The sequence below is a fragment of the Domibacillus sp. genome (genome assembly GCF_031181085.1).
Classification (GTDB): Bacteria; Bacillota; Bacilli; order Bacillales; family Domibacillaceae; genus Domibacillus.
Genome location: NZ_JAPSLE010000004.1, coordinates 115,344 through 230,686, shown reverse-complemented (window position 1 = coordinate 230,686; position 115,343 = coordinate 115,344). Strand labels below are relative to the sequence as shown.

General features: G+C 45.1%; 100 protein-coding genes and 5 riboswitches (2 of these 105 cut by a window edge). Of the genes, 82 read left to right on the top strand and 18 right to left on the bottom strand.

Annotation, left to right across the window (positions count from 1 at the left end):
• The 16 genes from glyA to spoIID form a co-directional block, all read left to right on the top strand.
• Positions 1-343, top strand: partial view of a serine hydroxymethyltransferase gene (glyA, locus tag RIN81_RS08525; RefSeq protein ID WP_309089273.1) — the 3' end only. Its footprint begins 899 nt before the window's first position; 343 of the gene's 1,242 nt are visible here — the last part of the coding sequence; its start codon lies off the left edge, out of view; it ends in the stop codon at positions 341-343.
• A gap of 139 nt (positions 344-482) precedes the next feature.
• The gene (gene upp / locus RIN81_RS08520; RefSeq protein WP_309089271.1) at positions 483-1,112 is read left to right on the top strand and encodes a uracil phosphoribosyltransferase; all 630 of its coding nucleotides are present in this window, start codon (positions 483-485) and stop codon (positions 1,110-1,112) included.
• A 19-nt stretch (positions 1,113-1,131) separates the two neighbouring features.
• Positions 1,132-2,280, top strand: coding sequence for a non-hydrolyzing UDP-N-acetylglucosamine 2-epimerase (gene wecB, locus RIN81_RS08515; protein WP_309089269.1), 1,149 nt, complete (start codon positions 1,132-1,134; stop codon positions 2,278-2,280).
• 253 nt (positions 2,281-2,533) lie between these two features.
• Positions 2,534-2,758, top strand: coding sequence for an AtpZ/AtpI family protein (locus tag RIN81_RS08510; protein ID WP_309089267.1), 225 nt, complete (start codon positions 2,534-2,536; stop codon positions 2,756-2,758).
• 6 nt (positions 2,759-2,764) lie between these two features.
• Complete coding sequence (locus tag RIN81_RS08505) at positions 2,765-3,157, top strand: ATP synthase subunit I (protein WP_309089264.1); 393 nt, start codon at positions 2,765-2,767, stop codon at positions 3,155-3,157.
• Between the two features lies 1 nt (position 3,158).
• Positions 3,159-3,881 (top strand): F0F1 ATP synthase subunit A, encoded by a 723-nt coding sequence (gene atpB / locus RIN81_RS08500; protein ID WP_309089262.1) that lies wholly within the window; start codon positions 3,159-3,161, stop codon positions 3,879-3,881.
• A 74-nt stretch (positions 3,882-3,955) separates the two neighbouring features.
• Positions 3,956-4,168 carry a F0F1 ATP synthase subunit C gene (gene atpE, locus RIN81_RS08495; protein WP_046174586.1) on the top strand — a complete coding sequence of 71 codons (213 nt, stop codon included), beginning with the start codon at positions 3,956-3,958 and terminating at the stop codon, positions 4,166-4,168.
• A 240-nt stretch (positions 4,169-4,408) separates the two neighbouring features.
• The gene (atpF, locus tag RIN81_RS08490) at positions 4,409-4,930 is read left to right on the top strand and encodes a F0F1 ATP synthase subunit B (protein WP_309089258.1); all 522 of its coding nucleotides are present in this window, start codon (positions 4,409-4,411) and stop codon (positions 4,928-4,930) included.
• Entirely contained in the window at positions 4,927-5,469 is a 543-nt protein-coding gene (locus tag RIN81_RS08485) for a F0F1 ATP synthase subunit delta (RefSeq protein ID WP_309089256.1), read from the top strand. Before atpF ends, RIN81_RS08485 begins: the two co-directional genes overlap by 4 nt.
• Positions 5,470-5,522: 53 nt before the next feature.
• Positions 5,523-7,031 carry a F0F1 ATP synthase subunit alpha gene (gene atpA / locus RIN81_RS08480; RefSeq protein ID WP_242232765.1) on the top strand — a complete coding sequence of 503 codons (1,509 nt, stop codon included), beginning with the start codon at positions 5,523-5,525 and terminating at the stop codon, positions 7,029-7,031.
• A gap of 80 nt (positions 7,032-7,111) precedes the next feature.
• The gene (locus tag RIN81_RS08475) at positions 7,112-7,972 is read left to right on the top strand and encodes a F0F1 ATP synthase subunit gamma (protein WP_309089254.1); all 861 of its coding nucleotides are present in this window, start codon (positions 7,112-7,114) and stop codon (positions 7,970-7,972) included.
• Positions 7,973-8,034: 62 nt separating this feature from the next.
• Entirely contained in the window at positions 8,035-9,441 is a 1,407-nt protein-coding gene (gene atpD, locus RIN81_RS08470; protein WP_242232767.1) for a F0F1 ATP synthase subunit beta, read from the top strand.
• A gap of 23 nt (positions 9,442-9,464) precedes the next feature.
• A complete protein-coding gene (locus RIN81_RS08465; protein WP_309089251.1) occupies positions 9,465-9,872 on the top strand; it encodes a F0F1 ATP synthase subunit epsilon in 408 nt (135 codons plus the stop codon).
• A 205-nt stretch (positions 9,873-10,077) separates the two neighbouring features.
• Positions 10,078-10,311: a DUF1146 family protein gene (locus RIN81_RS08460; protein WP_309089249.1), complete on the top strand. Its 234-nt coding sequence runs from the start codon at positions 10,078-10,080 to the stop codon at positions 10,309-10,311.
• 307 nt (positions 10,312-10,618) lie between these two features.
• Entirely contained in the window at positions 10,619-11,908 is a 1,290-nt protein-coding gene (gene murA / locus RIN81_RS08455; RefSeq protein WP_309089247.1) for a UDP-N-acetylglucosamine 1-carboxyvinyltransferase, read from the top strand.
• Positions 11,909-12,026: 118 nt separating this feature from the next.
• Positions 12,027-12,956 (top strand): stage II sporulation protein D, encoded by a 930-nt coding sequence (gene spoIID, locus RIN81_RS08450; RefSeq protein WP_309089245.1) that lies wholly within the window; start codon positions 12,027-12,029, stop codon positions 12,954-12,956.
• A gap of 20 nt (positions 12,957-12,976) precedes the next feature.
• Here the strand turns inward: spoIID and RIN81_RS08445 are convergent, their stop codons facing one another.
• The gene (locus tag RIN81_RS08445; RefSeq protein ID WP_309089243.1) at positions 12,977-13,411 is read right to left on the bottom strand and encodes a VanZ family protein; all 435 of its coding nucleotides are present in this window, start codon (positions 13,409-13,411) and stop codon (positions 12,977-12,979) included.
• A gap of 152 nt (positions 13,412-13,563) precedes the next feature.
• Between RIN81_RS08445 and RIN81_RS08440 the strand changes: the two genes are divergently transcribed.
• The 10 genes from RIN81_RS08440 to RIN81_RS08395 all read left to right on the top strand — a co-directional run bounded on the left by RIN81_RS08440 (position 13,564) and on the right by RIN81_RS08395 (position 19,585).
• Positions 13,564-14,220: a M23 family metallopeptidase gene (locus RIN81_RS08440; protein WP_309089241.1), complete on the top strand. Its 657-nt coding sequence runs from the start codon at positions 13,564-13,566 to the stop codon at positions 14,218-14,220.
• Between the two features lie 121 nt (positions 14,221-14,341).
• Positions 14,342-14,593, top strand: coding sequence for a sporulation transcriptional regulator SpoIIID (spoIIID, locus tag RIN81_RS08435; protein WP_251271617.1), 252 nt, complete (start codon positions 14,342-14,344; stop codon positions 14,591-14,593).
• A gap of 415 nt (positions 14,594-15,008) precedes the next feature.
• Complete coding sequence (gene mreB, locus RIN81_RS08430) at positions 15,009-16,013, top strand: rod shape-determining protein (protein WP_309089238.1); 1,005 nt, start codon at positions 15,009-15,011, stop codon at positions 16,011-16,013.
• 141 nt (positions 16,014-16,154) lie between these two features.
• Complete coding sequence (locus RIN81_RS08425; protein ID WP_309089405.1) at positions 16,155-16,955, top strand: flagellar hook-basal body protein; 801 nt, start codon at positions 16,155-16,157, stop codon at positions 16,953-16,955.
• Between the two features lie 13 nt (positions 16,956-16,968).
• Positions 16,969-17,757, top strand: a complete 789-nt coding sequence (locus RIN81_RS08420) for a flagellar hook-basal body protein (protein ID WP_309089236.1) — start codon at positions 16,969-16,971, stop codon at positions 17,755-17,757.
• Positions 17,758-17,773: 16 nt separating this feature from the next.
• Positions 17,774-17,977 carry a DNA-directed RNA polymerase subunit beta gene (locus RIN81_RS08415; protein ID WP_242232776.1) on the top strand — a complete coding sequence of 68 codons (204 nt, stop codon included), beginning with the start codon at positions 17,774-17,776 and terminating at the stop codon, positions 17,975-17,977.
• A 13-nt stretch (positions 17,978-17,990) separates the two neighbouring features.
• Positions 17,991-18,410 (top strand): 3-hydroxyacyl-ACP dehydratase FabZ, encoded by a 420-nt coding sequence (fabZ, locus tag RIN81_RS08410; RefSeq protein WP_309089234.1) that lies wholly within the window; start codon positions 17,991-17,993, stop codon positions 18,408-18,410.
• Between the two features lie 152 nt (positions 18,411-18,562).
• A complete protein-coding gene (locus tag RIN81_RS08405; protein WP_309089232.1) occupies positions 18,563-18,862 on the top strand; it encodes a hypothetical protein in 300 nt (99 codons plus the stop codon).
• Between the two features lie 145 nt (positions 18,863-19,007).
• Positions 19,008-19,412 carry a hypothetical protein gene (locus tag RIN81_RS08400; RefSeq protein ID WP_309089403.1) on the top strand — a complete coding sequence of 135 codons (405 nt, stop codon included), beginning with the start codon at positions 19,008-19,010 and terminating at the stop codon, positions 19,410-19,412.
• Positions 19,413-19,462: 50 nt separating this feature from the next.
• Entirely contained in the window at positions 19,463-19,585 is a 123-nt protein-coding gene (locus RIN81_RS08395; RefSeq protein WP_309089230.1) for a hypothetical protein, read from the top strand.
• A 32-nt stretch (positions 19,586-19,617) separates the two neighbouring features.
• On the opposite strand, the gene RIN81_RS08390 is transcribed toward RIN81_RS08395, so the two are convergent.
• Positions 19,618-20,037, bottom strand: a complete 420-nt coding sequence (locus RIN81_RS08390; RefSeq protein WP_309089228.1) for a YwpF family protein — start codon at positions 20,035-20,037, stop codon at positions 19,618-19,620.
• A gap of 236 nt (positions 20,038-20,273) precedes the next feature.
• On the opposite strand from RIN81_RS08390, the gene RIN81_RS08385 reads away from it, so the two are divergent.
• Positions 20,274-20,639 (top strand): single-stranded DNA-binding protein, encoded by a 366-nt coding sequence (locus RIN81_RS08385; protein WP_309089226.1) that lies wholly within the window; start codon positions 20,274-20,276, stop codon positions 20,637-20,639.
• A gap of 204 nt (positions 20,640-20,843) precedes the next feature.
• On the opposite strand, the gene RIN81_RS08380 is transcribed toward RIN81_RS08385, so the two are convergent.
• Positions 20,844-23,591, bottom strand: coding sequence for a DEAD/DEAH box helicase (locus RIN81_RS08380; protein WP_309089224.1), 2,748 nt, complete (start codon positions 23,589-23,591; stop codon positions 20,844-20,846).
• Positions 23,584-24,885, bottom strand: coding sequence for a hypothetical protein (locus tag RIN81_RS08375; protein ID WP_309089222.1), 1,302 nt, complete (start codon positions 24,883-24,885; stop codon positions 23,584-23,586). Before RIN81_RS08375 ends, RIN81_RS08380 begins: the two co-directional genes overlap by 8 nt.
• 247 nt (positions 24,886-25,132) lie before the next feature.
• Between RIN81_RS08375 and RIN81_RS08370 the strand changes: the two genes are divergently transcribed.
• The 4 genes from RIN81_RS08370 to RIN81_RS08355 all read left to right on the top strand — a co-directional run bounded on the left by RIN81_RS08370 (position 25,133) and on the right by RIN81_RS08355 (position 31,937).
• The gene (locus RIN81_RS08370; RefSeq protein ID WP_309089220.1) at positions 25,133-26,524 is read left to right on the top strand and encodes an N-acetylmuramoyl-L-alanine amidase; all 1,392 of its coding nucleotides are present in this window, start codon (positions 25,133-25,135) and stop codon (positions 26,522-26,524) included.
• Between the two features lie 113 nt (positions 26,525-26,637).
• Positions 26,638-28,560, top strand: a complete 1,923-nt coding sequence (locus RIN81_RS08365; RefSeq protein ID WP_309089218.1) for a S8 family serine peptidase — start codon at positions 26,638-26,640, stop codon at positions 28,558-28,560.
• Between the two features lie 303 nt (positions 28,561-28,863).
• A complete protein-coding gene (locus RIN81_RS08360) occupies positions 28,864-29,877 on the top strand; it encodes a C40 family peptidase (protein ID WP_309089216.1) in 1,014 nt (337 codons plus the stop codon).
• 107 nt (positions 29,878-29,984) lie between these two features.
• Positions 29,985-31,937: an S-layer homology domain-containing protein gene (locus RIN81_RS08355; protein ID WP_309089214.1), complete on the top strand. Its 1,953-nt coding sequence runs from the start codon at positions 29,985-29,987 to the stop codon at positions 31,935-31,937.
• A gap of 51 nt (positions 31,938-31,988) precedes the next feature.
• Here the strand turns inward: RIN81_RS08355 and RIN81_RS08350 are convergent, their stop codons facing one another.
• Positions 31,989-32,111: a hypothetical protein gene (locus tag RIN81_RS08350; protein ID WP_255821829.1), complete on the bottom strand. Its 123-nt coding sequence runs from the start codon at positions 32,109-32,111 to the stop codon at positions 31,989-31,991.
• 198 nt (positions 32,112-32,309) lie between these two features.
• On the opposite strand from RIN81_RS08350, the gene murJ reads away from it, so the two are divergent.
• Genes murJ through gndA form a run of 3 tightly spaced genes read left to right on the top strand, consistent with a single transcriptional unit; the run spans position 32,310 to position 36,793 of the window.
• Positions 32,310-33,827 carry a murein biosynthesis integral membrane protein MurJ gene (murJ, locus tag RIN81_RS08345; RefSeq protein ID WP_309089212.1) on the top strand — a complete coding sequence of 506 codons (1,518 nt, stop codon included), beginning with the start codon at positions 32,310-32,312 and terminating at the stop codon, positions 33,825-33,827.
• Positions 33,824-35,326 carry a hypothetical protein gene (locus RIN81_RS08340; RefSeq protein WP_309089210.1) on the top strand — a complete coding sequence of 501 codons (1,503 nt, stop codon included), beginning with the start codon at positions 33,824-33,826 and terminating at the stop codon, positions 35,324-35,326. Before murJ ends, RIN81_RS08340 begins: the two co-directional genes overlap by 4 nt.
• 51 nt (positions 35,327-35,377) lie before the next feature.
• The gene (gene gndA / locus RIN81_RS08335) at positions 35,378-36,793 is read left to right on the top strand and encodes an NADP-dependent phosphogluconate dehydrogenase (protein ID WP_242232789.1); all 1,416 of its coding nucleotides are present in this window, start codon (positions 35,378-35,380) and stop codon (positions 36,791-36,793) included.
• 169 nt (positions 36,794-36,962) lie between these two features.
• On the opposite strand, the gene RIN81_RS08330 is transcribed toward gndA, so the two are convergent.
• Complete coding sequence (locus RIN81_RS08330) at positions 36,963-38,129, bottom strand: glycosyltransferase family 4 protein (protein ID WP_251271651.1); 1,167 nt, start codon at positions 38,127-38,129, stop codon at positions 36,963-36,965.
• A gap of 2 nt (positions 38,130-38,131) precedes the next feature.
• Complete coding sequence (csaB, locus tag RIN81_RS08325; protein WP_251271654.1) at positions 38,132-39,253, bottom strand: polysaccharide pyruvyl transferase CsaB; 1,122 nt, start codon at positions 39,251-39,253, stop codon at positions 38,132-38,134.
• A gap of 244 nt (positions 39,254-39,497) precedes the next feature.
• Here csaB and RIN81_RS08320 point away from each other — a divergent pair, with 244 nt between their 5' ends.
• From RIN81_RS08320 to RIN81_RS08270, 11 genes are all read left to right on the top strand, one after another.
• Positions 39,498-40,217, top strand: coding sequence for a WecB/TagA/CpsF family glycosyltransferase (locus RIN81_RS08320; protein WP_309089207.1), 720 nt, complete (start codon positions 39,498-39,500; stop codon positions 40,215-40,217).
• A 3-nt stretch (positions 40,218-40,220) separates the two neighbouring features.
• A complete protein-coding gene (locus RIN81_RS08315; RefSeq protein WP_251271658.1) occupies positions 40,221-41,492 on the top strand; it encodes a nucleotide sugar dehydrogenase in 1,272 nt (423 codons plus the stop codon).
• Between the two features lie 14 nt (positions 41,493-41,506).
• Complete coding sequence (gene galU / locus RIN81_RS08310) at positions 41,507-42,382, top strand: UTP--glucose-1-phosphate uridylyltransferase GalU (protein WP_309089205.1); 876 nt, start codon at positions 41,507-41,509, stop codon at positions 42,380-42,382.
• A complete protein-coding gene (locus RIN81_RS08305; RefSeq protein ID WP_309089203.1) occupies positions 42,379-43,473 on the top strand; it encodes a glycosyltransferase in 1,095 nt (364 codons plus the stop codon). Before galU (RIN81_RS08310) ends, RIN81_RS08305 begins: the two co-directional genes overlap by 4 nt.
• Before the next feature lie 354 nt (positions 43,474-43,827).
• Positions 43,828-45,423 carry an S-layer homology domain-containing protein gene (locus tag RIN81_RS08300; protein ID WP_309089201.1) on the top strand — a complete coding sequence of 532 codons (1,596 nt, stop codon included), beginning with the start codon at positions 43,828-43,830 and terminating at the stop codon, positions 45,421-45,423.
• 28 nt (positions 45,424-45,451) lie between these two features.
• Positions 45,452-45,586: a hypothetical protein gene (locus RIN81_RS08295; RefSeq protein WP_309089199.1), complete on the top strand. Its 135-nt coding sequence runs from the start codon at positions 45,452-45,454 to the stop codon at positions 45,584-45,586.
• A 567-nt stretch (positions 45,587-46,153) separates the two neighbouring features.
• The gene (locus tag RIN81_RS08290) at positions 46,154-48,898 is read left to right on the top strand and encodes an S-layer homology domain-containing protein (protein ID WP_309089197.1); all 2,745 of its coding nucleotides are present in this window, start codon (positions 46,154-46,156) and stop codon (positions 48,896-48,898) included.
• A 213-nt stretch (positions 48,899-49,111) separates the two neighbouring features.
• A complete protein-coding gene (locus tag RIN81_RS08285; protein WP_309089195.1) occupies positions 49,112-52,174 on the top strand; it encodes an S-layer homology domain-containing protein in 3,063 nt (1,020 codons plus the stop codon).
• 213 nt (positions 52,175-52,387) lie between these two features.
• On the top strand, positions 52,388-53,449 hold the full coding sequence (locus RIN81_RS08280; protein WP_309089193.1) for an S-layer homology domain-containing protein: 1,062 nt from the start codon (positions 52,388-52,390) through the stop codon (positions 53,447-53,449).
• A gap of 295 nt (positions 53,450-53,744) precedes the next feature.
• Positions 53,745-57,521, top strand: a complete 3,777-nt coding sequence (locus RIN81_RS08275) for a DEAD/DEAH box helicase (protein ID WP_309089191.1) — start codon at positions 53,745-53,747, stop codon at positions 57,519-57,521.
• A 5-nt stretch (positions 57,522-57,526) separates the two neighbouring features.
• Positions 57,527-58,267 (top strand): hypothetical protein, encoded by a 741-nt coding sequence (locus RIN81_RS08270; RefSeq protein WP_309089189.1) that lies wholly within the window; start codon positions 57,527-57,529, stop codon positions 58,265-58,267.
• A gap of 161 nt (positions 58,268-58,428) precedes the next feature.
• On the opposite strand, the gene RIN81_RS08265 is transcribed toward RIN81_RS08270, so the two are convergent.
• On the bottom strand, positions 58,429-59,439 hold the full coding sequence (locus tag RIN81_RS08265) for an S-layer homology domain-containing protein (RefSeq protein WP_309089187.1): 1,011 nt from the start codon (positions 59,437-59,439) through the stop codon (positions 58,429-58,431).
• Positions 59,440-59,586: 147 nt separating this feature from the next.
• Positions 59,587-59,670, top strand: a riboswitch (cyclic di-GMP riboswitch).
• A 27-nt stretch (positions 59,671-59,697) separates the two neighbouring features.
• Here RIN81_RS08265 and RIN81_RS08260 point away from each other — a divergent pair.
• Positions 59,698-61,212, top strand: coding sequence for an S-layer homology domain-containing protein (locus RIN81_RS08260; protein WP_309089185.1), 1,515 nt, complete (start codon positions 59,698-59,700; stop codon positions 61,210-61,212).
• A gap of 46 nt (positions 61,213-61,258) precedes the next feature.
• On the opposite strand, the gene RIN81_RS08255 is transcribed toward RIN81_RS08260, so the two are convergent.
• Positions 61,259-61,975, bottom strand: coding sequence for an SH3 domain-containing protein (locus RIN81_RS08255; protein WP_309089183.1), 717 nt, complete (start codon positions 61,973-61,975; stop codon positions 61,259-61,261).
• 170 nt (positions 61,976-62,145) lie between these two features.
• On the opposite strand from RIN81_RS08255, the gene RIN81_RS08250 reads away from it, so the two are divergent.
• Positions 62,146-62,739, top strand: coding sequence for an S-layer homology domain-containing protein (locus tag RIN81_RS08250; protein ID WP_309089401.1), 594 nt, complete (start codon positions 62,146-62,148; stop codon positions 62,737-62,739).
• A gap of 58 nt (positions 62,740-62,797) precedes the next feature.
• Here RIN81_RS08250 and RIN81_RS08245 read toward each other — a convergent pair whose 3' ends face one another.
• Positions 62,798-63,520 carry an SH3 domain-containing protein gene (locus RIN81_RS08245; RefSeq protein WP_309089181.1) on the bottom strand — a complete coding sequence of 241 codons (723 nt, stop codon included), beginning with the start codon at positions 63,518-63,520 and terminating at the stop codon, positions 62,798-62,800.
• A 257-nt stretch (positions 63,521-63,777) separates the two neighbouring features.
• Between RIN81_RS08245 and RIN81_RS08240 the strand changes: the two genes are divergently transcribed.
• Positions 63,778-67,869, top strand: a complete 4,092-nt coding sequence (locus tag RIN81_RS08240; RefSeq protein ID WP_309089179.1) for an S-layer homology domain-containing protein — start codon at positions 63,778-63,780, stop codon at positions 67,867-67,869.
• 53 nt (positions 67,870-67,922) lie between these two features.
• On the opposite strand, the gene RIN81_RS08235 is transcribed toward RIN81_RS08240, so the two are convergent.
• Together RIN81_RS08235 and RIN81_RS08230 are read right to left on the bottom strand one after the other, a co-directional pair.
• Positions 67,923-68,921 (bottom strand): S-layer homology domain-containing protein, encoded by a 999-nt coding sequence (locus RIN81_RS08235; RefSeq protein ID WP_309089177.1) that lies wholly within the window; start codon positions 68,919-68,921, stop codon positions 67,923-67,925.
• A 131-nt stretch (positions 68,922-69,052) separates the two neighbouring features.
• The gene (locus tag RIN81_RS08230) at positions 69,053-69,931 is read right to left on the bottom strand and encodes a hypothetical protein (protein ID WP_309089175.1); all 879 of its coding nucleotides are present in this window, start codon (positions 69,929-69,931) and stop codon (positions 69,053-69,055) included.
• Positions 69,932-70,163: 232 nt separating this feature from the next.
• Between RIN81_RS08230 and RIN81_RS08225 the strand changes: the two genes are divergently transcribed.
• On the top strand, positions 70,164-72,293 hold the full coding sequence (locus RIN81_RS08225; RefSeq protein WP_309089173.1) for an S-layer homology domain-containing protein: 2,130 nt from the start codon (positions 70,164-70,166) through the stop codon (positions 72,291-72,293).
• Between the two features lie 44 nt (positions 72,294-72,337).
• Here the strand turns inward: RIN81_RS08225 and RIN81_RS08220 are convergent, their stop codons facing one another.
• Positions 72,338-72,943 (bottom strand): TetR/AcrR family transcriptional regulator, encoded by a 606-nt coding sequence (locus RIN81_RS08220; RefSeq protein WP_309089171.1) that lies wholly within the window; start codon positions 72,941-72,943, stop codon positions 72,338-72,340.
• Positions 72,944-73,403: 460 nt separating this feature from the next.
• Between RIN81_RS08220 and RIN81_RS08215 the strand changes: the two genes are divergently transcribed.
• The 17 genes from RIN81_RS08215 to RIN81_RS08135 all read left to right on the top strand — a co-directional run bounded on the left by RIN81_RS08215 (position 73,404) and on the right by RIN81_RS08135 (position 89,711).
• Entirely contained in the window at positions 73,404-73,991 is a 588-nt protein-coding gene (locus RIN81_RS08215) for a sigma-70 family RNA polymerase sigma factor (RefSeq protein ID WP_309089169.1), read from the top strand.
• Positions 73,992-74,184: 193 nt separating this feature from the next.
• Positions 74,185-74,928 (top strand): YveK family protein, encoded by a 744-nt coding sequence (locus RIN81_RS08210; protein ID WP_309089167.1) that lies wholly within the window; start codon positions 74,185-74,187, stop codon positions 74,926-74,928.
• Positions 74,918-75,625 (top strand): CpsD/CapB family tyrosine-protein kinase, encoded by a 708-nt coding sequence (locus RIN81_RS08205; RefSeq protein ID WP_309089165.1) that lies wholly within the window; start codon positions 74,918-74,920, stop codon positions 75,623-75,625. The genes RIN81_RS08210 and RIN81_RS08205 overlap by 11 nt, the downstream gene beginning before the upstream one ends.
• Positions 75,626-75,721: 96 nt before the next feature.
• The gene (locus tag RIN81_RS08200) at positions 75,722-76,477 is read left to right on the top strand and encodes a tyrosine-protein phosphatase (protein ID WP_309089163.1); all 756 of its coding nucleotides are present in this window, start codon (positions 75,722-75,724) and stop codon (positions 76,475-76,477) included.
• Between the two features lie 265 nt (positions 76,478-76,742).
• Positions 76,743-77,636, top strand: coding sequence for a UTP--glucose-1-phosphate uridylyltransferase GalU (galU, locus tag RIN81_RS08195; protein WP_309089161.1), 894 nt, complete (start codon positions 76,743-76,745; stop codon positions 77,634-77,636).
• Entirely contained in the window at positions 77,629-78,297 is a 669-nt protein-coding gene (locus tag RIN81_RS08190; RefSeq protein WP_309089159.1) for a sugar transferase, read from the top strand. The genes galU (RIN81_RS08195) and RIN81_RS08190 overlap by 8 nt, the downstream gene beginning before the upstream one ends.
• 15 nt (positions 78,298-78,312) lie before the next feature.
• Positions 78,313-79,659: an O-antigen polymerase gene (locus RIN81_RS08185; protein ID WP_309089157.1), complete on the top strand. Its 1,347-nt coding sequence runs from the start codon at positions 78,313-78,315 to the stop codon at positions 79,657-79,659.
• Complete coding sequence (locus tag RIN81_RS08180; RefSeq protein WP_309089155.1) at positions 79,640-80,908, top strand: polysaccharide pyruvyl transferase family protein; 1,269 nt, start codon at positions 79,640-79,642, stop codon at positions 80,906-80,908. Before RIN81_RS08185 ends, RIN81_RS08180 begins: the two co-directional genes overlap by 20 nt.
• Complete coding sequence (locus RIN81_RS08175) at positions 80,905-82,008, top strand: glycosyltransferase family 4 protein (RefSeq protein ID WP_309089153.1); 1,104 nt, start codon at positions 80,905-80,907, stop codon at positions 82,006-82,008. Before RIN81_RS08180 ends, RIN81_RS08175 begins: the two co-directional genes overlap by 4 nt.
• A gap of 161 nt (positions 82,009-82,169) precedes the next feature.
• Positions 82,170-83,303, top strand: a complete 1,134-nt coding sequence (locus tag RIN81_RS08170) for a glycosyltransferase (protein WP_309089151.1) — start codon at positions 82,170-82,172, stop codon at positions 83,301-83,303.
• Positions 83,304-83,321: 18 nt separating this feature from the next.
• Positions 83,322-84,794 (top strand): lipopolysaccharide biosynthesis protein, encoded by a 1,473-nt coding sequence (locus RIN81_RS08165; protein ID WP_309089149.1) that lies wholly within the window; start codon positions 83,322-83,324, stop codon positions 84,792-84,794.
• A 5-nt stretch (positions 84,795-84,799) separates the two neighbouring features.
• Positions 84,800-86,176, top strand: coding sequence for a sugar phosphate nucleotidyltransferase (locus RIN81_RS08160; RefSeq protein ID WP_309089147.1), 1,377 nt, complete (start codon positions 84,800-84,802; stop codon positions 86,174-86,176).
• A gap of 150 nt (positions 86,177-86,326) precedes the next feature.
• Positions 86,327-86,743: a VanZ family protein gene (locus tag RIN81_RS08155; RefSeq protein ID WP_309089399.1), complete on the top strand. Its 417-nt coding sequence runs from the start codon at positions 86,327-86,329 to the stop codon at positions 86,741-86,743.
• A 13-nt stretch (positions 86,744-86,756) separates the two neighbouring features.
• Complete coding sequence (gene gloA2, locus RIN81_RS08150) at positions 86,757-87,146, top strand: SMU1112c/YaeR family gloxylase I-like metalloprotein (protein WP_309089145.1); 390 nt, start codon at positions 86,757-86,759, stop codon at positions 87,144-87,146.
• Positions 87,147-87,660: 514 nt separating this feature from the next.
• Positions 87,661-88,218, top strand: a complete 558-nt coding sequence (locus tag RIN81_RS08145; protein WP_309089143.1) for a YdcF family protein — start codon at positions 87,661-87,663, stop codon at positions 88,216-88,218.
• 11 nt (positions 88,219-88,229) lie between these two features.
• Positions 88,230-88,781, top strand: coding sequence for a hypothetical protein (locus RIN81_RS08140; RefSeq protein WP_309089141.1), 552 nt, complete (start codon positions 88,230-88,232; stop codon positions 88,779-88,781).
• 18 nt (positions 88,782-88,799) lie between these two features.
• Positions 88,800-89,711: an SGNH/GDSL hydrolase family protein gene (locus RIN81_RS08135; protein ID WP_309089139.1), complete on the top strand. Its 912-nt coding sequence runs from the start codon at positions 88,800-88,802 to the stop codon at positions 89,709-89,711.
• Between the two features lie 127 nt (positions 89,712-89,838).
• Here the strand turns inward: RIN81_RS08135 and fba are convergent, their stop codons facing one another.
• Together fba and tkt are read right to left on the bottom strand one after the other, a co-directional pair.
• Positions 89,839-90,693 carry a class II fructose-1,6-bisphosphate aldolase gene (fba, locus tag RIN81_RS08130; RefSeq protein ID WP_309089137.1) on the bottom strand — a complete coding sequence of 285 codons (855 nt, stop codon included), beginning with the start codon at positions 90,691-90,693 and terminating at the stop codon, positions 89,839-89,841.
• On the bottom strand, positions 90,690-92,702 hold the full coding sequence (gene tkt / locus RIN81_RS08125; RefSeq protein WP_309089135.1) for a transketolase: 2,013 nt from the start codon (positions 92,700-92,702) through the stop codon (positions 90,690-90,692). Before tkt ends, fba begins: the two co-directional genes overlap by 4 nt.
• Before the next feature lie 196 nt (positions 92,703-92,898).
• Here tkt and RIN81_RS08120 point away from each other — a divergent pair, with 196 nt between their 5' ends.
• From RIN81_RS08120 to RIN81_RS08085, 8 genes are all read left to right on the top strand, one after another.
• A complete protein-coding gene (locus tag RIN81_RS08120) occupies positions 92,899-93,687 on the top strand; it encodes a DeoR/GlpR family DNA-binding transcription regulator (protein WP_309089133.1) in 789 nt (262 codons plus the stop codon).
• Positions 93,688-93,694: 7 nt separating this feature from the next.
• Positions 93,695-94,861: a diphosphate--fructose-6-phosphate 1-phosphotransferase gene (locus RIN81_RS08115; protein ID WP_309089397.1), complete on the top strand. Its 1,167-nt coding sequence runs from the start codon at positions 93,695-93,697 to the stop codon at positions 94,859-94,861.
• Between the two features lie 20 nt (positions 94,862-94,881).
• Complete coding sequence (locus RIN81_RS08110; protein WP_309089131.1) at positions 94,882-96,195, top strand: ABC transporter substrate-binding protein; 1,314 nt, start codon at positions 94,882-94,884, stop codon at positions 96,193-96,195.
• Entirely contained in the window at positions 96,149-97,144 is a 996-nt protein-coding gene (locus RIN81_RS08105; RefSeq protein ID WP_309089129.1) for a carbohydrate ABC transporter permease, read from the top strand. The genes RIN81_RS08110 and RIN81_RS08105 overlap by 47 nt, the downstream gene beginning before the upstream one ends.
• Position 97,145: 1 nt before the next feature.
• Complete coding sequence (locus RIN81_RS08100) at positions 97,146-97,967, top strand: carbohydrate ABC transporter permease (protein WP_309089127.1); 822 nt, start codon at positions 97,146-97,148, stop codon at positions 97,965-97,967.
• Positions 97,968-98,571: 604 nt separating this feature from the next.
• Positions 98,572-98,976, top strand: coding sequence for a Rok-like winged helix domain-containing protein (locus RIN81_RS08095; RefSeq protein WP_309089125.1), 405 nt, complete (start codon positions 98,572-98,574; stop codon positions 98,974-98,976).
• A gap of 199 nt (positions 98,977-99,175) precedes the next feature.
• Positions 99,176-99,568, top strand: a complete 393-nt coding sequence (locus RIN81_RS08090; RefSeq protein WP_309089123.1) for a Rok-like winged helix domain-containing protein — start codon at positions 99,176-99,178, stop codon at positions 99,566-99,568.
• Positions 99,569-100,052: 484 nt separating this feature from the next.
• Positions 100,053-100,134: riboswitch (cyclic di-GMP riboswitch) on the top strand.
• A gap of 38 nt (positions 100,135-100,172) precedes the next feature.
• Positions 100,173-100,301, top strand: a complete 129-nt coding sequence (locus tag RIN81_RS08085) for a hypothetical protein (protein WP_309089121.1) — start codon at positions 100,173-100,175, stop codon at positions 100,299-100,301.
• A gap of 79 nt (positions 100,302-100,380) precedes the next feature.
• Here the strand turns inward: RIN81_RS08085 and RIN81_RS08080 are convergent, their stop codons facing one another.
• On the bottom strand, positions 100,381-102,435 hold the full coding sequence (locus RIN81_RS08080) for a methyl-accepting chemotaxis protein (RefSeq protein ID WP_309089119.1): 2,055 nt from the start codon (positions 102,433-102,435) through the stop codon (positions 100,381-100,383).
• Between the two features lie 220 nt (positions 102,436-102,655).
• Here RIN81_RS08080 and RIN81_RS08075 point away from each other — a divergent pair, with 220 nt between their 5' ends.
• On the top strand, positions 102,656-105,010 hold the full coding sequence (locus RIN81_RS08075) for a phosphodiester glycosidase family protein (protein ID WP_309089117.1): 2,355 nt from the start codon (positions 102,656-102,658) through the stop codon (positions 105,008-105,010).
• A 155-nt stretch (positions 105,011-105,165) separates the two neighbouring features.
• On the opposite strand, the gene RIN81_RS08070 is transcribed toward RIN81_RS08075, so the two are convergent.
• Positions 105,166-106,488 (bottom strand): ABC transporter permease, encoded by a 1,323-nt coding sequence (locus RIN81_RS08070; RefSeq protein WP_309089115.1) that lies wholly within the window; start codon positions 106,486-106,488, stop codon positions 105,166-105,168.
• Positions 106,485-107,144: an ABC transporter ATP-binding protein gene (locus RIN81_RS08065; RefSeq protein WP_309089113.1), complete on the bottom strand. Its 660-nt coding sequence runs from the start codon at positions 107,142-107,144 to the stop codon at positions 106,485-106,487. The genes RIN81_RS08070 and RIN81_RS08065 overlap by 4 nt, the downstream gene beginning before the upstream one ends.
• Before the next feature lie 141 nt (positions 107,145-107,285).
• Between RIN81_RS08065 and RIN81_RS08060 the strand changes: the two genes are divergently transcribed.
• The 7 genes from RIN81_RS08060 to RIN81_RS08030 form a co-directional block, all read left to right on the top strand.
• Positions 107,286-108,194 (top strand): SGNH/GDSL hydrolase family protein, encoded by a 909-nt coding sequence (locus RIN81_RS08060; RefSeq protein WP_309089111.1) that lies wholly within the window; start codon positions 107,286-107,288, stop codon positions 108,192-108,194.
• Between the two features lie 283 nt (positions 108,195-108,477).
• Positions 108,478-108,561, top strand: a riboswitch (cyclic di-GMP riboswitch).
• Between the two features lie 13 nt (positions 108,562-108,574).
• The gene (locus tag RIN81_RS08055; protein WP_309089109.1) at positions 108,575-110,467 is read left to right on the top strand and encodes a S8 family peptidase; all 1,893 of its coding nucleotides are present in this window, start codon (positions 108,575-108,577) and stop codon (positions 110,465-110,467) included.
• Positions 110,468-110,662: 195 nt separating this feature from the next.
• A riboswitch (glycine riboswitch) is annotated at positions 110,663-110,757 on the top strand.
• A gap of 3 nt (positions 110,758-110,760) precedes the next feature.
• Positions 110,761-110,842: riboswitch (glycine riboswitch) on the top strand.
• Between the two features lie 66 nt (positions 110,843-110,908).
• Entirely contained in the window at positions 110,909-112,006 is a 1,098-nt protein-coding gene (gene gcvT, locus RIN81_RS08050; RefSeq protein ID WP_309089107.1) for a glycine cleavage system aminomethyltransferase GcvT, read from the top strand.
• The gene (gcvPA, locus tag RIN81_RS08045) at positions 112,003-113,343 is read left to right on the top strand and encodes an aminomethyl-transferring glycine dehydrogenase subunit GcvPA (protein WP_309089105.1); all 1,341 of its coding nucleotides are present in this window, start codon (positions 112,003-112,005) and stop codon (positions 113,341-113,343) included. Before gcvT ends, gcvPA begins: the two co-directional genes overlap by 4 nt.
• Positions 113,340-114,806: an aminomethyl-transferring glycine dehydrogenase subunit GcvPB gene (gcvPB, locus tag RIN81_RS08040; protein ID WP_309089103.1), complete on the top strand. Its 1,467-nt coding sequence runs from the start codon at positions 113,340-113,342 to the stop codon at positions 114,804-114,806. Before gcvPA ends, gcvPB begins: the two co-directional genes overlap by 4 nt.
• Positions 114,803-115,099 carry an iron-sulfur cluster biosynthesis family protein gene (locus RIN81_RS08035; RefSeq protein WP_309089101.1) on the top strand — a complete coding sequence of 99 codons (297 nt, stop codon included), beginning with the start codon at positions 114,803-114,805 and terminating at the stop codon, positions 115,097-115,099. The genes gcvPB and RIN81_RS08035 overlap by 4 nt, the downstream gene beginning before the upstream one ends.
• A 178-nt stretch (positions 115,100-115,277) precedes the next feature.
• Positions 115,278-115,343 carry the beginning of an ATP-grasp domain-containing protein gene (locus RIN81_RS08030; RefSeq protein WP_309089099.1) on the top strand. It continues 1,155 nt past the right edge of the window, so 66 of the gene's 1,221 nt are visible here — the first part of the coding sequence; the start codon lies at positions 115,278-115,280; the stop codon falls past the right edge of the window.

The following is a 115,343-nucleotide window of genomic DNA, read 5'->3' as shown; positions in this document are numbered from 1 at the left end:
CATCGATATCGTGTCAGGCGGAACAGATAATCACCTTCTTTTGATCGATCTTCGTTCCCTTGGCTTAACAGGAAAAGTAGCAGAAGCAGTGCTTGATGAAGTGGGCATTACGGTAAACAAAAACACGATTCCATACGATCCGGAAAGCCCATTTGTAACAAGTGGTATTCGTATCGGTACAGCAGCGGTTACATCACGTGGATTCGATCTTGCTGCAATGGATGAAGTGGCTTCAATCATTGCAAAAACATTGAAAAACCATGAAGATGAAGTGGTATTGAAAGAGTCAGCAGAACGCGTTGTTGCTTTAACATCAAAATACTCACTTTACCAAGAAGCATAATCAAACAAAAACTGCCGGCATTTGCCGGCAGTTTTTTATATTCCAAAGAAGCGCTTTATCCCCCTCGGTTGCCCGCCCTTTGCTTTTGGAGTAAAATAGGGATGGTTTTGTATGACCGTATAAACGAGGAGTGAACTTGATGGGAAAAGTTTATGTATTCGATCATCCGCTTATTCAACATAAGCTGACAATGATTCGCGATAAAAACACGGGCACGAAAGATTTTCGTGAACTAACAGATGAAGTGGCCACACTGATGGCGTTTGAAATTACACGGGACCTGCCGCTTGAAGAAGTAACGGTGCAAACACCGGTTTGTGATGCAAAAGCGATGGTGCTTGCCGGTAAAAAGCTTGGAATTGTGCCGATTTTGCGTGCAGGTATTGGAATGGTAGACGGTGTACTTAAGCTGATCCCAGCTGCAAAAGTAGGACACGTCGGTTTATACCGTGATCCGGAAACGCTTCAGCCGGTTGAATATTATGTAAAGCTGCCATCCGATGTAGAGGATCGCGATTTTATCGTGGTGGATCCGATGCTTGCAACAGGCGGCTCTGCTATTGAAGCCATTCATTCCTTGAAAAAGCGCGGCGCAAAAAACATTAAATTTATGTGCCTGATTGCCGCTCCAGAAGGGGTAGAGCTATTAAAAGAAGCACACCCGGATGTAGACATTTACATTGCATCACTAGATGAAAAATTAAACGAAAAAGGCTACATTGTACCGGGGCTCGGCGATGCCGGTGACCGTTTATTCGGAACAAAATAAAGAAAAGCAGGTGGAGAGAATGGATCGCCCGATTAAAGTAATGACGATTTTCGGCACGCGGCCGGAAGCAATCAAAATGGCGCCGCTCGTTTTGGAACTGAAAAAGCGTCCAGACGAATTTGAAGCTATTGTTACGGTAACAGCCCAGCACCGCCAAATGCTCGATCAGGTGCTGAACATTTTCAATATTACACCCGATTACGATTTGAATATTATGAAAGACCGCCAGACGCTGATCGATGTAACGACCCGCGGACTTGAAGGACTTGATGGAGTCATGAAAGAAGTCCAGCCAGATATCGTACTCGTTCACGGTGATACAACGACCACGTTTGTAGCCGGGCTTGCTGCTTTTTATAATCAAATTGCAGTGGGCCATGTGGAAGCGGGTCTTCGTACATGGAATAAGTATTCACCGTTCCCTGAAGAAATGAATCGCCAGCTGACAGGTGTAATGGCGGATCTTCATTTTTCACCGACGGCACAGTCTGAACAAAACTTATTAAATGAAAATAAGAAGCCGGAATCTATTTTCGTAACAGGCAATACAGCGATCGATGCGCTAAAAACAACGGTTAAAGAAGAGTATACGCATAAGGTGCTTGAGAAGCTGGGCGATGACCGGCTTGTGTTAATGACAGCGCACCGCCGCGAAAATCTTGGCGAACCGATGAAGAACATGTTCCGTGCCATCAAGCGTCTTGTAGAGGACCACGAAGGCATTCAAGTTGTTTATCCGGTTCATTTAAATCCGGTCGTGCGTGAAACAGCGGATTCTATTTTAGGAAATGATCCGCGCATTCACTTGATCGAGCCGCTTGATGTGATTGATTTCCACAACTTTGCTGAACGTGCCCATATCATCCTGACAGATTCGGGAGGCGTGCAGGAAGAAGCTCCTTCACTTGGTGTACCGGTTCTTGTACTGCGCGATACAACAGAGCGTCCAGAAGGGATTGAAGCCGGAACGCTGAAACTTGCCGGCACAGAAGAAGAAACGATTTACTCTCTTGCTTCTGAGCTGTTAACGGATCAACAAGCATACGACAAAATGTCCAAAGCTTCTAATCCATATGGAGACGGAGAAGCATCACGGCGCATTTGCGAGGCAATTCGCTATTATTTTGGAGCGGATCCAAACAAGCCGGAACGGTTTGAAGTGAAATAAGAAGAAAAAAGTCGTCCCAAATAGCGGACGACTTTTTCCTATTCTACATAAATGTTCGGAAAAAAATGAAAAAAGTATGAGCATTTTGTGAAATATGTACATGATAACTTGAGTTTTCGTTCCCAACACATTGACATTGAAAAAGCCCTATTGTATGCTAACAAAGGGTAAGGACAATGGGTTTTATACATAGTGTAACCGTTTTTTTTACTAGTGTTTTTTTAGGTGGTCAAGCCTACGATTGAGGTGTGAGATGAACCGGAATCAAGACAACCGTGCTTTTCGGGCGATGGCGCTCTACAGTGCCATTTTAGCTCAGCTCGCCGGCTCGATGATTGCCGGTATTTTTGCAGGTTTGGCGCTTGACAGCCGTTTGAACACAAAACCTCTTTTTTTAATCATCGGACTGCTTGGAGGAATCTCGGCAGGAATTTGCGCCATGATGCGGACCATTCAACATTTCAATTCAGGAGACTAGTACTCTATGCCCGAACTCCAGTATTCCATTAAAAGACAGCGAAAATATTTATTTTATTTGCTTGCCATCTTTGTACTTGGCTGGGGATTTGGATCTGCTCAAAGCGTTTTTGCAGGCTTGATTCTTGGAACGTCGCTCAGCCTTTACAACCACTGGATCATTGGAAAAAGAATCGAACGATTCAGTAAAGCAGTGGCTGAGGGAAGAAAAACCCCTTCACTAGGCACCATTTTGAGAATGGGTTCTGCAGCACTTGCAGCGATGATCGCTCTCCAAAACCCCGATCAATTTCATTTGATCAGCACCGTTATTGGATTAATGACTGCTTATGCAGTGATTATGATAGATTTTGGAATCCAACACTTTGTAAAACGCACAAACGGGAAAGAGGTGAAATAATTTGGATCATAAGTCTCCATTAATTCACCCGGAAATTTTCGGGGTGACATTGACGTTCAATCTGGCTAACATGCTAATGATTACGATAGCCAGTGTGATTGTATTCCTTATTGCGCTGCTTGCTACAAGACAGCTTGCAATGAAGCCAACAGGGATGCAGAACTTCTTTGAATGGATCATGGACTTTGTTAAAGGAATCGTTAAAAGCAACATGGACTGGAAAACAGGCGGTCGTTTCCATATTCTTGGAATTACACTTATTATGTATATCTTTGTTTCAAATATGCTTGGACTTCCGTTCGCAATAGTGTATAACGACTATCTATGGTGGAAATCACCAACAGCGGATCCAGCTGTAACACTTGCGCTGGCTGTCCTTGTAGTGGGCCTATCCCATTACTATGCAATCCGCATGAAAGGCTTTTCTGAATACGGAAAAGACTTTTTCCGCCCAATGTGGTTTATGTTCCCGCTTAAAATTATTGAGGAATTTGCCAACACGCTTACGCTCGGCCTCCGGCTTTATGGTAACATTTTTGCCGGCGAAATTCTTCTTACACTGCTTGCAGGGTCACTTGCAACCGGAGTTGGCGGGCATTTAGCGGCAATTATTCCAACCATTGCCTGGATGGGATTCTCTGTTTTTGTCGGAGCCATTCAAGCCTTTATCTTTGTTATGTTAACGATGGTTTATATCTCTCACAAAGTGAGTCATGACCATTAATATATTAACCTGTTCAGCTTTTGGACAAACATTCATGTAGTAAATCACGTTTAAAAATAAGGAGGAAATGTAACATGGGTCTTTTAGCAGCAGCAATTGCAATTGGTTTAGCGGCCATTGGTGCCGGTGTAGGTAACGGTCTAATCGTATCGAAAACAGTCGAAGGTATGGCTCGCCAGCCAGAAGCACGTGGTATGCTTCAAACAACAATGTTCATCGGGGTAGCACTAGTAGAGGCGATTCCTATCATCGCCGTAGTTATCGCGTTCATGGTACAAGGACAATAATAAAGGCGCAGGCGGCCCGTTCAGACTCGACAGTCATAAGGGGCATCGGATGTGTGGCGCTTTTTGCCACATAGCCGATGACACTTATGACCCCGAGAGTCTGGCCGCTGAAGCTGGATATAGAAACACTTTTTGGCGAAGATCTCATTCTTATGCGAGCCTTCGCCATTGCTTTATGTATAAATAGACAGAATCGTTGTTTTATAACAACCGTAACCTCTTGAAGGGAGTGAACTGATCGTGACGACAAACGCATACGCGCTTGGAGCAGGAGCCGGCTTTAATGGCGGAGATATCCTTTTCCAATTAGCCATGTTTATTATCCTGCTTGCACTGCTGAAAAAATTTGCCTGGGCACCACTAATGGGTATTATGACACAGCGTGAAGAGCATATTGCATCTGAAATCGAAGCGGCGGAAAAAAGCCGTGTCGAAGCGAATCAATTATTAGAGCAAACACGAGCGGAAGTTAAATCTGCCCGCCTTGAAGCACAAAACACAATTGAAAATGCTAAAAAGCTTGGCGAAGAACAAAAATCAGAAATTTTAGCAGCTGCCCGGGCAGAGTCCGAGCGCTTAAAAGAAGCTGCCAAACTTGAAATAGCTCAAGAGCGTGATCAAGCAATGAACTTGCTGCGTGAGCAGGTAGCTTCATTGTCTGTAATGATCGCATCTAAAGTGATTGAAAAAGATCTTTCAGAAGCAGATCAGGAAAAAATGATCAACGACTATCTTATTAAAGAGGCGGGCGAAGAGCGATGAGTAAATCCGGAGCGGCAAAACGCTACGCGATCGCGCTTTTTGAACTGGCAAAAGAAAACAATCAGGTAGCAAAATTTGATCAGGAAGTACGCATTGTAAAAGAAGTCATCGAAGAAAATGGTGAGATTGCCAAAGCACTCGAGTCACCGAATTTATCGCTGGCAGACAAGCAGGCACTTGTAAACACACTGGCCGCTCACGCATCAACAGCGGTTTTGAACACACTGAAGCTTCTTGTTGAGCGCCGTCGCGCCGATGAGATTGGAACAGTATGTGAAGAGTTTATTCAGCTTTCTAATGAAGAACGCGGCATGGCAGAGGCCATTGTGTACTCGGCACGGCCGTTAACAGAAGCAGAGGCAGCAAGTGTGTCTCAAACGTTTGCCCGTAAAGTCGGCAAACAAACGTTAACTATTGAAAATATTGTCGATTCCAATGTTTTGGGCGGATTAAAAGTTCGAATTGGGAACCGTATTTTTGATGGAACACTGCAAGGCAAGCTAGATCGTCTTCAAAAGCAATTAACGACGAATTTATAAACGAAATCAGAAGCAAAATACATTTTACAAAAAGAAATTGAGGGGTGACATGCATGAGCATCAAAGCTGAAGAAATCAGTGCGCTGATAAAAAAGCAAATTGAAAACTTCCAGACCGATATTACAGTTAGCGACGTCGGTACTGTCATCCAGGTTGGGGACGGTATCGCACGTGCTCATGGCCTCGACAACGTTATGGCAGGGGAGCTTCTTGAGTTCTCAAACGGCGTTATGGGTATGGCTCAAAACCTGGAAGAAAACAACGTAGGTATTATTATTCTTGGTCCTTACACAGGCATCAAAGAAGGCGATGAAGTGCGCCGCACAGGCCGCATCATGGAAGTTCCGGTTGGCGAAGAGCTAATCGGCCGCGTTGTAAACTCTCTTGGCCAGCCAGTCGACGGTCTTGGTCCAATCAACACAACAAAAACACGTCCAATCGAAAGCCCGGCAACAGGCGTTATGGCTCGTAAATCTGTTCATGAGCCTCTTCAAACAGGTATCAAAGCGATTGATGCGCTTGTACCAATCGGCCGCGGACAGCGTGAATTAATCATCGGTGACCGTCAAACAGGTAAAACAACGGTTGCGATCGATACAATCTTAAACCAGCGTGACCAGGATATGGTTTGTATCTATGTTGCGATTGGTCAAAAAGAATCAACAGTTCGTAATGCGGTAGAAACTCTTCGCAAACACGGTGCACTTGATTACACAATCGTTGTAACGGCATCTGCGTCTTCACCAGCTCCGATGTTGTTCCTTGCGCCATACACAGGCGTTTCTATGGCAGAAGACTTTATGTTCAACGGCAAGCACGTTTTGATCGTATATGATGATCTTTCAAAACAAGCGGCTGCATACCGTGAACTTTCCCTTCTTCTTCGCCGTCCTCCAGGCCGCGAAGCATATCCTGGTGACGTATTCTACTTGCATTCACGCCTGCTTGAGCGTGCAGCGAAGTTGAACGATGAACTTGGTGCAGGTTCTATTACAGCACTTCCATTCGTTGAAACACAGGCGGGAGATATTTCTGCTTACATTCCAACAAATGTTATCTCTATCACAGACGGACAGATCTTCCTGCAGTCTGACTTGTTCTTCTCAGGTGTTCGTCCGGCGATTAACGCGGGTCTTTCTGTATCACGTGTTGGTGGTTCAGCGCAGATCAAGGCGATGAAAAAGGTAGCAGGTACACTGCGTCTAGACCTTGCTGCGTATCGTGAGCTTGAAGCATTTGCTCAGTTTGGTTCAGATCTTGATGCAATTACGCAATCAAAACTAAACCGCGGTGCACGTACAGTTGAAGTATTGAAACAGGATTTGAACAAACCGCTTAAAGTTGAGCGCCAGGTTGTTATTCTTTATGCATTAACACGCGGCCATCTTGATGATATTCCGGTTTCTGATATCACTCGTTTCGAAGACGAATTACTGCACTGGCTCGATAAAAACCACACGAATGTGTATGATCATATTCGCACAACGAAAGAACTTCCGTCTGATGACGAGTTGAAAGCAGCAATCAACGAGTTTAAAAAATCGTTTGTGAAATCCGAATAAGAGCAGAAGAAGGGCGGTACCGTCTCATCGGACGTCCGCCCCTTCCTGCGTTATCAAACACAAAAGGGTGGTGAGAGAAAGTGGCATCGTTACGCGATATACAAACACGTATTACATCGACAAAAAAGACGAGTCAGATTACGAAAGCCATGCAAATGGTATCTGCTTCTAAATTGAACCGTGCAGAAATGAATGCGAAGTCATTTGTTCCGTATATGGATAAAATTCAGGAAGTGGTTGCGTCAATTGCGCTCGGCAGTAAAGATGTAAAACATCCGATGCTTGTCTCCCGCCCCGTTAAAAAAACCGGGTACCTTGTTATTACATCGGACCGTGGTTTGGCGGGAGCTTATAACAGCAGTATTTTGCGTTCTGTTTATAAACGTATTCAAGAACGTCATACATCAAAAGACGAGTACGTAATCATTGCGCTCGGGCGTGTCGGACGGGATTTCTTCCGTATCCGGGGCATCGACACCATTGAAAGCGTTACGGGTCTTCCAGATCAGCCGTCTTTTGCGGATGTAAAAGAGATCGTCCGAAAAACAGTCGATCTTTTCTCAGAGGGAGCTTATGACGAGCTTTATATGTATTACAGCCATTTCGTCAATGCAATCCAGCAGGATGTAACGGTTAAGAAAGTATTGCCGCTGACAGATATTCAAGCATCTGGCGGACGTCTTTCTTCATATGAATTTGAACCTTCCGCAGAAGAGATTCTTGAAGTCTTGCTTCCTCAGTATGCAGAAAGCTTGATTTATGGAGCACTTCTTGACGGAAAAGCGAGTGAGCACGCAGCGCGTATGACGGCCATGCAGAATGCAACGGATAATGCGAAAGAGCTCATCCGCACGTTGACACTTCAATACAACCGTGCGCGTCAAGCCGCTATTACCCAGGAAATTACGGAAATTGTCGGAGGGGCAGCAGCACTCGAATAGATTAAAAATGGGCGGTTTACGTCCCGATATAGAATGAAGCTAACCAAACAGGAGGGAAAAAGATGAACAAAGGACGCGTTCTTCAAGTTATGGGTCCGGTTGTTGACGTTAAATTCGAAAATGGTCAACTTCCTGCCATTTATAACGCCTTAAAAGTTCAAATCGGTTCTGAAGCCGGTACGGAGCTTACGTTAGAAGTCGCTACGCATCTTGGCGACGATTCTGTTCGTGCGATCGCGATGGCATCAACAGATGGCCTTCAGCGTAACCAGGAAGTAATTGATACAGGAAGCGCGATTTCGGTACCGGTTGGAGATGTAACGCTTGGACGTGTATTCAACGTCCTTGGTGAACCAATCGATGAGAAGCCAGTCGAAGAAGGAGCACGCCGCGATGCGATTCACCGCCAGGCGCCTACTTTTGACCAGCTTTCAACAGAAGTTGAGATTCTAGAAACAGGAATTAAAGTTGTTGACCTTCTTGCGCCTTACATCAAAGGTGGTAAAATCGGTTTGTTCGGTGGTGCCGGTGTAGGTAAAACAGTACTTATTCAGGAACTGATCAACAACATCGCTCAAGAGCACGGCGGTATTTCCGTATTCGCCGGTGTTGGTGAGCGTACACGTGAAGGAAATGACCTTTTCCATGAAATGAGCGATTCAGGCGTTATTTCAAAAACAGCGATGGTTTTCGGCCAAATGAATGAGCCGCCGGGCGCACGTATGCGTGTAGCTTTGACGGGTCTGACAATGGCGGAACATTTCCGTGACGAACAAGGACAGGACGTACTGTTCTTCATCGATAACATTTTCCGTTTCACTCAAGCAGGTTCTGAAGTATCAGCCCTTCTTGGACGCCTTCCATCTGCGGTAGGTTACCAGCCAACATTGGCAACAGAAATGGGTCAGCTTCAAGAGCGTATTACATCAACAAACGTTGGTTCTGTTACGTCTATTCAGGCGATTTATGTCCCAGCCGATGACTACACGGATCCGGCTCCGGCAACAACATTCGCTCACTTGGATGCAACAACAAACCTTGAGCGTAAGCTTTCTGAGATGGGTATTTATCCTGCGGTAGATCCGCTTGCTTCAACATCACGTGCCCTTTCACCGGAAATCGTTGGTGAAGAGCACTACTCAGTAGCTCGTGCTGTACAGCAAACATTGCAACGCTACAGAGAATTGCAGGATATCATTGCAATCCTCGGTATGGATGAGTTGTCAGAAGATGATAAATTGACTGTTGCGCGTGCGCGCCGTATTCAATTCTTCCTTTCTCAAAACTTCCACGTGGCAGAGCAGTTTACAGGACAAAAAGGTTCTTACGTACAAGTAAAAGATACAGTACGTGGATTCCGTGAAATTCTAGATGGTAAACATGATAATCTTCCTGAAGATGCGTTCCGTTTAGTCGGTGGCATTGAAGAAGTAGTGGCAAAAGCACAAGAAATGGGTGCAAACGTTTAATATAGGGATCAGGAGGTTAAGTTATGAAGACATTTAACGTCAATATCGTCACTCCTGACGGTCCGGTCCTCGATACAACGGTTGAACTCCTTAGTGCAAAAGCACAAAGCGGTGACCTCGGTATCATGGCCGGCCACGTCCCGATGGTCGCTCCCTTACAAATCGGTGTAGTCCGGTTAGTAACAGGCGGCAAGCAATCGGAATTGGTCGCTATCAGCGGCGGCTTTCTCGAAGTTCGTCCGGATCAGGTAACGATATTAGCGCAGGCTGCTGAAAAAGCGGAAAACATCGACCTTTCCCGTGCACAAGAAGCCCAGCGTCGTGCTGAGCAGCGGCTTCAAGACAACCAGGATAACGTCGATTTTAAACGTGCCGAATTGGCATTGAGACGTGCGATAAACCGAATCAATGCTTCTCAAGGTAATTTATAAGAAAAAAGCTGTCCGTCGCCTGGCGATTGTGACAGCTTTTTTCTTATTATAGGAAAGAAAAGTGTTATGGCTTTTTGAGCTGCGCCTGCATTACGCAGCACATACCTCGTTAGAGCAGCTTTCAAATGATGACGAATCACTCGCGTTGCAGGCTTCTATCACCTCTTATATACAATCACAATATATTAAATTAAGGAGAAATCATATGATTGAATCATTTGGACAGGAAGCACTGTTCAGTATGTTTCTCAACCTTTTTTGCATCGGCTTGTCATTTTGGGCGCTGCAGTCGCTCCGGCTTGACCAGCTTTTTCGCAAAAACCAGGTGGCAAGGGCACGGATGCTATATCTGCTGCTTTCCATTGCGATTGGATCTGCCGTCAGCAGCTTCTTTTTAAACTATCTGCAGTGGGCCCGCCAGCTTCCTTTACTGTTTTAAGCCCGGGTATACGTAGGATACTTGCCTTTTTGGGGAAAATCATTTAAATTGGATGAAGACAATTTGTGAAAAAACAAGCAATTTAGGTTTGTTCTCTCATTAGGCGGGAAAACAAAAAAAGGCGCCTCTTTTGAAATTTTTCACAAAGTCTCTACAAATTGTGAGGAATTTCCCTTGTTAAACAAACAATTTGAATGGTAAACTTTAAGAAGTTTTGTCGAAGTTACGAAAAGACATTGGACAGGACTGGCACGTCAGTCCACTGATTTGAATATGTATAATAGAAAAGGACGCGGAGGGGAACAGTTTGGACAAAATTATCGTCCGCGGCGGCCGTCAGTTGAACGGTACCGTCAAAGTTGAAGGAGCAAAAAATTCGGTGCTGCCGGTCATCGCAGCAACTATGCTTGCAGGAGAAGGAAAGTGTGTCATTCGTGACGTACCTACTTTATCCGATGTATATACAATTAATGAAGTACTACGCCACTTAAATTGCGAAGTTACGTTTGAAAACAATACCGTAACCGTTGATGCGACAAAAGAACTTCTTATTGAAGCGCCATTCGAATACGTTCGTAAAATGCGTGCCTCTGTACTAGTGATGGGCGCACTTTTAGCACGAAATGGGAAAGCACGTGTGGCACTGCCGGGCGGCTGTGCCATTGGTTCGCGTCCCATCGATCAGCACTTAAAAGGGTTTGAAGCAATGGGCGCCCGTGTTAAGGTAGAAAACGGTTTTATCGATGCTGAAACAGATGGACGCTTAAAAGGCGCAAAAATCTATTTGGATTTCCCAAGCGTTGGCGCAACTGAAAACATTATGACAGCTGCTGCGCTGGCAGAAGGGACAACGATCCTTGAGAACGCGGCGAAAGAGCCGGAAATCGTGGATCTTGCAAACTTAATCAACAAAATGGGCGGCAAAGTAATCGGTGCCGGTACAGAAACCATTCGGATTGAAGGCGTTGATGTCTTGACTGGTGCAGACCACGCCATCATTCCAGACCGTATTGAAGCAGGTACTTTTATGACAGCGGCAGCCATCACAGGCGGAAACGTGCTGATTGAAGGTGCTGTAGCAGAGCATATGTCTTCATTGATTGCTAAAATGCGTGAGATGGGTATCCAAGTCATTGAAGAGAGCAATGGCATTCGTGTAATCGGTCCTGAAAAAATGAAATCGGTCGATATTAAAACGATGCCGCATCCTGGCTTCCCAACAGATATGCAATCTCAAATGATGGCTCTTATGCTGAAAGCAGAAGGAACAGGCGTCATTACCGAAACAGTCTTTGAAAATCGTTTTATGCATGTGGAAGAATTCCGCCGTATGAACGCAAATGCAAAAATTGAAGGCCGTTCCGTTATCATTGACGGTCCATCTGATTTGCAGGGAGCGGAAGTAGCAGCAACAGACTTACGTGCTGCAGCAGCGTTGATTATCGCAGGTCTTGTGGCTGACGGCTATACACGCGTTACAGAACTAAAGCATCTTGATCGTGGATACGTGAATTTCCATGGCAAGCTTGCGGCGCTTGGTGCGGATATCGAGCGTGTATCAGAACCAGCAGAAACACCAGTCGCGGTGAAAAGCTGAATTTATCTTTATTCCTACTTTTATGAAAACCGTCTGCAGATGCAGGCGGTTTTTTATATTCGGTCATAATCATTATAGTCGTGCATATCCCTTTTTATACAGCAAGGAGGGAAATTTGTTGAAAAAGCCGTTTTTCGCTTTTTTACTGATCGTCATTACAGCTATTGCGATTCCAGCTGCCGGCCTGTGGCTGACGGACGGACAAAAGACGGCGCCAAAGAAGGAGGAGAAAGAGCCGACTGTAGAGGTTATTCGGTCTGACACGCAAAAAACTGAATCTGTTCCGCTTGAGGAGTATGTGGCAGGAGTAGTAGCAGCTGAAATGCCGGCTTCTTTTGAGAAAGAAGCGTTAAAAGCCCAGGCTGTCGCTGCGCGTACCTTTATTTTAACGGAAACGCTGAAAGGGCAGGACGTAACGGATACCGTAGATGACCAGGTATTTAAAGATGAAGATGACCAGAAAAAAATGTGGGGAGCCGATTTTAAGAAAAACAAAGCGAAGATTGAAGAGGCTGCAGATGAAACAGAAGGGGAAGTACTCGTTTATGATGGACAACCAATTACAGCAGCGTTTTTTTCCTCCGGCAATGGACAGACGGAAAATGCTGAAGAATACTGGCAGTCAGCAGCCCCCTATTTAATCAGTGTCGCGAGTCCATGGGATGAATCTGCTCCTAACTTTGAACAAGAACTTGTTCTGACCAAACAAGAAGTAGAGGAAAAGCTGGATGTGTCTCTGCCTTCATCGGGGGAAGTCGGTACGGTAATGGATAAAACAACTGGCGGGCGTATCGGCAGCATTTTGATTGACGGCCAATCATTTACAGGCCGGGAAATAAGAGAAGCCCTTGGCCTGCCTTCTGCGGATTTTAACATGACGGTTAAAGGCAGCGATGTGATCGTAGAAACGAAAGGATATGGACACGGAGTGGGGATGAGCCAATACGGAGCTAACGGAATGGCAAAAGAAGGGGAAAACTACAAGGATATTACAGCCCATTATTATCCGGGTGCTCAAATAGCAGATGTTCAGTCTTTCTTAAAATAAACGAAAAAACACGTCCGCATTTACTGCGGACGTGTCCATTCACCGAAGCCTGCCAGCCAGCGGCCGATACGTGATTTGCGCTCGAAATAAAAATAATTAACGGCTAAAAACGCCATTGTAACACCGGTTACGTCTTTGACTGCATCAATAAGCGTAGCCGACCGGTACGGTACGAATGCTTGATGAATTTCGTCAGTCAGCCCGTAAAAAGAAGCAAACATGGCTGCAGCCAGGCTGGTAAGCGGCGTCAGCTTTCCATTTGCTAAAAGAGCAAGCACAATCAGACCGTACAAAATGGCAAATTCAACAAGGTGAAGTGATTCTTTTATAAATAAGTCTACTTTATTATTCGGTAAATCCATAATTGTATCGTGCGGAAGCCCTGACATGATCCAAATCGCAATCATATATAAAACAGGCAGCCCCGTCATTAAAAACCGAATTCCTTTTTTCACTTCCACACCTCCATCTCCCTCTTTGATTTTATCATTCCAACGCAGTGAGAACCTTTATGATTGTGGCATTTTTCGTACGATTTAGGGAATTTTATGGCATAAGTGTATAAAAAAACATCTGCCTGTCCAAAATGGTTGTCGAGGTGATAACTATGAAAGAGGGCGGCAAAAAAACACTCCCCCCAAAATTAAAAGACTTCTTTATGAAGCGGCGGGCACTGCCTGTGATTTATCTTGCTTGTGCTATTTTATTGATTTCAAGTCTTATGTTTTACGAAGTAATGAAGCCTGAAAAGAAAGAGGATGCGGCCGTGTTTGATCAGCCAGCAGAAAGCGTGAATGGCACTGTCGAGACGGAACAGATGATCATGCCGGTTGTAGAAGGAGCGATTGCGAAAACCGCTTTTTACGATTCAAAAGCAAAAGCAGCCCAGCAGGAAGAAGCGCTTGTTGTATTTAACGACACCTACTACGAAAGTACGGGTGTAGACTATGCGCTTGAAAACGGAAAAACCTTTGCCGTATCCGCACCGCTTTCCGGAACGGTTACGGATGTACGGGAAGATGCATTCATTGGGAATTACATTGAAATTGACCATGGCAATGGGGCAGTCAGCACATTCCAATCGATCAAGGATATTCAAGTGAAAAAAGATGACAAGGTCAGCCAGGGACAAAAAATTGGCGAGGCCGGACGCAGCATTCTCAACGAATCAGCGGGTATTCACGTTCACTTTGAAATGACCAAAGATGGCGACCTGATAAATCCATCCGCGCTCTATGGAAAGGCCGTCAGTGAATGGAAATGAATATTTCCCAGGGAATGCGCATACTGTTAGTAAAAAGAAATGGGTCTACTTTCATTCGATGAAACCTATGGCCGAACCATTCGACACCACTCATCCCGTTTCCGCTGAAGGAGGCGTGTGCGTGCGCGAATACATCAAAGAAAGAGCGCTGAAGGCCGGGAAATATATCGTGGAAACAAACAAAACGGTCCGGGACATTGCAAAGGAATTCGGCATTTCAAAAAGCACCGTCCATAAAGATCTAACGGAACGGCTGCCGAATGTAAACCCGGAACTGTCCGCTCGTGTCGAGCATATTTTGCACTATCATAAATCTGTCCGGCACCTGCGGGGAGGAGAAGCGACTAAACAAAAGTGGAAGCGGTCTGTTTAACACTCAATGTCAATATGACTTTGGGCACTGGCTGCTGAAGCTAAGATGAAGCAAAAGCGAAAGCAGTCCATGTAAGCTCGACTGGCATCAGCAGCATCAGCAGCGGTATTCTTGGACGCACAGCTGATGATACTTATGACTTCGAGACTGGCTGCTGGAGTCAAGATGAAGCAAAAGTGGAACTGGCCTGTCTGGGCTCACACAGCACAAATTGGGAACTGACATTCAAATGTTCTGATTGTTGAAACCTAATACTAAAAAGGACGCCTCTATTTTAAAAGAGCGTCCTTTTTTCATGGTCAAAAACGGATATTCATTGTCCATACTTTCCTAAATATATGGTAAAATAGATATTTGGAGCAAAAAAGCTACTTTCATACAAGCATAGATAAAGCATATTCAGGGGGAATAAAGCATGTTATCAAGGGATATTGGAATTGATCTTGGCACAGCTAACGTTTTGATTCACGTAAAAGGACAAGGGATTGTACTAAACGAACCATCTGTTGTCGCACTAGACCGAAGCACAAATAAAGTGCTTGCAGTAGGAGAAGAAGCTTATCAAATGGTCGGCCGGACACCGGGCAATATCGTAGCCATTCGTCCACTTCGCGATGGAGTCATTGCCGATTTTGATGTAACCGAATCGATGCTGAGGCACTTTATTAATAAACTAAATGTAAAAGGCTTTCTATCAAAGCCGCGTATTTTAATTTGCTGCCCGACACAAATTACGGCGGTAGAGCAAAAAGCCATTCGTGAAGCAGCGGAAAAAAGCGGAGGAAAAACCGTTTATCTTGAAGAAGAGCCGAAGGTGGCGGCTGTTGGCGCCGGCATGGATATTTTTGAGCCGAGCGGAAACATGGTAATTGACATCGGCGGCGGTACGACGGACGTAGCGGTTTTGTCGCTGGGTGCAATTGTTACAGCTGAGTCGATTAAAGTGGCCGGCAACACATTCGACGCTGACATTATGAACTATGTGAAAAAGCAGTACAAGCTCTTGATTGGTGAACGGACAGCAGAAGCGATTAAAATCAACGTCGGAACCGTATATCCAGGTTCTCGCAATGAAGAAATGGAGATTCGCGGGCGTGACATTATGACGGGACTGCCGAAAATTTTAACGATTACTTCTGCGGAAATTGAAGGGGCATTGCGTGAATCTGTCGCACAAATTGTCCAGGCATCTAAAAATGTGCTTGAGCAGACACCTCCTGAATTGTCTGCTGATATTATCGACCGCGGTGTGATGCTGACAGGCGGCGGAGCTCTTTTGCACGGCATCGACCAATTAATGGCGGACGAATTAAAGGTGCCAGTATTTGTGGCTGAGAACCCAATGGACTGTGTAGCCATCGGAACAGGTGTTATGCTTGAGAGCATGGACCGGATTTCTTCCAAAAAAAGAAAAATATGAACAAATAAAGCTGCTTTTTATAAGCAGCTTTATTTATTTTCCCTCAAACTGTCTATTTTTCTTATTATTTTCTGTTAATGCAGGAGGTGCCATTGTATAATGAAGACGGCATCTATTGCTAAAAAAATTGAGGTGAAAAAGTTGTTTAAAGGGTTTTACACTGCTGCCTCAGGCATGATTGCCCAGCAGCGGCGCACTGAAATTTTAACGAACAACATGTCAAATGCGAACACACCGGGCTACAAAGCAGACCAGACGAGTGTAAGAGCTTTTCCGGAAATGCTTTTAAAGCGGATGGATAAAACATCTATACCGGTCGAAAATAAATTAAATGTGCCGCTTGAGCCGCAAATCGGCGCGCTCAATACTGGTGTCTACTTACAAGAAACAATGCCAAATTTCCGTCAGGGTGACGTTCGGGAAACAGGGCTGAAAACAGATCTTGCTTTGCAGGGAGAGTCTGTTTTCTTTTCCGTTCAAAACGGAGCCGGTGAACCGCGCTATACAAGAAACGGAAATTTCACACTAGATTTGGAAGGATACTTAACAACAGCCTCTGGCTTCTACGTACGAGATACAGAAGGACGCCGTATTCAGCTGTCTTCTGATCAATTTGAGGTAGACAGCTCAGGCCGAATCACGGAAAATGGACAGCGGGTAGCACAAATCGGTGTTGCCTATGCCGAAAACCCAAATGATTTAATTAAAGAGGGAGACGGCCTGTACCGGATTGACGGAGCAGCTCTTCCAAATGCGTTCGAGAGCGAGGATGCCGTGTTTTCTATTCAGCAGGCGGCCCTAGAAGGATCAAATACGGATACAGCTCGAACGATGACCGATATGATGACAGCTTACCGTTCATTTGAAGCAAACCAGAAGGTGCTGACTGCTTACGACCGCAGCATGGAAAAAGCGGCGAACGAAATCGGGCGCGTAACGTAAAGGAGAACGCAGAATGAATAGAACTATGATCAATGCGGTGAATACGATGTCACAGCTTCAAAAAAAGATGGACGTAACGAGCAATAACATCGCGAACATCAATACAGCAGGATACAAACGAAGCGAAGCCACGTTTGCCGATTTGATTCATCAGCAGGCCAATAATATGGAACCTCAAAGCGAAGACGCAGGAAGACTGACGCCACCTGGCCTCCGTCTTGGGGCCGGTGCCCAGATGGCGCAGGCGCAAATGGTTGGAACGCAGGGCACGCTGCAGCAGACAGGACGCACATTGGATATTGCCCTATCCAAGCCGAATCAGTTTTTTAAAGTGCTGGTAGAGGATGAGCAGGGCAACAACCGCGTACATTACACACGAGACGGCTCGCTTTCTGTGACACCGGCTGGTGGAGGCAATGTGATGCTCGTCACGTCGGAAGGATACCCCGTGCTTGATGAACGTGATAACCCGATTGTTCTGCCTGAGAATGAAATGGAAAACCAGGCAGGGGCCCTGGTTGGGCTCGTTCAAGTAGACAAGCCGCAATTTTTAGAGAGGGCGTCCCAAAATCTGCTTGTGCTGCCGGAGAACCCGGCCACAGCCGAAAATCAAATTCTGCGTAATTTGAATGCGGCTGAGCGCCAGCAGGCGGGTATTCAAACAGGGGCCCTTGAAATGTCCAATGTTGACTTTTCAAAGGAAATGAGCGACCTGATGATTACCCAGCGCTCTTATCAATTCCAATCAAAGGCGATTTCAATCGCTGATCAAATGCTTGGCTTAATTAATGGGGTCAGATAAAGGGGAAGGATTAATTGTGACAAATGGATTGAAGCGGAAGAAACAAACCCGCCTCACCCCCCTTGGCAGATTTGTTTTGTCATTGTTTTTCATTGTCCTGACTGCCATTATCGGTGCGCTGATTGGATACAGTATTATCGGGAGTGGAAACCCGATCGATGTATTTAAATGGGACACGTGGATGAATTTATATGACGTAGTCGTAAACAGTCTTTTTTAAGGTGGGTGCTAGTATGGATATTCGTGAAATTAAAGAAACAATTCCGCATCGCTATCCGTTTCTGCTTGTAGACCGGATTCTTGAGGTCGAAGAAGGAAAGCGTGCGGTCGGCATTAAAAACGTGACCGCTAATGAAGAATTTTTTAATGGTCATTTTCCGGACTATCCGGTTATGCCGGGCGTATTAATCGTGGAAGCACTGGCGCAGGTAGGTGCAGTCGCGATGTTGAAAAAAGAAGAAAACAAAGGCCGTCTTGCTTTTTTCGCCGGCATCGACAACTGCCGGTTTAAACGGCAGGTTGTTCCGGGCGATCAACTTCGCCTTGAGGTGGAGATGACACGCCTGCGCGGCTCGATTGGAAAAGCAAAAGCCACAGCGACAGTAGAGGGCGAGCTTGTTTGTGAAGCAGACTTAATGTTTGCTTTGGAATAGAAGAGAGCGGTGCTGCCATTTTTATATGGCAGCACCGTTTTTTATTTGATACGTGCGCTCCTTTTATAAAAAACGGATATTTTGACCAATTGCGGGAAACAATACATCACGTAAGTGGATCAATTCTACAGGAATGAAAGGGGCTTTTTTACATGAATGCAAAGTTATTTAAATTAGTGGGCAGTTCTTTGCTTGCGACGATGATTTTAGCTGGGTGCGGCGGCGGCCAGGATGAGGAAGAGCAGCAGGAAGATCAGCAGGAACAGCAGGATAATGGCACCGATACGCAAAATGACGTGATGGATGGCGAACAGGATATAGAGGAAGATGTGAATGAAGGCGAGCAGGATGTAGAAGAAGGTGTGGATCAAGGCGAGCAGGAGCTGCAAGAAAACATGGATGAAGGCCAGAATCAGCTGGAAGATAACGGAGAAGGCAACAACAATCAATAATTAAAGGGAAGCATCGGGCGCCAGCGTCTCCGATGCTTCTTTTATTAACAAAAAATTTTGTCACCAGTTCAAAAGTATGATAGAGTATAAGAGTTATTATTCTAAAGAAGTCAATGAGGCTATTTCTAGGAGGTACCTATTGGCAATGTCCATCTTAAGTGGTTTATCACACGGTATTAAAATTAGCATTACCCGTTCCATTACAACGGCGTTTGAACAATATATGGCCAATATCATGTGGGAGGAAGAAGCCTATAGCCCCGCTGATTTCATGAAGGAATGGCAGAGCTATATTCATAAGCATGCTTCCTGGTATCATGATGTGCCGGACGATGTGAAAAACGATCCGCGGTTTCATGAAGAGCTGGCTGGTAAAATCAATCAAGTCGTCGCAAAAATTTTCTCGGAAGAACCAACAGCCGAGCAAATTGAGACATTGAATGCACAGCAGGAAAAGCTTGGAACCGATTACGATTTCTCATGTAAAGCGGAAGCCCGTTTTTATATTGATCTTTTAAATGAATACGAAAAAAAAAAGCTGAAGGGCTAAGTCCGGCCGATGAGCAGGACTTAGCACTGGCTTCGCTGCTGTATGCCGAGGTGTATGATGAAAATCTGCCGATGCAGTCGTACACAAAACAGGATATCTCTTATATTATCCAGCTGCTTCAGCAGACGCTTCAAACTGGCCAGGACGGACTCCGGTCGGATATTATTCATTGACTGAACGCTTTCCCTTAAAGGGAGGCGTTTTTTTATTGCTCTACTTTAGGGCGGCTGTGGAGAGCTTCTGTAAATGCCTCAAGCAGCTTTTCTCCAGAAAGGCCTTCTTCTACAAGAGAATGAAGAACCTGCTTGGCATATTCGTTTCGCATCTGGCGCAGCTGTGCATCGAATAAAATACTTGTACCGTCCTTTAAAAGCTCGAAGGAACGGATCGATACGGTAAACATAGCCGGGTCGTTGCCACGATGTGAAATGGCGACACGTGCTGTCAGCTGCTCCTCCTGTTCGAAAGTACGGACCAACTGTACATCTTCTTCTTGTAAAAACAGCTCAATCAGCCATGAGCGCTGTTCATCTTCACGGTTAATAATGAGGCCGTCCTGAAGCGGGACTGGAGTTACCTCTCCCTCTTTTTCGAAAAAAAAGGCTGCTACTTTAAAGGTTTTCAAGTCGTTCACGCTCCTCTCAAGAAAGCGATTTATTAAAGAAAGTATAACAAGAATTAAACGAAAAATCATTTTTTGACCAAAAGGGACCGCTCTCCATCAAACAGTGAAGGAAAAAATTCCCACAATTCATCCGGAAATGGGAAGAACATAAAGGGAATGACCTTTGTTAAAACCCATGTTTTTCCTTTATGCTAAAGCCAGCCCAACGGAAGGAGGGGAGCGAGCTGATAAATCAAGTGACGCTTGTCGGCAGACTGACAAAGCATCCAGAGGTGAAACATACAACAGACGGCACACCGCTTTTACAGACAACGATTGCGGTTAACCGGCCGTATCGAAATGCAAAAGGCGAAACAGACACTGATTTTATTTATTGCACAGTCTGGGGGCGCCTGGCCCAAACGGCAGCCAAGTACAGTGAAAAAGGTTCTTTGGTTGCTGTACTCGGTTCGATTCAAACGCGCAACTATAAAGACTCAAGCGGTAAAACCATTTATGTAACGGAAGTGCTTGTCCAGACGATTCGTTTTCCCAGTAAAAAGCAGGCTGACACGCAGACCGGTGAATCGCCCGGCGTCATTCAAACTGTACCGTTAATTTAGAGGTGAACCATGTCAGAACAAGTTGAACGTGTGATCGAAGATGTGATTTTTCAGCTAGGCAAAGCAAAAGCCATTATTTATCAGCTTGAAGAACGAATTCAAAGATTAGAACAACAGCAAAAGTAAAGGGCAGCCCCTCTTGGCCGCCCCAGTCACTTCATATCCCCATAACGGCGCCCGCCGCGTACCCCGCCTGCCATTCCTCTAGCGCAGGGCGGGGTTTTTATCTAAAGTAAACAATTCCGCAAGCTCCCGATCGGTCATGCTGGCAATAAAAGCACCGCTTTGAATAATTTCGCTGCTTGCCGCCTGCTTTGATTCAATCATAGCGTCAATTTTTTCTTCAATGGTGCCGGTCGTGATAAATTTATGAACGTGGACAAACCGGCTTTGCCCAATTCGGTAAGCCCGGTCGGTTGCCTGGTTTTCAACGGCCGGATTCCACCAGCGGTCGTAATGAATCACATGATTGGCCGCTGTTAAATTTAAGCCTGTGCCTCCAGCTTTTAAAGAAAGAAGGAAGAATGGAAATTCTCCGTTTTGAAACTGCATCACAAGCTTATCCCGCTCCTGCTTTGGCGTAGCTCCGTTTAAGAATGGAACCTTAATGCCAAATGCCCCGGACAACTCCCGCTGAATCATTTTCCCCATTCCGATATACTGCGTGAAAATCAAGCAGGCTTCTCCTTGTTCATAAATATTACCGGCAAGTTCCATCAGCTTCTCCATTTTCGAAGCGCGTTCCTGCACATCTTCCGGGTCGTCTTCTTTTAAGTAAAGAGCTGGATGGCTGCACAGCTGTTTTAATTCATTAAGCAGACGGAGAATCAGGCCCCGGCGTTCAAAAGCGGTCAGCTGGCCGATTTGATCCATCGTTTCACGAACAGCCTGCTCATATAAGACAGCCTGCTCTTTTGAAAGAGGGCAGTATTCTTTTTGCTCGACTTTGTCCGGCAGACCCAGTGCCGCTTCCGGATCTGTTTTCGTCCGCCGCAGCAGAAACGGCCGGATTTTTGCTTGTAAAGCAGCCACCCGCCCGGCATCATGTTCTTTTTCAATCGGTGTCATGTATGTTTTTTGAAACTGCGCCAGAGTACCGAGCCAGCCCCGGTTTGTAAAGTCAAAAATCGTCCATAGCTCAGATAAGCGGTTTTCCATCGGTGTGCCGGTCAGGGCAATAGAATGGCGGCTTCTCAGCTTCCGAACAGCACGTGACTGTTTGGTGCCGGCATTTTTAATGTTTTGCGCTTCATCCAGTGCCACCGTATTCCATTCTATTTTTTCCAGTGTGTCAAAATCAGAGTGAACAAGTCCATACGTGGTCAGGACAACGTCCGCGTTTGCGATGCTTTCCAAAAATGCTTCACCGCGCGGCCGGTCTTTTCCATAGTAAAGCATCACCGATAAATCGGGTGCGAAGGCGTCAAGTTCACGCTGCCAGTTGCCCAGAACAGATGTCGGACAAATAATCAGGGCAGGTGTTTCCGGGCGCTCTCTTTTTTCCACATGCAGCAAATAGGAAATAAGCTGAACAGTTTTCCCGAGTCCCATATCATCTGCAAGGCAGGCGCCAAAACCGCATTCCCTCAGGAAAAGCAGCCAGCTCATACCAGCCAGCTGATATGGGCGTAATTCTCCGTGCAGCTTCTTTGGCGGTGAAAGGAGAGGGATATCCGCACCGCTTTTAAGCCGGTCTACCATCGCTTGAAGCGAGCGGTTGAGGCGAATGTGCACACGCGCTGCATCATCCGGGTCCGCAAATTCCTGATTCAGCACATCCACTACAGTTAAGCCTTCCTGTTTGGCGCGTTCCATCAGTGTTTTAATTTTTCGGATTACATCCGGGTCCAGATGAACCCAGCGGCCGTTCGCTTTCACCAGGCGCGAGCCGGCTTCAGCAAGTGCTAAAAATTCTTCTTCTGTCATTTCTGCGCCGCCAAGCGCCACTTTAAAATCAAAATCCAAAATAGCATTCATGCCGACAAAGGACTGCTTATTGCTATCCCGCACGTCGGCGGCAACGGAAACAGCCGCCGAGCGCACAGATTCCCACCAGGGAGGCAACAGCACCGGTATACCGAGGGCGGTGAGTTTTTCACCACGGTCAGTTAAAAAAGTGATCGCTTCTTCCTCGGATAAGAAACGTTTTAATTCACCCTCATCATCAAGCTCCGGAAACAGACGAAGCCAGCGTCCAAGCTCTTCCCGCGCAGCTTCCAAAAACGGTTCTGCTGATTTAGGTAATTTTTTATCCAGCTCATACACTTTTTCAGATGGCTTCCTGCGCAGTAAGATCGCCCCAAGCGTCCAGCTTCCGTCATCGGACTGCGGCTCGGATAATCGCAGTCCCGGTTCGAAGGCAGCCGGCTCTCCGTCGGCCAGGTATTCCTTCAGCCGTTCCGCGTCAAAATAGCGATTCAGTTCATCCATCGTCAGCCGGGTGCCGACCGCATCGGTTACCGCTGTTATATTCGGGTGTGCCTCCGAGGCAAGGGCGGGGAAAATCCGCTCTACAAACGACTGGCGGCTTTCGCCATAAATGGGTTCCCGCCAAAACGATTCGGCAAATTCATCGTATACCTCTTCCGGCACAGTCCATTGCACGCCATCCTCCTGAAAAGAAGGCATAACGTCAAAAACGGCTTCATAAAGAACGGGGGCACATGCGAGGCTGAAATGGCCTGCTTCATCCCACTCAAAGCGGGCAAACCGGTTGAAATGCTCCGCTTTAAAAAGAGATGCCCATTCAAACGGCGTCAGCCTGACAGCCGGCTCTCCGTCTTGTTTAGCAATGGTCAGTTTTGTTCCGTAAAAGCTTTCCGCGTGTCCGCCGAACAGGAGACGCGTCCAAGAATCAAAAGGCAATGGCGCACCGTTCGCATCCATTGCCCGCAAATAAAAAAAGCCTTGTTCAAATTGTGTAACAAGATGAACCGTTTTAAGATTAATCATCCAACAGCCCGCCTTTTCTGCATTCTTCCTGAAACGCCCGCAGCCGCTTTGTTTCACCAAGGATCCATTCCAGCCAGCGGTCAAATTCGTCCGTTTGTTTTAGTTTTTTATAAATTGTGCGCATCCGTTTCATAAACCGGACGGCTTTTTTATAAGAAGACCGGTTTCTTTCAGCAATAAAACCTCTAATTCCATGATGAAGAAGAGGAAGTGCCAGCTCGGGCGCTTCTTTTGCGACACTTTTTAAGCCGGCCCGGTCAAGATCTGTAATATCAGCATCAATGAGCAGCTGTAAGTCCACCCATTCGGCATAGTCGCCGCGGCCAATCAAAAAGTAGCTGAGCGACACATAGCTAAACGGCAGCAGAGAGGTGTACAGCTCCTTTACTAAAAGAGGCGCAAGCTCAGACGCTTCATCCTCCTCGATAAGGCGGATCAGCTGCCGGACAAACAAGCGCCGGCTGTATTCATTTTCAATCGTAAGCAGGCCGTCCCGCGCAAGGGAAGCGGCACCGCGAAGAACAGCTATAAAACGGCTGGATCTTTTTGACGCCTGCAGCCAGTGGAGAAAATATGGAAAAATATCCGCCGGGGCAGAAGCCGATTGGGCGATAAACTGCTCCATGTCACCAAGCAGATACAGCTGATGCAAATAAGCGGCATACTGTACCGTACTGCTGCCGGGTGCCGGGGCGATCCGCTCAAGCTCTGCCGTCCGCCACTCGGTTCTCGTAAAAAGGGACTCCCATAATAAGCGGTAAATATCAAGCCGTGCTGCCGGAAATTGCTCAAAAGGAAAACCGAGCAGGCGCCCTGCATCCTGGCGCAGCTGTTCAATATACGATTCAAAAGCAAACGGCAGGGCACTGCCGGTCATTTTTGCAGCGTCATAGGCTTCATCGACAAAATAAAACAGCACGTCATAAGCAGCCCGTTCTGCCACTTCCGGTGCGAGGGACGCTTCGTCCAGCTGGTCCGCCAGCGACGAGAAGGAATAAAACGCTGCAAACAAACGAAAAAGAACAGCCCATTCCCGATCTGAGGGTGTTTTTTTGAGAAGCGCCTGGTAAAGCTCCTTTGCCGCATACTCTGTCTGGTATGGCTCGGCCTTTATTGTTTGGGCTGAAAGACGGGTCCGAAAAGCAGACAGCACAAATTCCTTCCATTCGCCGGCAGAGGTTCCGCTTGAAGGAGCCAGCTTTAAATCGGAAGCCCGCATTACACCCGGAATGGAAAGCAGATCTGCCCGCTTTGGAGAAGATGAATCAGTAAACAGCGATTTCGCCTTCGTCAAAATAGATGGCACCCTTTCGATTCTGTAAGATTCCTTCATTATAGCACGAAACCGTCCTGGTTAGGCAAGGATAAGGAACATAAGTTCTAGTGTTTCTTCAATGTAACAACTGTTACAGAAAAATTACATTTTTAGGGTAAAACTAATAAAATAGTGATTCGTCACGAAATATTAAAAAAGAGATGTTTTTAGATTAGATTTTCTGTGCTAGACTTAGGTGGTAAATTTTAAGAAAGGAGGCAGAAAGGTGAAGAAACGGTTTTTCTTTGTCGTATTAGCGTTTATTTTGACGGTTCCTTTGTTTAATTTTGGACAGAATGCCAGCGCAGCAGGCTTCGTGGATGTTCCATACCGGGCGTCAGAAGAAGTCAATTATCTGGCGGAAGGGGGAATTGCCAACGGGTCGTCTGCAACAACTTTTGATTCAGAAAAAACGGTCACACGGGCCGAAGCAGCTGCTTTTATCGGGCGGGCACTTCAGCTTAATGGCACGAAACGTGAAACAAAATTTGTTGATGTCGGTTCAGGCAATTTCGCGTCAGGTTACATTCAGTCAGCTGTAGAAAAAGGTATTCTGTCCGGTTATGATGGGGGACGGTTTTTACCATATAAACAAGTAACACGCGGTGAAATGGCGGTTATGCTTTCGAAAGCATTCGGTTATTCATTCGGCGGTACTTTATCCGGTGCGGCAAAAGCCTTGATGTCCCGTGGTATTGCAGATGGAATGGCAGACGGTTCGTTTGGTGCGTCTTATGAAATTAAACGGGTGGACTTTGCAGTATTTCTTGCCCGGGCCATCGCTCCAACTTTCCGTACTGTTCAAACAGATGAATTTAAAACAACGATGTGGACAAACACGGGCGATCTTAATGTTCGTTCAGGCCCATCAACAGCATACGCATCAGTCGGAAAACTGGCGAAAGATGCACGTGTAACAGCAGCTCATTCAGTCGGAAACTGGACGTACATCCGCTCCGGCACCATTGTTGGTTTTGTAAACTCTTATTATTTGCGCAGCACAGAAACAACAAGTGCTACGACAGCCGACCCGCGCCTGGCTGAACAAACGATTATCTTGGATCCGGGCCACGGCGGCAGTGATCCTGGTGCGATTGGATTTGGCCTGCATGAAGCAGACGTCGTGCTTAAAACAGGATTGAAAGTAAACACCCTGCTTAAAGACACACCATTCAATGTGAAAATGACGCGTTCGACAGATACATTTATTACACTGGCGAACCGTGCCGCATTTGCAAGCAAAAATAATGGCGATATTTTCGTCAGCATTCATGCCAATGCCGCTTCTCCAAGCGCATCTGGTACAGAAACATTTTACTCGGCTGCATCAAACAGCCAGAACGCAGCGGACAGCAAGCTGCTTGCGACAAAAATCCAAAGCCGCATGATCGCTGCGTGGAATTTAAACAACCGCGGCGTGAAAACAGCGAGCTACTATGTGTTGAAAAATAACACAGTACCGGCTGCATTGCTTGAGCTTGGTTTTATTACAAACAAAACTGACAACGACAAACTGAAGTCAGATTACTGGCTGAACGTGATGTCTAAAGCAATTTATAACGGTATTTTGGACTATTACAAAGCAAAAGGTTACAATGTAACGTCGCTTTATAAGTAATAAAATAGGCCAATATATAAATAGAATATTCGATACACGCCGTGTACAATAAAGAGGGGATCCCAAACAGGGCCTCTCTTTTTATTTTAGTTTTGAAGAAAGAGGTGAACAATATGAAGGCTATAAAACTACCTGCTCTGGTTTTTGCAGCTTTATTTTTATTTTTTCACACACCATCCGCGCCTAAAGCGGCGGTCCAGGACGGCAGGCAGGCCGTTATTATGTTTAAAAGCCAGGTAGACAAAGAGCTTTTGGAACAATTCTCCGAATCGGTTGACTACATATTTCAAGAAATTCCAGCCGCATCAATTAAAATAAGCGAGGCGCAAAGAAAAGCACTCCAAATGTCACCGGAAGTTGAATCGGTTTCTTATGATATGCCAGTTCAGTCATCTGCACAAACGATTTCGTACGGTTACGAAAAAGTAGGCGTAAAGAATATGGTACCTTCTACACTGAAAGGAGCCGGTGTGAAAATTGGTGTACTGGATTCAGGCATTGACACACGGCATCCAGATTTGCAGAAAAGAGTGGTCGGCGGTACATGTACAATGACCATTGTTGATCCCGCCGGATGCCCGGACTCTTATAATGACAATGCCGGGCATGGCACACATGTAGCGGGTATTATTGCGGCCAATAACAACACATTCGGCACAATCGGGGTGGCCCCTGCGGCGAGCCTATATGCCATTAAAGTGCTCGATGAACGCGGCGAAGGGTCCACAAGCACATTGATCGCCGGAGTAGAATGGGCGATTAAGCAGAAGCTGAATATTTTAAATATCAGTATCACGTCGCCTATTTATGAACCGGCGATGGAAGAAGTGATGCAAAAAGCATATAATGCCGGCATTTTAATTGTAGGGGCAGCCGGAAATATCGGGCCGCCTGTTTCAGGAAATGATTCATCGGTTGAATATCCAGCAAAGTTTGACAGTGTTATTGCGGTATCATCGATTGATGAGTATGACAAAATAGACAGCCAGTCTTCGCTTGGTAAAGAAGTTGAACTAACTGCACCGGGCGTGAAGATTTACAGCACGTATCCGGATTCCGATTACACAACATCAAGCGGTACCTCTATGGCGGCTCCGTACGTATCCGGCATGGCCGCTTTATACAAAGAAAAGTATCCTGAAATGACAAACAAACAGCTTCGTGCCCTGCTGCAGAAAAACGCGAAGGACTTAGGAGCAGCAGGCCGTGACCGTTATTTCGGCTTCGGTCTAGTACAGGCGGATAAAAATCTAATCAATCATGGTATTGAACTTTCTTATACAACGGACGGTAAAGGAAAATTAACTGTTGATACAAGCGACCTTGTCGCCCGTTTCGGTACGTACAATGTATATCGCGGTGATCAGCTAGTCGGTAAAAACAAAACGGCAGCAGAGTGGACAGACTACGCTTCAGCAGGCACAGTCAGCTACTATTTCCATCCGGTTGTAAACGGAGTGGAAGATGAAACATCGTTTATAACATTAAAGGCAACGATTGCGTCTCCGAAAATTCAAGATTTGCTTTCTTCTAAATGGTATGACCGTTACGTAACGTACTTGAACCACGAAGGAATTATGACAGGCTTTACGGACGGCACTATTAAACCGGAATCCAATATTACACGCGGGGAAGCAGCAATTTTAATTGGGAAATCACTTGGTTTAAACGGCACCCAGCGTGCAACATCGTTTAAAGATGTAACAGCAAATGTGAGCTCATCCGGCTATATTCAAAGCTTAGCAGACGCGGGTATTACAACGGGCTTTGGAGATGGATCTTTCCGTCCAGGCCAGCTGGTCACACGGGCTGAAATGGCCATCTTGATTTCAAAAGCCTATCAGATCAACCCGGCTTCGACGAGTGCGTTAAAAGATATTACGGCAAGCATTACCGGCTATCAATATATTAACGGGGTAGCGGCAGCAGGTATTGCCGGCGGTTATGAAGATGGTACATTCCGTCCGCATACCCATATGAACCGTGCGCAGTTTGCGACATTTTTAGCACGTGCCATCAACAGTGAATTGCGATAAACGAAACAGCATCTATCATTTAACGATGGATGCTGTTTTTTATTTTTGAATTTTCAGATTCATTTCAGAATCATTTCAATGTTACATCATAATAAAAAGAACAAAATAAATACAGGATAAATTTCGATTTTTGTCCTATTTTGTGGTTAAAAACCTATAAAAACCCCATGCTAGCAACGTTATGAAATGATATTTGAATGTAATAGAAACGTAACCTATTTTTGGGTTTAAATTTGCTACAATAGCTTCAGTGAGAAAAACACGAGAGAGAAATGATAGAAAGAGAAAAACTGGAGGTTTGAAGTGAACAGGTGTAAAAAAGCAATAACGGCTTTACTTGCCGCGGTCATGCTTTTGACTCTTTCACCGCTGACATCGTTTAAAACGGAAGCGGCGTCTGTTGGAGAATCGATCGTGGCTTATGGTAAAAAGTTTATGGGTGTCCCTTACGTCTTTGGAGGAACAACACCAAGTGGATTTGATTGTTCCGGCTTTACTCAATATATTTATCGCAACGCAGCAAACATTTCACTGCCGAGAACGGCAGAACAGCAATACAACATTGGCACAGCAGTTTCAAAAAGCGAGTTGAAACCTGGGGATCTGGTTTTCTTCGCTAACACATATAAAGCAGGAATTTCACACGTAGGTGTGTATGCCGGCGGCAATATGGTATTGAATGCAACATCAAGCCAGGGAATTGCGCTTGTTTCTCTGAGCAACACATACTGGGGACCAAAATACGCGGGTGCAAAACGCGTCGTGAAAGAACCAGTTGTTCCATCTTGGTTTACAGATGTACCAACAACAGATGCAACATACACAGCGATCAAAACGCTGACAGATAAAGAAGTTATCAACGGATTTGAAGATTACACATTCCGCCCAGACGCAAAAGTAACACGCGGACAGGCAGCGGCGATCATGAACCGCGTACTTGGCTTGAAGCCAGAGGTCATGAGCCACTTTACAGATGTACCAAAAACCTATCGTTTCGCTTATGATATTGCCGCAATTCGTGAAGCAGGCATCATCACTGGATTTGACGATAAAACGTTCCGTCCGGAAGCGGAAATGACACGTAACGAAATGGCCGCTATTATCCAGCGCGCATTCGACTTGCAAATGTCACAAACGGCAGCTGCAAGCGTTAGATATTCGGATATTCGTGCCGATCACTGGGCGTACGAAGGCATTGTAACAATGGCTTCCATCGATAAAACAGGCCTTTTCCAAGGCGATAAGTTCTACGGAACACACCTTGCAACACGCGAAGCGTTTACGGTTGCAATCTATAATGCAACGAACGCTCAATAAGAAAGCAAATCAACAGCCCCGGACCCTTACGCCGGGGCTGTTTTTCTATATAATAGAAAGATAGGCAATAAAAGGCCACCAACTATTGAAGGGAGTTTCAATCTAGGATGAAAAAAGCAGTTTCAATTGTGATGGCACTTGTATTACTATTCCCACTTTTGCCATTCCTAAACAATGGGGTGCAGGCTGCGGATGATGTAACCGGCATTACCCTTGAAAAAGAAATCCGCGCGGTCATTGCCGCTGGCGTGATGAGCGGATATGAAGATGGTACATACAAGCCTGCAAACAGCGTAACACGTGAGGAGTTTGCCACATTTTTAGCCCGTGCCCTCGAATTGCCGGCTGGACCGGCTATGTTTAATGACGTTGCGCCATCTGCAAAGCTGGCTCCTTACATTTATGCTGCAGCAGCGGCTGGCATTGTCAATGGCGGGTCGAACGGCAACTTCTCTCCGAAGATGACGATTACCCGTAAAGACATGGCGCTGATGATCAGCAATGCCCTCGATTATTTGAAAAAAGAAGCGGTATATGTGCAGCCTGATTTCACCGACATCGATAATTTAAGCTCTGCACATCGGATTGCGATTGGGAAAAGCGTCAACCTCGGCATTATTTCCGGTTATGGAGACGGCCGCTTTGGCCCGGATGATAATGCACGCCGTGACCAGGCCGCTGCGTTTATTTACCGCCTGCTTGACGGGGATCTGCCGGAGCCGCCCGCAAAAGACTATCAAACAGCGAATATTGACAGCAGCGGAACGATTACACGTGCTCCGATGCAATACGAATCGTTTGATCTCGCTAAACAGGCGATGACCAAAAGCGGTTCTGAGCTTGTCCTAAAGGACGGGAAAATTATTTACATGAAGAACTATGCGGGTCTTGTTTTCGCCAAGCCTGCAAGCAATGCGACAACGGTTTCCCTGTATACGGATCCAGCACTCACAAACCCTAAAACATATGTAACCGCCTCGGCGATCGGAAGCAGCGGGATTTCCACTGAGCTGCAATATATTACGTCAACTGATTCCTATGTAAAAGTGTATCTTGGCGGAGAATATTATTATATGAAACAAGCAGATGCCCGCCTTGTGCCATATGAAGGTGCGAAGGGAAGAGGCTATTACGCTGTTTCCGGCGGTATGCTTGTTCATAATATTTATAATATCGATACAAACAATACCGTTTCCTATACGGCCGGGCCGGCGCCTTCTTTTATGCAGGCAGGCTCAAAATATTACAGCTGGGACGGCATTTCGTTTTATAATGCTAACGGAAAGTCGGTCGGACGCGCTTATCAATACTTCCAGTTCTTATCCGGCCGCTCTACAACGAGCTACACGGCCGCACAGCTGGACAGCTATATTAAAAAAGCGCTCGCGGAGCGTCAGGCTACCGGTCTTGCAAAGTACCAGAATGCCACAACGAAAAGCAAGCTGATTGGCCTTGGCACGATCGCCAAAAAGATAGAAAGCCAGTACCATGTAAATGCGCTTTTAATTGTCAGCATGGCGATTCATGAAAGTGACTACGGAATGAGCGACAAAGCACAGCGTTTAAACAATCTTTTCGGTATTGCCGTGTATGACTCTGATCCAAGCGGAGGAAAAGCGTTCCAGACGGTGGAAGAAGGCGTTGTCCATCTTGTTGACGCCTACTTTAAAGGTACAGCCGGTGACTGGCGCGGCGGCTACTTTACGCCAAATGACTGGCGTGCATACGGCGCAGCACCAGGTAACAAATCAAATGGTATAAACGTCAAGTATGCGTCCGATCCATACTGGGGGGCGAAGCTGGCAGGACATATGTACAGCGTTGACAAGGAAATGGGCGGCAAAGACTTCGGCCGTTACACTCTCGCTTTTACAAACAAAGCGGGCGTTCCTGTACGCATCAGTGCGGGCGGAAGTGCGGTGTACACTTATAATTTAACGAGAATGCCTGTTACGATTACCCAGACAGGCGACTGGATGCAGGTAATCTCTGATGTTCCAACTCGTACATTCGGATATCTTCAGCGAAGCGAAGTGAATATACTGCCGATTGCAAAATGAAAAAAAGCCCGCTCAGGCCATTGCCTGAAGCGGGCTTTCCTTATCAATCCGTTATTGAGAAGGGGGCATCCAGTAGGATTCAATTCCAGTAAAGGAATCCGTCAAGTGATGGGCCACCTCTTTGTCTGCGTCTCCATGGGCTAAAAATCCGTATAAGAAAGTGATCATTTTCATCTAGAAAACTCCTTTCGAAATAAGATGTATGAAGAATGTATCTTAAATATAAAGCATGAATAAGGAACAATCTCGCTTTATGTCAGTTTATCTTACACTGTTTCTTTCTGGGACGTTTTGGAAGATTGTCGCACAAAGCAAGGAAATGGGGTAAAATAAACGGGGAAATTTAATAGAAAACTGGGGTGTACGACGACTATGTCTTTGAAAAAAACAGCGCTGTGGCTTGCCCTTTTTGCGCTTATTGTCAAGCTGTCCGGATTTGTGCGTGAAAGTATTATGGCGTACAAATTCGGTGTCAGCAGCCAAACCGATGGATACTTGCTTGCATTCTCTTTTATTACACTGGCAATTGCCATGATTGCCGGAGGGTTTAATAACGTGTTCCTGCCGATGTATGTGAAAAACAGGCAGGCCAATCCAGAACGCACGGACCGGACGGCGAGTGCTATTATGAATGTCACGTTTCTTCTATTTATACTGATCTCTATTCTGGGCTACCTGTTCGCGCCCTGGTTCGTGCCGCTTATTTACGGAAACATGACCGAAGCAACGGCGGAAACAGCCATTTCGATCACGCGGTTTTTCTTTGTATTTATGTCTTTTATCGCGTTAACGAGTATCTTAGACTCCTATTTACAGGGACGCCGTATTTTTGTTCCCTCACAGGTGGCAAAGCTGCTGCAGACCGTCTTTGGGGTTTCATTCGCACTGCTTTTTGCCGATCAGTGGGGTATTGCCAGTCTTGCATACGGCTTTATGGCCGGAACCATTTTGGGTATTTTCGTTCAATTTTATTATTTGTTTCGAACCGATTATCGGTGGAAGCCGGTACTGTCCGGAGACAAAGAATTTCAGCAGTCCTTTCTTGTGCTGCTGGCACCGGCTATTCTCAGCTCGGTTGTTGGACAGATTAACGTATTTGTGAATAAAAGCTTTGCTTCCGGCATTGGGGAAGGGCCGGTTACGTATTTAAACAATGCCCAGCTTCTTTCCTCGATTCCGCATACGATTTATGCCACAACGATTGCGGTGATTATCTTTACGCTGCTGGCTGAACAGATCGATGACCGTCCGCGGTTTCAAAACACATTTTTCAGCGGCATGCAAATTTCACTGCTCACGCTGGCGCCGATTGCGGCTGGTCTTTGGGTTGTAGGGGAGCAGGTTTTGTCTTTTATTTTTGAACGGGGGAAATTCACCTCAGCAGATACACATCGTACATACGTGGCGCTTGTGTATTATTTGCCGACGATTGTGACGCAGGGGATGCAGTATATTGTCGCCAAAGCGTTGTATGCACAGGGGAAAACAAAAACTGTTTTCCGTATCAGTGTATTTACGATCGCGATTAACGCCCTGCTGAACTGGCTGTTTATCGGACCGTTCGGTTACCCGGGTCTGGCACTGACCACCTCTATTGTGTCTCTTTATTACTTAACAACCTGTACTGTATTTGTATACAAAGACTTTGACAAGTCAGAGCCTGCCCGCCTGATCGGGCTGTTAATTCGGACAGCCCTTGTAACAGCGTTTATGGCGGTACCGCTTTATTTCGTTCGCCCGTTTATGGATGATTTGTACTCTCTCTGGCAGCTGGTGATTCTTGTCCCAATTGGTGCTGTCCTTTATGTGGCCGGGCTGTTCCTTTTTTATAAGGAAGGATTCCGCAAGCTGCTTAGCCTGGTGAAACGAAACAAAGGAGCGCTGTCGTGAGAAAGGCGCTGCTTCTTTTGCTGGCTGTGATCATTATGGCTGGCTGTACAGAAACGAAGGAAGAAGAGCCGGCAGACAGGGCGGAAATCCCGCTCGGCAGCCGGATGCTCGTATTGGAAGCGGAAGGGCTTCAGCTAGAGCAGGAATTTCAGCCAGAGGGACTTGACTCGCTTTACAAAGACACGGTTTATAAATTGGACGCTCAGTCCGCGAATATTACCGTCCGGGTGCGCAAGCTGAATAACGGCGACCGTTTTGTAATGACACGGCTAAGCGGGAAAGGGACGATAAAAGCAACAATCTCGATTCCGGGTGCGGACGATTATTATATGATAGACTGGACGAAGGACATGCCGGTGCGTGAGCATAATAAAGTGACTGGTGTCGATCCGACCAAGCCGCCTGTAGGGCTCCTCCGCTACACGAAGAATCACGAGTTTATGAACGAGCTTGTGATGAGCCATTCGTTCACATCCAAAGAACTGACAGAATTGTACGGGAGCGGACGGGAAAGCCGGCTGCACGAGCTGCTTGCCGAAAAAAACACCGTCACTCATTCCAAAAAAGGGGTTCAGTTTGAATTAACGTCGGAACGGGACCAAATGGCTGACCAATGGTTTTTGCTGGCCGAACATCCGCTTTTTGACGAAAGCAGCCATTTAAATGACTGGATTACGTTTCAAAAAGAACACTATAAAGAAGTAAACAACTGGTTTGCGGTAGACGGGCCGGTGAAAAAGCTGCCTTGGTCTGTTGAACCTTTTACAAAAGACGGCTACGGCCTTTATTTAGGCACAATGATAGAAAAAGAGGCGATTGACCGTTTTTTTAGAGACCAGGAACGTTATTTTTATGATTTAACGGTGCAGTCTGCGGCGAATCTATGGACGTACCGGACAACACGTAATGACGTCATCTGGAAAACCGAATTTACAAGCACGTGGCTGAAGCAGAAGTATAATATTACCGCGCCCTATGTCGATACCCGCCATAATGAGCTGATCGCCCTTTATCTGCACCGGATCGGCAAGGAACTTGGGGTGCCTGAGCTCGAAGCTGCACTCACGGATTATAGCGATTATTTGCTCAAATTAATCAGTATTGATAACATAGTGCCTGCGGAGAAGGGCTACTACCCGGCTGATTACTACTCGCCGCAGCAGGGTAAACAGTTTATCCATGCTTCGCTCAACCACTCACTCGGCGAAGCCAATATGTTTATCAAAGCGTACAAAGAAACGAAAGAAAAAAAATATTTATTGGCAGCCCGCAATATTCGCCAGGCAGTCGAGTCAACCGGCGAGAAATGGATTCGCCCGAATGGCGACCTTTGGTATCAGATTAACAGAGACGGCACATTCGACGGCGGCGACTATGAATTGCTGACGCTTTACGACCTGCGCCGCCACGAGAAAAATTGGAAAGAGCTGGGCGGAAAACCGAGTCCTATTTTGCAGAAATTGATTGAAAGTAAAGAACAGTATTTAAATTCAAAATAACTTTCGCTATAATGCTTAATTAAGGGGAAAAAAGAAAGGATGGATTTCTTTATGACAAAACAGCAAATTGGCGTGATCGGTCTTGCCGTAATGGGTAAAAACCTGGCGCTTAATATCGAAAGCAGAGGCTACTCAGTAGCAGTATTTAACCGTTCTGCAGATAAAACGACCGCTTTCCTTCAGGAAGAAGCACAAGGCAAAAACTTCAAAGGCGCATACAGTGTAGAAGAATTTGTCAACTCACTTGAAAAACCGCGCAAAATTTTGCTTATGGTAAAAGCAGGTGCAGCAACAGATGCAACGATTGATTCTTTGAAGCCATACCTAGACAAAGGCGATATCATCATCGACGGCGGAAACACGTTCTTCCAGGACACTGTACGCCGCAACAAAGAGCTTGCCGGCCTTGGCTTTAATTTTGTCGGCACAGGCGTATCCGGCGGTGAAGAAGGAGCGCTAAAAGGGCCTTCTATCATGCCAGGCGGACAGCGTGAAGCATTTGAACTTGTTCGCCCAATCTTTGAAGCGATCGCAGCAAAAGTAGACGGTGAAGCATGTACTACATACATCGGTCCAGACGGTGCCGGCCATTATGTAAAAATGGTGCACAACGGCATCGAGTACGGCGATATGCAGCTGATCTCAGAAGCATACTTTATCTTGAAGCATGTGATCGGCCTGTCAACAGAAGAACTGGCTGACACGTTTGCTGAGTGGAACAAAGGCGAGCTTGACAGCTACCTGATCGAAATCACAGCGGACATCTTCACGAAGAAAGATGACGAAACAGGCAAGGCGCTTGTAGACGTGATTTTAGACGCAGCCGGCCAAAAAGGAACAGGCAAATGGACGAGCCAAAACGCGCTTGACCTTGGCGTTCCGCTTCCAATCATCACAGAATCTGTTTTTGCACGCTTTATTTCTGCCCTTAAAGAAGAGCGCGTAGAAGCAAGCAAGCAACTAAGCGGCCCTTCACCGAAAGAAGTGGATTCAGATCAAAAGAAAGAATTGATCGAAGCAGTCCGCCAGGCGCTTTACATGAGCAAAATCTGCTCATACGCACAGGGCTTTGCCCAAATGAAAGCTGCATCAGAAGAGTACGAATGGAACCTTCGCTACGGCGACATCGCCATGATTTTCCGCGGCGGCTGCATCATCCGTGCGCAGTTCCTTCAAAAAATCAAAGAAGCATTCGACCGCAACGCAGAGCTTCCAAACCTGCTGCTCGACGAATACTTCAAAGATATCGTTCAAAATTACCAAACGTCGCTTCGTAAAGTGGTATCTCTTGCGATCGAAGCCGGTATCCCGGTTCCATCTTTCGCAAGCGCTGTAGCCTACTACGACAGCTACCGCACAGAAACACTGCCTGCGAACTTAATCCAGGCGCAGCGTGACTACTTCGGTGCGCATACGTACAAGCGTATTGACAAAGAAGGTACATTCCACACTGAGTGGATGAAATAAGAACTAACTGTACAGCCAGGGACGAGTCCCTGGCTGTTTTTTTGTGGGGCGGTTCGGCTTGGCCGGAAAATAAACATTTGGGCCGGAAAAATACCTGCTAGGGCCGGAAAAGAAGGATTCCGGCCCTGGCAGACCAAAATCCGGCCCAGACACAAAAAAAGCTCCCCTATTAAAGGGAAGCTTTATAAATCGACTCATATTTCTCGGCAGCTGCCGTATGTGAGTACTCATCTTCAATTTTTTTCCGGGCAGCCGCCGCGTACTGGGCGCCTTTTTCCGGATGATCCAGCAATTCGATCATGGCATCGGATAGTTCTTCAACGTTTTTCTCTTCAACGAGAAGTCCATCGACACCGTGGTTCACGATTTCTTTTAATCCGCCGACCGCGCAGGCGATCAACGGTGAGCCGGAGCCCATCGCTTCAAGAGCCGATATCGAAGTGGCTTCTTCTACACCGGCCGAGAATACGCTCGGTACAAGCACCACATCAGCCAATGCGTAATATTCTTTAATGACACTGTGATCGACGGCACCGAGTAAGTGCACGTTTTTCTCAATGCCGCGCTCTGCGATCAGGCGCTTCATTTCATCCATCGCTTCACCGGTTCCGGCAAAAATAAGCTGAGCGTTCGGGTATTTCTCCAGTACCGGCGGGAACGAAAGAATCGGATAAATAACACCGTTTTTCTTTGTTAAGCGGCGCGGTACGAAGAAAACAGGCGCTGTTGCATCCACGCCGTGTTTCTGGCGGTAAGCCGCTTTGTTCTCGGAATCCGGCTTAAAGTCATCGACATTAATGAAGTTGCGGATCGCCGTTCCATCAATGCCGGCTTCTTTTTTCACGTAATTTTTAATGCGGGTGTCTACGGTAATGACTGCGCGTGTTTTCCGATAGCCTTCGCGCTCGACTTCCATCAGCTTGTCCGCATGCTTTGAGCCTTCCGCAACCGAACCTTTGGAAATCCCTTCATACGTTAAGTAGCCATGAACGGTTGTAACGGTCGGCAAGCCTGCATTAATAGAAGCGCGCGTCGCGAATACATCCTGCGCGTTGACAATATCATACTTCGGGCAGTCCGGGCGCTTTAGCATTTCTTCTAAAAAAGCCTGGCGGCGCTCTAGCGTCCACACGTAGCCGGCGCCAAGAGATGCTTTGTTTAAAAGAAATGACGGGCCGCGTGCGATAAAGTCACGTTTCCATTTAGGCACATCGCTGAAAGACAGCGTATCAACCTCATGGCCGCGTGCTTCAAGGCCAATTTTCAATGTCGCCATATGCGTCGACAATCCGCCAAGATGCGGGTAATCATACGAAGTAGCAAGTAAAATTTTCACGTTTATGATCTCCTTTTAGATCCGAACTTTTCTTTTAACAAGTCTAAATTCCGTAACGCTTCACGGCGAAGCTCGACTACGTTTGGCGCGATCACCGCCTGTGCCTCTTTCTTATGGTCAAGCAGGTACAGCGCGTTTTCGAGCATTTTTTCCTGGTCGATTTCGCCAAGGCGGAATGAGTAATCCCACATGCCGGAGCGCTTCAGGAAGCTTTCCACTTTTTTATCGTAGCTGAGGCCAAGATGCGGCACGTTTGACAGCGCAGCGAAAATAAGCGCGTGCAAACGCAGGCCGAACGTTAAATCCGAACGGCGAATAAAGTTTAAAAATTCCTCCGGTGAAAAATGAGAACCAAGCATCATCGTTTTGTCTGCATGCTTCATTTTAGACATCACATCTTCAGAAGCCGGCACATCGTATTTTCCTTCCATCGGCACGAATACCGGTGTAACGCCGCGGCGTTCAATCAGCTCATCAAGCACATAAGCCATTTTTTCAATATAGTCCGGATGGTCAAACCAAGGACGCACCGTTACGGCTACAATTTTCTCATCGCCTTTTAGCGGAAGAGTGTTGTACGCAATATCTTCTTCCTTCGATTGAAACGCAAATACGATATCAGCCGTCACAACAGATTCCGGGCGGTTAACGCCTAATGAATGAAGATAATCTTTTGAATACTGGTCGCGCACCGTTACAAAGTCCGCCATGTTTGCGAATACCTTCATTAAAATTTTGCCCCATGTTGAGGTAACCGGCCCAATACCCTGGGAGAAAAACATGACTTTTGCCCCGCAGAGTTTAGCCAAAAAGACAATAAGCAAATAATAAGGAAGCGGGCCGAATAAAAACTTCGTCGGATACGAATCCTGAAGCAGACCGCCGCCGCCGGAAATGAGCAGGTCGGCTTTACGGAGCGCTTTGACTTTTTCTTTGTTGTCATGACGCCAGCCGCGGTAAAAAGACTTTACGTTATGCTCTTTCGCTGTTTTGTCAGGTGACAGAGAAAACACCGTAATATCGGGATTGTCGAGCTCTGTACGAAGATTATCGACAATCGACTTTAAAATCGCTTCATCGCCTGTGTTGCCAAGGCCATAGAAGCCGGAAATCACAATTTTCAAAGGTTCTTCCTCCTCGAGAATATATCTTGTAAAATTCTATCACTTGTAACGTGTAGAGTAAAATGTTTCTTGAAGCGGCGCGGGCTGAATCGAAAATCGACCGAAAAGTCCTAATTCCCTGCCAGAAAAAGAAGGGATGCCCTTTATTCGACAAAAAACCGGTTCATTCAACGGGATGCACCCTTTCCGAAAATCTGCTATACTAAGAAAATTGAAAGCAAACGGAATAGAGGCTGGTAAGAGAATGAAGGAAACATATCTTGGCGTGGATGTCTCGCCTTTAACATATGACCAAATTATCGCATCCCTCCGCGAGCGTATGGAGAAGCAGCAGCAGTCGACGATTATCGCGGTCAATCCGGAAAAAGTGATTGCCGCAAATCAAAACGATCAGGTAAAGCAGCTGATCAATTCGTCCACGTATCAAATCGCGGACGGCGTCGGCATTCTTCTTGCGTCTAAATTAAAGGGAGGACGCATCTCATCGCGTGTAACCGGTGTGGACATGATGGCCCGCCTGCTTCGCTTTGCCGCAGAAGAAGGGCATCCGGTTTATTTTTATGGAGCGAAGGAAGAAGTCGTCACAAAAGCGATCGAAAATATAAAGAAAACAAACCCGGGAATTGTCGTTGCGGGATACACGAACGGCTACGAAAAAGATGAAGAAGCACTGGTGCGCCGCATTCACGAAAGCGATGCGCGCCTGCTGTTTGTGGCTCTTGGCAGCCCGAAGCAGGAGTTGTGGATTCAGCGCAATATGCCGAACCTGCCGAATGTTCTTGTGTTTCAAGGCGTCGGCGGAAGCTTTGACGTGTTCTCGGGAATGGTCAAGCGCGCACCTGCCGCATTCCGCAGAGTCGGGCTTGAATGGCTGTACCGTCTCGGATCTGATCCGAAACGAATCAAACGCCAAATGAATTTACCGCGCTTTTTAGTGCGCGTGTTAATAACTAAAGGGAGATAAGTCATGAAAAAATCAATCTGTGTTGTCGGCCTGGGCTACATTGGGCTTCCGACAGCGGTTATGTTTGCGAACCACGGCCATACGGTTTATGGCGTAGATGTAAATGAAAAAGCAGTCAATATGATTAACGAAAAGCAATTGCATATTGAAGAAAACGGCTTGCAGGAGCGCCTGGAAAAAGCGATCGATGCAGGTTTGTTCTCGGCTTCTACAAAGCCGCGCAAAGCAGACGTCTTTATCATTGCCGTACCATCTCCGATTATGCCGGACAAAACGGCGAACCTGGAATATGTGCGTGAAGCGACCGCTTCTGTTGTGCCATACCTTGAAAAAGGCAACCTGGTGATTTTAGAATCAACGGTTCCGCCTCGTACAGTGCAGGATGTGATGATACCGGAGCTTGTGAAGTCAGGCCTTGAGATCGGCACAGAATTGTTTGTTTCTCACTCACCGGAACGCGTTATCCCTGGCCGCGTGTTTGAAGAGCTTGTGTCAAATGACCGGATCATCGGCGGCTACACGCCGGAATCGGCTCACCAGACAAAAGAGCTGTACAAATCGTTCGTAAAAGGGCAGATGCACGAAACCGATGCCACAACGGCAGAGCTTGTGAAAGTCATGGAAAACACATACCGTGACATTAACATTGCGTTTGCAAATGAGCTGGCAAAACTGGCAGAGACTCTCGGCGTTAACATTTGGGAAGCGATTAAGCTTGCCAACTACCACCCGCGTGTAAACGTGCATGAACCAGGTCCCGGTGTTGGCGGCCACTGCATCGCGGTTGATCCGTGGTTCTTAGTCGAGCTTGCACCGGAAACCGCACAAATGATTCACCTTGCACGTAAGACAAATGACGGCATGCCGGGCTACACAGCTCAAATGACGGCGAGCATTTTAGACGCAAAAGGTATCAAAGACCCGAAAGTAGCGGTATTTGGCCTTGCCTTCAAAGGCAACATTGACGATATGCGCGAAAGCCCGTCAATGGATGTGATTGAAGCAATGCGCGAACGCGGCATCGAGCTGAGCGCATATGATCCGCATATTAAAGAAAACAATATTCCGGAGCAGGTGCAGTCGCAGGAAGAAGCGCTGCAGGATGCATCGGCGATCCTAATCCTGACCAACCATAATAAATTTAAAGAGATTTACCCGACAACACTTTCGAATATGAAAAACAAAATCGTCATCGACACGAAAAACTGCATTGACCGCGCGACGTGGGAATCGGCTGGCTTTGACGTGTACGTGCTCGGCGATTCGAAAAACTAAAGGGAGAGTTCGTCATGAAAAAAGTACGCAAAGCCATTATTCCGGCAGCGGGGCTCGGCACCCGCTTCCTGCCGGCAACCAAAGCGATGCCGAAAGAAATGCTGCCGATTGTCGACAAGCCGACCATTCAATATATCGTCGATGAAGCAATCGCATCCGGCATTGAAGATATTATTATCGTAACCGGCAAAGACAAGCGTGCCATCGAGGATCATTTCGACTCCGCGCCGCTTCTTGAGCACAAGCTGGAAGAAAAGCAAAAGTTCGAGCTGCTGCAGGAAGTAAAGGACTCCGGCAAGGTCGATATTCACTACATCCGCCAAAAAGCGCCGCTTGGCCTTGGCCATGCCGTCTGGACGGCACGCAAATTTATCGGTGACGAGCCGTTTGCCGTGCTGTTAGGGGATGATATCGTCCAGGCGGACAAACCGTGCCTCGGGCAGATGATCGAGCAGTACGAAGAAACCGGCTCATCTGTGATCGGCGTGATGGAAGTACCGCCGTCTGAGACGCACCGCTACGGCATTATCGACCCGTCTGAACAGGCCGGCCGCCGCTACAAAGTAAACAAGTTTGTAGAAAAGCCGAAGCAGGGCACAGCACCGTCTAATATGGCAATTATCGGCCGCTACGTGTTTACCCCGGAAATTTTCAATTACTTGAGCGAGCTTGAAATCGGTGCAGGCGGAGAAATTCAGCTGACGGACGCAATCGAAAAGCTGAATACGATCCAGTCTGTATACGGCTATGAAATTGACGGAAACCGCTATGATGTCGGTGAAAAGCAGGGCTTTGTGGAAACGACGATTGAATTCGCCCTCCAGCGTCCGGACCTTCGGGAAGGACTGCTTGATTATATGGAACAAAAACTGCGGGAGTACCGGAAATGAAGTGTATTTTGCTGGCCGCGAACATGTACCCGAATGCCCAGTTTCCAAGCTACGGCGTGTTCGTGCAAAACACTGAGCGCATCCTGAAAAATGGCGGCTTTGAAGTTGACCGGGTTGTGCTTGAAAAAAAGACATCAAAAGCGGCAAAAGCCATTGGCTACGCATCGTACTATGCGAACCTCGTACGTCAGGGCATGTCCGGCCGCTATGATGCTATCTATGTTCACTATGCGTCGCACAACGCGCTGCCGCTGCTGCTTTTAAAGCGGTTAAAGCCGTCGGTCCGCATTGTGACGAATGTGCACGGAAGCGACGTGGTGCCGGAAGTGCCGTCCCAGGAAAAATACCAGCCGTATGTGAAGCAGCTGCTTGAGCAGTCTGTGCTCATTATTACGCCGTCTCACTATTACGAGTCACTTGTAAAAGAAAAGTATGGCGTGCAGACACCTGTGGCTGTTTTCCCGTCCGGCGGCGTCAACAAAGACGTATTTCATCCGAAGGAGCGGGCACAGGCGTTGGCCGAGCTTCAGTTAGATCCGTCTTATCGCTACATCGGCTATGTCGGCCGTTTGGACGTCGGCAAAGGCTGGGATCATTATTTGCATGCCATTAAACGGTATGTGGATGAAAAACCGGATCACGGAACGAAATTTATCGCAGTCGGCTCCGGTAAAGACGAAGCGGCTTTTAAAGAGCTTGTGGCCGAGCTTGGTATCGAGGATGTAGTCATTCACTACCCATTAATGAAGCAATCCGGCCTTGCCAATGTGTACAATGCCGTGGAAGCCTTTGTGTTTCCGACGACGCGTAAAGGCGAAAGCCTCGGCCTTGTCGGCCTGGAAGCAATGGCGTGTCGCACGCCGATTATCGCCAGCGCGATCGGCGGCATTTTAGATTACGTGAAACCAGGCGAAAACAGCTGGCTGTTCGAGCCCGGCAACCCGGAAGAGCTGAAAGAAGCCCTTCTTGCGTTTGATGACCTCCAGCAGGCGGAGCGCGACCGAGTCGCCGAAGCTGCGTATCAGACGGCGCTTGAATACGAAGAATCGGCTGTTCAGCCAAAGCTGATCTCTATTTTTAATCAATTATAAAAACCTTTATCCGGAGAGACCGGATAAAGGTTTTTTTGCGTGCAAAGAAAGTGTAACAATAAATAGTAGAGACAATATTTGTGAGGGGTTTAACGGAAACTTAAAAAATAGGAAAAAGGAATGAATGGTGATATTTATTAGATTTATGGAGATAAAAACCAAGAATTCAGTAAAACAACAGATAACATACCCCAACAAACAGGCGGTAATGGATTATTTTGTATAACCAAGGTTAATTTCTCTGTAACAAAAGGTAATATACTGCTAGGCAATTGTCATCTTTTCGTAGTGCTCTGGTTATTTCTTTGTAAACATCCCTACCTTTAAGAAAATGGAAGCATCAGCACGAATAATGTGTCTTCATCCGGGTTCAGCGATATGCCGGACCGGGCCGAACCGTTTGTGGCAGCCTTGAAAGAAGCAGGAATCATCCAGGGTAAATCTAACAATCAGTTCAGTTCCCAGCAGAACATTACCCGCGGAGAAGCGGCCCTGATGCTGGCCGAAGCCTATAAGATCGGCTCTTCCACGCAGGATAATGTGAAATTTACCGATGTGCCAGAGCGGTATTGGGAAGCGGTGAATGTCCTGCTCGCAAATGGCATTACAACCGGTAAAACCGCTACCACATTTGGAACCTCTGACGACATTGCACGGGGCGAGTTTGCTATTTTCCTTTGTAGAATCTCAGAATTCCAGGCGAACGATGATGGGACGGGCAGCGGCGTAGTAGATGACGATACTGGAGGAGATCCGGTTACGCTGACAGACTTGCAGGACTTGATCAACAGTACGGCAAATTATGTTGAAAACTACTATACAGAGGAAACATGGCAAAATCTCGAAGGGGCACTTCAAACAGCAAACGATGTTATGAATAACACAGACGCTGCACAAACAGAGATTGATCAGGCGGCAGAGGGTTTAACCAGCGCGATTGAAGGTCTGATTCTAGAAACCATTTCTTATACAACAGGCCCGGATGAAACAGCGAACGGTGTCATGCTCACCTTTACTGACTCTGTCGGTGAAGACGGCGCAATCGATCCAGTCGAAGGAACCATTGCAGATGCTGAAGTCACATTAAGCACAGACGGCACAACGCTGACGCTCCAAACAGAAGCAGGAGCTGAAGCGGATGAAGCAGCCGAGTTTGACTTGAATGTTGACGGTACCGAGGTAGAAGTAAATCTTACATGGGATGGAACTGGATGGGATGTTGAAACTGTTCCAGCTAATGTAATTGAAGAAATAACGGCTGGGGAAAGCGATATGGACGGAGTCATTAATTTGGAACTATTAAACGACGGCCTGGTGGATGGATCGATTTCTATTGATGAACTTCTGGAAAATCCGAAATTGCTGCGCTTAAACATCCTGGAGGGAAGCGGCCTTGCAGAAGAGGATGTCATTTCCATCCGTAACGGTGAATTTGATGTGCTGACAGTCACTCTTGGACAAGAAGATATTGACAGAGGCTTTATTGATCTCGGACTAGAAACAGGTATTATCCGCTCACTTGCTGGCGACGGACCAGTTGATTTAACGGCTATTATAGATCGCGGAGAAGGTGATACGGCCACAGGAACAATTGGCACAATCGAGCTTCCGGAACTGCCGCTGGTAGAACCAGTAGTAGACTTAGTGGGCAGCACAGTGGAAGACTTGCTATATATTTTATCCGGCGATCAGCCACTGCGTGTTAGTTTAGAAGCAAATGCCTTGCAGGAGGATATTGAGGCAGGAAGCACGTTAGAATTAACAATCAACGGAGCACAAGAAGAGACGATTACCCACGTTATTACACAAGCAGAAATTGACCAGGGCTTTATTAACTATACATTTGAAGACGAAGCGCTTATTAACCGTCTGTTGAGTGGTTTAACGGTGGGCAAGCAATATTACTATTACGCCAGAAATCACATCTGGAGACCGAGTATCAACAGGTGAGCCGGAAACGATTCAAGTAACAGAAGGATTGCTTACAGGTATTAGCAATCTGCTGAATGGCTTGCTTGGCGGCGGCTTGATCGGTGACGGGCAATTAATTAACGGCCTGCTTGATGGGGTTACAGGGGATGGGAATCTCGTATATGTAAATATTAACTTGTAACCACTATTGTGGAAAAAAGCTGTTTCCGTAAGGCTTTTGCCAGGCGAAACAGCTTTTTTCCTATGTTACAAAAATATAACTAAATAATAATAAAAACGAGCCGATAATAAGGAAGAACCATATGCAGAAGTCTAAGAGGGTTGCAACCTTGCTGTAATCTCTCAGCCCACACCCCGGCTGGTTTTGAAGGAGATATGCAACAAAAATGACAAATCCTCTCGGGGAAAAAACTTTAATTTTACCTAGCATATGGTATATAATGAATAAGCTATGAAACAAATTGGACTTATTCGACAATATATTTTCATTGTTTTTACAATGATTTATCAAATATTACTTTTTGAATAAATTATGGAAATAATGAAAAACGGGTTGAAAAAACTCTCTTGTTTGATAGAATGTTACTTGAGTTACAAACCTGTTAAATTCTCCTTGCAATACATAGCTTTTCATGAAATGAGAAAAACAGACAAGTACTCAAAATGATCTTATACGGAACAATCAGCTTACCTGCTGTTTGATTTCATAAAAAAACCACAACCACACAAAACGGGAGGAACTTATTACATGGCTTACCAACCAAAGTCTTATCGTAAATTCGTTGCTACAGCAGCAACAGCTACTCTAGTAGCAACTGCAGTAACACCTGCTTTCGCAGCAGAAACTGGTGCAGCAGCAACTTTCAGTGATGTAGCACCTAACTACAAAACAGCAGTTGACTACCTTGTAAACAATAAAATTACACTTGGTGTAACTGATACTCAATTCGGTACTGAGCAAGCAATCAAACGTGTTGACGCGGCTGTTATGATCGCAAAAGCACTTGAAGTCGATATTACAGACCGTCCGGATTCAGGCTTCTCTGATGTACCTGCACGTGCAAAAGCATACGTTGATGCACTTAAAGCAGATGGTATCATCAATGGTAAAACAGCTACATCTTTCGGTTCTGACCAAGATATCACTCGTGGTGAAATCGCGTTGATCCTTACGAACGCTTATAAACTAACTGGAACTTCAGACAAAGAATTTTCTGATGTTGCAGGCCGTTATGTTACAGCGGTTGATGCACTTGTAGCAAACGGTATTACTCAAGGTAAAACTGCTACTCAATTCGGTACAGCTGATGCAATCAAACGTGGCGAATTTGCAATCTTCCTTTACAGAGCAGAAAACCTTGGAAAAACTCTAGTTGAAGCAGTTTCTGCAACAGCTTCTAACGATTCAGCTACTGTGACTGCAACTGTTAAAAACGCAACTGCAAACGCAACTGCTAAAGTTGAAATCTTTGCTAATGGCAACACTTCTGTTGCACCAGCGGCAACTCAAACAGTTAACGTTGTAGATGGCAAAGTAACAGCTAACTTCAGCGGCCTTCCTGCTGGATCTCATATTGCAAAAGTAACAGTTGGCGAAGCGTCTGCACAAGCTGGCTTCACTGTACAAATTGCTCAGCCAAAAGTTGAATCTGTAACAGCAATCAACGCATCAACAGTTAAAGTTACATTCAACAAAGCTCTTAACAAAGATGCAGCTACTGCACCTGGAAACTATGAGCTTAAATTGAACGGCTCTACTACAGCTACTGCAGTTACACCAGTACTACAAGATGACAAGAAAACAGTATTGCTAACTGGTGTTAATTTTACAAATGGAGACTACTTCAAGCTAACTGTTAAAAACATGTTGTCAGAAGATCTTCAAAAACTTGCTACTTATACTACAGAAATCGTGCCATTCTTCGATTCAGCTGCTCCAACAGTAACTGGTGCTGAGTTAAAAGGCGGCAATGTTCGCGTATACTTCAATGAGCCTGTAACAGGTGTTCAATTGAAAGTAGATGGCAACCCATTATCTGCTGCTCAAGCATCAACAAGCACTACAGATGGCCGTTATTATGTAGAAGTAGCTGCGACAACTGCTACATCTTCAGTAGGTACACACAACGTAACTGCATACAATGCTACTGATGCTCAAGGAAACAAAACAGACATTGCTAACGTTTCATACACAGTTGTAAACGAAACAGTAGCGCCTGCTGTTACTTCTGTAAAAGCAGATACTCAAGATTCTTTCTATGTAACATTCTCTAAAGAGTTGGCAGCTACGCCTACTTTTGAAGTTAAAAAAGGTGCTTTAGAGTTTACAGAAACAATCACACAAGATCTTGAAAAAGACCCTACTGGTAAAACATACAAAGTAACTGTTCCAGCTGCAGATACAACTGGACAATACAAGTTATATGGCACTAACGAAAACACTGTTAGCCTTTCTTTGAAAGTGACAGGTATTCGTGATGCTGCTAACTTGGCAGGTGCTGACTACTCTTCTGCTGTTTCACTAACGAAAGATGCAGCTGCACCAAAAGTTCTTAGCTCAAATTTAAACACAGCTACTGCTTCTGCTATTTCAATTAAATTTGATGAGAATATCTCAGTAGTAGATGCAAGCAAAGTTAAACTATACAAAGATGGCGTAAGACAAAATATTGCAGCTACTGACGTTTCTGTAGCTGGAGATACGCTTTCTATCGCAGGCTCATTCTCAGAAGGAACTTACACAGTTCAACTAGATGCTGGCGCGGTTCAAGATGCTGCTGAAAACAAAAACGCGGCTCTTTCAACAACTGCAACTCTATCTGCTGATAGCTTCGTAACTGTTGACCCTTCAGCTGTTACAGTTAATGGAAATGTATTTACAATTACGTATCCTGGTACAGTAGATATGACTTCATCTGCTGCTAGCCTATCTAACTACACATTAGATGGACGCAGCTTCCCAACAGGCTCTACTATCGAGTTTGTAGGTAACAAGCGCACTGTACAAATTACAATTCCAAATGAAACACTTTCTAAAGATGCTCAAGCATTGATCGGGATTTCTAAAGACGTGAAAAACGTTAATGGCCAATCAGTAGCGCTTGACACTGAAGGTACTGCTTTCACTTCTCTAGTGGATGTTTACGATAACGTAAAACCAGTTCTTGCTTCTGGTAAATTTACAAACGTAAACAGCAGCACTAACCTAACTAACACAGTTGAATTAACATTCAGTGAGAGTGTTGAAGGCACAAATGCATCTGCTGATGATTTCCAATTCATGGTTAATGGTGCTGAAGTAGCAGGTACTGTCGCTCTTAATGGTACTGATAAAGCTGTAGTAACATTTGCGCAACCAGTAAATGTTAATCAAGCATTGACTGTTAAAGTTCTTGCTGAAGCAGATCAAGATGATAAAGCAATGGGTACAACTGATGCTTCTACAGCAGCTAACGAACTTACTGCTGGCACAACAATCACTGTTGCACGCTAAGCATTTTATAAAAACAGAGAGTCATTTGACTCTCTGTTTTTTTGTGTGTTCAAAATAATCAAACTGCACTGCTATGTTAAGAAATTCTTTGTTAATCTTCCATAAACCGTTTATAATAGTAAATAATACATAATTAATTCTTTATTTTTCTAATTTTGTATATTTATAAACTAAATTTATAGATATTTTTGTATGAATAAGGAGGATATTTACATGAGTTTCAAACAAAAGTCTTATAAACGATTTATGGCAGCTTCTGCCACGGCAACGCTCGTTGCTTCTGCGGTTACTCCTGCGGCAGCAGCGTCTTTTTCTGATGTGACGAGCCCTTATAAAGAAGCAGTTAATTATCTTGTCTCTAATGGGATTGCGGATGGTTTTTCAGATACGGAATTCGGTATTTCGGGTCAAATCAAGCGGGTGGATATGGCAATTATGCTTGCAAAGGCACTGAAACTAGATACATCCGCTGCACCGGATGCAGGTTTCTCAGATGTTCCCAAGCGTGGTCAAGGATCTGTTAACGCGCTAAAAGCGGCAGGTCTTGTAAATGGAAAAACAGCTGTCTCTTTCGGTTCGGATCAAATGATGACACGCGGGGAAATGGCACTTATTCTAGCAAAGGCATATAAACTGCAAGGAACGGCTGAGCTCAAATTCACAGACGTGCCAAAACAATATGTACAATCCGTACAAGCCCTTGTAGCGGCAGGCATCACAACTGGGAAATCTGCGACGCGTTATGGTACGTCTTTACCAATTACACGCGGTGAGTTTGCGATCTTCCTTCACCGTGCAGTGAAACTAGATCAAACGCCTCCTGAGACTCCTACTCCGGAACCGGCTTTGGAAGTAACAAGCGTTTCAGCGTCTTCGAAAACAATTGTTCAGGTAGTATTTAACAAAGCAATCGACAGTGCTTCTGCGAGCAACTTTTCTATCGCAGGCGGCAGTGTGTCTTCCGTAACACTTAATTCATCCAAAACAGTTGCTACTCTTCAAGTAACAGGACTAGCCGATGAAACATCGTATACAGTTTCTTTCAATGGTATTAAAGTATCTGGAAACGAAGCGAACCTGTCATCTAAAACATTCACAACACCTGCGGCACCGGTGAAAACGTGGAACCTGCGGGCGAGCGCGAGCTCAACCTCTTTAACAGCAGACGGAAAAACATCGACAACCATTACCTATCAAGTAGTAGATGCTTCTACAGGAGCTGTTGATACAGGAGCTGATAACGTAGCGATTGATGTGTCAACGACACAAGGGACGCTTGATTCTATACGTGTGATTATGCAAAATGGTACTGCTTCAGTAAAATTAACATCGCCAGTTAGCTCAACGGATGTAACAGGAAGCGTGACGGCGAAGATTGCTTCTGCTGCTGGTGATTACGCGTCTTTATTTGGCAAAACAGCCAGCGTATCTGTTTCATTCAAAAAACCGGATGTTGTTGGAACGGTGCCAATTTTGGCAAGTGCGTCCGCTACTCAGGCAGACCGTGTCCGCCTTCAATTTGACCGTGCCATTTCACTGAGTGCGTTGGTAGAAACAAATGAAAAAGGCGAGCTTTTATACACATATAAAACAGGAACAGGATGGTCTGAGCCGGTAGTGAAAGCGGATATCCCGTCAGGTACTGCCGCTGGAGATATTCGCCATGTTTTGAGAAAAGGCAGCTTGGGAGAATTTAACCTTAAGGTGAATGGCAAGGTGATTCAGGGATTAAAAACAGTGTCTGGTGATCCTAGTGCCCTTGATGTCATTTTAGATAGCAAAGAAAGCGTCCTGACAAATAACACTCAAATATCCGTTAGTGCTGCTCCAGAGGATTCTGATGGGAAAGTTGTACAATCAAGCACCAAATTTTACTTAACAGATGCGAAAAAACCTGAAGTTGTCTCTGCGCAGGCGGACGGTTTAACAAAAGTAAAAGTAAACTTTTCCGAGGCGTTAGATAATGCAAGCTTTACAGTGGATGCAAGATTTGTAGAAGGAGCAGACAAAGACTTTACCGTTGAGTTCGGAGAGTTTAATCCTGTAACGCAGGAAGATAACCGTCATGTAGCCACTATTACAGTAAATAAAACCTTTAATGACGGCTTCTCAGGCGCTATTAATGGTTACTTTACAGCGGGACAGCATAAAGTCGAGGTTGCGGGAATTCAAGACTTTGCGGGCAACCGTGGTGTAACACAAAATGCGGCCTTTACTGTGGCGAAAAGCACTGTCAAGCCGACAGCTACTGTGAAAGCAGCTTCTCCAGAGCAGTTTCATGTTACATTTAATACAGAAGTTGCCGGTGTAGCTAAAGCCACATTAAAGCTTCAGAAGTATGATAATACAACGAAAACATACGTTGATTCAGATGTAGACTATACGGTTGAAAAAATTGCGGATAAAAATGAATATAAAGTAGAACTTTCAAATGGATGGGGTTCGGAAACATATTATACTGGTAAGTACCGCATCCTGATTGAAAAAGAAGCTATTACAAATACATCAAACGGTGTTCCAAACGCTGAACTTTCATTGGATTTAAGCTATTATGGATCTCCATTAACACGTGAAGATAAAACAGCTCCTTCATTGCAAAGCATCACACGCAAAGCCAACTCAACAAACGCGTATATCTTTACGATGAGCGAACCGGTAAAACTTAGTGGCGATGAGTCAGTTATTTTCAAAGGCAAAGATCAAAATGGTAATGTAAAAGAGATAGAAGTGGCTGCTAGTGATATTAAAATGGTCGAAGACGGAACAGACACAAAAATTGAAGTGATTACGGATCAGCTGCAGAACCATGTAAATGATGATAGCTACAGCACAAGCTGGAGCGGTATCATTTACAAAGTGGCAGATGACGTTGGAGTAATTGCTGAAACATCCGTTTCAAGATCCTTTACTGTTTCAAAGCAAGTAACAAATGTTGATTTTAAAATTTCAAGAGTCGATACTGAATTGAGCGAAACAAAAGATAAAGTCATTATTACCTTCACAGAAGGTGTGGTTTATACTGGTGGCGCAAATGACGCTACAGTGTCAAGCGTCTACACGTTGAATGGAAGTGCGCTTCCGGAAGGTACAACTTTTACAGTAGCCAACGGTGACGGCAACCTGAAAAATGGCTTTGAACAAGTTGTGATTTCAATGCCAGTGGGAACTCTTGCATCATCTAATGTTATTACGGTAAAATCAGGCCTTGCTTCTTATGATGGTTCTGTATTAATTGGCGGTAACATAAAAGAGTTTCCTAAGCTTCCTTTAAACTAAAGCAGTTATAAAGTAGAACGAGCAGGGTATAGCTTATACCCTGCTTTTTCTATTAAGAAAAGGGGATGGAAAATCCTTTTTAGCAAAGTTGATTGAATTACCTGAAAGGGTTTTGTAGAAGGAAATAAGAAAGAAGCAGGGAATAGAAAGGAAATGAAGAATCTATTTTAAGGATATTTGTCCTGTATACATAAGTTGAAAGGAGAAAAAAGTGTGAAAAAGTTTTTGTTTATGTTAACGGTATGTTTCTGCATCGTTGGCAGCCTCCATTTAAACGTAAAGGCAGCGACGTTTAAAGATTTAAGTGAAAGCCAGCGCTTCTACAAAGAAATGATGTATTTAGAAGGTAGGGCAATTATATCCGGCTATCCGGACGGCACGTTTCAGCCGGACGGACAGGTAACAAGAGCCGCGGCGGCGATTATGATTGGAAGAGCTTTAGGGCTTGACGGTACCCAAAAAGCGACGAAGTTTTCAGATGTAGGAGCTGATCAAAAAGCGAGCGGCTATATCGCTTCGGCCGCAGGCCGCGGTATTATCAGCGGCTATCCGGACGGAAGCTATCGTCCAAACGAAGCGGTGACGCGGGGACAGATGGCCATCTTTTTATCAAGAGCATTCGGGCTGACAAAAGAAGCAGCGGCTCCTTTTACAGACGTATCCTCTTCTATGGCCAGCTATCCGCATATTAAAAGAATTATAGCTGAAAATTTGACGTCCGGTTACGAAGACAATACATTTCGTCCAAATGTAAAAGTCACGCGTGCTCAGTTTTCTGCTTTTCTGTCAAGAGCGTTAAACGATGATTTCAAAGTAGAACTACCGCCTGCCCCGGTAAGCTATTTAAAGGATAGAAGCAAAACCTACTATTATGATTCCGATGATATGGGCAGCTACTCTTATAAATTCTCAGGCCGAAAATACTTTGAGTGGAATCTGTGGGATGTATACGAAGGAAATAAAAATACCTATTCCATAGTAGAGAAAGAAGACAGCAAAGGCTATTACTTCGGCTATCCTGAATCAGAATCATGGATGATGTTAAAGTACCCGGTTAAGGTGGGCCAAAAATGGAGTATTGGTTATCAAGGATTTGTGCATACGTATGAAATCACATCCACCACAAAAACGATCACAACACGGGCCGGAACATTCCGCAATGTAATTGAAGTAACCGCAGATGACGGTGGAGTAGATTATTACGCACCAAACGTTGGTTTAATTAAAGTGATTTTTGAAGGAATTACAAAAGTAGAGCTGATCAAAATTCAATAATTGACAGTCAAAAAGCGGGTTCCGCCAAGGAGCCCGCTTTTTTTGTCTCAAGAAAACAAAGAAGGAAAGAAGAAAGTATGATAGAATGTATAAAGCAGGGATCAAAAACTATCCTTGTTTTTGAATGATCATATCCATACAGGTAAGCATAAATAGATTGCAATCGTAAAAAAGGCTGCATTCATTCAGCAGCACAGCAAGGAAGGCAGAGAGCCAAACAAAAGCTCTCTGCTTCTTTTTGCTCAAAGGCAGGCAAGATAACCTTGAAGGAATATAGTAAGCAGGTGAACACATAGTGCAAACGAGCTTGAAAACGTATCGATGTCCATTGACACTGACGAATAGAGCAAAAGATAAAATGCGGGAGCTCGGGCTGGAGGAGCGCTCGTTTTTTTCGTTGGACGCGTCTTTTACCGTTTATATAGAAAAGTATCCGCCGTCTGCGGACCGGCTTCTCTCTGTTGCGCTGTTTTTTGATAACAATACAAACAAACGGCTGGCGGCAGCGAGCGGCAATGCGGTCATTGTCCTTCACTGCGTAGCGGAAAAAGACCGGTTTATTGCGACGAATGTAACCGCGCGTGCCCCTCATACGCCGGTGCAGACGAACTGGCGCCGCCCGGCGTCGATTGCCTTTCAGGAGACACGGCGGGAAATGCCGCTTGATCTGCTTCATGCCATTCACGACATGCCGGTCGCAAAGGAAAGCTCGGAGTATGTGAAAAAGCGGATTGCGAGCTGGGAAGGCTATTTGACGATTCAAGAGCGGGATGCTGATATTCCTGACATCACAGCGGGCTATGCCGGAATGACGTTTAACGGCGACTTTAGCCGGGTGACGCTGACCGGCTGCCGGCTCAAAGAAGAGGAATGGAAGCTGCTCAAAGATTTAAGTGCAAAGTTTAGAGGAATGGATCAGGATGCCGGCAAAGTGCTGAGGGCAAACCGCGGCGCTGGAACGATCGAAATTGAATTGAGCAGCCCGATGGCGGAACGTGCGCGGAAGCAGCAGTTTACTGCGGCACAGAAAGAAGTAGTGTTTAGCAACTTTGCCACACTGAGCCAGGTGAAGCGGCTGCGGCAGGGATTTAAGCATTTAGAGGACGGGCTTGCGGCCAATCCAGATTTGGAGCGGATTTTATTTGAGAAAAAGCCGTCGCTCAAGCCGCCGAAAAAGCTTGGCAGCCTCCAGTTTCATAACCGGTTGAACGAGTTTCAAAGGCGTGCGGTCACAGGCGCTATGGAGGCGGAAGACCTGTATGTCATTCAAGGACCGCCGGGAACCGGAAAAACGACTGTCATTTCGGAAATCTGCCTGCAAAACGCGCGGGCAGGTCTGCGCACGCTGGTTGCCTCCCAGTCCAACCTCGCAGTAGATAATGCGCTGGGGCGGCTGTTAGCCAATAAAGATATCCGTATTCTCCGGGTAGGCCGCACGGAAAGCATTGAAGAAGAAGGCAAGAAGTTTATCGAAGAAAACGTCGGCCAGTATTGGAAGGATCACACGCTTCATGAAGTATCCAGCCAATTTGACGCAAGAAAAAAAAGAGAAGCTGAGCTTGAAACGGAGTGGGCGGAGAACGAACGGGAGCAGGAACGGCTAAAACCTCTGTTGGCCCAGGCAGAAGCAGCCGTTGCTGAAAAAAAACGAGTAACGAGCTTATACGAGGAGGGCCAATCTTTTCTTGAGAACGAACAACAGCGCCTGAAGGAAGCAGAAGCCGAACTATTGGCATTGCAAAAGCGTGAAGAGGAAATCAAGCAGGCTCTCCACCTATTAGCGGCTTCAATTGAAGAAGATGAATCGTTTCTGGGAAGCGAGCCGGGTCTTGACGACATCCAGCGTGAGTGGGAAGCTCTTCAAAAAGAAATAGCAGCCCTTCATCATGCAGTGGCCTGTGAAGAACTCCAGGAAGAGATCGAGAGAAAAGGACGGTCGCTTCAAGAGGCAGCGGCCGAGGAAGAGCAGTATCTTCAAAGGTTACAGAAGGCAGAAGCCGTTTATAGAAAAGCATCTGATGTAAAACGAATTGATGCCTTAAAGTGGATGATGCTCGAGCAAAATATCGAACGGTCACCGCGCATCGTGCAGCTGCTGGAGGAACTGGACCATCTTCGCAGAGAAATGGACCAGCTGACGAAGCTGAAGGCATACAATGACCAGTTAAACAGGGCTGTTTCTTATATGGAAGGGCTGCTCGCTAGATACAACATACCTTTTGGAGAGCTGCAGCAGCGTGCCGGCCAAACGTCTTCTTCCCACTCCGCAGAGGAAATCGACGGGTTTTTAAACCGGTTAAGAGCCGTGTTAAAAAGCGGGCAGAATATCGATCCGCAAACAGGTGCAGGATTTTTAGAGGGGCTGTACGTACGGCGGCATTCAATCTGGCGAAGAGCGAAACGGTTCAAGCCTTTTGAAGAATATAAGCAGCACGCACAGGATGCTTTTCTGTTTTTAAAACGGAATGTGATCGAGCAACTGCGCCGAAAGCAGGATGATGACAGGGCAGCTTATGAAGCACTGCGAAAAAACCTCGACGGGCAGCGGGAAGAGCTTGAAGCACTTGAACAAAAGTACCGGCAGATGGTGTCACTGGACGAGCCGGTTCCAAATGCGAAAGAAATACTCGGCCAGCAGGAAACAAGAGCGCTTCTTTTAGAAAAGAAAAAGCAAAAGATAGAGGAAACAGAACTTCGAATTGAAGAAAGCCGGCGTGAACAATCGCAAAAAGCTGCGGAAAGAGATGCAGCAACGGAGAGCCGTGCGCAAGCAGAAGCACAAATAGAAGCACTGCAAAATACGATTCGAGAAAAGAAAGAAGAGCTGGCACCTCTTGAAGTGATTTTGAATACGAATCCAGAAGAGGAACATGAAGAGTTGCTAAAGAAAATGGCGAGTCTTTCTTTTACGCGGGAATCACTCAAGCAGGAACGGCAGCGCCTGCCGCTTTTCCAGGCCATTCAAGGAGAATGGCTATCGCTCCTCCAGGAAGCGAGCGATCACGATCTGGATGAAATCCGCAAGCTGTATGTAAAGCATGCGAATGTGATCGGCACCACCTGTGTGGCATCTGCGCGCAAGGATTTTATCGACAGCTATCCGGTTTTTGATGTGGTTATTATTGACGAGGTGTCAAAAGCCACGCCGCCGGAGCTTCTTTTGCCAATGCTGAAAGGAAAGAAAGTCATTCTGGTTGGTGACCACCACCAGCTGCCGCCGCTTTTAGGAAACGACACGCTGGAAGAAACGCTGCAGGAGCTGGCAGAAGAAAAGGAAGAGTTTGCCGGTAAAGCGGAGCTGAAAGGGCTGCTCGAGGAATCACTGTTTGAGCGCTTGTTTAAAAGCGTGCCGGACACGAACAAAACGATGCTCGCCATTCAGTACCGCATGCACGAAAACATTATGGAAACCATTACGCCATTTTATGAAGGAGAAAAGGACCGGCTTCAATGCGGCTTGCCGGACTCGGATGCAGCGCGCGACCACCTTTTGGAATCGCCGCTCATTCGCCGGAACAATCATTTGCTGTGGCTCGATATGCCGAATGAGCCAGCGTTTTTCGAGGAACGCATGAAAGGCGGCAAAAGCTTGTACAATCTGGCGGAGCTGCGGGAAATCGGTTCTCTGCTGAAAGAATTGGATGAAGCAGCGGCACAGGCGATAGAAGCCGGCCGGATGAACGAGGAGGAAAAGAAAAGCGTCGGCGTGATCAGCTTTTACGGCGAACAGGTGAAAAAGCTGAACCGTCTCATTGAACAGGAGTTAGGGCTGCAGCACCTGACGATCCGTACAGGAACAGTGGACCGGTTCCAGGGCATGGAGATGGACGTCATTATCTTGAGTATGGTGCGGAATCATCAAAACAAGCATGACGATATTGGCTTTGCCCGCGATTACCGCCGCTTGAATGTCGCCCTTTCAAGAGCGAGAGAGCTGCTTGTGTTAGTCGGCAGTACGAAAATGTTTACCGAGCGGACGAAGCAGGCCGCGACAAGAAAGATGTACAAGCACGTATTGGAAACAGCCGAGCGGCAAAACGGTGTACGCGTGCTTGAGGAAAGCAGAGGGTAAGCAGAATGAAGAAAACAATCGAAAAGCTGCGCGCAAACCTGCTTGAAAATCCGGCAGTGGAAATTAAAGATTCAGCCGTATGGCAGCTGCCGGTCATCACTTATGCCATCACGTTTAAACGGGTGAAGCGGCTGAAGATGGATATTTTAATGAAAATGCTGCTGCTCGCGTTTAATCAAACTGATATCCGCCGGGCGGCAAACCTGGCTGAAATGCTGCTTGTCGAAGAGCTGTTTATTGAAGATTTGATTCAAAAAATGCTGCGGAGCGGTTCCATCCGGATGGAACGAGAAGGCTACAAGCTGACCGAACGAGGCCAGGCGCAGCTGGCAGAAGGCATTGTTGAAGAAGAGATGGATGAAGAAGAAACGACTCTTACCTACAGCCCGGTTCACGACGAATTTTGGCCGGCAGCCGAAGAGCAGGAAGAAGGAGATCCGCTTTACCGCTACCCGGCAAAACGGGAGATGACAGCGGAGCGCCTCTTGCAGGCACTAGTGGAAGAAGACGCGGAACGGGCAGACGAAGAATTTCAAACACCGGTATCCGAAGTGACCGGATTTGAGGAGCAGTTTACTTCACACATTCCCTGCCTGGAATTTCGGCTGTACAATAAGGAGCAGGATATTTTTTACGCACGTGTCTGGAATACGCATCTGGAGCACTGGGACGAAGCACTTGAAAAACAAATCGAAGAACAAGAGCGGCTGGAATGGCGCGAAAAGTGGCTTCCGGCTGACGAGTAAAGAGGGTGTCTTTAAGACAGCCCTCTTTTTTATGGCCGGAAACTAGCATGTATGGCCGGAAAAAGCGGATCAGGACTGGATTATCGTCTGTAATGGCTGGAAAAAAGAAAATCCGGCCATCCCGCGAGCTTTTCCGGCCCAAACAAAGAGTTTTTTACACCTTACCTTGTAATAAACATTTGTGTATAGTACAGGTTGTAAACGCCAATGCCGATTTCCTTAAAATCCGGATTTAAAATGTTGCTTCGGTGCCCGGGACTATTCATCCAGCCTTCCATCACGGATGCTGCATCCGCATAACCGGCGGCAATGTTTTCACCGGCAGCCGAGTAACGAAGGCCGAAGTCTGTTAACATATCAAACGGGCTGCCATATGTCGGGGAGTTATGGTCAAAATAACCCCGGTCGTGCATATCCTTTGATTTCGTCCGCGCAACAAAGCTGACGTCGTTTACCAGTTTCACAGGGGCTAGGCCGTGTTTTGCCCGCTCCTCGTTTACTAGCTGTCCAATCGCTTTTTCAATGGCATTCGGCACAAAGGAAGGATCGATCGTATAGTTCGGCTTTTCATCTGTTCCTAAGAAGTTATCAATATTCAACATGAAAATCGCCATCTGTCCGCGTGTGACAATACCGTTCGGGCTGTACTCGTTATTGCCTGTGCCGTTTGTCAGGCCATTGGCTGCAAGCGCATTAATATAAGAAGCGTAAGGATGGGAAGAAGGTACATCGGTAAACGGCACAGCAGGAGTTCCGCTTAATCCGAGTGCTCTGGCAACGGTGCGGGCCAATTCTGCGCGTGTTACCTTTGTGTCCGGATAAAAACGATTGCCGAGTTCGAATACATTCTGGTAAGCATAGTAGGCGATATACGGAAAAGCGGCTTGGCCCGGGGCAACATCAGAATACGGAAGCTTTGCATTTTGATAACCGTCAATACCTTGAACACGCCCTAGAAAAATGGTGCTCTGGGCGCGGGTGACCGGCTCGTTCTGGCGGAATGTTCCATCAGGGAAACCGGAAATCAGTCCGCGGGCAGCCATTTCTTCGACCGCTTCATACGCTTTTTCATTTGGATGTACGTCCGGGAAGGCGGCGGCATCTGCCGAATAGCCCCAAAGAGAGGCAGTCAAAAGAAGGCTGGTCAACAAAGTGGCTAACTTCTTCTTCATTTTATTACCTCCATTTCTTGTTTCTGTATTATCCTATAAAACAATACCCCGTCCCATGAATTTGTAAAAGTCCTCCAGTTCATAAATCAGTGATATTCTATTTATTTTTTTATTTATCTATTTCATTTTATAAAAAATCAGCCGATAAACCTGGTAGGGTACAGCCGTAGAAATGCGGTGCCACAAAGCTACAGGGGCTAAAGCGATATGCCAGGCCAGCCAGCTGCCATACCCTAAAGACCGAAGGAGGAACAGGGAATGAAGAAAAAATGGACACCAGCCGTTGCAGCCGTGCTTGCAGCAGGCGTTATGTTTTCAGGAGAGGGAATGACATTTGCGGCCCAGGCGGAAAGCACACCGTACAATGTGCTTGCGAGCAAAAAAGAAAATCAGGGCCAAGTGCAGCAGTTTAAATCAATAGATAAGCAGCTTGATAAAATTGAAGAAAAGCTGCTCGAATACAAAGAGAAAATGAACAAAATCAAGGAAGAAGAAAAGCAGGAAGAAAGCGATGGGACAGAAGAAGTGGTTCAGCCGATAACACCGACACCGACAGAAACGCCAGCTTCAGATGAAACCGTGACAACAAGCGCCGATCCCGTTGAAGAAACGGAAACAGACAGCGATGACGATTTAACGGCAGAAGAAGGAACAGAGGAAGAACAGGTAGAGAAAGACCTTGAAGACCAGCCAGGCTACCGCGGGAAGTTTGGCGCACTTGAAAACCGTTTGAATGCTGTTTCCAAGCAGGTCGCATCTCTTGCTTCAAAAGGAGCGGATGCAGCAGCAGTAGCGGAAAGACAAGCCCGCATTGATGCTTTAAAGAAGGATGTAGCAGCAGCCCTTGCATCCATCGGCCAAATTGAAAAAGAGGTTCAAGCGGAAATCAAGGCGGATAAAACTGTAAAGGAAAAAGCACCGAAAAAAGGCGTTGCGCTGACAAAGAGCTGGACAATCAAGTTCAGTAAAAGCTTGGATGCCGACACGCTGTCTACACTGGACCTTGTTGTGATGGATGCAGCGGGAAGCCTTGTAGAAACAACTTTCACGTATTCCGATAAAACAAAATCAATCACGCTGACTCCGCTTCAGCCATACCAAAAAGGTGCGGCATACACACTTTACATTGGCAAAGGCATTGAAGGCGCAAATGGCGTGCCGCTCAAGCACACTGTCAAAATGGATTTCACGACAACAACCGGTGTAACCGCTGCGGCAAGTATCAAAGCAGCTGGATTCTCTGATGTGTCAGACCGCTACCAGGAAGCGGTGCAGGCAATGGTCGATCAGGGAATTACATCCGGTGTTGGCGGCGGCAAGTTTGGCATCGATCAGCAAATTAAACGGGTTGATGCAGCTGTGATGCTGGCAAAAGCATTAAAGCTTGAGACAGGTTCTGCACCAGATGCAGGATTTAAAGATGTGCCAAAACGTGCGCAGGCAGCAGTCAACGCGCTTGTAAAAGCAGGCATTCTTTCCGGTAAAACCGCGACAGCGTTTGGCGCTGACCAAACATTGACACGCGGGGAACTGGCGATTATTTTAACACGTGCGCTTAAATTGTCCGGGGATTCTACAATACTTTCATTTAAGGATGTGCCGCCACGCTATGAAGCGGCCGTAAAAGCGATGGTTGCCAATGGCATTACAAATGGCAAAACAGCAACAGCCTTCGGTACAACCGACCCGGTTAAACGCGGCGACTTTGCAGTGTTTTTCCATAGAGCACAGCAGCCAGCGAGCCAGGATGTAGAAGTAGTCGATATTTATTAATGAATAAACGAAAGGAGCTGCCCCGGACAGGGCAGCTCCTTTTCGTTTATTTTTTTGTCAGCTTGATTAATTCAGAAGTCGTTTTACCATTGTAAGTTCCTTTAATAAAGCCAACGTTCGCCGCATAGTAGCTGACATAGCCATCATTTGATTTAATCGTCACCACGCCAGTGAACCTGCCGGCTGCCGTCGTTAATGTGCCGCCGGTTCCCGTAATTTTATAAACGATGCTTTCATCGAAGTCATCAGTCCACGTTTTGCCGGTTTTGATCGGGTAGGCAATTTCCGTGTAGTATTCAGACTCCGGCCAGCCAATATAAAGCCCCTTATTATTTTCATAGATGAGGTATGTACTGCCAGCTGCACTGTCGCTCCATTGGTCCCAGGCACTGTATTTACCTTTGTAAACACTTTTCGTTATTTCACCATCTGATTTATACGTGTACACCTTTGTTTTGTCCATTAAGTAGCTGTACATGCGCAGGTACTTCGATGAAACGTAGCCGCGTTTTCCCTTGAAGCCAATCTCACTCCAGCCGCTCTTGGACTGTGAATAAACCGACACAGACACATTGTTTTTCAGTGAGCCAATTACTTTGTAGCTTGTTCCCGGGCCGCTCCGGACGTTCAGCACACCGCTGTCAATGCTGACGTAGCCAACCTTTGCGCTGGCTGCATTTGATTTGGCGGGCTGCAGGCCAAACGCAGCAGAAAGAGCCAAAATAAAGGCCAAAGCAAAATAAACAAATTTGTTCTTTTTCATCCTTCATTCTCCTTTACCGTTAATAGGAATATTATACTATATCAGCATTAAAAAGTTTTCAAAAAAATGAAAAATAGGAAAAAGGCGAAAATAATTGTTTTTTCCTCTCAAATGAGGAAACTGATCAATGGCAGTACGCAGGAGGCAAGCTTGAAGACAGCGAATGGGTAATCGAAACAAGAAAGCTGACGTCCTTCGCTGTACTCGAAAACAGCCGGACATTTGATGATATTCAGTCCCATTGGGCACAATTACCGATTGAGCAGCTGGCTTCCCGCTTTATCGTCTATGGAACATCGGACACAGCGTTCTCGCCGGATGAATCCGTGACGCGTGCGCAATTTGCGGTATTGCTTGCCCGAATGCTGAATATCCCAACAACCGAATTGACGGGTACATTTAAGGATGTAACCGCAGGCCAGGCATGGTCTGCCGCTTATATTGAAGCCGCAGAGAGAATGGGTATTGTCAGCGGCTTCCCGGACGGCACCTTCCATCCGGGCCAGGTGATCACACGCCAGGAAATGGCTGCTATGATCGTCCGTGCCATGAAAGTAGAAGATCCGGACGTAATTCAAAGCACAGAACCGCCGATTGTCTTTAAAGACGCAAGTGGTATAAGTCCAAGATTCAAAGAAGAAATTCAAATCGCTGCCCGTGCCGGCTTGATCAAAGGCCGTAACAACGGAAACTTTGACCCGCTTTCAAACGCAACGCGGGGAGAAACAAGCGCGATTTTGTACCGCATTTTAACAAAGCAATAAGCATTAAGTGAGTAACCAAAAGGAGCTGTCCTCATTTTTCAGGACAGCTCCTTTTTATTTATCTTACTGTTACTTTTATTAATTCAGAAATCGTTTTTCCGTTGTAGGTTTGCTTGATGATTCCCGTGTTAGGTGCATAATACATGATATAGCCTTCACTTGATTTTACGGTGACAACGCCTCTGAACTTACCGGCCGCCGTTGTGAGAATGCCGCCGGTTCCCGTGATTTTATATGTCACTCCGCTGCCCTCAAAACCATCATCCCACGTTTTTCCTACCTTAATTGGATAGGCAATTTCCATATAGTATTCAGATTCCCGCCATCCAATGTAAAGCCCATTGTTGTTTTCATATAGAAGATAGGTGCTGCCAGGGGACGTTTCCTGCCACTCGTCCCATCCGTTATACTTGCCCACATACGAGCTTTTAAATGTTACACCATTTGCTTTGTACGTATATACCTTCGTTTTATCCATCAAGTAGCTGTACATGCGCAAATATTTTGATGCAACATAGCCGCGCTTGCCTTTAAAACCAATTTCGCTCCAACCTGATTTCGACTGCGAATAAACAGATACCGACACGTTGTTTTTCAGTGTACCAATGATTTTGTAGTTCGTTCCTGGACCGCCCCGGACATTCAGGACGCCGCTGGTAATGCTGACATAGCCGATCTTTGCACTCGTGGCCGCTTCAGCCGGGGCAGGTTGAAATCCAAACAGGGCAGCAACCGCTAAAATGAAAGCAAAAGCAAGACAAACCAATTTCTTCTTTTTCATCCTTTATTCTCCTTTACGGTTGATAGGTACATTATACGTTAAAGCAAACGAAAGAAGATCAAGAAAATAAAAGAAATTCACTCCATTAGAAGCAGGATAAAACGACAAAATATCCAGAAAGGTCCCGTATTGGATAAAAAAACTATTAATTCGAGATTTTGTATTTACAGACTTTTTAGCTACATATATAGTAAAAAATGAAAGATCAATATTTCGAAAACAGTGGTCTTATTTTTGTATTCTAGGAGCTGAGTCATGTGAAGAAGAATCAAATCTTTTTAGCTTCTGCGGCGGTGGTCACCCTTACCGCAGCGGCAGTGCCTGCAGAAGCAGCAAGCACAGCATTTTTTACAGATGTAAAAGAAGGAAATGCCCTTTACCCGGAAATTAAAGACCTGCATTCACAGGGGAAAATTAATGGCTTTAAAGATGGTACATTCCGCCCACAGGAATCGGTAACGCGCGGCCAGGCAGCGAAAATGATCGCCGACATCCTTGAATTGGACACAACGTCTCCAAAGGCGCCAAACTTAAAAGATGTCAAAAAAGAAAAATGGTACTACGGCGCTGTAGCTGCGCTTGTGGAAGCGAAGATCATGGGCGGGTTCAAAGACGGTACTTTCCGTCCTGATCAAACCTTAACAAGAGCGGAAGCCTCCCGTTTGATCGGTGAAGCATTCAAGCTATCAAATGGCGGAAAAGCAGTCGCATTTACCGATGTCAAAAAAGAAAAATGGTACTATACATACGTCCAATCTCTCGTACATAACCAGGTAACAGCCGGAAAAACGGCTACAACGTTTGAGCCGGATGCCAACGTCACGCGCGGTGAGCTTGTCGCATTTGCAGCCCGTGCAAAAAAAGCTGTTACGCCAGCCGAACAAGCCAAAACCATTGAATCCGTTCAGGATGGGAAAATCACCATCTCCGGCAAAACCTATACAGCTTCCGAGAGCGTAAAAGGATTGCTGCAAAGTACGAATAGCAAAGCGCTAAAGGGAGCCGAAGTTGAATTTAAAGAAGAAAACGGCGTAATCAGCAGTGTTTCTCATTTAGTCCTAAAAGCAGCTGGCACAGAATCCGCGCCAGTGGTTTTAGACGGAAATGGAGCCGAAATTGCAGGAAACGTGACGGTTGAAGGCGACAACGCTGAACTGAAAAATATGACGATCAACGGAGATTTAACCGTAACAGCCGCTGTGAAAACAAGCTTCTCAACAGACAAGCTGACAGTAAAGGGCACAACGTCTATACAAGAGGAAGCAGTAACAAAAGCAGCCTCTGTTACGAAAGCAGCAGCCGAAGATCCAAAAACAAGAATCAAAATTACCTTCAAAGATTCTTCTGTGGCCGTAATCGAGATTGCGAAAAAGGATGTGTACTTTTCAGCAAGCGGCAGCACAAAAGTAACCTCCCTGTCCTTATATGCCAATGCAGATATCTTTGCGGATGAAGATGTGATTATCCCAAAAGTAGATATTAAAAAAGGGGTTACGCAAATCGAACTGAATGCCACAATTCAGGATGTAGTTATTGATTCAAACGACGACATTCAAGTATCCGGCAAAGGCAATTTTTCAAATGTAGTGGTCAACACAGATAAAAAGGTTACACTGGCGACCACTGGTGCAATCAAAAACCTGGATATGAAAAATGAAAATGCTACATTGAATGTTGGAAGCAACACCAAGATTACAAATATCTCGGTTCCAGAAGGCCAGGATGTGTCCAAGGTTGTTGACAATTATAATGAAGTAAAAGATAAAATCGAAACGGTCGGCGGGGAGAAAAATCCAGATTACACACTGCCCGTGCCGGTTAATCCTCCAAGTTCAGATGGCGGCAGTACGGGACCAGTGGTTACACCGCCAAGCTCAGGAGGTGGCGGCACGACAGATCCAGTCGTTACACCACCAAGCTCAGGTGGCGGCAGTACGGGACCAGTGGTTACACCGCCAAGTTCAGGAGGAGGCGGAACGGCAGATCCAGTCGTTACACCACCAAGTTCAGGAGATGGCGGCACAACAGACCCTGAAACAGATCCGGTTGAAGAAACAGGAGACTATTTCGCAGCAGGGATTCTTCCGGTGGAAGAGAAATATGGCTACGTAACGCTGAACATTAAAAATCAAGGTAACGGAAAAGTCATGTACCAGCAAGTTCCGGAGTCGAGTTCTGATTTTGAACGTCCAGAAGAGGGGGATCTTGTTCCAGCTGAAGCTGTGGAGTACAAAGATGTTCCATTTATTAATTGGCGTGATCATGATTTGATTGTTTACCGCGTAGACAGTGCAAATAAGATTTTAGATGTTGTAAATGTGGCGGAACAGTATATGCCTCCTTTTCATTTTGTCTACCATAATAATGGCACAGTAACTGTTCAAGCTCTTCTCAAAACAAATGGTCAATCAGTTGATGAGTTTATGAATTATTTATATGCCTATCAGGATGGCATAAAGAAAAAGTTAACGGATTTCAGCAATGTTTCATGGGATAATGAGCCAACGGGCATCCCATCCTTTACTGTTAACCTTCAAGGAATAGAGGAGCAAAAGGCAGGTCTTATTTTTATCGGCGGAGGACATTGGGGGTCTTCATCTTTCACAGGAGATTTCTATGGTAATGAAGGTATTTTCGTTCAAGTCCTGCATGACCTGGCTAGAGACAACAGTGAAGAGCTCTGGGGGCATGAATTTTCAGAGGTGTTGGGCTACCTTGCTTATGAGGAAGTAGAGTATACAGGAGCAGATGGAGAAAAGTATACGATCCATGAATCTGTTGCAGAGCAAGATTCTCTCAGCATGAATACCTATAAGCAGCGGTTGATTGAGCAGGAAGCGGTATTACAAACAGCAGCTGCCATCGAAGAAATGGTGTTATCCGTAAATGAAGAACTGAAAGACAAGGTAGAGCTGCTTAAGACAGCACAGCAAAAAGTAGAATCGCTTTATAAGGAAGACCGTCATGATTATCCTTATGAAGAGCAGCTTCGTGAAGACATTACATTAGCGGAAATAACAGAGGCAAGAGCGGTTGTTGAAGCATTGAGTGATGAGTTTACAGAGAAACACAATTTAACATATGAAATAGATGACGCCGAGCGTCTTTTTTGGTCAGATGAAATCAATGAGTATATGAATACACTTCGTGTAACGGTACCAACGGGCCTTGGGGCAGGTGCAGACTTAACAGGTCTTATTCCAGTTGAAGGAAAACCGGATCACCTGAATGTAGAGTTGCGCCGGACGGGTCAAACTGTTAAGACATATGAAGGATATTCCGAGGTCGAAGTAACAGCAAGTTATCTCAAAGTGGAAGGCGATAAACTAACATTAATCCGCCCAAATAAAACGGGCCAGGACATTACGGAATATGTGTCAGTGGATTTAAAAATGGGTGATCGTTATCTAGGAAACGAAATTATTCCTATTGTGATTCAATCATCCGAACGTGATGAAACAGCATTAAGCAATGAGACTGGAATCAAAATTAATTGGTCCGACCGTTCTATAAGTGAAATTAATACCGAATCCGCATTGGTTAGCGCTTATCGAGGCACAACGGTTGAACAGTTAAAGAAAAGCTTAACAGCTTCTGACTATTCAGCACAATCATATGTATTAAAAGATGCAGAGGGCAATGTGAAAACATCTGGCCAAGTAGAAGAAGGTGATCTTTTAACGGTTACGGCTGAAAATGGGCAGGCTTCTGCTGATTACACGCTTCAATTGTCTATTTACGTAACAGAGCTTCAAGAACAAGGACTTGGCAGTTTTACATTTAACGCAGACTATACAAGCGTGCAAGAGCTGCAAGAAGCATTATTTATTAGGTCAGAGAGTTCTCAGGAAGAAAGAAGCATCGTTGTAACGAAAGTAGAGGGCACATCTAATCAATACAGAGCTACATTTGAAAATGCCCAGCCTAACGAAAGATACTGGCTAGGGAGCAAAGAAGCTGCCTTGGCATTTGGGGAAGGTAGCGAGTTAATATGGAGAAGCTATTCAATCAACTATGCCAGCCAGTCGTATCCGAGACATTCCCTCACTCTAAAAGAGGAATATGATACGGTCGATATTACTTCAGCAGATGAAATTGCGATCACTTTCTCACGATATAACGAAGAAACATCAGAGGTCATTACAATTGATGGAGTAACGATCCGTCCTATCGTGGTTGAGCAGGCAGACGGGTCTTATAAAATTAACTTCACTTCTGAAGGGACAGACCAGGGAGAAATAGAGTATAAATCATATGAAATGACTGTAACAGTAGACGGTATTGAAAATAAACAGGTTTGGATCCATGTAGAAGAAAACGGAGAATATAACGTTCAAATTGAACAGTAAAAGAAAAAGGAGCTTGCCACATTGGCAAGCTCCTCACTTTATAGAGAAGGCTTTTATTTCAGCATCTCGTTCATCAAATCTTCTTTCATTTGCTTCTTAGCTGCTTCATACGCTGTTTTAAATGACTGTGCTTCAGAAGCGCTGAAGCCGGCTTTTGTTAAAGCTGCCGTTAGTTGCGTGTAAAGTGCATTAAAATCTGCGTCTGTTTCAGCCTCTACTTTTGCAGCAAGCGGAAAGTACTTGTTGTAAACAGTCATCAAGTCAGCGCCGGCATCAAGTTCAGCTTTTGCCTGTCCGGCAAGAGTATCCAGCTCGGCTTTCGCTTGAGCTTGCAGAGCTGCGAAATCATCCGCATATTCTGCTTTAATCTCGGCTGATGTTTGAGTGCCAGGAACCGGTGTTCCCGGAGCAGGTGTATCACCGCCCGGAGCTGGTTCTACATCTTCGCCCGGAGCTTCAAACTTACGGGCATTATTTAAAAAGATCGCCATCTGTCCGCGTGTAACGGTACCGGATGGATCATATTTCCCATCGCCTACACCTGTTGTGATGCCAGCTGCCGCCAATGAACGAATGTACGAAGCGGCACCGTGTGTAGGAGATACGTCGGTAAACGGCATTGCAGATGAAGCGGGAAGTTCAAACGCGCGTGTTAAAATAATCGCCATCTCAGAACGAGAAAGCGGACGCTCCGGGTAAAAACGGCTGCTGTCGCTGAAAATACCGCGCTTCATAAGCTCAGCTACATATGGATAAGCACGTGAAGTAGACGGAAGATCGGTAAAAGTTTTAGTAGAGGTGCTGACTTTGATGCCAAGGGCGCGTCCAATTAAAATGGCACTTTCCGCACGTGTTACAGACTGGTATTGCTTAAAAGTACCATCCGGGAAGCCGGTGATAACGCCTGCTTTCGACATCGCTTCCACTGCTTCATAAGCGCGGTGGCTTGTTTTCACATCCGGAAACTGGGCAGCAGAAACAGAAGAAACAAAAATAGATGCAGCAAGCACAGGTGTCAACGCAACAGCTGCTGCTTTCTTTTTGAAATTCATTGGTAAAAGCTCCTTTTATTTGTAGTAACAGAATTATAGCACGCTCAGCGAATAACGCCATCCCTTTATGAATCTTTTGTTACTTGCGAGTAGAAAATAAAAGACCCGCTGGCCGCGAGTCTTCTTTTGTCTTATCCGCCCGTTACTTTGCTCATAAGTTCGTTGCGTAGACCTTCTTTTGTTGCTTCATACTGTGCTTTATATTCATCCGCAGCAGAAGTGCTGAGTCCATTCGCTTTTAATTCGCTTGTCATTGATTTATAAAGGGAATCAAAAGCAGCATCTGTTTTCGCTTCAACTCCTGAAGCCGCACCATTATATTTCTGGTAGAAGTAGGCAGGGTTAACCGTTTCGCCGGCTGCTTTTTTAGCCTCATACTCACTTTTTGCCTGTCCCACTAACGCACCAAGCTGACTCTGTGCCTGCCCCTGTAGGCTGTCAAAGGAGCTGGAATAGCGTGACTTAATCGTCGCTGCGGTTGAACGTCCGCTCCCGCTGTCACCGCCAGCAGATGTACCCGGGCCAGAGCTGCCAGATGTATTTGAACCGCCAGGGATAGAAGCGTTTCCAGCTGAAGAGCCTGATCCGCTTGTTCCTGTAGAGGAAGGAGCAGATGCTGTGTTGGAAGCTGCATCACCCGACCCAGTTTCACTGTCAGCGGTACTGTTTGTGGTAGTAGCAGTGCCGACACTAGTAGGCGTACCTGCTGCGATCGCTTTCTTGTATTCCGATGAACTAAACCACTCGTCTGTAGACATTGTCGAACCATCTGATAAAACAAAATCCCCTTTTTTATCTACTACTACAAGACCCTCTTCGTCCTTTTGAATGTCTTCAGGGAGCGGAGTGCCTTCAGGGAATGAAATCGAATAAGGATCTTCTACAATCTTATCTACCTTCTCATCAGCTACATCATACTTTTTAACCTTGGTAAAATAGTATAATGCGCCGCCTCCTGCCACTGCGAGAAAAAGGATCGCAATCAACGCGATCTTTATAAACTTGCGCAAGAAAAAACCTCCTTAAATAAGTGAATGTCTAAATGTAGTATAACACGCAAAATTTAGAAATAAATAGTAAGAGTAATCTGACAAAATGTGAGATTAGTATGCAATATAGGACATATTTGTTAAGTTCTCTTGCTTTTGGCAATATTATTATGTATTATTTTACCTGTGATTACATAAACATTCCGCAATTGTGGAATTATATAAAATAAGATTAGAAGAGGTGACTACTTTGGTGAAAAAGTATCCATTTAGCACGAAGGCAGCAAAAGCTATGATCGCCGCGACTATTGCATTGACACCAGTAGCAACAACAACAGCTGGTTTGTTTGGGGCAGACAAAGCAGAAGCAGCACAGGTTCAATATGATGTTCATTTCAATACACCACAGGCTTTAGTAGATTATGCGAAATCTATCTATACTCCGATTAAGAATGATGAGAATGTCGTAAAAACAGTTGCTGCATTAAAAGAAACGACTGCAACTGAATGGAATACAATTGCGCAGCCTGTACTTCAAATTCCAGGGGCAGACCCAACGGAAGTACAAAATGCAGCAGCGTTATTACATTTGCTTTTAAACAAGCAGACGGGTGTATTAACAACAGAGAATGTTCAGCAGTTTATTACTGTAACACGAGATAACTTTAACGGTGCAACAGAAGAAGATTATCTTCAATACTTAGAAAATGTAGAAGAAGCCATTTATGAGTACTATGTAACAAACGGTGCTTCAGTTACTTCTGAACCAACGTTTAATATGGTAAAAGGAATCTTAACAGCTGTACAAAGTGCAGAAGATCCATCAGAAGATGATAAGATTCGCTCTGAAATTGTCCGTACTATTAAAACAGATGATACTTCTGTAAGAGCGGCTGTTGAGCTATTAGAAACAACACTAGAAGGCCATGGGGCTAATGAAACAGTAGTAAAAGCTGCTGGGCAACAATTTGCCCTTCAATGGTTAACTAAATACGGTTACACTCCAAGCACTGGCGGCGGTGGCGGGGTAACGCCACCACCACCAGTTCCAGTTCAGCCGAATCCTGATGGGTCAGTAGTCGTTACACCGGTTCCAACAGAAGGCACAAATGAAGTAGTAGTAACAATTCCAGCAGCGGTTGAAAGCCAAATCGTTGCAGCCACGCCAGCTAACGCGCCAGCAGTAGTGATCGAAGTGCCAAACCGTGAAGACGGAAAGCCAGTTGTACTTGATATCCCTGCTTCTCTTGCAGCCGCGATTCAAGCAAAAGCACCAGCAGCAGATATCGTAATTGATGCGGGTGACGTAAAATACGTGATTCCTCTTTCAAAAGTGGATCTAACTGCGCTTGCAGCAGGTCTTGGCGGCAATCTTTCTGCTCTTACATTACGCATCAACATTGATGAATTAACAGCGGCAGAAGCAAATAGCTTGGAAGACTTGATCCAAGCGAAAGCAGCGGGGACAGCAGCAGCTTCTTCTGAAACAAAAGCAGCGTCTATCGTAAGCGGTGTTGAAGTAAAAGCACCTGCTGTAAAAGTGAAAGTACAATTAGCGCAAAATGGTACAGTGCTGAGCGAGCTTAAGTCGTTTGGTAACGTGTATGTAAACCAGGAGCTTACGATTGACGGCAGCGTAAACACAAACAACGCAACAGGTGTTGTGGTAGCAGCGGACGGATCACTTAAAGCTCTTCCGACAACATTTAAAACAGAAGACGGCAAGCAGGTAGCGGTTGTAGGTACACTTGCAAATACGGACGGTGTGTACACAGTCATCGAATCATCTGTTACATTCCCGGATGTAAACAACGGCAAAAACTGGGCTGAAAAATATATCGAAACTCTATCATCTAAATTCATTATCGCAGGTACAACAGCAGGCACATACAAGCCGGATCAAGACATGACTCGCTCACAATTCGCTGTTCTATTAAGCCGTGCGCTTGGATTGCCAGGTACAACTGCTTATGATGGCCGCTTTAAGGATGTAAAAGGCGATGAGTGGTTCAATACGAATGGTGAATTTATGGCAGCTGTGAAATACGGTATTATCGCTGGTAAGCCAAACGGCACATTTGCGCCGAACGATAAAGTAACACGTGCAGAAGCGGCAGCGATGATCGGACGTGCACTTGAACTTGACTTTATCAACTTCGACGAGTCACAGTTGAACAAATCAAAGAAACTAGCTGACTTTAAAGATGTAAAAGAAATCGGTGCTTCTACTCGTGCAGAAGTATTGAAAGTATACCAGGCAGGCATTATGTCAGGGGCAAGCAACAAAGAATTCAACCCGAACGATTACACGAAACGTGATCAAATGGCACGTATTCTAGCTGAATTCTTGATCAAAGCAAACTTGATGGAAAACATTAAGTAAGCACTATATAGAAAAAGGCAGTCTCTTTAAAGAGACTGCCTTTTTTATTGAACGCTTGTTTTTCGTCTTAACCCATACAGCAAAATCGTGACAATATCGTTTGCCAGCTCATGCGCTGTTTTTTCTCCTGTCCAAAGCTTCGTTGTCGCCAGTCTTTCAATCATGCCTACAAGCCCGTTGGCGACAATACCCGCATCTACATTGGAATGAAAGTAATCGGCAGCGCCTTTTTCCCGAAGCTGGGCTTCAATTCGCTCAGCCATTTGCATTTTCACCTCTGCCGCCGCTGGGGATAGGCAAAAACCGATCCGCGCAAGACTGCGATGATCCTTAAAAAACTGAAGAACTTCCGTCAATCCTTCTTCTATTCGGCGGGGAAGGGTAAAGCCATCTAACTCCTCATTTATCAGACTGCCAACCGTGAGAGAGGCAGGTCTCGCGCGGAACAAGTCTTCCAGCTCCCCGAAGATCGCTTCCTTGCTTTTAAAGTACAAATAAAACGTCGGCTGTGTGACATTCGCCTTCCGGACGATTGTGCTAATTTTTGTTTCATGATAACCATGTTCTGCAAACTCATCCGCAGCGATTCGCAATAGAAGGGCACGGCTTGCTTCCCCGTCAGAACCTTTTTTTCTTCCTCGTTGCGCCATCTCTTTCTCTCCTTAAACGCTTACTTTTCTCTCTTTATATGTACGTAAATATCATACAATAGAGGAACATACATTAAAAATTGGTATTAATAGTAAGAGGGAGATTAGGGTGAACACTATCAATAGATAGAATGGACGCTTGCCAGACGTTATATGCAGAAAATAATCTTCGTTCAAAAGACTCATTATATCTTTATGATTTATTTGTAAAAAATTCATATCGTTCTTCCGAAAATGATAAATTCGACAGAAAATGCCTTTTCATGCAGATAGACAGCAACCATTATAACAAAGGTGCCGTATGAAAAGCGAGGAAAGAGAAGTTTTTTCTTATTTTTTGTAGAAATGTATTTATAATGGATTTTTTGTAAGTGTTTAGACATACAGATCAGTCTGATTCGATAGTCATTCATTTGAGGAGTAAACGGGGCTGTCGCGCTAGCCGGATTGGGTGTTATACATGCAATGTGAACAAATCGCGCAGCAATACAACACAATGATCCATCGCATCATGAAAAAGCTGCGTATTAACAAGAACAAAGAGGATTTTCATCAGGCAGGGATGATTGCCCTATGGGAAGCATACATACGGTTTGATGAATCGAAGGGAGAGTTTACGCCTTTTGCGTATTCAACCATTCGGGGACGTCTGAAAAATGCACTAACAAAAGACGCCGCCTTCAGTGACGAAACCGTCCTGACCGGTGAACCCTTTTTGTTTGAAAGAATGGAACCGGAGCCAACGCCCGAGACCGCAGCCCTCGTTCACTTATGTGGAGATAGACTCGAAGGGCGGGCGAAGGATTGGTTTAATGTTTCTATTTTAATCAGCTTGTCCAATCCTGATATTGCTAGAAAGTATGGTGTTACGCCGGCAGCTGTTCGAAAGTGGCAGCAGGCTGCTCAAAGAAAGCTGCAGGAACAGCAGGTGAGCTTGCCTTTACCCTGCAGGCGGTACATGGCGGGCTTCCAAGGCGTAAAAGCAGATGCAGGTATTCAATATGTCTTCATAAGAAACAAAAAGGTACAAGTAACTAGATATTTATAGAAGAGTTATAAGGCTTTTTCACCAGCGGCGGGCTTTTTTTAAAGAAATCTGCCGCTGGCCTATTTGTTACTTTTGTTCGACAAAATCTATTTAATTTAGAATAAATACATCTAAATTTATGAAAATGATATTAAATTTGACAATTGGCTGTGCTATAATGTCGAAGACAATATTTATTAACAGGAGGAAACACATGGAAGAAACAATCAGCCTGAAGGAGCTCGCCCAAACATTGAAAAAGAGGCTGAGATTGATTGTGTTGATCACGGTCGCAGCTGCACTTATCAGTGGTATTATTAGTTACTTTGTTCTTACTCCTATCTACCAGTCATCTACGCAGGTGCTTGTGAACCAGGCGAAAACCGAACAGCAATTGTATAACCCGGCTGAAGTACAAACAAATCTTCAGTTGATTAGTACATATAATGTCATTATGAAGTCACCGGCCATTCTAGAAAAAGTTGCGCAAAACTTAGACTTAGACCTAACAACAGAGCAGCTATCCTCGAAAATTACCGTTGCCAGCGAACAAGATTCACAGGTCGTCAATATTACAGTGCAAGATGAAAAACCAGGCCTTGCAGCCGATATTGCAAACGAAACAGCACGTGTTTTTCAGGAAGATATTGTAAAGATTATGAGTGTTGATAACGTCAGCATTCTTGCAGCAGCAGAAGTCGGCGAAAACCCGTCACCCGTGAAACCGCAGCCGCTTTTAAATATTGCGATTGCTCTTGTTGTTGGATTAATGGCGGGCATCGGGCTTGCTTTCCTGCTTGAATATCTGGATAACACGATTAAAACAGAGCAGGATATTGAGAAAACATTGGGCATCCCAGTTCTTGGCGGTGTAACCACGATTACCGCTGCAGCCGGCCGACCGGCAAAAAAAACACCGGCTCCGAAAGCCGTACGAGGTGAAACCATTGGCTCTTAAGCGCAACAAAGAAAAAACAGCACCTGGTTCTGCCAAGCGAAAGTTGATTACAAACACCGATCCAAAATCGCCAATCTCGGAGCAGTACCGGACGATCCGGACGAATATTTTATTTTCGTCGGTCGATGAAACACTTCGCTCTATTCTTGTGACATCTACAAGCCCGGGGGAAGGGAAATCAACCACTGTATCCAATCTGGCTGTTGTATTTGCCAATCAAGGAAAGAAAGTATTGCTTGTAGACGCCGATATGCGTAAGCCAACGATGCACTACACCTTCGGCTTGCAAAACAGCATGGGCTTAACAAACGTCCTGACAAAGCAGGCTTCTATTGGACAAGCCGCTGTCTCAACGGAAATTGAAAACTTATATGCTCTTCCATCCGGCCCTATTCCGCCGAATCCGGCCGAACTGCTTGGTTCTGTATCAATGAAGGAGTTTATCGATCAGGCAGAAAAAGAATATGACTATGTTCTTTTTGACACGCCGCCAGTACTTGCTGTTACGGACGCCCAGGTACTTGCGAATCAGTGCGATGGCACCGTGCTTGTCGTGAACAGCGGCAAAACAGAAATTGAAGCGGCTCAAAAAGCCAAGGAGCTGCTGGATGCAGCGAAAGCGAAATTGCTTGGTGCTGTACTGAACAACCGGAAGTTAGCTGAATCATCGTACTACTATTATTATGGAACAGAGTGATTCTGTTAAAAAAGTGTAAAAAAGGAAGAAATATCTCGAATTTTAGGATCTTTGTGCTATACTACGTTAAGTAAAAAGGTGAAAGGGGTATAGGCCATGATCGATATTCATTGTCACATCCTTCCTGGAGTGGATGACGGAGCAAAAGACATAGCGCACAGCCTCCAAATGGCAAGAACAGCTGAGCAAGAAGGTATTACCGCGATTGTGGCTACCCCGCATCATATGAATGGAACGTATCAAAACGAAAAAGCTGTCATTGAGCAGAGCGTTCAGCTGTTAAATGTACAGCTGGAGCAGGAAGGGATCAACGTTGATATTTACGCAGGGCAGGAAGTCCGCTTGTACGGGGAACTACTCGAAGACTATCAATCTAACAAACTGCTGACTGTAAACCAATCAACGCATATGCTTGTTGAGTTTCCATCGAGCTCCATCCCTGCGTTTGCGGAGCAGCTGCTTTTTGACATGCAGCTAAAAGGGATTACTCCAATTATTGTACACCCGGAGCGGAATGCAGCGATTGCTGAAAATCCGGATCGTCTCTACAAACTCATTCAAAATGGAGCGCTGTCGCAAGTAACCGCTGCTTCGGTGAACGGCTTATTCGGCAAAAAAGCGAAGGCTCTATCTCTTCAATTGATTGAAGCAAATCTTACACACTTTATCGCCACGGATGCCCATAACACCACAACACGCCGCTTTGGCCTGGCTGAGGCCTATGAGGCAATTGATCCAGACTACGCTGCTTATTTTCAAGAAAACGCGCAAGCGGTCCTGTCTGGCCAGCACATTGAGAAGGAGCCGCCTCAGCACGTTACACGCAAAAAGAAATTTCTTGGACTTTTTTAATACTAACGAGTAACAGAAGCGTTTGTTCGGAATTCTATTACTCTTTTAGGTCATGCCTCCTATACCTTTATCAATGGAGGCACTCGGCCGCGCGGTGGTGTTTCAAGAAATGGAACGCTTAGACGCCAGTCGTCAAGCGCGTGGTGTGAGGGCGGGTTAAATGCCCGAATTTTCATACAAAAAAAGATAAATAGCGAATGAAAGCACATACACTTCCTGTGTGTTTCCATTCGCTATTTAACATTAAAGGGGGAGGAATTGATTGATGAAGAAAGTAAGAAAGGCCATTATACCTGCAGCGGGACTCGGGACACGCTTTCTCCCTGCAACGAAAGCACTGCCGAAAGAGATGCTTCCGATTGTGGATAAGCCAACGATCCAGTACATAGTGGAAGAAGCAATCGCATCGGGTATTGAGGATATTATCATTGTAACGGGTAAAGGAAAACGGGCCATTGAAGACCATTTCGACGGTTCACCTGAATTGGAGCGTAACTTAGAGGAAAAAGGGAAAGTTGATTTATTGCAAAAAGTACGCCATTCTTCTAACTTGGCAGACATTCATTACATCCGTCAAAAAGAACCGAAAGGACTTGGACATGCAGTTTGGTGTGCACGCAACTTTATTGGCGACGAGCCATTTGCGGTACTGCTAGGCGACGATATTGTCCAAAGTGATACACCATGCCTGCGTCAATTAATTGAACAATATGAAGAAACACATTCATCAATTATTGGCGTTCAGCAGGTGCCGGAGTATGAAGCATACCGCTATGGCATTGTAGATCCGGAATCAAAGCAGGGCTTGCGTTACCAGGTAAGCAACTTTGTGGAAAAGCCAGCGCCGGGCACACAGCCATCCAACCTGGCGATTATGGGTCGTTACATTTTGCGTCCGGAAATTTTTATGTTCCTGGACAAGCAGCAAACAGGAGCGGGCGGCGAAATTCAGCTAACAGACGCCATTCAAGCGTTAAACGAAATTCAGCGTGTGTTCGCGTATGAATTTCAGGGCAGCCGCTATGATGTCGGCGAAAAGCTGGGCTTTGTTAAAACAACACTTGAGTTTGCGCTGCAGGATGACGATATTAACGAAGAACTCGTAGCGTATTTATTCGAAAAAGTAGAATTAATGAAAGGCAGGGAGACGATTGGATAATTTAAAGTCCTCAACAAAAGTTGAAGCCCATGCTGTCTCGTATTCACAAGAGAATAAAACATATATCGTCATGAAACGAGTAATGGATGTAACTGGCGCTGGACTTGGAATTCTCTTTCTATCACTCGTTTTTTTATTCATTGCGCTGCTTATTAAGTTGGAAGACCCAAAAGGATCTATTTTTTTTAAACAGAAGCGGGTCGGGAAAGGCGGCCGGGAATTTTATATGTATAAGTTTCGGTCTATGGTATTTAATGCAGAAGAATTATTAGAATCTTTGCTTTCAAAAAATGAAGTATCCGGTGCTATGTTTAAAATGAAAAATGATCCTCGCATAACAAGGGTAGGACGGTTTATCCGGAAAACTAGCTTAGATGAACTACCGCAACTTTGGAATGTGCTAAAGGGCGATATGAGTTTAGTAGGACCACGTCCACCATTGCCAAGAGAAGTAGCACAATATACGGACTATGATAAGCAACGTTTAACAGTTATTCCTGGATGTACAGGTTTATGGCAGGTGAGTGGAAGAAATAGTTTAGGATTTGAAGAAATGGTAGAGTTAGATTTAATATATATTCAAAAAAATTCTGTTTTAGAAGATATAAAAATAATATTAAAAACAGTTAGAATTGTTTTCTTTCCAAAAGGATCTTACTAAAATTGGAGTGAATTAATGGAATTTTTATGTTATTTGCTATGGTGCATAATTGTTTTTTATATAACCATTTGGTTTGTAAGAAAGTATTTTAAAAAAAGTCTTATTAGTATATTGTCCTATACTGTTGTAATGCAAATGATTATTCCTTTGTTAATGATGTACCCGTTTGCCTTTTCGAAAAAGAATATTGTGTCGACAGGAATGTGGTATTACAATTATCTTCCGCATCTAAATACAGTTCTTTTTATTTCTATTTTAGGTATAATCTTTTTCTTTTTAGGGGTCATCCTGTCTAATTCAAGTAGTAAGCCTGTTTACAAATTACAAAATAATATTGCTTCATCTTTTTTAACATTGTCCAAGTCAAATGGTCTAATTTTAATTGGTACATTGGTTGTAACATTATTTTTATTTTTGCTAAGTAATGGGAGTATGTTTGGAGAAAAAGGTATACGTACTTTTGCGATGCAAAATACCTCTATTCGCCCTATCTATAACCTTCTAACATCAATTTTGCCATTAGCTTTAGGATTGACATTAATAAATCTTATAAATGATAAAAGAAAAATATTATTATGGGTTTTATTAATTACTTTACTCTCTATAGGTCTGTCTACTGGTTCTAGAACTACTGTTTTTTCGGGAGTTATTTTTGTAGTTTTAACAATTTTATTTTTAAGACAAAAAAGTAAAGATATACTTTTAACTTCTGTTCTAACTGGAAGTTTCTTTATAGTTTTTTTAATGTATTTGTCTGATATTAGAACAGGACAAATGAATATACTTGTAACATTATCTGGTTTATATGAAAAAATATTTTTTGGAAATACATTTTCAGATTTCCGAGATACTGCATGGATCATGGCTGGGTGGGACGGAGAACTATTGTTTGGAAAAACACAAATTTCAGGATTATTAAGTTTTATTCCAAGTAGTATTTTCCCGTTTCGAAGTCAATGGAGTTTAGGTGTTTTTACTACTTCTCAAGTTGGGCTCGATAGTTCAATTCATCCAGGGTTGAGGCCTGTTATATTTGGAGAAGCCTACTTTAACTTTGGTGTTCTGGGAGTAATATCCTTTTCGCTAATTTATGGATTTATTATAGGACGAATAAGTAGGTTTGCAAACAGCATTTTGAAAAGCAAAGAAGATATAAGGTTGAAAAGAATAAAAATATTTTCAACTTTTTTTATGGCTGAGTTAGCTAGCAACTTAATGATAAGTGCTGGTTTTTACTATGTATATGTAACATGTTTTATTATTTTCTTAGCTTATTTGGCTTATAATCTGAAAGCAAACATAAAAGAACCTAAACAAATACTTTTTGAAAGAGGTAGTCAGAGTGAAGGTCACAATTATTGACGCTTATACTTGGTACAATAAAGGGGATGCCGGAATTCTAATCGGTACTTTAAACCAAATAAATAATTTTTATGAGAAAGAGGGAATTAAAGATTTAAAGATTGATATTTTTTCATTCACTCCAGAAAGTGATGAAGTCCACTATAAAGAAATAAAAAATGTGAGTGAAGTTCAAAGTAATTTACTAAATCCATATCCTTTTAGTAAAACAAAGGCGGGTAAATCCAAGGCTATAGCTAAATTAGCATATAACTCAATTATACAGAATATTACATTTAAAGTATCAAAAAAGACAGCAGCAAAGAAATATCCACAAATAAAAAAAATGTTTGAAAGTGATATTATCATTGTTTGCGGAGGCGGGTTTTTAGGCGGGAAAAAATTCAATAGTTTGATGCACTTACATCAAATTAACATTGCAGCACAGTTGGGTAAGCCAATTTTTCTTTGGGGAACATCAATTGAACCGCCCACTAACAAAGTGTTAAAGAGAATTACTGAAACCGTAATAAATAAGATAGATCATGTTTATCCTCGTGAGGAAATCACTTATAAATATTTAAGTGGCTTTTTAAGCTCAAAGAATTACACTTTTACTCCTGATCTTGCTTTCATGGTTCCAAGTGAAATTAATGCGAAAGTTGAAGATTTATATAAGTCTTTACCTCATAATAAAACCTTAATAGGTTTAACAGTAAGGGATTGGCATTTTCCAAAAAGTTCAAATAAAAAAGATGCATTAAATAATTATAAAAATTCAATTATAAGCTTAATTGAAGAAAAATCAGCAGAACTAAAAGCAAGCTTTGTATTTATCCCACAAGTTATTTTTACAGGGGACGACGATCGAATTATCGCTCGAGAAATAAAAAACAGTTTATCTGCAAAATGTAAAGACGATTTTATAATCCTTGAAGATGATTTATCTCCACAAGAGATCAAAGGATTAATTAGCAAATTTGATATGTTTGTAGGAACAAGAATGCATTCTAATATTTTTGCAACGGGAGCTCATATTCCAACAGTAGCCATTGCTTATGAAGCAAAAACCAATGGAATTATGGATATGTTAGGTCTAAGTAAATATACTGTCAATATTGAAGAAATAACGCCCATGAAAATTAATTCTTTAGTTAGTACTTGTTTTGAAAATAAAGACTCTATAAAAAAGCATTTGGAAACTGAGATACCTAAAGTTCAACAACAAATCGAAAAGAAATCAACTTTTTTAAGAAGAGGAATTGTATGAACATAACCATTGTTTCTCTAAGAGGGCCAACAAATTCTGATTTAAAAGGTGGAGCTAGGGAATACATTAAAGATTTAGCGAAGCCGTGGGTACAAAAGGGTCATAAAGTAACATTAATATGTGCTTCAGAAAGTAATTTTGATTTACCAGTGGAAGAAGTTGTCGATGGAATAAATGTTAAGAGAATAAGCAGCAAAGGATCAAAAGTAGGTTCCATTTGGAAGTTTTATACTAAAAACTATAAAAAATCAACGGATTTATTAGTAGAGAATATGGTTTCTTTTCCTGTATTTTCTCCTTTGTTTTCCAAGAAAGAAAAAAACATTACTATAATACACCATTTAACAGGTAAAGAGTATTTTAAAAGCCACAATCTACCTACTGCTATGCTGGGCTATTTCTTTGAAGAAATAGCCATTCCCTTATTTTACAAGAAAAGAAATATTGTAACAGTTAGTCAGTTAACCAAAAATGAATTAAAGAGACTAGGTATTGTAGAAAGCAACATAAAAATAATATCCCCCGGGATTGACAATGAATACTTTGTCGAAGGTAAGAAGTCCATGCATCCATCTATCCTTTATATTGGGAGATACGATGGGAAAAATGGAGTAAAGAAATTAGATCATTTAGTAGAGGCTTACTCAATGTTAAAAGGTGAGATTGAAGAACTTGAGCTGATAATAGCAGGGCCTACTAAATACAAAGATGAATTGGATACAATTTGTAGGGACGATAAAATTAAATATCTTGGATTTATTTCTGAAGAACAGAAAAGAGAGCTGTATCAATATGCTTGGATATTTTCTAGTCCATCAACTAGAGAAGGTTTTGGAATTACATACATTGAAGCCAACGCTAGCGGCACTCCAGTAGTTGGTTATGAAATTGAAGGTTTAGATACAGTTTCGGTAGACTCAGGAATCTTAGTTGAGCCTAATAATATTGAAAAGTTAAAAGATGCTCTCAAAGAATTAATTTTGAATACAAGTTTAAGAAATGAGATGTCTCAAAAAGCGAGAATTAATTCAGAAAAATATAGTAAGAAAAAGTTTATTGAGAAGTCTTTAGCATTAATATCTAATCATATAGGAGAATAATTCGAAAATACCAAAACAAATGATTAAGCTTTTTCAATATGAAGGCGATAATACTAAATTTATAATAAAAATAATTAAAAACTATTTTTTGATGCTGTTAACATTAGAAAAATCAATATTTACTAGTTAATAAATTAAAAGTATAAAAAGGAGTTTATATATTGAAGATCTTAATAATTACAGAATGTCTTGCTGGAGGTGTTCTTACTTATTTAAATAATATATGTGATGAATTTGACAAGGAAAAAAATCAAATAAGTATTATTTATAGTCCAAAAGAACAAACACCACCCCTTGAATTATTAAGAAATAAATTTGGTGAAAATGTGGAACTAAATATGGTTAAGTTTCGAAGAAAGAACCCTAAAGATTACTTTAAGTTATACAATTATTACAAAAATTGTATAAACAACTTCCAACCTGATATCGTACATTATCATTCAACTTTTTCAGGGGCTATAGGTAGAATAATAAATGCTCTTTCTAAAAAACATGAAAAAATTCATACATTTTATACACCACATGGATACTCCTTTTTGAAAATGGATAATAATTTAGTTGTAAATAAACTTTTTCTATATTTAGAAAAAGTTTTAGCGAAACTTGATAAAGAGACTATCACTTTACCAATTTCTATGTCTGAATATAAATATTCATTACAGTTAACTGAAAAAACTGTACTAGTTTCTACAGGGATAAACAGTAAGCTAATAGACAAAATTACTGAAAGCATCAATAACGCTGACTATTCCACTCCCGTCATTGTATCTCTAGGTAGGCTTTCAAATCAAAAAAACCCAAAATTGTTTTTGGACATAGCGCTAGCTTGTAAAGAAAAAGGATTACGAGTAAAGTTCCTTTGGATTGGTGATGGGGAATTAAGGGGATTTGTGGAGAATTTTATTAAAGAAAAGCAATTAAATGGATATGTGGAGATTTTAGGGTGGCTGCCATATGAAAAGGCAATTAAAAGACTAAAGCAAGAAGGAACGATTTATATTCAAACATCATTATGGGAAGGGCTACCGTTGACTATACTGGAAGCGATGTACCTTAGAAAGCCCGTCATTGTAAACAATGCTCCCGGTAATATCGATCCAATAATTCACGGAGAAAATGGATACATTGGAAAAAGTGTTTCTGATTTTGTAAATTATATAGAAAATTTAATTAATGATAAAGAACTGTATAGAAAGCTGTCTTATAAAGCAAAATGTAAGGTGAATGAAGAATATCTTATGGAGAAAAACGTACTTCTTTTGGCAGAACAGTATAATAAGGTAAACAATAAATAATTGAAATGAGATTTTAGAATGGAGTATAAAACAAAATTACCAACTAGCAAAAGAATTTTTCAAGGAGCTTCTTTTGCTTTTGCAGGAAGATTATGTAGCGCTTTTTTAGGTTATATTAACCTAATTATTATTGCAAAAATATTAGATATTGAGCAATTTGGTTTATACAGCTTTATTATAGCATTTTTAACTATTGCATATATTATCGCTAATTTTGGAGTTGAACAGACTCTAATATATATGATTCCCAAAAAACAAAGTCAAGGACACAATGTATACAGAATATTTATTACTACCATGGGGTCTATTATTTTAGTTGCTTCATCTGTAGTTATTTTGCTGATAATACTCCTAGAGAATACGATTTTTATTTCCTTTGAAGGAAAATATAATAATCTATTCATAGCTTTAGCTTTATTTTCTATTCCCATACAATCCATGGTCGTTTTTTATAGAGTCATAAATCAAACTAATTTTAAGTATATATATGCTACTGTACCTGAATATATAGTAAGACCTGTCCTATTTTTTTGTTGTTTAGTTGGTATGTATTATTTAGGTTTCACAAATATAAATTTAGTTTTAGGATCATACGTATTTAGTTATTTAATAGCTTTCCTAACAGCAGTTGTTTCTAGAAATAAAAATGAAAAAGTAAAATTACAATTAAAAGTTGAAAAGGCCTATTTTAAAGACTGTTTTAAGTTTATGAATATTCAACTGCTTAACCAACTATCTCCTTTTATTCTTGTTTACATAATTGGTATATATCAAAGTAATTCAGACATTGGTTTTTTTAGAGTAGCCTTTCAAACAGCAACATTAATTGCTTTTGCTTTAAGATCTATTGAGGTAGTTTATACACCAATATTCTCAAATCTATATAATGACAATATGAAAGAGAAACTAAATTATACTTACAAAAAAAATACAAATTGGATAATTATAATTGCCAGTCTACTCTGTTTGATTGCTATTACCTTTTCGTACGAAATAATGAGTATATTCGGCGAAGAGTTTAAGACTACAGTTTTTCTTTTTCAATTACTCTGTCTTAATCAAATAATAAATACCATATTTGGATCTATAGATTATCTATTAATGGTGGCAGGAAAAACTAGAATAATATTGGTAGCTTCAATATTACAATCTGGTTCAGTAATATTATTAAGCTTATTTTTTATTGAACAATATGGAACTGTAGGAGCAGCAATCTCAATTTTATTTGGAACTTTTATTTTTAGATTAGTGTTAATGGTATGGAGTTGGATAAGTATAAGTATTCACCCATTCTCTGTTAAATATTTTTATTTGGTACTAATTTCATTTTTTAATTTTTTAATTGGATTTTATCTGAATTCTTTAAATATGGAACTCAGTGTTAAGATGCTTTGTTTCTTAATCGAATTTGTATTTTTATTTTTGATACTAGTGTATTTAATTGTATTGGATAAGGAAGAAAAGAAAAAATTGAGAGAAAGAGTAGGGTGATGAGAATGAAGCTTGTTTTGTTATCAGGAGGATCTGGGACGCGTCTTTGGCCTCTTTCTAACGATGCGCGTTCAAAACAATTTTTAAAAGTTTTAGAAAGCAAAGACAAAAATTTAGAATCAATGGTTCAGCGTGTTTGGGGTCAGTTGACTTCTGTTGGATTAAGCGAGTCTGCCGTTATTGCAACAAGCAAGTCTCAAGTTGATATGATTCATAGTCAGTTAGGTTACCAAGTTCCTTTAATTATTGAGCCAAGCCGCCGTGATACGTTTCCTGCGATCGCATTAGCGGCTTCTTTTTTGTATACCGTAGAAAATACAGATTTAAGCGAAGTTGTCGCCATTTTACCGGTTGATCCCTATGTAGAGGACCGGTTCTTTAATCGGGTAAAAGATTTAGGAACAGCACTTCAGGAGAGTGATGCGGACCTTGCACTAATGGGCGTAGAACCCACCTTTCCTTCGTCCAAATATGGCTATATTGTGCCAAGCAGCGATGCAGTAGAAACAGATTACCGCCCAGTGAGCCGGTTTACTGAAAAGCCAAATGAAGAAACGGCGTCACAGCTTATTGAAGAAGGGGCACTCTGGAACTGTGGTGTCTTTGCTTTTAAACTAGGGTATTTAATCTCCATTTTAAAAGAAAACGGTCTTCCAATTGAATATGATCTTTTATTAGAGGAATACGCAAACTTGCCAAAAATCAGCTTTGATTATGAAGTAGTGGAGAAAACAGACAACATTGTCATGATTCCATATGACGGCTATTGGAAAGATCTTGGTACATGGAATACACTTACAGAAGAAATGGCCGCTGAACAAATTGGAAAAGGTGTTGTCTGCGCGGAGTCTAGCAACACACACTTAATTAATGAATTGGATATTCCGGTTACAGTACTAGGCGTGTCAAATGCTGTTGTGGCTGTTAGTCCTGACGGTATTCTAGTAGCAGACAAAGAGAAGAGCCCGAAAATTAAAGAGCTTGTTGGTGGCTTTGATAACCGTCCTATGTATGAAGAGCGGCGCTGGGGATGGTATCGTGTGCTGGACCATGTGAAATTTGAGGGCGGTCAGGAAGTGCTGACAAAACGTATTGGTGTTACAGCTGGGAAAAATTTAAGCTATCAAAAACATTCTTACCGAAGTGAAGTATGGACGATCATCAAAGGGGAAGGCGAATTTGCGTTAAACGATGAAATTCGTTCAGTGAAACCAGGTGATGTGCTGCAAATTACGGTAGGCGATAAACACGGCATTAAAGCTTTGACAGATTTAGAGTTTGTAGAAGTGCAGACAGGGACAGATTTAGTAGAAGAAGATATCGTTCGTATTTTTATGACATGGGAAGAAGTCGAACATCATTGTGAAGCAGCAAAAAAATAAAAAAGCCGGGCGCTTAGTGCGTCCGGTTATTTTAGAGTACTTAAAACTTTAAAACTAGGTATTATGATCTGTTAAAAAAGTTAAGATATAAAGAAAACATACCTGTTAGAGGATTTTTAATTAGAAGAATGACGGTAAGGAGAGGTATTTATCAAAAGAGCAGCATTCATTGGATCAGTCTTATTCATTCTGTATTTTACAATGCTGAGCCATACATTTTTAAAGATTGGTACTCAGCCAGGCGGAGTAAATCTTAAATTACTTCATTCTATTCAAGCAGAGCTATCAAGCGGCTCTTATTTAAATACAGTCGGAAATGTCGCTTTGTTCGTACCTTATGGTCTGGTACTCGGCCTGATCTTTACAAGAGAGCGTCTAATCAAAGCGGGTGCAGCCGGTGCTGCTTTTTCTGTTGGAATAGAATTGATCCAACTGCTTATGCCCAACCGATGGACTGATATTGATGATGTGCTGCTGAATACTCTTGGGTCCTTGCTTGGGTGTGCTGTTTCTTTCTTCTTTGTAAATAAAGATTCAAAAAAAGAAAATACTTCTCTACATAAGTAAAGGAATGAGCTTTATGAACATCAATAAAATTCACCATGCGGCCATTATTTGCTCAGATTATAAACGATCAAAAAAGTTTTATACCGAAATTCTGGGCTTCGATGTAATTGCAGAAACATACAGAGAGGAACGAGATTCCTTTAAGTTAGATCTGCGGGTGGGAGAAATTGATCAAATTGAATTATTCTCTTTTCCAGGTGCGCCGTCACGGCCTAGTTATCCAGAAGCACAGGGGCTGCGCCATTTAGCGTTTGAGGTAGAAGACATTGAGGGATCGGTTCGTGAGCTGGAAGAGAAGGGAATTACGGTGGAGCCGATCCGGATAGATGAAGGAACAGGCAGAAGGTTTACATTCTTTCAAGATCCAGACGGACTTCCACTTGAATTGTACGAGAGGAGCTGACTTTCATTTAATTTTCATCCTTTCTGGATATACTAATACAAGGATATCCAGAGAGGTGATAAAAATGAATCATCAGCAACGAGAAGGATCTGTTTTGAAGGGCCTCTGGTGGGGTGTTCTACTAAGTATACCGCTATGGCTGTCTTTCTTCGGTTGGCTATAGTTTCTTCGTAAGTTCATGTAGAAATAAAGATGGACATTGAAGTGAAATAGGGTATAATTAGGAAAACGCTTTCATTTTTTGAGGGGGGTTGTATCCTATGAATCGCTATTACAATGAACCTGACTTGTTCAATGGCTTGCGATGGGGTATTGGACTTAGTATTCCACTATGGATTTCCTTCTTTGGATGGCTAAAAATGTTTGGAATTTTTTTATAAGAAAAGCGCTTCTTTTACTCTTCGTAATGAAGACTAAATAAATGAATCTGAAACAGAGCATGCATAAGCAGCTCTGTTTTTCTGTTTGATAAGACGGTAAAGAAAATTCCAGGAAGAAAGAAAGGCAGGGGCTCATGCGGAATATCATCAAGCGGGTCTTTTATATAGGGATTGTTTTCCTATTTTTGTTTCCACTGGCACGATCATTTCTTGTCATACATGAAGAGCCAAAGGAAGCAGAAGCAATTATCGTGCTTAGCGGAGATAAGGGACGGCTTATTAAAGCAGCGGATTTTTACCATAAAGGCTACGCGGGCAAGGTCATGCTATCTAATTCTAGTGAAGAGGGAATGACGCCGGAGGAAGCAGCGGCACTTGGTGTGCCAATGAAAGACCTTCTATTAGAAGAAGAGGCGACCAGTACTTATACAAATGCCGTTTATACAAAAGAAAAAATGGTGGAAAACGATTTGGATTCTGCGATCGTCATTTCGTCAGACTATCACATGAGAAGGGTTAAGCTTGTATTTGACCATGTGTACCGCTATAGTGGCATCGAGCTAACCTATGTTTCCTCATTGCGAAATAATCAGGCATGGTATCGGGATTATAATAACATTTTGTGTACGGCTAAAGAATATATCAAGTTGCCCGCGTACGTGCTAATGCTTTATAAATTTATTGATTTGTAGGAGTGAGAAGTATGAAGAAATGGATAGGAATAGCAGCAGTATTACTTGTTATATCAGCTGCCATTATGTGGTTATTAGGTAAAGAAGAACAGGAGCGAGCGCAGCAATCTGCTGAAAAGAACAAACCCGTTGCTGAACAAATTGACTCTGTCAAAGAGCATGTGGCCGAGAAAGAGGTTGAAAGCAAAGAACAGCCAACAGTAGAACCGACTGAAGAAACAGTGGTAGAACCAGCAGCCCCGCAAGTAACCGAAATCCCGGCTGAAGCAAATGAGCTGTTAAAAGAGGCAGAAAAGGCGGAAGCGGATGCATCTTCGGAACAAGCGCCAGCTCCGAAAGCGGAAACGGGTTCAACCGATTCGGGGACGGACGGTCTGCACTTTAGTTCCCAGGAGGAAGCGATGCAGTTTGTATTCAGCCGCTTTTCCAAAGAAGAAATTGCCCTTTATAATAAGGTGTCAGCAAACGGGTTGACGGCGGAACAGCAGCAAATGGCTCTGCAAATTGCGTATTCCCGTTTTAGTGCGGAAGAGGTTGCAGCAATTGAAGCAGCACTGAAATAGAAAGTCAATAAACGGAATTTGTCGAACGAATTAAGCTTACGATCAGGGAAGATAGAATTTATAATGGTAGTATCATCCAATATTGGGAAGGAGGATCATATGCCAAAAAACGTTCTATTTACCCTGGTGCTTGTTTTAGCTATTTCTGTTTTATTTGCAGGCAAGTGGCACTATGACAACAAAATTGAAGTACAAGGTGAGGCAGCTTATGCGGCTTACAAACAAAAAGCGGAGCAAAAAGCTTTCATCAACTCGTTAGATCCGGCATTAAACCCGGATCAAAATCTTGCTGATTATCTTCATTACAAATCTTTAACACAGGACCAGGTGACTATCTCGGTACTTGGAGGCAGTGCAACCGCCGGTATCGGAGCCAGTGATCCAAAATACGCCTGGGGAAAGCGTTTTGAAGCACAGCTTCATTCTTTAGGGAAGGAGTTTCAAAACGTACGCATACATACTCATGGGTTTCCTGAATACTCCACTGCCCGTCTGGTAAAAGAGACAAAAGTAAAAAACGTCATCGGTGACAAACCAGACCTGGTGATTTTTGAAGCCGCCCTTTTCCATAATTATGACCAGCATGTACCGATGGACGAAACAAAAAAGGACGTAGAGGCAATTGTGCAGTCTATACAAAAAAATGTACCTGGAGCTAAAATCCTTTTAACATCCTCTAATCCTATATCGATTGTTTCAGAGGAAAGAACAGAAAATAATATAGGCTATACTTATAACGATTATACGGGAGAACTTACGGAGCTTGCGAAAAAGAAGGAATGGGCTTACGTGAATATCCATCGTGAAATAAATGATCGCCTGGAAAAAGAACATATAAAGCGGTCGAGTTTTTTAAAAGAAGGAACTGATCTGACGGATGACGGGCATTTGATTTGGACTAAAGAGCTTTTGGACTATCTATCAAAATAGAAAGAAGGCCTATGCAGTTGACGATCTTTACATCCTTGTTTCTGAATGTTTGGTAAGATCTATGATCAAGCTGGCACAAAAGCGGGGTAAAACCTGCTTTTGTGCCAGCTTTTTTCAATAAGCGGTATTAAACCCGATTGTTGGAGCCGAACAGCCGGATCTTAGCACGGACAGTTTCTTTAATGGCGTCCCGTCCTTCGCGGAGAAAATCACGTGCATCCGCAATGACTGGCTTATGGTCGAGAACGGTCCGGGTGCTTTCGGCAAAAGCGACCTGGTTTTCGGTATTAACGTTAATTTTGGCGGCGCCGGCTGAGATGGCCTGCTGGATAATGTCTTCCTTAACGCCGGACCCGCCGTGAAGGACGAGTGGGGCGTCCACGCGGGAAGAGATGTCGGCAATGCGGTCACAGCGCACGTTCGGTTCTGCTCGATATAGGCCGTGGGCGGTACCGACGGCGACGGCAAGCGCATTGACTTTTGTTTGTTCCCAGAATGAAACGGCTTCTTCGACGGTTGGCAGCTGTGCATCTTTTTCCTCAACGGTCACATCGTCCTCCGTTCCGGCAATGCTGCCGAGCTCTCCTTCGACCGAAACACCGGCCGCGTGCGCCAGCTCGACTACTTTCTTGGTGAGTTCCACGTTTTGTTCAAAAGGGTAGTGGGAGCCGTCAATCATTACCGATGAAAAACCGGCCCGGATGCACTGTACAATCACGGGAAAAGAACTGCCGTGATCGAGGTGGAGCGCGACGGGTACACGGCTTCTTTTGGCTGCACACCGGGCGATGCTGATCACATAGTCCATGCCCATATATTTAATGGTCGCTTCCCCGACGCCTAAAATAACCGGCGCTTGTTCTTCGTTTGCGGCTTCACAAATCGCCTGGGCGAACTCCATATTGATCATGTTAAAGTGTCCGATGGCATAATGGTTTTTCTTCGCATCCTGTAACATGTCTGTGATCGGCACCAGACTCATTGAACCGCCCCCAATCTTATTTTTTTCACGTAATCCAGGACTTTCGCCGTGACGGCTTCCGGCGTAAAGCCAAACTGCTCCATCATTTTTTCTCCCGGCGCGGATGCGCCAAACCGCTCGATGCCGATGATCATTCCATGCTCTCCGGCATACTTTTCCCATCCGCTTGGATGTGCCATTTCCAGCACGACTCTTTTCCGGATAGAAGGCGGCAGAATCGCCCGTTGATAATCGAGCGGCTGCTGCTCGAACAGCTCTCTGGACGGCATGCTGACAATCATCACGTTGATGCCCTGTGCTTCGAGCTTTGTGCGAACCTGATCGGCGAGATAAACCTCGGAGCCGGTTGCGATGAACAGGACGGCATCGTCCAGTGAAGGTGACTGGTAATAGGTGTACGCCCCTTTCGAAATCGTTTCAAGCTCTGCCGATGAATGCGGCAGCACCGGAACATCCTGCCGGGTTAAGATCATGACTACAGGCAGGGAAGTTTGCTCGAAGGCGAACTGGTACGCAGCGGCTGTTTCTTTCGCATCCGCCGGCCGCATCACAATAAGACCCGGAATCAAGCGCAGGGACGGAATATGTTCGATCGGCTGGTGTGTCGGCCCGTCTTCTCCGTAGGCAATGCTGTCATGGGTGAACACATAGAGGACCGGCTGCTTCATCAGGGCAGACAGCCGAATCGCGGGCCGCATGTAATCAGAAAAAGCGAGAAACGTACCGCCAAAGGTGCGGAGGCCGCCATGCAGGGAAATGCCGTTCATGATCGCCGCCATTGCGAATTCTCTGACACCGTAATAAAGATTAGCGCCTGCCGGGTTTTCAGCGCTGAAGATGCCTTTTTCGTGCAGATTGGTTTTGTTGGAGGAAGCAAGATCTGCCGCACCGCCGATAAGAAGATTGGTGTGTGCGGCAAAGGCATTCAGTATATCTTCAGAGGCCTGCCTTGTTGCGAGAAGCTGTCCTTCTTTGTAGGAAGGGATATTGAGATCTTCTGTCTGGAGAGAAGCATCTTCCATCGCTTTTATGAATTGGGCGGAAAGGTCAGGGTAGTTGATTTGATAACGCTTCCATTTTTGAAACCACTTTACATACTCTTTTTCTTTGGAAGAGGCGATCTCTTGAAAATGCTGCTGCACTTCTTCAGGAACGTGGAAGGGAGGATGCGGCCAGTTGTACGCTTCTTTGACGCGCTCCCTTTCGGCTGCGCCGAGCGGGGAGCCGTGGACGTCCGAACGGCCTGCTTTGGACGGGCTGCCATATCCGATAATGGTATTTACGATAATAAGAGTTGGGCGGTCGCTGTGATGAGCGTGCTGGATGGCTTGTTCGATTTCCGTGAAGCTGTTGCCATCCTTTACGGATAGAACATTCCAGCCATAGGCTTCGAATTTTTTGCGTGTATCTTCGGTGAAGGTTAAAGAGGTGGGGCCGTCTAAACATACCTGATTGGAGTCAAAAAGAACGATAAGCTTATTTAATTTCAAGTGGCCGGCTAAGGAAGCCGCTTCCTGGCTGACACCTTCCATTAAGTCGCCATCGCCGCATATCACATATGTGCGGTGGTCAACAATGTTATAGTTTGGTCGGTTGTACGCGGCAGACAAGTAGCGTTCAGCAACGGCCATGCCGACAGCCATCGCAAACCCTTGTCCAAGCGGGCCGGTTGTGGCTTCGACGCCTTCTGTGTGTCCGTATTCAGGATGGCCGGGCGTTTTGCTTCCCCATTTTCGAAACTGCTTTAAGTCATCGAGCGTGATATTAAAGCCGCTTAAATGAAGGAGGCTGTACAAAAGAGCTGATCCGTGGCCGGCGGAGAGAACGAAACGGTCCCGGTTCCACCAGTCAGGGTGCCGGCTGCTTTGGGTTAAAAATCTGCTCCAAAGTGTGTAAGCCATAGGGGCAGCGCCCATCGGCATACCGGGATGGCCCGAGCTTGCCCTCTCTATAGCATCAATGGAAAGCATGCGAAGTGTGGTCACAGACAAGTTTTCAATGTCAGACATGAAAGAACCTCCTCTGCAAAATGAGAGTGATAAATTTTGGGAATCCACTCTTTTTATCATAATATGCTCATTTTTTTTCAAAATCAATAAAATTTTGATCAAAAAAATAAATGTACAATCAAGAAATGATCAATTATAATAAAAAAAAGTAAAAAACGAATCAATATTCTGAAAATTAAATCGTAGGTGAGCAGCTATGATCACAAAGCAAAGACACAACCTGATGCTTGAAATCATCAAGGACAAAAAAACCGTCAGCATTTCGCAGCTGGCAAAAGAGCTGGGTATCTCCGATGTAACGGCCCGGCGTGATGTGGAGTTTCTGGAGAAGCAGTCCAAGAACGTGATTCGAATCAGGGGAGGAGCTGAATGGAAAGCAGACCTGCCGGATTATTCAACAAAGGATTTGAACGATCGTTTTCAGCAGCAATACGAAAAAAACAGGGTTGAAAAGCAGCAAATTGCCCGAAAAGCCGCATCTTTAATTGAATATGATGAAAGCGTTATCATAGATGCGGGATCGACCACCTTTCATCTTGCTCAAAGCCTTGATTCGCAAAAAAGAATCACCGCTTTTTTAACGGCCGTGAATATTGCCGAGGCACTTGAAGAAAAAGAAAACATTACAAAGGTATTGATGGGCGGCATTTTTCGCTCACGGACGACCACGATTGTCAGCTCCGTTTTAAAAGACAGCTTGAGCACTTTGTATGCGGATAAGGTATTTATCGGTGTATCCGGGGTGTCGATGGAAAAAGGGTTTACGTGTCACGATTTATTAGAAGTAGAGGTAAAGAGAATGCTTGCCCGCTCGGCACGGGAGGTCTACTGGCTGGCGGATTCTTCAAAAATGAATGCGATTGCCTCATTTCAGGTTCTAGACCTGGAATCTCATCATACTATTATTACGGATGACAGAATTGAATCTTCTATTCTTGAACAATTACGGCGAAGAGTGAATGTGATGATTGCTGAAAGGAGGTGATGATGTGATGAACATGCTGATCGCACAATCGGGCGGGCCGACAGCGGTTATTAATCAATCATTGTATGGAGCTGTTTCGGCTGCTGTGGCAAATCCGACAATCGGTCATATATACGGCTCCTTGAATGGAGTGGAAGGCCTGCTGCACGACCGGATGGTGCTGCTTGACGGTGAGCTGAGTACGCTGGAAAAAGCGGCCCAGCAGCCAGGAGCTCTTCTCGGCGGATCAAGATATGAATTACTCGAAGAGGATATCGAACGGATTATCCGCAAAATGGATGAACGGGATATTCGTATTTTCTGCTACATAGGCGGAAACGGATCGTCCAGAACGGTTCATGCGCTTCACGATTACGCACAATCGATCCGGAAAGACATGGTGTTTGTGCATATTCCGAAAACCATCGACAACGATTTGTTTGGCACAGATCACACGCCCGGCTACGGCAGTGCCGCCAGGTTTTTGATCCAGTCGATTCAGTGGATTGGAGCGGATATGGATTCTTTAGGCACGTATGATCAAATTGAATTGATTGAAGTGATGGGAGGAAATTCAGGCTGGCTGGCGGCTGCGAGTGCTTTTGGCAAAGAAAGGCCAGACCAATTTCCCCAGCTGATTTATCTGCCGGAAAAAACGCGAACACTCGAGCAATTTCTGCAGGAGATCGAAAGCCATTACCGGAAGTTCAAAAAGCTGATGGTCATTGTTCCCGACCATTTTCAAGTGGACGGCATCCGCTCTGCGTCTTCCGCCAATAAAAAAAGAAAAGGCTATAACGGCGGCATCACCCATACGCTGTCGAGTGAAATTGTTGGCAAGCTCGGCTATAAAACAAGGCTGACCAATCCCGGCTCCTTATATAGAAGCGCTTTTGGCCTGGCCTCCCAAACAGATCTTCAGGAAGCGAAGCTTTTAGGAGAAAAAGCGGTTGACGCAGCACTGGGCGGTTCGTCCGGTGTGATGATGGGCTTAAAGCGGCTGCAGGATGACCCGTATTGCTGCGCGGTCGAAGCAGTGCCATTGAACGATATTGCCGGAAAAGAACGAACGCTTCCTTCTTCTTATTGGGATGATCAAGCTCAAATGGCTACTCCAGCCTTTCAAAATTATTTACGGCCTTTAATCGATTTCAATATTATGAAACCGCTTACTGTTTTGCGTAAATCAATTTAACATTGAGGGAGATGAATCTTTTGAAGAAAAAATGGTTTTCAACGCTCTTTGCTGCTTCATTATTAATGACTGCATGTTCCCCTCCTTCAACATCCAATACAGCCGGTTCTGAGCCAGAGCAGGAAGCATCCAAAAGCGACGACGGAAGAACGCAGGTGCGCTGGATGCAGCACTGGGTAAATGAACAAGGTCCTGACAAAATCAACGAAGTAAAAGCTGCTTTTGAAAAAAAACACCCGGATATTGAACTCATCATTGAAGATATTCCTTTCGCGCAGGAGCATGACAAGCTCTTATCCCTGGATTTAGCGGGTATGCCGCCGGATGTCATTACGGCTTCGGGAGCCTGGGTAACAGAGTTTGCGGACGCCGGTATGATTGACCCGATTGATCCGTATATTGAGAAGCTGCCGGAAGACTACCAGGCGGCTATTGAAGGCCCAATGACACAGCCGTGGAAAGGCAAGCGCTACGGCATTCCGATTACGAACGGAAACATTGCCTTGTTTTATAATAAGAAGCTTCTCGAAGAAGCAGGTGTCGAGCCGCCTAAAACATGGGACGAGTTTTTAGCTGCCTCCATTAAACTAACGGATACAAGCAAAAATCGATATGCACTGACAGGCAACCTGGCTGCTGAGCCGCCAACGGTTATTTCTTACGAGGTATTCCCGTTTATCCTTCAAGCCGGGGGGAAAATTATCGAAAATAACCGGGCGGCCTTTAATACGCCAGAGGGCGTAAAAGCATTGGAGTTTTATAAGTCTTTGGTAAAAGAACACAAAGTCACAACGCCTGGTGAATTGAGTGCGGGTGAAAAAGAAAAACGGGCGAACTTCTCAGCAGGAAATGTCGCTTTTATGTTTGAAGGCCCGTGGGGCGTTAAAATTCAAGAAGGCTTGAACCCTGATTTAGAATTTGGGGTTGTTCCTCTTCCGGCTGGTGAACAAACAGGTACGATCGCACAGGGCTCGGTTCTGACTCTAGCATCAAAAGGGAAAAACAAAGAAGCGGCCTGGAAGTTTATCGAGTTTATGGGCAGTGCAGAAGGACAGCTGCTGTGGGACAAAGCGACAAACTTCTTCCCGTACAATAAACAAACGATGCAGGACCCTTATTTCCAGGAAGACCCGTATTTGAAGGTGTTTATCGATCAAGCGGAAACGGCAGACCGGGTAGAAGTGATTGACAACTTTCTGCCGCAGGCGAATGATTTAAGAAAGCAGTTTACAATTGAAGTGCAAAACTATTTAACGGATAAAAAGACAGCGAAGGAGGCTTTGGACGATGCAGCGACATATTGGAATGCAGCGTTTGAAAAAGCTGAGCAGTGATGGTCTGCGGGGGCTCTCAAAGAGCCTCCCTTTTTCCAAAAACAAGGAGGAACCGTCAGGAAATAAAGTAAAGGACCTGCAGCAGTTCTTTGTAAAGGTTTCTTTTATTATGCCGGCGATGACGCTTTTGATTCTGTTAACAGGCTACCCGCTTTTCCAGGTGATTCAAATGAGCTTTTACGATTACACGGACAAAGCGAATCCAGTTTTTGCCGGTCTGGCAAATTACAGCCACTTTATTGTCGACCCGCTGTTTTGGAACGCCTTAAAAAATACCGTTATTTTTACTTTTACGAGTGTACTTCTTGGGCTGACGGCCGGCATGACCTTTGCCCTTTTATTAAATCAGCCGATCAATTCGAAATTCCGGGGCGTATTCCGGGCGCTTTTAATGTTTCCGTGGCTGACGTCTTCCACGGTTGTAGCTGCGATTTTTATGCTCATGTTTAATCCGTTCGGCCTCGTCAACTATCTGTTGAAAGGCATTGGGCTGGAGACCATTTCGCAGACGGCGTGGCTGAGCAATGAAACAACGGCTCTTTTTGCGGTCATTATCGCCAATGTATGGCGCGGTTTTCCGTTTATGATGCTGATGATTTTAGCGAGCCTGCAGACGATTTCTCACGATTTATATGAAGCAGCTGATATTGACGGTGCTGGCTTTTTTCAAAAGCTGTTCTACATTACCATTCCCCAGATTAAAAACATCATCTTAACCGTAGCGGTTTTAGAATTTATCTGGAATTTCCGCTCTTTTGACCTTGTGTTTCTTATGACGGGCGGAGGTCCGGTAAACTCAACCGAAATTCTATCCACATATGTGTACCATTATGCATTTAGAACGCTTGATTTTGGCTATGCATCTGCGACCGCTATTTTCATGCTGATGATCATGATTGTGATTTCCTCGTTGTACATTCGGGCGTCGATTCGAAAGGAGAGAGCGTAAGATGACAAGCAGGCCGCAATACACAACGTATGCAGCTTTAATTGTATTGGGAAGCATCGCGCTTCTTCCGATTTTTTGGATGGTCAGTGTGTCTTTCAGGGCCAACACCGAGGTATTCTCTATGCCTCTGTCGATCCTGCCGCAAAACTGGACGCTTGAGGCGTTCGGAAAGGTGTTTGAAAATGCAGAGCTGATGAAGCTGTTTGTAAACAGTTATATTATCGCCCTGTCTGTCACGTTTGTTTGTCTTTTGTTTGCTGCGTTAGCGGGCTACGGATTTTCCAGATTCCAATTTAAAGGGAAGAGAACAGCCGTTACATACATTTTGATTACACAAATGTTCCCAATGGTTCTTCTCGTCATCCCATACTTTTTGTTTATTACCCGCGTGGGCCTGTACAACAGTTATTTTGCTCTTATTCTGGCTTATACATCGTTTGCGCTGCCGTTTTCCATTATGATGATGCGTGATTTTATCACGACGATCCCATATGAACTGGACGAAGCGGCTAAAATTGATGGCTGCGGTCCTTTTCGGACATTCTTTTATATTATTCTCCCGCCAAGTCTGCCAGGATTAATTGCCACGGGTGTGTATACCTTTATCCTGGCCTGGAATGAATTTTTATTTGCGATCGTGCTGACCAATTCGATTAGTGTCCGGCCGCTTACCATCGGGATTGGCATGTTAATTGGGGAATTTACGACCGAATGGAATGCATTAATGGCCCTGTCTTTTATGGCCAGCGCACCGCTTATCGTTGTGTTCCTGTTCGTTCAAAAGTATTTCCTGCAAGGCTTAACAGCTGGAAGTGTAAAGTGAGGAGGGAGAATATCATTTTAGAAAGAACCGGGTATTGAAAGAATAAACCCCGGTTCTTCTTTTTTCTTTTTTGAGCCGTGCAAAAAGTAGGGTGTGACGAATGAGGAACACGACCGCTGCTCATCTTCTGGAAAACAGAGCTGTCACAATTTGTCGAGAGAAAAAGATGGTTATTTCGAGTTTTTGTAGGATAATAGACTTATAAGATATCTCAGCATCGAACTAATACATCCAGCATGCCTGCATATGTTGTCGGAATCCATGAGCCAGGCTTTATATGGACTGAAATGGTTTGGATACCTTATTTTTAGGCTTATTCTCTTTAAAAAGTGTTCCATTTCATTTTTTCGCTTGTTTTGTTCTTTCTAAAGAACAAAAATGGTATAATAAGAGTATACTACAGAACGAATAGTGGACAGGTGGCTGTGCCGGTAAATAAAAGGAAAGCAATCAGGTGTCAAGCAATCCGGTTTACAGCATCATAGAGTGTAAACAATTTTGTCACACTCTATATGTGTTTTAGGTAAAAAGATTCATGAGTTTATATGCGCTTAAATATGTAAATTAAATATATTTTTAATTTGAGAGAAAGGCAGATGTAATAATGAAAGCAGCGTTTGGAGAACGGGAAGCGATTCAAAATCGTCTTTATCAAATTGATCAGACAGAAAGAGAAATTAGACGGCATTTTGATTTGGAACGAAAGCAATTAGAATTCAGGCTGGCGATGATGAAGCTGCCGAATGCAAAAAAGAGAGCCGGCAGTGTGAAGGAACGACGGCGGTCAGCGTATGTAGAATATTTGCAGGAAGTGATTGTGGCGTATTTAAAACAGGAAAAGCGTCCTGTCCGCGGCTTTACGGTTCAGCAGTATGTAGAAGAACAGACCGGCCACCATATTGGCAATATGAGCGCATTTATGAATGCACTGATGCCAAAATATCCGGAGGTCCGCAAGCTTGGGCGCGGGCTGTATGTGTGTGAAAAAAAGATATTGTCGCACGCATAAAGTAAAGGAAGGCAATGTGGCTTTACTGGAGAAAAAGCGCACAAAATGAGTGTTTAAAGTTGCGAAATAACAAAAAGAAATTTATTATTTTTTAGTAACTTAAGTAGACCAAAAGTTACTCATTTATAGTATAATATGGAACTAAATGAAAGATTAAGAAAGATCATCTGTCATTTCCTAGGAGGGAACGGGATTCATTTTGAGCGGAAGATTTACCGAACAACAAGCGATTAAAACAAGACTAAGCCAAATTGATCAGGCGGAAGCACAGATGCTGGAAGTATTACAAAAAGAGCGGGACGCACTTTTAACAAGACTGCAAGAGCTGGAAACCAGTGAAGGCAGGGAGAAGGAGCATGCAGTAAGCCGCCGCCCAAGAGAAAATGTACATGAGCTGCGCGAGGTGGCCGTTGCCTATTTAAGAGAACGAAAGGAGCCGGTTCGTGCAGTGGAAATTCAGGAGTTTGTCGAACGAGCAACCGGCAAGCGCATTTCCAACATGAGCTCCTTTATGAAAGCATTAGAGCCCGAGTATGACCGCGTTGTACGGCTGGGCCGAGGCTTATATATTTATGAATATGGAGTAAAGTAAGAAAAAGCCGCCTTTACATAAGGCGGTTTTTTTCATGTTGGGGATCGAGTGGAATGGAAGCTCTATATAAAGAGTGTGGCGTTGTTTTTCATAAACGGACAGAATCATTCATTTATAAGGCAAAATACCTACCAATCAACCCTTCCTTTCCAGAAAAAGAACTGTTTATTATTTCCTTTTTAGATAGGGCTCTTGGTTATTTACATTTTTTCTTTCATCCTGTGAATGGGCGCTGGAAGTCCTTTCCCTGTGAAATCCTGTATGTACAGTGTAGGTAGTATATTGATCTCAGACTGGAAGAAAACTAAATTATATTAAATAAATATTATTCAAAATATAAACGTTTTTTAGCGATATAGGTCGAAAGTGTGTTTTGGGAAAGGACACTAAAAATCCTTTAACGACGCGGTTTGTTAGAATTTGTCGAGCGAATACACCTATAACTTTAGTGTTTTTTTCTTTATAATAAAGACACTGCGAACATTGTGCGAAAAGGCAAAATCGCTGAAAAGCGATGACGCAAAACTATAGGGGCTAACGGGAATCTATGCCAGCCAGTTGTCGAATACGATCTCGGACACTCATATAAAGGAGGGCATTTATTATGCCGTTATACAGTATGAAGGAGATCTGGACGCCGCTTAAATGGGTAGGCATCAAATTCTTTAAAACGCTGAATGAAGGAAGCTACTACATGAAGGTAGGAAGCCGTCCAAGAAAAAGAATCAGCTGACTGGCAAAACGTATACCAGGTCTCGAAAACTAAAAAGTATAAAAAGAAAACCGCCCCGGCATGCAGGGCGGTTTTCTTTTTATACTTTAAAGGTACTTGTTAAAGCTTGCAGCTCTTCTGCCATGGAAGCAAGTGATGCAGAAGACGATGAAATTTCCTGCATGGCGGCCATTTGGTCTTCAGTTGAAGAAGAGACCTGCTGGGTGCTGGCGGCCGTTTCATGCGAATGAGAGGTGACGAGGCGAATCACCTCTTGAACCTGCTCGGTGCCTGACTGCAGCTGTTTCACAGAGGCGGAGACCGCTTCGATATGGCCCGACACTTCCCGGGCAGCCGCGTGAATGCTTTGGAAGGACTCACCGGAATGATGAACGGATTCCATTCCTGCTGTGACTTCGCCGATTACTTGTTTCATCGATTCAACCGAGCGGGTGATCTCAGCTTGGACAGCGGCAACCAGTCCATTGATCCGGGCAGCCGATTTGGATGACTGCTCGGCTAACGTCCGTACTTCTTCGGCAACAACGGCAAAGCCTTTGCCGTGCTCGCCGGCCCGGGCTGCTTCAATTGCTGCATTCAGTGCCAGCATGTTCGTCTGACCGGCAATCGTCGTGATGACTTCTGTGAATGTGCCGATTTCCTGGGAACGTCTGCCGAGCTCTTCAATGACAGAAGCCGTTTCATGCACGGTTTCCTGGATGGTATGCATCTGAGTCACCGCTGTTTGAATCGACGTGCTTCCTTCCTCTGACTTGGAAAGAGATTCACCGGCACTGCGCATCATTTGCTTGGAGCGTTCGGCGATTTGCCCGACGCCGGCTGACATGCCTTCAACCGTCCGCGTCATATCCTCAATGCTTTGCCGCTGTTCATCGGCAGCTGCTGCCACACTGGCTACCGTGGAGAAAATTTGTTCAGACGCGCTGCTCATTTCTTCAGCATTGGCCGTCAGTTCCTCGGAGGAAGCCGCTACTTGCCCAGTATGCGCAGAGATCTGGGTAATCACATGGCGCAGCTGTCCGGTCATTTTGCTGAATGAAGCGGACAGGCGCCCGATTTCATCCTCGCTGTGCAGAACCGTACCTTCTGTCCGCAAGTCTCCTGCGGCGATCCTTTCCGATTGATCCGCTATATCGCGAAGCGGCTTTAACGTCCGTCTCACGATCCAGATGAAAACGGCGGAAAACAGTGAGGCTATGACAATCGTGCTGATGATCGATTGAATAATATTATCCCTCAGTGACTGCTCGACTTCACTAAGTGCTTTTTCGGCAATAGAAGCATTGGCGAAATAAGGAGCGGTATCGATTTGTGCAGACAGCACGTAAGTTGTTTTTCCATTTTTTACAACAGGGTAAAAAATATCCGCCTTTTGCTCGTTCACATGCAGCTGCGGCTTTCCACTTTTCAGCACGGCTCCAATATTGTCGTTTTGGATGGTGTCTCCTTGTTTCCAAAACGGTTTTTCACCCTCTGCCGTATTTCCTGTTAACACAAGGCCGTCCGGACTGAGCATGTAAATGCCTTTTATCCCATTTCCCTTATGAATATAGGTTTTTAAGGATGCCTCAAAAATATCGGCATTCATGGCGGCCTCGAGTACGCCGCGTCCATCTGCTCTTGGAACAATCATAAACTTAAAGATTTCCATCGTTTCCTGCTTTAAAATAAGCGGCTCTGCAATAACTGGCGTTTTTCCGTCAAGAACCGAGCGGTACGCTTCGTTAAACGAAAATAAATTCAGCCCAAGTGAGGCTTCCTCCGTAGATTGCGTAAACACACCCTGCCGGTTCGCCAGGTAAAGATCTGTCATGCCGGTTTGTTTGGCGATTGCTTCAAGATCCGCATTGGTCAGCCCGCGTGCGGTATCCATCTGCTGAAGAGTATAAGCCGCATTTAACATGGTTTTATCCACCTGCTCTTCAAGCGAGAGGAGGTGGTTTGACATATTGGCCGTTAATTCGGTCAGTTCTTCTTCAACACTTTTTTGAGAGTTTTCATTCATGTGTACAGAAGCGGCATCCATTTCTTTTTTCAAGGACCGGGACTCGATCCATTGCAGAAAACTGGAGCACGCGAGAAGTAAAACAATTAGCACAACAAGCAAACTAATAATCTTTCGTTGTATGGACAAACAGATAACCTTCTTTCTAAGAGTGTATATATAGGTAAAATGACCCTTATTTTACCTTGAAATTGAGACATGCCTTTAAAAGGATAGTTGAATTTTCCTGGTCAAGCAATACTTTCTTTTGATTTTCTCTTTTTTTAACTTTTTACATTCTCTTCTGGAAGACCACTATTCTCTTAATCTGCTTATGCTATACTAGTTTCAAAAAGCAGGGAGGTTTTCCATGAAAAGGGTAAGAGCGGGACTGCTCGCACTGATGCTGCTGTTTCCGGCGTGGACGCAGGCGGCAGTTACAGATGAATTTGATGTTTCGAATGGGGTAACGTACACCGAAATTGTAGAGGAAGGAACCGTACCCCAGTCGGTCCGCGTAATGGAAATCGATACGACAGACCCGTACACAAAGGTTCAGGCGGGAGTGCCGAATCCGCTTAATAAGCTGGTGCAGACGTCCAAGCAGGCACTTGCGGCAAGCGGGGAAGGGCATGAAGTGATCGGGGCGATTAACGGTTCGTTTTTTAACCGGGAGCCGATGCCGCTTTATTTTGTCGCCATCGACAACTATTTGGTAAATGGGGGCATGATTGAAACAAGCAAAGATGAGTTTGTCAGCGAGATGATCGCCTTTGGCATCAACAAAGAAGGAAAAGGACAGATTGACTCTTATTCTACGACTTTTACATACGTACACAATGGAACGACCGGAACGATGGCGGGTCATAACGGACAGCGCTATCCGAATACGACAATGGTGTATACACCTAATTTTTCATCCGGTGTAACGACGACCAACCCGTACGGTTATGAAGTCATCGTATCCGGAGCCAGTGACCCGTCGCTTCAGTTTGGCGGCATGTTAACCGGTAAAGTGACGGGCTTCCGTCCATACGGTCAAACGGCAGGAGCAGTAATTCCGAAGGATGGCTTTATTCTGTCCGCGCATGGAACCGAAACGGAAGCACTCCGCAGCATGAAAATCGGTGATACCGTATCCGTATCGGTCGATGTGGATGCGAAATGGAAGGGAGCCGATTTTATGATCGGCAGCGGGCCGCTGCTCGTAAAAGACGGGAAAGTAGCGCTGACGATGAACCCAAACAGCCCGAAAGCACGCGAGCGAGCGCCGCGTACGGCTGTGGCGATCGATCAAACAGGCGAAAAAATAGCATTTATTACGGTCGATGGACGCCAGCCGGGATACAGCACCGGTATGAGTTTATCCGAATTTGCCGCGTATATTCAGTCACTCGGCTACGATCGGGCGCTTAATATGGACGGCGGCGGCTCGACCACGATGCTTGCGCGCGAGCCGGGTGATTTTACAGCAACGATTCAAAACAAGCCGTCTGACCCGTGGGGCGAGCGGCCAGTATCAACCTTTTTAATGGCGATTACCACCGCGCCAAAGGGTGTGCCCACAACCATCAACGCCAGCCTGTCATCGGATGCACCGCTTGCCATTGGAGAATCGGTTAACGTGAACATCCACTCCATTATGGACGAGTACGGCAATCCGGTGAAAGTGGACAATGTGACGATTACATCCGATCTTGGGACTGTATCCGGCACAACCTTTACGGCTGCTCGATCAGGTTCTGGATTTGTTTCGGTTAAAAAAGGAACAGCCGAGGTAAAGCTGCCGATTACCGTTCAAGCACCGCCGGAAAGCCGGGCGAGCGTACTTGATTCATTTGAAGGTGCCGGCTGGTCAGTTCCATCTGTCAGTACGTTTTATTACGACGGCAGCCGCTCCTTGAAAGTAGACGGCACGGTTCGGCCGGTCCAGCCAATCGCACTGTCCGGCAGTCCGTCATTTGCCAGCCTGCGTGTATACGGCCAGGCGGACGGAGCGGAAGTGACCGGTACGTTCCTTGATGCAAAGGGAACGGCTCATCAAGCCTCTTTTGGGAGCGTAACATGGAACGGCTGGAAGAACCTACGCGTACCGGTGCAGGCAGGCTGGACGAAGCTGTCTGCTCTTTCTTCTTCGAAGCCGGGTGTTTATGTGGATTCCTTAAAAGCAGTCTACGGCAATTCATACAAAGAAGAATTGTTCCGTGATGTGCCGGTGGACTTCCGGGCAGAAAGTGATATTGCGTCGCTTGTAGACCGGGCAGTGATCAGCGGCTTTCCGAACGGCACGTTTGGACCGCAGGAAACCTTAACGCGCGTGCAGGCGGCGATTATGCTGCAGCGTGCGATGAAGCTGCCGGCAGATGGTGTGAAAGATCCAGGCTTTTCTGATGTGCCAAAGACGTATGCGTTTTATGGAAGTATTGCCGCTGTCACACAGGCCGGCATTATGTTTGGCCGGACAGACGGCACGTTTGATGCGCAGGCAAAGCTGACACGGGCCGAAATGGCTGCCGTTTTAGCACGGGCGCTTAAGCTTCCAGAAACAGACCGGAATTATTTCCCGGACAATAATGTCGGCACGTTTGCGTATAGCTCCGTGAATGCACTGGCTGCATCCGGTATTACGCAAGGATTCCCGGATGGCACGTTCCGGCCGGGTGAACCGATCAAGCGCGCTGACTTCAGTATCTTTTTAAACCGGGGACTGGAAAAAACAAATTAACATTGTGCTGGGCCGGAATCTTTTATGTTGGGCCGGTATATCGTACGTTTCGGCCGGAAAATACTTTTTCCGGCCCAGGCGAAGCAGATTCCGGCCCAGGAAGCAGCTTATCATTTAAAAACGGGCTTATCCAGCTGGATAAGCCCGTTTTTTCGTTATTCAAACCGAAGCGCGTGGCTCGGTTTCATTCGTGCTGCTTTGAGAGCAGGATAGATGCCGAACAAGCCGCCAATCACAATCGTAGAACCGAGAGCCAGCTGGATGGCCCAGAGGGGAAGCGTCAGCGTAAACGCCTCAATGTAGTGATTCCACAGTTCAATAAACGCATAGCCGAGTCCAATGCCGAATAATCCGCCAATCACACAAAGAAGGAGGGTTTCAAAGAAAAACTGGGCCATAATTTCAAAGGTGGTGGCACCAATCGCTTTGCGAATACCAATTTCCCGGGTACGTTCCCTCACAGACATCACCATGACGTTCATAATGCCGGTACCGCTGATAAACAGAGCAACAGTCGTAATACCGAGCAGCATCACTTGTAAAATCACGGTCACGTTATCGATAGCTCCGAGCATTTGATCCTGCTTCACGACACTGAAGTCTATTTCTTTATGATTTTGTTTGATCGCGGAGAACACAGCACCATCTACTTCATCAATTACCTCAGTGCTGTTTGCTTCGACGATCATTTTGTTAAGATACTTCATATCCGTGTTGGCCAGCGCCGTTTCAATCGGCATAATGACGTTATTATCAGTGCTCGATCCGAGTGTGGCATTCGGCTTTAGTACACCAATGACGGTGTATTCCTTTTCGCCGATTGTGAGCTTTTGGCCGACCAGCGTCTTTTCTTCGGCAGACACAACGGTACCTGCCATCAACGAATCGAGGGCACGCTGCCACCACGTTTTTTCTTGAGGAGCCGAGGTTCCTGTACTTCCGGAATGGGGTTCTTCTGTTTTTCCGAGCAGCGCGTCATGAATGTTGCTGCCAAGCACAATCACGTTTTTCTTCGACTGCTGTTCTTCTTCTGTAAAAAAGCGTCCTTCTGCCAGGGCTGCATGCTGAACACGGCTATATTGATGGGTGCTGCCGACGAGAACGGCCTGGACGTTTTGTTCTCCATACGCTGCTTTCGAAACGGTTTCAAGCTGTGGTGTCACCGACTTTACATTCGGCACCGCTTCAACGGCTTTGGCATCTTCGTACGTTAACGTGCTGGGCACGCTTGTAATGCCGCTTAAAAAGTCCTTCTGCCCATTCGCGGAATCGAGGACGCGGCCCGGCATAACCAGAATTTGCTCGGCACCGAGGCTGCCCATCTGCTTTAGCAAGGTATCTTTTACGCCTACTGCAATGGCAATAAGGACAATCACCGCAAAAAGACCAATGACAATGCCCATCATGGCGGACAGGACACGAAATTTATTCGACCAAAGACCGAAGCAGGCGAGCTTTAATGCATTTCCAAGCCTCATGCGAGCACACCATCCTTTAAATGAATGACCCGCTGCGCACGGTCTGCCACTTCCTGATCATGGGTAATGACCACAATCGTCGTGCCCTGCTGATGAACGCGGTCAAACAGCTGTAAAATTGTTTCAGTTGTTGCTTCATCCAGGCTTCCTGTTGGTTCATCCGCCAGCAGAATCGACGGTTCATTCACGAGTGCCCGTGCGATCGCAGCCCGCTGCTTTTCCCCTCCGGACAGCCGGGAAGGCTTTTGCTTTTTTTTATCAGCTAGTCCTACTTCTTCTAGCATCTGCAGAACCCGTGCTTTTTTTCTTCCCAGTTTTTTTCGTCCGTATGTCAGGGGGAGAAGCACATTTTGATAAACAGATAGATTCGGAATAAGCTGAAATTGCTGAAAAACAAAGCCGATTTCGGTGTTTCGAAGAGCAGTCCGTTTCGACTGCCGCATTTTATGGACGGGTTTGCCGGCTAGTATGTATTCACCTGAGTCAGTGGAGTCGAGCGCACCGAGTATGTTCAGCAGTGTGCTTTTCCCAGAGCCGGATTTTCCCATGATGGCGACATATTCTCCTGGATCGATCTGTAAGTCCACACTGCGCAAAATGTCTTGCCTGCTGCTGCCGGTTTGAAATGCTTTTTGAACACGGCGAAGCGTAATCATCTTATAACCTCCCATAGATTCTGTTATGCTAGCATGCTAGCATAAGTGTTATAAATTTCCCAGTCCTATCCATACTAATTCATAAAATATGGTATAATCGTTTGTTGGAGACTATTATACTAGTAAGTGGGGGAAGTTGTTTTGAAGAAATATCATGTACTAGCTGCTGTGCTATTGTTTTTCACACTTGCAGCAGTGTTTAGCAATACAGCCAAAGCAGCCGAGCCGATGCCGGCAAAGGTCATTGCCTCTTCTTTATCGGTACGGGAGAATGCAAGCCCGCGTGCGAAAGTAATCGGGTCACTGTCCAGATATACTGCCCTATCTGTTTACGGGCAGGCGCCGGGTGGATGGTCGGAGATTCGCTTTCAAAACCGCAGGGCATACGTCCCGTCCAGCCAGCTGAAAACGGCAAAATCGACGATCGTGGTTACGTTCGGCGACAGCAATACGCAGGGAACGAACTGGAAGCAGAATCCGTCTTATCCGCAGGCGGCAAAATGGGCCACAAAGCTCGGGCAGACGTATACCGTTGTGAATTCAGGCATTGGTGGCGACACGTCGGTAATGGGGCGCGATCGTTTTCAGCAGGATGTGTTAAACAAGCGTCCAGATGTGGTCACCATTATGTTTGGGACAAATGATGCTGTGATCCGGTCCAACGGGCAGGCGCGCGTTTCCAAGACAAAGTTTGAGCAGAATATCCGCTACTTTACCGATACGCTGAAAGCGAAGAAAATTCGTGTTGTGCTGATGACGACACCGCCTGTTGTTCAAGGAGTGTTTTATAAACGCTATGACGAGAAGCTGTACCAAAAATACAATGGCGCCCGGCAGTGGAATGATTCTTACAATGCCATCATCCGTAAGGTGGCCAAGGAAGAAAGGGTGGCATTGATCGATAACTATCAAAATATGAATCTGGCAGCCGGCGGTGCGACCGATCAGAGGTTGATCCTATCGGGGTTAATCGACTCTTCGGGCACGCATTTAACGCCAAAAGGCGCTGATATGATTTATCAGTCTGTGAATCGGGTGTTAAGCCGTTAAAAAAGGGGGTGTCTCTAAGCTAGGAAACTGGCTGATGAGACAGTCCTTCTTTTTATGGCCGGAAAAAGCTGATTATGGCCGGATTACGGGCCACTAAGGCCGGAAAAAAGAGAATCCGGCCCGGCTGTAGCACTTTCCGGCCCTGATTCTTATTTTTCGGCCCAAAAAAGAACTAAGCCTTTACTTATAGTTACATTTTCATATGAATGCAAAAAAAAGATAGAAAATGGGCTTAAGTTCAGTGAAGATTCTCCGATATAAAGATAGGCAGTTAGACTGCTTTAATTTGAAAAGGCAAATCTGTGGAAACACAGAGACGCAAAGCTATAGGGGCTAAGCCGTTTGGGTATGCCAGCCAGCTACCAGGGAGGAAATTCATCATGAAGAAAGCTGCAGCTAGTTTGTTAGCCACTGGGTTGCTTGTCGCTTCTTTTGGTCCGAATGCTGCGTTCGCGGCGCAGGAAGAGGAACAAAATGTCATTGTCATTTTTGATGAAAAAGTAGATAAAAAGGCGATTGCACAGGCGGATGGGGAAATTGACCAGACGTTTAAGCAGCTGCCGATTGCTTCTGTAACGCTTCCAGCAGATGAAGTGAAAGAGCTGAAGAGGAATAAAGAGGTAGTCCACATTGAAAAGGACATTACCGTTCACGCATCGGCTGACACACTCGATTGGGGAATTGGCGCCACCAATGTACCGGTCTCCTGGAATGCAGGATTTACAGGCAAGGGTGTGAAAATAGCGGTTGTAGATACAGGAGTAGCCGCACATTCGGATTTAGCGGTTGCTGGCGGTGCGGCTTTTGTTTCTTATACAACGTCCTACCAGGATGATAACGGGCACGGCACGCACGTAGCCGGCATTATCGGGGCAGAAAGTAATGGCTTTGGCACAAAAGGAGTGGCACCGGATGCAGAGGTGTATGCGGTTAAATCATTAGAAAAAAGCGGTTCAGGCAGTTTGTCCAGCATTTTAGCCGGCATTGACTGGGCCATTACAAATAAAATGGATATTATCAATTTAAGTCTCGGTACGCAAACGAACTCGGCCGCGTTTCAGGCACTGGTCGATAAAGCATATGCGAGCGGCATTTTGGTCGTAGCAGCGGCAGGAAATGATGGATCGGCTTCTGGAACAGATGACACCGTGGATTATCCGGCACGTTATGACTCGGCAATTGCGGTTGGCGCTGTAGATTCTTCTTTGAACCGCGCGTCTTTTTCTTCCACTGGAAGTACGGTTGAAATTGCTGCGCCAGGGCAAAGCATTGTTTCTACTTATTTGAACAACGGATATGCGCGCATGAGCGGTACATCGATGGCCGCACCGTACGTAGCCGGTGAGCTTGCGCTGTTAAAGCAGGCAAATCCGACGGCCGATGCAGTCCGTCTCCGGACGATTTTAAAAGATACAAGCAAGGATTTGGGCACGGCGGGAAGAGATCCATGGTTTGGCTATGGATTGATGCAGGCACCGGCAAGTGCTGCACCCCAGACACCTCAAACGGCTCCAGCTGTGAGTACAGTGGTTTCCAGCCTCACAGCCAGCACCACTTCGGTTTCGGCACTGCCGGGTGAAACAAAGGCAGTTACGCTTACCGCTTCTTATACGGATGGAACAAAAGCAGACCGGACAAAAGAAGCTGCATGGACATCGAGCAATCCAGCCGTCGCAACCGTTGAAGGCGGCGTTATTACGGTCCGCCAGTTTGGTAAAGCGGTCATCAGTGCAGCGGACGGCGGTAAAACTGCAAAGGTATCGGTTGATGCGACGATTCGTTCTCTTGCAGCCAGTACTACACGTATTGCAGGAAAGCCACAGGACACAAAAGCGGTTCAGTTAACGGCTGAACGTGCAGATGGAAGCAAAGTAAATATTGCGGAAGCGGCGCAGTGGAAAACAGCCAATAGTAAAGTAGCAACTGTTAGCCGTGGACTCGTAACCCTTCAAAATTATGGTAAAACAACGGTTTCCGGTTCATACGGCGGTAAAACAGTGAATATCACGGTAGACGCCAGCGTAAGCAGCTTGAGTGTCAGCACAAAACGCATAGCCGGAAAACCGGGAACGGTGCAACAAGTAGCCGTTACAGCCCTTCTGTCCAACGGGCAGCGCGTGGATGTGACGCCTCTTGTTACCTGGAAGGTACTAAACCAGCAGGTGGCAAACGTATCAGGCGGAGTAGTTTCCATTTCGCAGTATGGCAGAACATATGCCGCTCCTTCTTTTATGGGGAAAACAGTGAATATTTTAATTGAAAGCAAAAAATAAACCATCATCGCTGTTGTGATAAAAGCAGTGGAAGCCCGGCCGCCAAGTGCCGGGCTTTTTATTGAAAGCAAATTTCTTTTTAGATGAATATGTCAACTGAACGGTCATAAAATCTGACAATATACATTTTTTAGAAAACGCTTGTAAAAGGCGTTTCGATTCATTAAGATGAAAGTGTCAAATGAATATACGCGGATGACGGCTGAGGGAGAGTGCATACATGCCGCCGACGGAGCAAGTTTCAAAAGCCTTGAAACGAATCTCTCAGGCACAAGGACCTCAATCGGACGCAGCTCTGGAGAGAGCATGGCGCATAGTCATGCCACCAAAGGGGAAAATCCAGCTTGGATTAAGCTCTCAGGTAAACGGACAGAGAAAAGGATCATACCTTTTCTCTGTCTTTTTTTTTGGACCAAAACGATCAACGGGGGTGCTTGCAGAATGGAATGGAAGAAAACACCGCTTTTTGCTGAATACGAAAAGTACGGCGCCAAAGTTATTGACTTTGGCGGCTGGGCACTGCCCGTGCAGTTTTCAGGTATATTGGCCGAGCATAAGGCGGTAAGAAGCCATGCCGGGCTGTTCGACGTATCGCACATGGGAGAAGTGCTTGTAGAAGGCCGAGGAGCGGAAAAGTATTTAAACCGCCTTCTCACCAATGATGTGACGCTGCTTCAGGCAGGGGGCGCCCAATATACCGCCATGTGCTATGAAGACGGCGGCACAGTCGATGATTTGCTTGTGTATAAGAAGTCAGATGAAGCTTTTATGCTCGTGATAAACGCCGCCAATATCGAGAAGGACATTGAATGGATGAAGCAGCATCTCGCAGAAGAAGTGACGATCACCAATCTATCAGATGAAACGGCGCTTTTGGCTGTGCAGGGGCCTGCTTCAGCCCAAATGCTTCAGCCGCTTACGGACACGGATCTTTCCGCTATCCGCCCGTTTCGTTTTGTGGACGCTGCTTCTGTAGGCGGTCTGGAAGGCGTGCTTATCTCCCGCACCGGCTATACAGGGGAAGACGGGTTTGAATTGTATGTGCCGGCAGAAGGAGCCATTTCCCTCTGGCAGCGGCTGGCCGGAGAAGGGATTCCTTTATGCGGTCTCGGTGCGCGGGATACGCTGCGCTTAGAAGCACGGCTTCCGCTTTATGGACAGGAGCTGACAAAAGAAATCAGCCCGCTTGAAGCAGGCATCGGCTTTGCTGTTAAAACAGCGAAAGAAGCGGCGTTTATCGGACAGGAAGCGTTGAAAAAACAAAAAGAAACGGGACTTTCGCGCAAAACGGTCGGGATTGAAATGATTGACCGAGGCATCCCGAGAACCGGTTATCGCATTTTATCTGAAATGGGCGAGCCAATAGGGGTTGTGACATCCGGCACCCATTCGCCAACGCTCCAAAAGCCGATCGGCCTCGCGCTTGTTCAGGCAGATTTTTCAGGTCTTAGCACTAAATTTTTCGTAGAGATCCGTGGGAAAAGAGCAGAAGCCATCGTTGTCCAAACGCCATTTTATAAAAGGGAGAGAAACGCATGACATCCACATTCCGTTACTTGCCTGATACAGACCAGGACCGCAAAGAGATGCTGTCGTTTTTAAACGTTTCATCTGTAGACGAACTGTTTTCTGATATGCCAGCGTCCATCCGCCTCGACGGGGAGCTTGCTATTCCGGATGCACTGCCGGAGCCGGCTCTGTGGAAGAAGATGAAAAAGATGGCGCGCCAAAATGTGGAGCTGCCTTTGTTTCTTGGAGCGGGCACCTATGACCATTACATTCCGAGTGTGGTCGGCCATATGATCTCCCGTTCGGAATTTTACACCGCATATACCCCATACCAGCCGGAAATTTCCCAGGGTGAGCTGCAGGCTATTTTTGAATTTCAAACAATGGTATGTGAGCTGACAGGAATGGATGTAGCCAATTCATCGATGTATGACGGCTTTACCGCTCTTGCAGAAGCCGCATCACTCGCAGTTGGACATACGAAAAGAGGGAAAGTGGTTGTGTCCCGCGCTGTTCATCCGGAATCCCGCGCTATTTTGCAAACGGTGGCAGCCGGTCCGGGTTATGTGGCAGAGGAAGCCGCTCTTTCCAAAGACATAACGGATCTTGACGCGCTGGGCAAACAAGTGGATGGCGACACAGCTGCGGTCATTGTACAATACCCAAACTTTTTCGGATCGGTTGAAGATTTACAGGAAGTAAAAAGAATCGCAAAAGCGCACGGTGCTCTTCTGATTGTGAGTGCTAACCCGCTGGCGCTTGGCCTGCTCGAGGCACCAGGCCGGCTTGGGGCCGATATTGTCGTCGGCGATATGCAGCCGCTTGGTATTCCGATGGCGTTCGGCGGTCCGCATTGCGGCTACTTTGCCGTCACAAAGCCATTGATGCGCAAAGTGCCGGGCCGGATCGTCGGCCAGACAACCGATGAAAATGGAAACCGCGGTTTCGTCCTGACGCTTCAAGCTCGCGAGCAGCATATTCGCCGTGAAAAAGCGATGTCCAACATTTGCTCGAACCAGGCGCTGAACGCGCTTGCCTCGGCGGTTTGTATGGCAGCCCTTGGCAAAACCGGTCTGCGGGAGATGGCCGTCTTGAATCTGGAAAAAGCCGATTATGCCTGTAAACTGCTACAGAAAAAAGGCTTTTCCGTCCTTAATCAGTCACCCTTTTTCAATGAATTTGTCGTCCAGCTGCCGAAGCCAGTTGCGGACGTTCAAGACGCGCTGATTGACGCAGGATTTATCGGCGGCTTTGATTTAGGACCGGACTACGGAGAACCGAATGGGATGCTGGTGGCAGTGACCGAGCAGCGGACAAAGGAAGAGATTGAGGCATTTATTCATGCGCTGGAGGGGATTGTACAATGACCACCTACACAGATCTTATTTTTGAAATCAGCCGGCCAGGACGCATCGGCTGCAGCCTGCCGGAACGAGATGTAGACGCGGTAAACCTATCTGAGAAGCTGCCCGCACATCTCATTCGCGGGGAAGCACCGGAACTGCCGGAAGTATCAGAACTGCAGCTGGTTCGCCATTACACGGCCCTGTCGAATAAGAACCATGGTGTGGACAACGGCTTTTACCCGCTAGGCTCCTGTACGATGAAATACAATCCGAAAATCAACGAAGATGTAGCAAAGCTTGACGGGTTCAGCCGCATTCATCCGTACCAGCCGGAAGCAACTGTGCAGGGAGCGCTTGAGCTTTTGTATGAGCTGCAGGAGGATCTGGCCGTAATCACCGGCATGGATGCTGTCACGCTCCAGCCGTCTGCAGGTGCTCAGGGAGAATGGGCCGGACTGATGATGGTAAAAGCGTACCATAAGCAAAGAGGAGAAAAACGGACGAAGGTGCTTGTGCCAGATTCTGCTCACGGTACGAACCCGGCCAGCGCAACGGTTGCTGGCTTCCGTACGGTGACCATTCCGTCTAACGAACATGGCCTTGTTGATGTGGAAGAGCTGAAAAAGCATGTGGATGATGACACGGCAGCTCTGATGCTGACGAACCCGAATACACTCGGCTTGTTTGAAAAGGATATTGTCGAAATTGCGCGTGTGATTCACGAAGCGGGCGGCCTGCTTTATTATGATGGAGCCAATGCAAATGCGATTTTAGGCAAGACGACGCCCGGGAAAATGGGATTCGATATCGTCCACTTAAATCTTCATAAAACCTTTACGACACCGCACGGCGGAGGAGGCCCGGGTGCAGGCCCGGTCGGGGTGAAAGAAAAGCTTGTTCCTTTTCTCCCGGTACCGCGTGTGGAGAAAAGAAACGGCCGCTTCTTATTGAATAGGGAGGAGCCGCTGTCCATTGGGCGGGTGAAAGGCTACTACGGCAACTTCGGTATCCTCGTGCGCGCTTATACGTATATTCGGACGATGGGGCCTGATGGGCTGCGCCAGGTATCAGAAAGTGCGGTGCTGCATGCAAACTACCTGCGTAAAAGGCTGGAACCATACTTTATCTCGCCGTACGAGCAGGTCAGCAAGCACGAGTTTGTCTTATCGGGTTCCAAGCAGAAAAAGCTTGGTGTCCGGACACTCGATATAGCGAAACGGCTGCTTGATTTCGGCTATCATCCGCCGACCATTTATTTCCCGCTTAATGTAGAGGAATGTTTGATGATTGAACCGACTGAAACAGAATCAAAAGAAACGCTCGATGCTTTTGCGGACGTGATGATCCGCATTGCCCGCGAAGTAGAAGAGGATCCGGAAACGGTGCTGAATGCGCCGCATACAACGGTTATCGGCCGGCTTGATGAAGTGAAAGCAGCCCGGAAGCCGGTCGTCCGCTACGGGCGGGAAACGGTTCAGTTATGAGCATCGTGCTGACGGATGCCGCCCGCCGGCAGCTGCTCGCCTCCTCACCAGCTGAAGGACACGTGCCAAGAATTGATGCGGAGATGTCGGGTGGGTGCGGCGTCTCCGTCCGCTTTTCTCTTGTCTGGGAGGAACCGCGGCGCGGGGATACGGTTGTCCCGCTTGGCGATGATTTGTTTCTTCATCTGGACCGATTCACAGAAAGATATTTAGAAGAACACACTTTAGTAGATTACAGCGAGACGGACGGATTTATTTTTGGAGATGGGTTTAATTCAAGCTGTACAACATAAGAGATGGCATAAGCCATCTCTTTATTTATGCCAATTATAGAATGTCAGGTTGTTAGTCTTGCTGAGGTACCCGGTTGTTTGTAGGTCTATCTTCCTCTTTTTTATTTTTTGAGATTGAAAGCGCTTTCCATTGGATATATATATGTAGTTAACATCCTTATGAAAGAAGGTGGCTTTAATGGGGGAAAGAGCATGGCCGTTTCATTCATTTACAAGCGTTATTCAACCGAAGCAAAGTTCAGAA

Excerpts from the sequence above, each read along its gene's own strand:
- RIN81_RS08085 (WP_309089121.1), top strand. The coding sequence starts at position 100,173 with ATGCCGTTATACAGTATGAAGGAGATCTGGACGCCGCTTAAATGGGTA.
- RIN81_RS08115 (WP_309089397.1), top strand. The coding sequence starts at position 93,695 with ATGAACATGCTGATCGCACAATCGGGCGGGCCGACAGCGGTTATTAAT.
- tkt (WP_309089135.1), bottom strand. The coding sequence starts at position 92,702 with ATGTCTGACATTGAAAACTTGTCTGTGACCACACTTCGCATGCTTTCC.
- galU (WP_309089161.1), top strand. The coding sequence starts at position 76,743 with ATGAAGAAAGTAAGAAAGGCCATTATACCTGCAGCGGGACTCGGGACA.
- atpA (WP_242232765.1), top strand. The coding sequence starts at position 5,523 with ATGAGCATCAAAGCTGAAGAAATCAGTGCGCTGATAAAAAAGCAAATT.
- RIN81_RS08185 (WP_309089157.1), top strand. The coding sequence starts at position 78,313 with ATGGAATTTTTATGTTATTTGCTATGGTGCATAATTGTTTTTTATATA.
- fabZ (WP_309089234.1), top strand. The coding sequence starts at position 17,991 with ATGGATATTCGTGAAATTAAAGAAACAATTCCGCATCGCTATCCGTTT.
- atpE (WP_046174586.1), top strand. The coding sequence starts at position 3,956 with ATGGGTCTTTTAGCAGCAGCAATTGCAATTGGTTTAGCGGCCATTGGT.
- RIN81_RS08260 (WP_309089185.1), top strand. The coding sequence starts at position 59,698 with ATGAAGAAAAAATGGACACCAGCCGTTGCAGCCGTGCTTGCAGCAGGC.
- RIN81_RS08065 (WP_309089113.1), bottom strand. The coding sequence starts at position 107,144 with ATGATTACGCTTCGCCGTGTTCAAAAAGCATTTCAAACCGGCAGCAGC.
- RIN81_RS08355 (WP_309089214.1), top strand. The coding sequence starts at position 29,985 with ATGAAAAAAGCAGTTTCAATTGTGATGGCACTTGTATTACTATTCCCA.
- RIN81_RS08070 (WP_309089115.1), bottom strand. The coding sequence starts at position 106,488 with ATGAGGCTTGGAAATGCATTAAAGCTCGCCTGCTTCGGTCTTTGGTCG.
- galU (WP_309089205.1), top strand. The coding sequence starts at position 41,507 with ATGAAAAAAGTACGCAAAGCCATTATTCCGGCAGCGGGGCTCGGCACC.
- RIN81_RS08035 (WP_309089101.1), top strand. The coding sequence starts at position 114,803 with ATGAGCATCGTGCTGACGGATGCCGCCCGCCGGCAGCTGCTCGCCTCC.
- RIN81_RS08315 (WP_251271658.1), top strand. The coding sequence starts at position 40,221 with ATGAAAAAATCAATCTGTGTTGTCGGCCTGGGCTACATTGGGCTTCCG.
- RIN81_RS08320 (WP_309089207.1), top strand. The coding sequence starts at position 39,498 with ATGAAGGAAACATATCTTGGCGTGGATGTCTCGCCTTTAACATATGAC.
- RIN81_RS08400 (WP_309089403.1), top strand. The coding sequence starts at position 19,008 with ATGTCCATCTTAAGTGGTTTATCACACGGTATTAAAATTAGCATTACC.
- RIN81_RS08165 (WP_309089149.1), top strand. The coding sequence starts at position 83,322 with ATGGAGTATAAAACAAAATTACCAACTAGCAAAAGAATTTTTCAAGGA.
- RIN81_RS08200 (WP_309089163.1), top strand. The coding sequence starts at position 75,722 with ATGATCGATATTCATTGTCACATCCTTCCTGGAGTGGATGACGGAGCA.
- RIN81_RS08305 (WP_309089203.1), top strand. The coding sequence starts at position 42,379 with ATGAAGTGTATTTTGCTGGCCGCGAACATGTACCCGAATGCCCAGTTT.
- RIN81_RS08100 (WP_309089127.1), top strand. The coding sequence starts at position 97,146 with ATGACAAGCAGGCCGCAATACACAACGTATGCAGCTTTAATTGTATTG.
- RIN81_RS08220 (WP_309089171.1), bottom strand. The coding sequence starts at position 72,943 with ATGGCGCAACGAGGAAGAAAAAAAGGTTCTGACGGGGAAGCAAGCCGT.
- RIN81_RS08460 (WP_309089249.1), top strand. The coding sequence starts at position 10,078 with ATGATTGAATCATTTGGACAGGAAGCACTGTTCAGTATGTTTCTCAAC.
- RIN81_RS08510 (WP_309089267.1), top strand. The coding sequence starts at position 2,534 with ATGAACCGGAATCAAGACAACCGTGCTTTTCGGGCGATGGCGCTCTAC.
- RIN81_RS08485 (WP_309089256.1), top strand. The coding sequence starts at position 4,927 with ATGAGTAAATCCGGAGCGGCAAAACGCTACGCGATCGCGCTTTTTGAA.
- RIN81_RS08120 (WP_309089133.1), top strand. The coding sequence starts at position 92,899 with ATGATCACAAAGCAAAGACACAACCTGATGCTTGAAATCATCAAGGAC.
- RIN81_RS08420 (WP_309089236.1), top strand. The coding sequence starts at position 16,969 with ATGAATAGAACTATGATCAATGCGGTGAATACGATGTCACAGCTTCAA.
- RIN81_RS08440 (WP_309089241.1), top strand. The coding sequence starts at position 13,564 with ATGAAAGAGGGCGGCAAAAAAACACTCCCCCCAAAATTAAAAGACTTC.
- RIN81_RS08405 (WP_309089232.1), top strand. The coding sequence starts at position 18,563 with ATGAATGCAAAGTTATTTAAATTAGTGGGCAGTTCTTTGCTTGCGACG.
- RIN81_RS08145 (WP_309089143.1), top strand. The coding sequence starts at position 87,661 with ATGCGGAATATCATCAAGCGGGTCTTTTATATAGGGATTGTTTTCCTA.
- RIN81_RS08365 (WP_309089218.1), top strand. The coding sequence starts at position 26,638 with ATGAAGGCTATAAAACTACCTGCTCTGGTTTTTGCAGCTTTATTTTTA.
- wecB (WP_309089269.1), top strand. The coding sequence starts at position 1,132 with ATGGATCGCCCGATTAAAGTAATGACGATTTTCGGCACGCGGCCGGAA.
- RIN81_RS08265 (WP_309089187.1), bottom strand. The coding sequence starts at position 59,439 with ATGAAGAAGAAGTTAGCCACTTTGTTGACCAGCCTTCTTTTGACTGCC.
- fba (WP_309089137.1), bottom strand. The coding sequence starts at position 90,693 with ATGAGTCTGGTGCCGATCACAGACATGTTACAGGATGCGAAGAAAAAC.
- gcvT (WP_309089107.1), top strand. The coding sequence starts at position 110,909 with ATGGAATGGAAGAAAACACCGCTTTTTGCTGAATACGAAAAGTACGGC.
- RIN81_RS08380 (WP_309089224.1), bottom strand. The coding sequence starts at position 23,591 with ATGATTAATCTTAAAACGGTTCATCTTGTTACACAATTTGAACAAGGC.
- upp (WP_309089271.1), top strand. The coding sequence starts at position 483 with ATGGGAAAAGTTTATGTATTCGATCATCCGCTTATTCAACATAAGCTG.
- RIN81_RS08055 (WP_309089109.1), top strand. The coding sequence starts at position 108,575 with ATGAAGAAAGCTGCAGCTAGTTTGTTAGCCACTGGGTTGCTTGTCGCT.
- gloA2 (WP_309089145.1), top strand. The coding sequence starts at position 86,757 with ATGAACATCAATAAAATTCACCATGCGGCCATTATTTGCTCAGATTAT.
- murJ (WP_309089212.1), top strand. The coding sequence starts at position 32,310 with ATGTCTTTGAAAAAAACAGCGCTGTGGCTTGCCCTTTTTGCGCTTATT.
- gndA (WP_242232789.1), top strand. The coding sequence starts at position 35,378 with ATGACAAAACAGCAAATTGGCGTGATCGGTCTTGCCGTAATGGGTAAA.
- RIN81_RS08285 (WP_309089195.1), top strand. The coding sequence starts at position 49,112 with ATGAGTTTCAAACAAAAGTCTTATAAACGATTTATGGCAGCTTCTGCC.
- RIN81_RS08160 (WP_309089147.1), top strand. The coding sequence starts at position 84,800 with ATGAAGCTTGTTTTGTTATCAGGAGGATCTGGGACGCGTCTTTGGCCT.
- RIN81_RS08140 (WP_309089141.1), top strand. The coding sequence starts at position 88,230 with ATGAAGAAATGGATAGGAATAGCAGCAGTATTACTTGTTATATCAGCT.
- RIN81_RS08350 (WP_255821829.1), bottom strand. The coding sequence starts at position 32,111 with ATGAAAATGATCACTTTCTTATACGGATTTTTAGCCCATGGAGACGCA.
- RIN81_RS08215 (WP_309089169.1), top strand. The coding sequence starts at position 73,404 with ATGCAATGTGAACAAATCGCGCAGCAATACAACACAATGATCCATCGC.
- RIN81_RS08255 (WP_309089183.1), bottom strand. The coding sequence starts at position 61,975 with ATGAAAAAGAACAAATTTGTTTATTTTGCTTTGGCCTTTATTTTGGCT.
- RIN81_RS08175 (WP_309089153.1), top strand. The coding sequence starts at position 80,905 with ATGAACATAACCATTGTTTCTCTAAGAGGGCCAACAAATTCTGATTTA.
- gcvPB (WP_309089103.1), top strand. The coding sequence starts at position 113,340 with ATGACCACCTACACAGATCTTATTTTTGAAATCAGCCGGCCAGGACGC.
- RIN81_RS08095 (WP_309089125.1), top strand. The coding sequence starts at position 98,572 with ATGAAAGCAGCGTTTGGAGAACGGGAAGCGATTCAAAATCGTCTTTAT.
- RIN81_RS08505 (WP_309089264.1), top strand. The coding sequence starts at position 2,765 with ATGCCCGAACTCCAGTATTCCATTAAAAGACAGCGAAAATATTTATTT.
- gcvPA (WP_309089105.1), top strand. The coding sequence starts at position 112,003 with ATGACATCCACATTCCGTTACTTGCCTGATACAGACCAGGACCGCAAA.
- RIN81_RS08245 (WP_309089181.1), bottom strand. The coding sequence starts at position 63,520 with ATGAAAAAGAAGAAATTGGTTTGTCTTGCTTTTGCTTTCATTTTAGCG.
- RIN81_RS08270 (WP_309089189.1), top strand. The coding sequence starts at position 57,527 with ATGAAGAAAACAATCGAAAAGCTGCGCGCAAACCTGCTTGAAAATCCG.
- RIN81_RS08465 (WP_309089251.1), top strand. The coding sequence starts at position 9,465 with ATGAAGACATTTAACGTCAATATCGTCACTCCTGACGGTCCGGTCCTC.
- RIN81_RS08235 (WP_309089177.1), bottom strand. The coding sequence starts at position 68,921 with ATGAATTTCAAAAAGAAAGCAGCAGCTGTTGCGTTGACACCTGTGCTT.
- RIN81_RS08105 (WP_309089129.1), top strand. The coding sequence starts at position 96,149 with ATGCAGCGACATATTGGAATGCAGCGTTTGAAAAAGCTGAGCAGTGAT.
- RIN81_RS08210 (WP_309089167.1), top strand. The coding sequence starts at position 74,185 with ATGGAAGAAACAATCAGCCTGAAGGAGCTCGCCCAAACATTGAAAAAG.
- atpD (WP_242232767.1), top strand. The coding sequence starts at position 8,035 with ATGAACAAAGGACGCGTTCTTCAAGTTATGGGTCCGGTTGTTGACGTT.
- RIN81_RS08290 (WP_309089197.1), top strand. The coding sequence starts at position 46,154 with ATGGCTTACCAACCAAAGTCTTATCGTAAATTCGTTGCTACAGCAGCA.
- mreB (WP_309089238.1), top strand. The coding sequence starts at position 15,009 with ATGTTATCAAGGGATATTGGAATTGATCTTGGCACAGCTAACGTTTTG.
- RIN81_RS08075 (WP_309089117.1), top strand. The coding sequence starts at position 102,656 with ATGAAAAGGGTAAGAGCGGGACTGCTCGCACTGATGCTGCTGTTTCCG.